Below are 112085 nucleotides of genomic sequence, written 5' to 3'. Positions count from 1 at the left end.
CGACCAGGCGGGCACCGTCGATCGCGCTCGGCAGCCGGGAGCGGTGCGCCGGACCGGAGGCGACGTACCCGCCGCCGAACGCGGTGACGATACCGCGGGTCGGGCGGCGTACCACGTCCAGCCCGAAGAACGCGGCCGGCCGGGGGGTGAACGTGGAGTAGGAGTCGAACAGCGTGGGGCAGTACAGCCCGGACCCGGCGGTGATCTCCGTGATCGTGGGGTCGGTGGCCGTCTGCTGCACCGAACCGCTGCCGCCGCCGTTGACCAGCAGCTGCCGGCCGAGGCGCTCCTCCAGTGCCGTCACCACTGCGGGCCGGCGGCCGGCCAGCTCCTGCAGCGACAGGGCCTTGACCAGCCGGACCACCGGGCCCTTGATCCCGGCCTCGGGCATCCCGGCCACCTGCGCCTCGTAGAACATCACCCCGCGCACTTGCAGGCGGCCGGTGCGTTCCACGCTGCGGGCCAGCGTCACCGCCTCGGCGGGGGTGCGCACCGGGGAGCGGCGCACACCCAGGTGCACGTGCGCGGCGCCGAGGCCCAGGCGCAGGGAGGCGTCCACGTCCAGGCACACCTGCACCGGCGGACCCTCCGGCCAGTCGGCACGGATGAAGGCTCGCTCGATCAGCGCCACCTGGGAGACGTCGTCGACCATGAGCGTGACCTGCTCCCGGGCGAGGGGGCTACGGGCCAGGCGCACCAGGGCAGCGGTGTCCACGCTCGGGTAGGCGACCAGCACGTCCTCGACACCGTCCTCGGCGAGCCAGATCGCCTCGGCCAGGGAGTAGGCCATCACCCCGGTGAACCCGAGGTCCAGGGCACGGTGGACCAGGTGGCGCACCCGCACCGACTTGCTGGCCAGGCGCAGCGGCAGCCCGCCGGCGCGAGCGAGCAGGTCGCGGGCGTTGGCATCGAAACGGTCCAGGTCCACCACGGCCAGCGGTGCGGAGAGGGTGCGGGTGGCCTCCCGCCACGGCGCCGACCGCCACGACTGGATACGACTCATGCCCCTCATTCTCGCCTATCCGTCGCCCACCTCGCCTCCGCCGCAGGCATGATGGACCTCATGCGCACGCAGACCCAGCCCGCACCACTGTGGCAGAACTGGGCGCGGACCGCTCGGGCCACCCCACGCCGGTTCGCCTCCCCGAGCACCGAGGCGGAGGTGGCGGCCCTGGTGGCGACCGAGGCCGCAGAGGGCGGTCAGGTGCGGGTGGTCGGCGCTGGGCACTCCTTCACCCCGGCAGCGGTCAGCGACGGTCTGCTGCTGCAGCTGGACGCGTTGGACGACCTGGAGTGGGTGGGACCGCCGGCTGCGGATGGTTCCCGCCTGGTGCGGGTGGGCGCGGGTATCCGGCTGCGCGCGCTGTGCCGGTTGCTCGCGGAGCACGGGCTGGCGCTGGAGAACCTGGGCGACATCGACGCCCAGTCGGTCGCCGGGGCGATCTCCACCGGCACACATGGCACCGGTGCCACGCTGCGGGGGCTGGCCGACCAGGTGCGCGGGGTGCGGTTGGTGGGTGCCACCGGTGAGGTGGTCGAGGCGGACCAGGACCAGCATCGCGAGCTGTTCGAGGTGGCCCGTCTCGGGCTGGGCAGCGTGGGGGTGCTCACTGCGGTGACGCTGCGCTGCGTGCCCGCGTTCACCCTGACCGCCGACGAGCGGCCCCGGCCGCTGGGCGCGGTGCTGGAGGCGCTCGATGACGAGGCCGGACCGGTGCACGCCAACGACCACTTCGAGTTCTACTGGTTCCCGTACACCGATGTGGTGCTGACCAAGGCGAACAACCGTGGTGGTGATGCTGGCCCGCTCAGCCCGGTGCTGCGGATGGTGGACGACGAGATCCTCTCCAACGGGGTGTTCGAGGTGACGAACCGGCTGTGCACCGTGGTGAAGAGCCTGACGCCGAAAGTGAACTGGGTCGCGGCCAGGGCGTTGTCCGCCCGCCGGTACACCGCCCCCTCCTACGAGGTGTTCGCCACCCCGCGGCGGGTGCGGTTCCGGGAGATGGAGTATGCGCTGCCGGCCCATGCGGTGGTGCCGGCGCTGCGGGCGATGAACACCTGGCTGCGGCACACCGGCGAGACGGTGCCGTTCCCGGTGGAGGTGCGGTTCGCCGCCGCCGACGACGTGTGGTTGTCCACCGCCTACGGCCGGGACACCGCCTATGTGGCGGTGCACCAGTACCATCGGCTGCCGTTCGCCCGGTACTTCCGGGCGGTGGAGGACATCATGCGTAGTCACGACGGTCGCCCGCACTGGGGGAAGTTGCACCGCCGCCGGGCCGAGGACCTGGCGCCGGCCTATCCCCGGTTCGACGATGCGGCCCGGGTGCGGCGGGCTGCCGACCCGGAGGGGCTGTTCGCGAACGAGTACACCGACCGGGTGCTCGGCGGTCGCTGAACGCCTCCCACCCTCCCGCGAACGCTCGCCTCCGCGGCGTTTGAAGCGATTCAAGCCGCGGAGGCGAGCGTTCGCGACTGTCTCGGGTGCCCGGTGGCTGCGGTAGGCTCACCGCGCAGTCTCCACCGGAGGCATGCGGGCCTCTAGCTCAATGGGTAGAGCAACGGACTTTTAATCCGTGGGTTGTGGGTTCGAGCCCCACGGGGCCCACGGCGCCGACTATGCGCGCGATGATCAGCTGGGGCAGCAGCGGTCCTGGCTCGGAGAAGAGTGTGCCAGATGAGCGAGCGAGGTCTGGGACGGCGGTCCTGGCTCTGGGCCAGCGGTGTGCCGCTGCTCAGTGGCGGGCTCACACTGGCCGGGCTGGCGGTGGCCACCGCGCACACCGCCGACCAGCCGCGAACGGTCAGCAGGCCCATCCTGCTCGGTGTGCTGGTCCTGGGCGCCTGCCTGTATCTGGCCGCGCGGGCGTTGGCGGGACGCGCTGTGGTGCTACGCCGGGTCGGCGCTGCCCGGCAGCAGTGGGCGCTCGCCCACGGCTGGTCCTATCGCAACGACGGCGGCACGGCGCCACCGAGCACCACCGCACTGGCGTTGCCCCGCAGCTGGCAGACCCCGCGTGTACGGGCGGCGCTGCGCGGGCGGGCCGCAGGACGGGAGGCCAACGTGCAGACCTGGATGCTGCAGCTGCGGCCAGGTGCCGGGCGGCGGCGGACCTCGTGCCGTGAGGTGGTGGCGGTCAACGCTGCCACCGGTGCCCACCGGTGCGCCGTGCTCAGCGGCGGCCAGCTGGATCCACTGCTCATCACGCCCGCCTGGGCGACCCCTGGCAGGAACGACCTGGATGCTGCCACCGGCACGCTCGGCGTCGGCGATGCGACCGTCATGACATCCTGGGTCCCGGCCATCCGGGCAGCTGTGGCCGCACGCGACGACCTCCCGCTGACCGTGACCGTGGGGCAGGGCCAGGTAGTGGTCTTCGCGATAGATGATCCGCGCACCAGCACGATGCAGGAACGCCTGGACCTGGCGGTACGGGTGGCGAACATCGTGGATCCTCAGGGCGCGCCGGCGCCAGACGTGCAGTAGCCCGTCCTCAGAGCAGGTCCACTGCCGGGGCGACGACCACCACGTACATCACTGCGAGCAGCACTGTGTGCACCACGCAGAACCCGAGCGCCTCGCGACGCTTGCCGGGGGTGCGGAAGTGCTCGGTGAGCTTGCGCAGGAACGATCCCGGATGGGTGATGTCCCAGCTGTTGAACCGCAGGTAGCGGCCCAGGTACATGCCGAACGTGACCAGTGCGAGCACCACGATCACCATCAGCCAGGAGTCCACCCGCTGCAGGGGTCGCGCCTCGTTGGGGTAGCGCAGCGCCACGTACAACGTCTGCACCAGGAGCACGTTCAGCAGCGTGTTCATCACCCCGGACAGCGCCAGGGTGAGCACCAGCACGATGTCGTACCACAGCGGCACGCCCTCCTCCTGCTTGCGGTGGGAGAAGTTCAGCTCGGTGATCAGGTAGGCGGAGTTCGGCAGGAACAGCACCCAGGCGATCCCGAACACGACGAACACGCTCCACAGCATCAGTGTGCTCTGGGCCGCGATCGCGAGCAGCAGCCCGAGGCCGGCGAGCAGGAGCACCACTGCGGGCGCAACAGACAGCGCGATGTTCAGCACCATCGGTGTGTACAGGCGCGTTCGGTACACCGGCGCGCGCAACAGCACCAGCAGGAGGGCGTAGACGTTCAACAGCGCCACACCTGCAGCGACCAGCAGGACCGAGCTCACGGGCTCATGATGCCGCAGCCCGGGCGGGTGGGGACGGCACTCTCACCCGCTGTGCTCGCGGCGCTGCGGTCCGAGCAGACCTCTCACGAAGGTCCGCAGCCCCTCGGCATAGGTGTCCCGCGCAGTGATCTGCGGCCAACGGTCACCGATCGCGGCCAGTGTGGGCACCGTGCTCGCCTCCCGGGCGCCGAACAGGGTCTGCCCCTCGGGCAGCAACCGGTCCCGGTCCAGGGGCCCGACGGCGGATCGTGCGCGCACCAGGATCTCTCCCGCGGTGTAGTACCACAGGTGGCGGAACACCTCGACGGCCCGTTCTGGGCTGCTGCCGGCCTGGACCGCTGCGGCGAGGACCTCTTCCACGATCCACACCGACGTGTCGCCGAGCCGGCCCATGAAGCCATCGACGGTGAGCACCTCGGCGGCCCAGGGGATCGCGGCGAGGGTGTCGTGCACCGTCGTCATGGCGACCACGATCCGTTCCTGAGGGTCGGCGGGCAGCTCTGGGCGGTCCATCTGCGCGACCACCTCGCCGATCAGCTGGACGAGCAGGTCCTCCCGGTCCCGCACGTGGTGGTACAGCGTGGTGGTGCCGATCCCGAGCTCGGCAGCCAGCGCGCGGATGGTCAGCCGCTGCCAGCCACGCCTCTCGATCAGCTGCAGTGCGGCAGCGAGGATCTGTTCCCGGGACGTGACCGGAGGGCGCCCGGTGCGCCCGCGCGCCGTGGATGAGGAGGCCATCTGCCCATTCTGCCTGGTCCGGTCCACCCACCGTGTGCTAATTTCGGAACGTGTTCGCTAAGTCTTCCGGCAGTGTGCTGCTCACCGTGGCGCTCGCCCAGTTCCTCGTCTCCCTCGACCTGTCGGTGATGAACGTGGGCCTGCCGAGCATCCAGGCGGCCCTCGGCTTCGGGGCCGGGACGCTGTCCTGGGTGATCCACGCCTATGCACTGACGTTCGGCGGCCTGCTGCTGCTCGGCGGTCGGCTGGCCGACCGCTACGGCCGGCGCCGGATGCTGCTGGTCGGGCTCGCCCTGTTCGCAGCAGCGTCCCTGGCCGGCGGGTTCACGGTGAGCCCGGGCCAGCTGGTGGCCGCCCGTGCCGTGCAGGGCGTCGGTGCCGCAGCGCTCGCCCCGGCCGCGCTGGCCCTGCTCACCGCCACCTTTCCCTCGGGTCGAGCCCGGGTGCGGGCGTTCGGGGTGTGGAGCGCGATGAACGCGACCGGCGGCGCCGTGGGCGTGCTCGCCGGCGGGCTGCTCACCCAGTACGCCGGCTGGCAGTGGGTGATGTGGGTGAGCGTGCCGATCGCCGCGGCGCCCCTCGTTCTCGCCTGGCGCACCGTCCCCGCTGACAGTGCTGGCACCGGCGGCCGCGCCGATGTTCTGGGCGCGGTGCTGGTCACCACCGGGATGGGGGTGGGGGTGTACGCAGTGGTCCGCACCGAGGAACATTCCTGGACCTCCCCGATCACCGTGGCCTGCCTGGGTACCGCCGTGCTGCTGCTGGCCGTGTTCCTGCGGGTGGAGCAGACCACCAACCGCGAGCCGATCATCCGACCCGGGCTGCTGGCGCACCGGTCGGTGGCCGGGGCGAACCTGGCGAACCTGGCCATCGGCGGCGCGATGGCCTCGGCGTTCTACTTCATGTCCCTGTACCTGCAGCACGTGCTCGGGCACAGCCCGGCCCGGGCCGGGGTGGAGTTCGTGCCGTTCGCGCTCGGGGTGGTGGCCGGCGCCGCGGTAGCCACCCGGCTCGGCTACCACCTGCCCGCCCGCACCTTGCTGATCGCCGGCACCCTGCTCACCGCCGCCGGCTTCGGCTGGTTCGCGCTGATCAGCCCGGACGGCTCGTTCGCGGCAGACGTGCTCGGTCCCTCGCTGGTGGCGAGCGTGGGCTTCGGCCTGTGCCTGGGTCCCGTGGTCTCCACCGCCACCGCCGGGGCCGGCCCCGAGGAGAGCGGCGCCGCCTCTGCGCTGCTGAACGCTTCTCGGCAGATCGGTGCATCGGTGGGCCTGGCGGCGCTGGGCACTGCGGCACTGGCCCGCACCGGCGGAGGGCTCTCACCGGAGGCGCTGACCCGCGGCTACTCCTTCGGTCTGGCGCTCGCCGCCGCGTTGCTGCTCATCGCCGCGGCCCTGGCCGCCACTGTCGTCCCAGGCACGCCGTCCCGGGCCGGACCTCGGTCCAGCAGCACCGCCCCGGAGAGGAGCTCGCTTCGATGACTACCGCTGTTCTGCGCCTCGCCCGGCTGCTGGCGGTCACTGTCGCCACCTGGCAGCACCACACCGCCGCCCGTGCAGGCCTGCCCTGACGATGCCCGCGCACGTACCGTCCCTGCTGGCTCGCGTGAAGCGGCGCCTGTATCCGGACGGCCGCCCCTCGGCTCTGGCTCGCGCGCTGAACGCGGTGATCGCCCGCCAGCACGCACTGGGCATCCTGACCACCAGCGGCAGCGCGACGCTGGTGGTCCGCGGCCGCCGCTCCGGACGGCCGGTGGCTCTGCCGCTGGTGATAGCGAGCGTCGGCGGAGCGCAGTTCGTCGTCTCGATGCTCGGTGAGCAGGCCGGCTGGGTGCGCAACGTCCGGGCGGCCGGGGGTCGGGCCGTGCTGCTGCAGGACCGGCGCCGGGTGCCGGTGCACCTGGTGGAGGTGCCGGTCGAGGAGCGGGCGCCGGTGCTGCGCGAGTACCTGGCCGTGGCACCGGGGGCTCGTCCGCACATCGCTGTGGACCGGCACGCTCCCCTGGCCGAGCTCGCCCACGTGGCCGCCGACCACCCGGTGTTCCAGGTCCGCCGAGCGGACTGACCGAGCGGATCCACCGTTCGATGGATTCGCACGACGCCAGGATGGTGACAGACTGTCAGCATGATGGCGAGCGTGACCGAGTCTGCCGCTCCTAGCCGGCGGGACTGGCTCGGGCTGGCCACCCTGGCGGCCGGGCTGGGCATGATCGTGCTGGACGGCACGATCGTGGCGGTGGCGCTGCCGGCGATCATCGCCGACCTGGACCTGAACCTGACGGACGCACAGTGGGTGAACAGCAGCTACGCCGTCGTGCTCGCCGGATCGCTGCTGGCCACGGGAAAGCTGGCAGACCGGTGGGGCCGGCGGGCGATGTTCCTGGCCGGTCTGGTGGTGTTCATCGCCGGCAGCCTGCTCGCGGCGACCGCCGGCAGCGCCGGCGCCCTGATCGGTGCCCGTGTGGTGCAGGCCCTGGGTGCGGCGGGGATCATGCCCTCGACGCTGTCCACGGTGAACGCCACGTTCCGCGGTCGTTACCGGGCGGCAGCGTTCGGGGTGTGGGGTGCGGTGATCTCCGGGGCGGCTGCCGTGGGGCCGTTGGCCGGCGGTGCACTGACCAGCTACGCCTCGTGGCGATGGATCTTCCTGGTGAACGTGCCGGTGTGCGCAGTGGTGCTGCTCGCGGCGCTGGTGACCGTGCGACCCACACGTGGTGGGATCACCGGCCGGGGCGCGGACATCGACGGCACCCTGCTGTCCGGGGTCGGGCTGGGTGCCCTGGTGTTCGCGGTGATCGAAGGCCCGCGCCTGGGGTGGTGGACCCCGCAGGCTGGGCTCACCCTGCTCGGCCGGACCTGGGGCGTGGACGCACCGGTGTCCGTGGTCCCGGTCCTGCTGCTGGTGGCGGCTGTGCTGCTCACGCTGTTCGTGCTCCGCGAACGGCACCGGCGGCAGGCGGGCCGGTCGGCGTTGCTGGACCTGACCCTGTTCCGCCTGCCCACCTTCACCTGGGGGAACCTCACCGCCGCGGCCGTGGCCGTCGGGGAGTTCGCGATCGTCTTCACCCTTCCGCTGCACCTGGTCAATGCCCGCGCGCTGAGCGAGATGGCCGCGGGGTGGGTGCTGGCGGCCATGGCGCTCGGTGCGTTCGCCGCTGGTGCCGCCGCCCGACTGCTGGCCGACCGGATCGGTGCACCGGCAGTGGTGCTGGTGGGGCTGTCCGTGGAGCTGGTCGGTGTGCTGCTCGTGGTGCTCACCGCCGGGCCGGGGACGCCCGCCGGACTGGTCGCGGCGCCACTGGCGCTCTATGGCCTCGGCCTGGGGCTGGCCTCGGCGCAGCTGACCGGCACCGTGCTGCGGGACGTGCCCACGGAGGTGTCCGGGCAGGGGTCGGCCACACAGAGCACGGTGCGGCAGGTCGGCTCGGCGTTGGGCACCGCACTGGCGGGCAGCGCACTGTCCGTGGCGCTCGCCCTGACCCTGCCGGCCGCCCTGTCCGGCGCCGGGCTCGGCGGACCGCAGGTGGACCAGGTGGCCGGCGCCACCCGGACCAGCGCCGGCTCGATGATCGCCCAGCTGCGCACCGCCGGGAGCCAGAGCCCGTTCGGGCCGGACACCGGCCAGGTCGTGGCGGCCCTGACCCAGGGGTTCGCGGAGGCGACCCGGATCACTCTGGCGACCGCCGCTGTCTTCCTGCTGCTCGGGCTGGTCGGTGCGGTCCGGGTGTGGCTGGTGGCCCGGCGGCCGCGCACCGGGTAGGTCGGTGGTCGGGGTTACCGTGGGCGCATGCGGATGCGGGTCAAGCTGCTCGTCTGGGGTGGGCTGGTGCTGGTGTGGGCCGGGGCGCTGGTCCTGGGCTGGGGGAACGTGGAGTCCGGCACTGCCGACCCGCTGCTCACCCTGGGCTCGGCGCGGGACCTGGTCCCGCAGGCGCACCCGGACATCCCGGACTCCACCTACTACGTGACCTCCGGGCACCTGCTGGTGCTGGTGGCGGTGACCGCAGCCGCGGTGCTGCTGCCGCTGGCCGGCGGCCGGCTGCGGATCGTGGCTGGTCTGGTCACCCTGGCAGCGGCGGGCTGGCTCGCGTACACCACCTACACCGGCGAGGCCGTCGACGGCGGTTGGTCACCGCTGGCGGTGTACGTCGCCGCCGGGGTGCTCGCCCTGGTGGGGGTGCTGTCCCTGGTCGGCCGGCCCGGGCCGGTGGGGGTGGGCGCGGGGCTGCTCGCGCTGGCCGGTGCGGCGTGGAACACGAACGCGGCGGTGGAGCTGCTGCTGCCGCACGGTCGCCCCGGGCTGGGGTCGATCGCCCTGACCCTCGGGTTCCTGCTGGTGGCCGCCGGGGCGTTCACGACGCTCGGGGAGCGGCCGCGCCGGCGGCGCAGCTGATGCCCGGTCGCTGACATGAGGACTATGCGGGCGCGAACGGCCAGATCAGCGGCACCAGGAACGTGGCCACCAGCACGAACAGTGTCAGCAACGGCAGGCCGAGCTTCCAGTAGTCGCCGAACCGGTAGGCGCCGGGTTCGGCGACCATCAGGTTCGCGGCGGTGGCCACCGGGGTGATGAATGCCGCCGCCCCGGCCACGGTGATCCCCATCAGCAGCGGCAGCGGGGAGATCTCGGCGGTGGCGGCCACGGTGAGCGCGATCGGGAACACGATCAGCACCGTGGCCAGGTTGGAGATGAACTGTCCGAGGATCACCACCACGAGCACGATGCTCAGCTGCAGCAGCAGTGGTGAGGCGGACCCGAGGTGCACGGTGAGCCAGTCCGCGAGCACGTCGGCCAGCCCGCTGGTGCGGATCGCCGTGGACAGCGGCACCATCCCCGCCACGATCAGCAGCGTGGGCAGGTGGATGGCGCGCTGCGCCTGCGGCACGGACAGCACCCGCAGCAGTACCAGCAGACCCGCTGCCGCCAGGGAGACGATCGCCGCCGGGGCCAGGTCGAGCGCCAGGCATACGCACATGGCGAGCATCACGCCGATCGCCAGGTAGGACCGGGGGCCCAGCTCCACCACGAACCGGCGCAGCCGGGAGGGCTCGTCCACCGCGACGATCCCGGGATGGGCCACCCGGGCCTCGAGCGCCTCCCAGGTACCCCGCAGCACCAGCACGTCGCCGGCCTGCAGGTCGGCGCTGGTCATGCTGCGGCCCGATCGCTGCACCGCTTTGACCACCAGGTCGCCGGAGTCGGTCATCATCCCGGGGAACACGTGGTCCCCGACGAACGGCGAGCGAGGTGGGATGACGATCTCGGTGACCCCGTCGTTGCGGGTGATCGAGGTGTCCCGGTCGGCCAGGCCGTGGTGCTCGGCCAGGGTGAGCGCATGCCTGCTCAGGTCCGGCGGGGCGTCCTCGGGCGCCCTCGTGGGCAGCAGCCGCGGCCCCCAGAGCAGCACGATCGCGATGGTGCCCGCCAGCAGCGGCAGCCCGACCAGCGCGAACTCGAAGAAGCCGATCGGGCGGGCGCCGGCCTCCTCTGCCAGCTCGGAGACCATCAGGTTGATCGGGGTGCCGAGCAGGGTGAGCATCGAGCCGGCATGGGCGGCGAACGCCAGCGGCATGAGGATCTGCGCCGGGGGTTGGCCGATCCGGGAGGCGAGCATCACCGCGACCGGGATGAGCGCTGCCACGGCTCCGTTCACGCTGATCAGTGCGGTCAGTGCCGCACAGAGCAGCATCATCGCGGCCACCACGGCGATGCGCTTCTCGCCCACCCGGCGGGTGAGCTGCTGCCCGGCCCAGGCGGTCACGCCGGAGACGTCCAGCGCCTCGCTGACCACGAACAACGCTGCCAGGTAGACGACCACCGGGTCGCCGAAACCGGCGATCGCCTGCTCGAAGGAGACCACGTTGGTCAGGAACAGCGCGAGCGCCACGCCCAGGGCGACCAGTGCCGGCGGCACCTTGTTGCTGACGAAGACCACGATCGAGGTGAGCAGCACCACGAGGGTGGCGATCATCGCAGGCGTCACGGGTACTCCCTCGAATCGGCGCCTGCCGCCACACAGGCAGCGGCCGTCCTCCGGTTCTCCAGGTGTAGCGTGAGGCTACACCGGACGCACCCACCTTAGGGGAGAGTGCATGAGCACACCGTTGGCCCTGACCGATGTCACCGTGATCACCGCAGACCGCGACGGCACCGTCCTACCCGGCACCACTGTGCTGGTCGACTCCACCGGCACGATCGAGCACGTGGGTCCTGCCGAGCAGGTCCAGGTCCCCACCGGCTACCGGCGGATCGACTCAGCGGGCCGGTTCCTCCTGCCCGGTCTGATCAACGCGCACGCGCACCTGTTCTCCGACGGCAAACCGTTGCCGCCGGTGCTGCTCAGCGAGCGCGCGGAGAAGGCGGTCACGGTCTTCTTCCGCAGCCCACCAGGCAAGCGCTACCTGAAGGCCCGCACCAAGAAGGCGGTCCTGACCCAGCTGAAGACCGGGGTCACCACCATCCGCAGCCTGGGCGATGCGGGCTACGAGGGCGTCGCCGTCGCCGGGGAGATCGACGCCGGCGACTACCTGGGGCCACGGCTGCTGGTCTCCGGGCCGCTGCTGGCGGTCAGCGGAGGGCACGGTGTGCCGCAGATCGCGCTGGTCAGTGACAACCCGTGGGACGCCCGGCGCAACGTACGGATCAACCTGCGCCACGGCGTGAGCGCGATCAAGATCTCCGCCACCGGAGGTGTCACCGACGCCAGGACGGTCGGTGAGGCCGGCCGCCCGCAGATGACCGAGGAGGAGATGCGCGCGATCTGCGCCGAGGCGCACAACGCCGGGGTGCTGGTCGCAGCGCACGCGCAGTCCAAGGAGGGCATCCTGGCCGCGCTGCGCGCCGGGGTGGACACCATCGAGCACGGCGCCACGCTCACCGGTGAGATCATCGACCTGTTCCACACCAACCCGCTGGCCCTGCACGGGCGCTCCGCCCTCGTCCCGACCCTGCAGGCATGCCTGCCCCTGGTGCACCTCGACCCGGAGGTGACCGGCATCAACGCGGTGAACCGGGCCAACGCCGAGATCGTCCTGGAGGAGATGCTCGCCGGGCTGCGCACCGCCGTCGAGAACGACGTGACGATCGGCATGGGCACGGACTCGGCCCTGACCTTCGTGACCCACTACAACACCTGGCGCGAGCTGGACCACCTGGTCCGGCACGGCGGTCTGTCCCCCGCCCACGCCGTGCACCTGGCCACCCAGGCGAACGCCGAGCTGCTCGGGCTGCGCCAGGTGACCGGCGCCGTCGAGGAGGGACTGAGCGCGGACCTGCTGCTCACCGACTCCAACCCGCTCGAGGACCTGCGCACGCTCTCCTCGCCGCGGGCAGTGGTCGCCCGGGGACAGCTCGTCGATGACCTGGTGGTGGAGACCTTCGACGAGATCGACGCTGCGCTCGAGCAGATCTGACCGCCAAGGCACGCTCGACGGCGTCGCTCACCGGTTCGGGTCGCGGAACCTGGCCATCGGGTCCTTCTGGCCGAGGCCGTCCAGTCCCGGGGGCACCGTGCCTGGCGAGTCCGAGTCACCCTCTGGCGTCTGGTGCACGCCGCCGGGGCGCTGCTGGCCGGTGTTGCGCCGCAGGCTCATGATGCGCCACACCATCACCAGACCGCCGATCACCGCCACGGCGATGATCAACGGGATCATCTGCTCGATGGTGATCACGTCGAAGACCATCGCCAGGACGATCGCGGCCAGCACCAGGCCCTGGATGATGGCGTATCCGCGCAGGAACCGGGTGAACTGCTGGCCGGTGGCCGACCCGGGGCTGAACTGACTCATGTGTCCATCATGCCGGGTACCGGCTCTCGGCACCATCGGCACCTCTCCCCGGTTGCGCAGGCAGGCCAGCGGGCCGGAATGCCGGGCGGCAGACCGGCGTTCCGCCGACATGGACAACGCAGGGGGCGCCCCGAGGCCACCAGCGCGAACGGCAGCCCGCCGCGGCCTGCTGCTCGCTGCACTGCGGCACTGGCTGAACTGGTGCAACGGCGCGACTGCCACCGGGCTGCTGCTGGCCTCGGCTGGTGGTGCCCGCACCCGCCCCGGGCCAGAGTTGCTGGTGCTCGCCGAGGGCTACCGGTGGCCGTTCCCCACCGGTGGGGCGTCCACCCTGGGGGACGTGGTGATCAGCACGCACGACCTGGACCGGCTGCGCGAGCACCATCCCCGGCTGCTGGTGCACGAGGAACGGCACAGCCGGCAGTGGATGCTCCTCGGGCCAGCGTTCCTACCGCTGTACCTGCTGACGATGGGCTGGTCCTGGCTGCGCACCGGCGACCGGGCCGCCCGGTGCTGGTTCGAACGCTCTGCCGGGCTGGCCGACGGCGGCTACCGGGACGTGCCCACCCGAAGGTTCGCGGTCGCGGGACGGGAGCTCGCCGGCCGGCTGGCTGCCCTGCCGCCGCGGCGCCGCCGGTGAGCCCACCGGCGGCGCCGCCACATCGGCCCTGCGCTCAGACCTGGTCCAGGCCGACCACACCGTAGAGCTGGCCGTCCTGCCCACCGACCAGCAGCACCCGGTCGGCACCGGAGCCGACGATCACCGCGGTGGACTGGGTGTAGCAGGTGAGTACCTGCAGCACCTGCTCCACTGACTCCTGCTCCAGGTCGATGCGGGCGAGCACACCGCTCTGCCCGACCAGCCAGTACACGTCGTCCTCGTCCGGGTCCGGCACCGGCTGGGCGGCGAAGTTGCGTGGGACTGCCTCCGCCTGCCAGCTCTCCCGACCGGTGTCGGGGTCGAACAGGTGCACTGAACCGGCGAACCCGTCCACGAGCAGGATCCCGTGGTCGGTGAGCGTCGGCGGGGTGTAGACCACCTGCTGCAGGTCCAGGTCGTCGCCCTCACCGAGCCAGACCTGCTCGCCGGTGGCACCGTCGAGGGCGACGGCGTTGGAGAACCTGGTGAACAGCACTGCGCCGTCGTCCAGCAGCCGCACGTAGCAGGCCCACGGGCCGTACAGCACCGTGTCGTAGCGCGTCTCCTTGTCGGTGAGCTGAGTGCGCCACAGCCGTTCGCCGGTGCGGGCGTCGAAGGCGTAGGCGTTCCCGTCGCCGCTGCCGGCGTACACCCGGTCACCGTCGCACTCCGGCCGGCCGCCGCAGATCCCGTTCAGGTCCGCCGACCACTGCTCTCTTCCGCTCAGGTCCAGGCTGCGCACCGTGGAGCCGACGGCGAGGAACAGCCGGGGCTCGTCGTCCACCTCAGCGAACGCAAGGTCTCCGGCCAGTGGGGCGCCCAGGTCGGTGGTCCACTGGGTGGCGCCCGTCTCGGGGTCGAGGGCATAGAGGTGGTGGTCGGTGGAGGGCACCAGCAACGTGCCACCGTCCGGGGTGAACACCGGCGCCCGGTAGACCGGCCCCAGGCGGGTGCGCCAGCGGGGGCGCTCCGACCGGCCGGTGGGCTCGAAGGCCCGCACCTCACCCTTGGTGGTCGCGGCGACCACCAGGCCGTCCCGTTCGGCGAGACCACCCTGGATCCGCCCGTCGAGGCGGGTGCGCCAGCCGATCTGCGCAGTGGTGCTGGGCAGCTCCAGCTCAGCGACGTCGTCGTAGAGGTCACCGTTCTCCCCTACCGCACGCACCTCGAGCTTGTGCCGGCCCGGCGGCAGGTCGGACACGTCCACCTGCCCGGACCACCGATGACTGCCCTGGCCGGACTGCTGCAACGGCGACCAGCCGCCGTCGATCTTCCCGTAGGCCTGCGGGTAGGGCCGGGCCTTGACCTCGGCGACCGCGGCGCGCGGCGGGGTGTGCACCTGCAGGTCGAGAGCCGAGTGGTCCACCCGGACGATGCTGCGCAACGGCCCGAGGGCCTCCCGGCCCTGCCCGGTGAGCGGGATGGTGGTCAGCTTCTCCTCGGTGACCTCCCCCTCGAGCGGCACGCTCACCTCGGTGACCTCCAGCACCGGACCGTCCTCGCCGTCCGTCTGCTCGGCCCAGTAGTAGTACGGGCCGTTCTTCAGCGAGTTGCCCATCACCTGGGTGAGCCCGTTGAAGGTGGAGACGTTGGTGACGTGCCGGTGGCCGGCGAAGACGGCGCGGACCGGGTAGGGGTCGATCAGGGTGAGCAGCTCGTGGTCGTTCTGCACGTAGTTCCAGTCTGCGCTCATCGGGAAGTGCACGAACAGGATCACCGGTGTCTCGCGGGACAGCTGGCGCAGCTCGCCCTCCAGCCAGTCGAGCAGGTCCCGGTCGTAGAACCAGCCCCACTCCATCATCACCACCGGGTCCAGGCCGATCACGTGCAGGCCGCCGGAGGTGAAGCTGTACCGGCGGGCGTCGATGTGCGCGTCGAAGGCCTCCAGAGCATCCACCAGGTACTGGTTCTCGTGGTTTCCCGGGACCGACCGGACCTTGCCTCGCAGCGCCGGTGGGATGGTGGCGTTGTACAGCTCGAACTCGTCGGCGGTACCGAGGTCGGTGATGTCCCCGCAGTTCAGCACGAACTGCGCATCACGCTCCTCGATGTGGGCGAAGATGCGCTCCAGCGCGGCGGTCCGGTCGGGCTCCTGCAGGTTGGCGTGGGTGTCGGTGACCATGGCGAAGGCGCCGGGCCTGGCGGCATCACCGCCGAGGGCGTGCACGCGGGTGCCGGTCGCGGCGACGCCGAGTGCGCCGGCACCGGCCCCGACGAGCACGGAGCGCCGGGTGATCGCAGCCTGCTGCGTGCCGGGGTGGGTGTCGATGGTTCGTTCTGTCATGGGAGTGCTTCTCCTTCTCAGCCGGAGCTCGCCAGGGCGTGCGACACCCAGGCGGTGTCGCCACCGCCCGTCAGCAGCCGCGGCCCCAGCGGCTCGTTCTCTCGGACAGTCAGGTCTGTGGCTATCCCACCTCTCCTGGTCCCCTGCTTGCCGTCCGCACCGCCCCCTGTGGTACGGCGCGCGGTCCTGACGTCCGGGTGCGCAGCTCCCGCACGGCTCGTGGGAAGAAGTCGCGGTAGCGCTCCAGCAGGCGGCGGGAGACGGTGAGGGTGGCACCTGGGCGGTCTGCGGTGCTGGCTGGTGCGGGCGGGCCGTGGGTGAGGAAGTCCTCTTCGACGGCCTGCAGGCGTTCCTCCAGCAGCGGTTCGTCCGCCGGAGCGACCGGGTGCAGGGCGGCCCAGCAGGACCACCGGTGGCGGTAGTAGCCGACCAGGCCGCTCCACAGCCGGGCGGAGTAGTCATCCAGGTAACCGTCACCGACCTGGCCCCAGACGGTGACCAGCCGGCGGGCGTTGTCGGCGAGCAGCTGGTGCCCGCGCTGGTCCTGGGCCCAGGTAAGTGCGGCCTGCTCCCAGGTGTCGTACCGGTACTCCGGGCGGGTGGCGAGCAGCTCGTCCAGGTCCTCCAGGAGGGTGAAGAACTGGGCGGCGGCGTCCGGATCGGCCACCCCGCCGGGGTGGTAACCGGCGAGGAACGCCAGCTCAGCACAGCGGGGCAGGACGGCCAGGGCTACCTCGACCAGGTCGTGCCCGAGCGGGCCGGGCACCTGCTCCGGGCGGGTTTCGGCGACCTCGACCAGGCGCCGCCAGGCCCGTATGAGCACGTCCGGGTCGTACCAGAGCAGGTCCGCCACATCCTGGGTGAGCCGGCCGTCCGCGAACGGATCGCGGCTCGGGCGCTGGGTGACCAGTCCAGTAAAGGCTTCCGGGAAGATGAGGTAGTCGCCGCTGCCGAGCACGGTGTCGGCCAGGTCGTGCCAAGCGCCGGCAGCTGCGTGCTGCTCCTTGGTGCCGGTCAGCTGGTATCTGTTGCCGGCGCGGGTGGTGAGCCAGTCCGCCAGTGACGGCGCATCGTGCCAGGCGAGGTCGAGCACCCGTTCGTAGTAGGCACCGGTCACCCGAGTGGCCTCCATCGCCAGGCCGAGACCGGTGGGTGGGTCCGGGCTGGTCAGGGCGGTCTCGATCGCGCCGTCCAGGCCGGGCAGGTCGGCGATCGGGTCGGTGCGGCCGCCGAAGTTCAGCAGCGCGCACCACAGCCAGTCGCCTCCGGGGAAGCCGTCGAAGCGGGGCCACTGCGGCTGGGTCTCGGCCCACAGGTCAAGCAGGGTGACGCGGCCGGGGATGTCGGCGAGGAAGGTGCGTACCCGCTCCTGGGTCCAGAACGTGTGGTCGTAGGAGAACGGCCAGGTTTGCAGGAACCACTCGGCCTGCGGGTCGGCAGCGGTCAGCCCGGCGTGCAGTGCCGCGGCAACCCTGCCGGGATGACCCGGGTCGTCCTCGGTCGGGGGCATCTCGATGAACGGGTCGGCGGCGTACCGGTGGTCGGTGCCCCAGAGCTCCTGCTGGGCGCGCACCACTGCAGCGGTCAGGTGGGCGAACCTCGGGTCCTGCGGATCGAGCACCCGGGTGTGGTGCCCCTGCCAGGTCCGTGGCTGGGCGTCCGGGGCGAGCTGGTGGGGCACGTGCCCGGTGAACGCCGGCAGCACCGGTCGCATACCCAGCTCGCGCTGCCGGGCCAGCACCCGTCCGGCGAGGTCGCGGTGGGTCTCGATCCAGCCCGACGGCGGAGGGCCGGCGTGCCCGTCCAGGTTCCCCATGGCCAGCCACGGGAAGTAGGCGGGGCCGGAGAGGAACTCACCCACCTCCTGCTCGCTCAGTCCCTCGTGAGTGAGCACCCGGTGCAGGACGGCCTCGTGCCCGAGGAGCATCAGCGGGGTGGTGATCCCGCGCAGCGCCATCCAGTCGATCTCCTTCTCCCACCGGCTCCAGTCCCACCAGGGCGTGGTGTAGCCGAAGGTGCAGAAGTTCAGATAGTAGGTCTCGGCTACCCGGGACCTGCCGTGCACCGGGGCCGCGTCCGGCAGGTGCGGCGGGGCCGGTGGGCGTGGTTCTTCCCAGCTGACCTCCAGGCCGCAGTGCCGGCGCAGGTAGGTGTGCAGGCCCACGGCGGCGCTGCCTGCGTCGGTGGCACGCACGGTCAGGCCACCTGCGCTGGCCTCGGCCACGTACTGGCGCCCCGGGCCGTCCAGCCCGGCAAAGGTCACGCGGTGGCCGAGGTCGCCCAGCACCCGCACGGCCAGCGCCCGGGCGGCCGCAGCCCAGGCCGGCGACTGGTCGGTGCTCATTCCTTGATCGCGCCCTGGCTGATCCCGGAGATGAAGTTGCGCTGGAAGATCAGGTACATGATCACGATCGGCGCCACAGTGATGATCGTGGCGGCCGCCAGCAACGGGATGTTGGTGGTGTACTGCCCCACGAACAGGCCCAGCCCGGCCGGTGCGGTGCGCATCGCTGGGTCCTGCATCAGCACGATCACCAGCAGGAATTGGTTCCAGGTCCACATGAACACCAGCACGGCCAGGGTGGTCAGGGCCGGTCCGGACAGCGGCAGCAGCACCCGGCGCAGCAGGGTGAGGTCGCCTGCGCCGTCGATCCGGCCGGCCTCCACCAGGGAGGGCGGCATCGAGGCGAAGTGCGACTGCATCCAGTACACCCCGAACGGCAGCAGCAGTGCCACGACACCACCGATCACGCCCAGGTAGTTGTTCGTCAGCCCGACGTTGCGCAGGTTGAAGTACAGCGCGATCACGATCAGCTCCACCGGGAGGGTCAGGCCCAGGACGAAGAACACCGACAGGTGCTTACCGGCCCAGGGGTGCAGGACCGCGAGGGAGAAGCCGGCCAAGATCGCACAGACAGCGTTGATCGGCACTGCGCTCAACGCGACGATGAAGCTCGAGCGCATCAGGTTGTTGTAGCCGCCCTGCTGCCAGGCCAGGGCAAAGTTCTCCCAGTGCAGCCGCTCCGGCAGGGCCAGACCGGCCACTGTTGCCCCGGACTCGTGCAACGCGGCCAGCACCAGGGACACGAACGGCAGCAGGATGAGCAGCGCGAGCAGGGTCAGCAGCCCGTACCGCAGCACGAGCCCGGTCGGTGCGGTTCTCATCAGCTCGCCTCCCGGGTGATGCGACGGATCAGCGTGACGAAGACGACCACCAGCACGGTCAGGGCGATCGCCAGCGCGCTGGCAGTACCGACCTCGCCGCGGGTGAAGGCCAACCGGTAGACCAGCAGGGCGGGCACGTTGGTCTGGTTGGCCGGTCCTCCGTCGGTGGTGACGAACACCAGGTCGAAGCTGGCCAGGGCGGCGATCGTGGTGATGACGCTGGCGATCGTGATCTCCGGACGCACCCCTGGCAACGTGACGCTCAGGTGCTGCCGCAGCGGGCCGGCACCGTCGAGCTTGGCCGCCTCGTACAGTGCAGGGTCGATCTTCTGCGCACCGGCCAGGAACAGCATCATGCACAGCCCGCTCATCACCCAGGTGCCGATGAACCCCAGCGCATACAGTGCCAGGTCGTAGTCGCCGAGCCAGGCGCGGGTGATCGAGCCCAGGCCGATGGCGGACAGGAACTGGTTCAGGATGCCGGTCTCGGCGTACAGCCACCGCCAGGTGATACCGACCGCCACCAGCGGCAGCACCTGCGGCAGGAAGAAGACTGTGCGGAAGAACGTCATTCCCCGGCGTACCTTGCCCATCAGCAGCGCGGTCATCACCAGCCCCACCGCCACCGGGATCACGGTGAAGAACACGATCAGCACCAGAGCGTTCAGCACCGACCGGTACAGCTCAGGGTTCTGGAAGATCTGCGCGTAGTTGTCCAGCCCGACCACAGTGGGCGCCTGGACCCCGTCCCAGTCCAGGAAGGAGAGCTGGATGGTGTTCAGCGCCGGGTAGATGACGAACCCGGTGTAGATCAGCAGCGCCGGGGCCAGGTAGACCAGCGCCTTGGTCCGCCGTCGCCTGGTCGCACTGCTCGAGCGCCGCGAGGTGGTGCGGACCCGGGGACTCCCGGGGCGCACCACCTCGGTCGTAGCCGGGTTAGCCATGGTAGGAGGTCCAGGTCTCCTGCATTGAGGCGAGGAACTGGTCCGGTTCCATCTGGTCGGAGATGATGCCTTGGATCCCGGCCTTGAGCTGGTCGATCATCCCCGGGGCGGCGAAGTCCGGGAAGGGCACGATGTTGTCGTTCTCGGCCACGGGGGCGAACGCCTCGGCGACCTCACCCAGGGTGCCCTCGGCGGCGGCCCCGGCATCGGTGTCCACCGGCATGAACCCGGTATCGATCGCGATCTGGCCGGCTTCGGCGCTGCTCATGTAGTTCAGGAACGCCGCGGCCACGTCCGGGTGCTCGGTGCGGGAGGAGATCGAGTAGGCCACCGACGACCCGGAGGCCACCGGCGGCTCGTCAGCGTCGTCCCGAGGGAGGATGAAGAAGCCTCCGGCATCGCCCAGCTCGTCGTCGATGGCGGCAGCGCTCCAGTTGCCGGTGACGAGGAACGCAGCCTCACCGGCGGTGAACTCGGCCAGGGCGTCGGAGTCGGCCGTGGCGTTGGCGCTGGGGGAGATGTATCCCTCGTCCACCCAGTCCGAGATGGTCTGCGCGGCCTGCTGGGCGGCGTCGGTCTCGATCGTGGAGTCCGGTGCCCCGTACACCCAGTCCAGGTACTCCTGGGGGTCACCGGTGCTGTTCAGCAGGAGGTTCCAGAGCTGGAAACCGCCCACCTCGAGTCCACCGACGCTCATCGGCTGGTCCCCGTTGTCCTGCACCGCCGCCAGCGCCTCTTCGAACTCGGCCAGGCTCTGCGGCGGAGCATCGATGCCGGCATCAGCGAGGATGTCCTTGTTGTAGAACACCCCCAGCACAGACAGGGCGCCCGGTGCGGCGTACAGCGAGCCGGTGGCGAACTGCATCGCCTCGTCATCGGACATCAGCTGGTCCAGGCTGGCCTGCGGGAATGCTTCGTCCCAGCCGTAGCCGTCGTAGTAGGCGCTCAGGTCGAGCACCTCACCGGCTGGGATCAGGGAGCGCATCGCCCCGGGGTTGTACTGGGCCAGGTCCGGGGCGTCGTCGGAGGACATCGACCGGGTGATCGAGGTGATGTAGTTGCCGAAGTCCGTCTGCTGCGCGTCGATGGTGACGTTCGGATACTCCTCCTCGAAGCCCTCCACCAACGCAGGGGTAGGCGGGTCGTCGACATAGGCGAGCACGAGGTTCACGTCCTCGTCGGTGATCTCGGTGGAGACCTCCTGAGGTTCGGGCTCACTGTCGTTCTCTCCGCTGCCGGAGGTCGCGCAGCCGGCCAGCAGCAGTGCAGTGGCGGCTACCGGCGCGAGGGCAGCGATCCGGTTCCGTGGATTCATGTGGGTGATCTCTCCTTCGTATCGGAGGCGGTGGGACGCCGGCGGTCAGCCGATCCCGGTGGGGCTCCTCCTCTCCGTGGCGAGGTAGCCGCTGGACTCGACCCGGTCCAGACCGTGCCGGAGGGCGCCATGGACGACCGCGTCCCGACCGAGCACCGACAGCTCGAGACGCGGAGGGGCGAGAGCCTGGTCGTCGAGCGCCTCGTGCAGAAGCTCCAGCAGCGGGGGGCCGACGCGCGCGAGTGGACCGCTGAGCACCACGACCTCAGGATCGAGCAGGGCACGGATGGCCACCAGGCCGTGGGCGAAGCGTCGGGTCAGCCGGTGCAGTGCTGCCACGTGCGCCTGGCTACCGCCTGAGATGCCGTCCAGGACGGTCTCGAAGGCGGTCTCGCCCATGCCCCGCAGCACGTCCGCCCCGGGGCGGTCGCCGCAGGCGTCGACCTCCTCGGCGACCAGCCGGACGAGGGCGCGCACACCGCACCAGGTCTCGAAACGGCCCAGACCAGGCTCAGGTGTCACGTCGCCGCCGAGCACATCGAGGAAGCCGAGCTCGCCGGCATCGTTCGAGGCGCCACGGTAGAGCGCGCCGTCGATCACCACACCGGCGCCCACCCGCACGCCCCAGTGCACCACCACCAGGTGCCGCACCCCGGTCTCCGGCCCTTTCCACTGCTCCCCGCGGGCAGCGAGCTTCAGGTCGTTGTCCAGGTGCACCGGGCAGATGAGCAGCCTGCCGAGCGCCTGCACCAGCACGTCCCCGGTGAGCACTGGCATCGACGGGACGGCGCTGACCACCCCGGCGCCCGGGTCCACGATGCCGGGCGTCCCGACGGTCGCGGAGAACACCTGGTCGGCGGTCAGTCCGGCCCGGTCCAGCAGGGCGGCGGCCTCCGCGACCAGCAGGTCCAGCACGTGCTGGTCCTGGGCGAGGGCGCCGAGCGGGATGCGGGTGTCGGTGACGATGCTGCCGCGCAGGTCGGCCACTGCCAGGTGCAGCTCCTGGGGGTCGATCAGGGCGCCGACGACGTACCCGGCCTCAGCGCGGAACCGGACGGACTGGGCTGGTCGTCCGCTCCGTCCACCGGCCCGTTCCGGCGGCAGCGTCTCGACCAGCCCGATGTTGTGCAGCTCGTCCAGCACTCTGGTGACTGCTTGACGGGAGAGTCCGGTGGCCGCTGCCAGACCGCTCACGCTCGCCCGCTCGACCGCGCGCAGGTGGGCGAGCACCGCCGTCGTGTTCACCTCGCGCATGAAGCGTGAGGTGACGGCGACCGGGATGTCCGGCATGACGGCGCCTCCCATAGCCAGGCATCAACGACCAGTGCCTGGGCACATTAGTTATGCCCTGTACGGAAGTCAACGGTCCCGCTGACGGGGCGGCTGCGCCGCACCGGCTCACCAGCGCGGGTGCACCTCGGCGCGGAACCGGGCGTCGTACAGCGTCCCGACTGCGGTCATGAAGTCCTCACCGAGCGGCGGGACGGCGCCCGCTGAGGCGTTGGACCGGGCTTGAGCAGGGTTTCGTGCGCCCGGGATCACGGTGCTCACACCGGGCTGCTGCGCGACCCAGGCGAGTGCGGCCGTGGCCGGTTCGAGACCGTGCGCGCGGGCCAGGTCGGCGAACTCGTGTGCAGCTGCCACCCCGGTGTCGTACTCCACGCCGGAGAAGGTCTCCCCCACATCGAAGGCCTCGCCACGGCGGTTGAAGGAGCGGTGGTCGGTCGCGGGGAACTCGGTCTCGCGGGTGTACCGACCGCTGAGCAGCCCGCTCGCCAGCGGCACCCGTGCGATCACGCCCACACCGGCCAGCTGCGCGGCAGGCAGGACCTCCTCGAGCGGCTTGTGCCGGAACGCGTTCAGGATGATCTGCACTGTCGCCACCCCCTCCCGCGCGATCGCCCGGAGCGCCTCGGACACCGTCTCCACGCTCACCCCGTAGCCGGCGATCGCCTCCTCCGCGACCAGCGTGTCCAGTGCGTCGAAGACCTCGTCGGAGGCATGCACGGCGCTCGGTGGACAGTGCAGCTGCACCAGGTCGAGCGTGTCCGCACCGAGGTTGCGGCGGGAGCGGTCGGTCCAGGCGCGGAAGTTCGCGAGCGTGTAGTGCTCCGGCCGCTGCTCGACCCGGCGGCCCATCTTGGTGGCGATGGTGAGGACGGTGTCCGGGTGCTCGGCCCGCCAGGTGCCGATGAGCCGCTCGCTGCGCCCGTCGCCGTAGACGTCGGCGGTGTCGAAGAAGGTCACACCCGCCTCGGCTGAGGTGTCCAGGACGGCGAGCGCGTCCCGCTCGCTGACCTCGCCCCAGTCAGCGCCGAGCTGCCAGGTGCCAAGGCCGATGACCGACACGTCGCGGCCGGTGCGGCCCAGGGTGCGCTGTTCCATCTGCCCACCGTAGCCGTCGACCGTGCCGGTCAGCTGCGCACGTCCTCGGCAGCTCTCTGGGCGGCGTCGATCTTGGCAGTGGTCAGTCGTGGCAGGGCTACCAGGAGGAGCACCACGTAGGCCGCGCCGGCGAGCAGGAACGGCATGCGCAGCGCCCACTCCCGGCCGAGAAGCGGTTCGCCGACCGAGACCAGCACCCCGCCGAGCAGGGTGCCCAGGGAGATGGTGCCCCAGCCGAAGAACCGGTACACCGAGTTCACCCGGCCGAGCAGCTGATCCGGGATGATGCGCTGCCGCAGGGACACGGTGATCACGTTCCACAGCACGATCGCCACACCGGAGAGCACCCCGGCCAGCCACACCACCACCGCCGAGGAGGTCAGTCCGATCACGGTGAAGGTCACCACCTCCACACTGATCGCGGCGAACAGGCTGGTCCCCGAGGTGAGCCGCTTGGCGATCCGGTCGGCCGTCAGCGAGCCGATGAACGCTCCGACCGCGGTGCCGGTGATCACGGCACCGAACTGCCACCCCTCGAAGAGCCCGAGGACCTCCTGGACGAACAGGACCATCAGCACGAAAGCGATCGAGGAGAGCATGTTCATCCCGCCGAGCAGGAACGCCAACGTGCGCAGCAGCCGGTGCCGCCACAGCCAGGTAAAACCTTCGGCCATCTCTGCTCGCCATCGGATCTTGCCGGTCGTGGTCTGCCCCTTGGGGCGGAACTGTCCGGTCAGGAGCACGACCAGCACCACCCCAGCGGCGAGCAGCCCGGCGCTGGAGAAGAACGGCAGCGCCAGCGCGACCGCCACCAGCACACCCCCCAGCGGTGGGCCGATGAAGTTGTTCATCGCCGTCTCGGCTCCCCAGAGCCGTCCGTTGGCCCGCTCCAGGTTGCCCTTGCTGACGACCGAGGCCATCAGCGTCTGGGCGGAGTTGTCCCGGACCACCTCGCAGCAGCCCAGCAGCAGGGCGAGCAGGCACAGCAGGGTGAGCAGCAGCGTGGCCTTGGCCGGCGGGTCGGCGGTCCCGGCCGCGAGCGCCTCCGGGTGCGGCAGCCCGCCCTGGTGGGTGAGCACCACCACCGCGAAGGCGGCGATCAGCACCACTCGCACCACGTCCATGGCGGCGACCAGCACACGGCGGTCATACCGGTCGGTGATCACCCCGGCGGGCAGGGAGAACACCAGCCACGGCAGCCTGGAGGCCAGCCCGACCAGGGCGATCGCGGTCGGGTCACGGGTGATCGCGGAGGCGAGCCAGAGCACTGCGACGCTCATCAGCCCGTCGCCCAGGTTGGTCATCGTGGCGGAGGTGAACAGCTTCCAGTAGTTCGCGCCCAGGGGCTCGGCACGGCGCCGCCCGGACTCTCCCGCCGACGGCGCAGCTACCGCGTCGGAGGTCGCCTCACCCTCGTCGGTGGTCACGATCCGTCCTCGTCGGCCGGCGGCAAACCGGCCCTCTCGCTCGGGAACACGCCGTAGACCATCGCGTAGGTCTCCTGTCCGGACCGTGGCTGGTCTGCGAACTCCACCAGCAGGTCCGCGAGCCGGGCCCGGAACTCCGCGACGCGCTCGACCGGCAGGCGCACGTCGCGGCGGTTCACGTCCAGGATGCCCTCGACCTCCCTGTCGGATGCCGATGCTGCCGCCTCCAGGTGGCCCACCTCGGCGGCCGCACGGTCCAGGATGCGCTGTGCGTCTCCGACGGCGGCGTCGACCCGGTGGTAGTAGAAGATCCGCGCTGTCCGACCCCAGTACTTGGCCACCAGGGCCCGGACCTTCTTGGTGCGCACCACGTGCACCAGCCTGGCGTCGGCGAGCACCTGCATGTGGTGCCCGATCGTGCCCTTCGGCTTCTGCAGGGTCGCAGCGAGCTCGGAGACGGTGGCGGCCCGCTCGCTGAGCAGTGCGACGATCTGCTGGCGGGTCTCCTCGAACAACGCCCGGTACTGGGACGGGTCCTCCAGGGTGAGGCCGTCGGCCAGCGGGTAGTCCGGCACGTGCGGCGTCGATGGGCGGTCTGGATCTGCCGTACGGTCTGCCATTCCCATATGATCGGGGAATCCGGACTATTAAGTCAATACCTCGCCCCGCCCCCTCCACAACGTCAAGAGGAAACGGGCACCGGTGCCCGACCTCTAGTGACACTGCTGGTGCTGGAGTCCACCGCACAGCCCGCCAGGTCAGCCCGTCGTGGCCTGCGCCACGAACTCCTCTGCGCCGTCCCAGCCAGCGATCTCGATCGCGCCGCCGGGGATCGGCTGGTCGAGCGTCGGTGCACTGACCACCTCACCGTCGACCACCATCGCGATCCGGGGCTCGGGCAGCTCCGCGGCGCGGGAGGTGAGCTCGTAGAAGTCCGCACCGTCCTGGCTGGTCATGGTCAGCTGTAGCACGTCCTCGTCGGCGCCCGTGGTCGTCCCGGTCGTGGGTGTGGCCATCGCGAGCTCTTCGACCTCGGTGATCGTCATCCCGTCGCCGAGCAGCAGGCACTCTTGTTGCTCCGGACCGGGCAGGTAGTCACCGGAGCACGGGGCCTGGTCGGCCTCCTCGACGATGGCGAGCTCGATCGGGTCGGTCAGCTCGGCGGGGCCGGTGGGGGCCTGGGTATCGCTGGGGTTCGCTGAGCCGTCCGTGCTCTGCTCCGGGCTCGGGTCCTCATCGGGCGGTGCCAGCAGGCTGCACGCGGTCAGTCCTGCTGCCGCCACCAGACCGGTGAGTCCGGCCCGCAGCACCCCGGCCACGGGCCGCGCTGGGTGGCGGGGCCGACAGCTGCCTGGTGTTCCCCTGTGCATCGCAACCAGCATAGGCCCACGCGCCACCTGTGCCAGATGACCGCAGAGGCCTCCGGCGGCAGCACTCGCGCCCCGCCCGTTCGTCAGGCGCGGCTGCCGTCCGTCCGCCACAGCCCGGAGCAGCCGCGGCGGTGGCTGCCCACCAGGTGGGTGTCCACCAGTCCGATCGCCTCCATCAGCGCGAACATGGTGGTCGGTCCCACGAACCGGTATCCGCGGCGGCGTAGCTCCTCGGCCAGCGCCACCGACTCCGCCGACGTGGTCGGCACCTCCTCCGGCACGGTCGGCACCGGGGTGCGCTCCGGCTGGTAGGACCAGACCAGGTCGGCGAGCCCGCCGTCGTCACGGAGCCGCACCGTGGCGCCGGCGTTGGCGATCGTGGCCTCGATCTTCGCCCGGTTGCGGATGATGCCGGCGTCGGCGAGCAGCCGGGCCACGTCTGCCTCGTCGAAGGCGGCTACCGTGTCCGGGTCGAAGCCGGCGAACGCAGCCCGGAAGGCGGGACGTTTGCGCAGGATGGTGGCCCAGGACAGCCCGGACTGGAAGGCCTCCAGGCTGAGCCGTTCGAACACGCCGCGCTCGTCGGTGACCGGCAGCCCCCACTCAGTGTCGTAGTAGCTGCGCAGCAGCTCGTCGGTAGCGGCCCAGGCGGGGCGGTCCAGGCCGTCCGGTCCGCGCACCAGGCCATCTGGCCCGCCCGGTGGGGCGTCGGTCACAGCCCCTGCCAGGCCGGTTTGGTCTCGTAGGTCTCCCGGTAGTAGTCGGCCAGCTCCAGCCGGGAGGCGGCCGCGCCGTCGACGAGCACGGTGGCGTGCGGGTGGTGCTGCATGATCGTGGCCGGCCACATCGCCGACACAGACCCTTCGACCAGGTGCTGGATGGCTTCTGCCTTGTGCCCCCCGGTGGCCACGAGCACCAGGTGCTTGGCGCTCATGATCGTGCCCAGGCCCTGGGTGAGGCAGTGCGTGGGCACCTGGTCGAGGTCGCCGTCGAAGAACCGGGCGTTGTCCACCCGCGTCTGTCGGGTGAGGGTCTTGATCCTGGTGCGGGAGGCCAGCGACGAGCCGGGTTCGTTGAAAGCGATGTGCCCATCGGTGCCGATGCCGAGGATCTGCAGGTCCACCCCACCGGCCGCAGCGATCGCCTGCTCGTAGGCGGCGCACGCCGCCGGCACGTCCTCGCCGAGCCCGTCCGGTCCCTGTACCGCCTCAGCGGGGATGTCCACCCGTCCGGTGAGCTCGGTCTTGATCACGTTCCGGTAGCGCTGCGGGTGGTCGGCGGCGAGCCCGACGTATTCGTCCAGCATGAACGCGCGGGCCCGGGCGAAGCTCACCTGTCCGGCCTCGTAGCGCCGCACCAGCTCGTCGTAGACCGCCAGCGGTGAGGAACCGGTGGCCAACCCGAGCACTGCGTCGGGCTTGCGGTCCAGGAGGGCCGTGATGGCGTCGGCGACAAGGGTGGCGATCTGGCGCTCGCCAGGCTGGATGATCAGTTCCATGCGTCCATCTTGGCAGCATCGTCGGCGTGTTCCGTACGCCTCCGCCCGGCGGCCTGTGCGCGACGGCGGGGCACACCGGGCCAAGTCACCCCACCGAGCCCGCCGGCCAGGTCCGACGGCGCCCGCTGCGCTGCCGCAGTCATCTCACCGGGGCACCCAGGTCAGGGTGCGAGCCGGAACACCGGGATGGTCCGGTCGCCGGCCCGTTCCTGGTAGTCGGCGAAACCGGGCATCCGATCGGTCACCCAGGTCCACGCCTCGTCCCGCTCGGCGTCGGCGAGCTCGCTCACCCGCACCTCGAGGGTGCGGATCGGGTCATCGGGCACCTCGATCGTCACGGTCTGGGCACGGCGCAGCGAGAACACCCAGGCCGGGTGCTTCGGCGCCCCGCCTGCGCTGCCGGAGACGTACCAGGCGCCCTCCCGAGGCAGCGCGGCCAGCGGCACCACGCGGGTGCTGCCGTCCTTCTTCGGTACGTGCACCAGCACCAGCCGGTCGCCGAAGTTCATCGGCTCCCGCACCACACCGTGGTGGCTGCGGAACTCCTCGATGGTCTGCTCCATGAAATCCATGTGCGGCACAACACAGACCAGCCCGCTGCGCATTCCGCGGCTGGGGCCGGGCGCTGCTGTCGGCCGGCCGGGCCGGTGCGGCACATCCGGCCGACGGTGGCTACGGTTCGCCGTCCGCGGCGGGCCGCTCGCTACCCGGAGCCGGGGTGCCGCGGCGGGAGGAGATCGCCACTGCGGCAGAGACTGCGACGATGCCCACGATCTCCCCCCAGGTGGGCAGCTGGCTGAGCATGATCACGCCGATCACCGTGGCGGAGACCGGCAGCAGCGCGTTCAGCAGGGCGAAGGTGGCGGTGCTCAGCCGCTTCATCGTCACCTGGTCCAGGGTGTAGGGCAGCACTGTGGACAGCAGCCCCACGGCCAGCAGCACCCCGAGCAGGCTCGGGTCGGTCAGGTGCCCCATCGTCCCGGTGACGCCCGCGGCGACCAGGCCGACGGGGGCGTAGACGAGCGAGCCTGCGGAGAGTCCGACGGTCAATGACCGGGTGCCGCTGCGGGAGCGCACGATCCGGCTGCCGAGCACCATGTACGTGCCCCACAGCGACCCGGCGGCCAGGGCGGCGAGCACACCCCAGGCGAGCTCCGCCGTCGAACGCTGACCACCCCAGTCCAGACCGACCAGGGAGATGCACAGCACTCCGAAGGTGGCCAGCGCGATCGCGATCCGGTGCCGGGCAGAACGCCCGCCCCAGGCGGCCACCAGCACTGGACCGATGAACTCGATCGCCACGGCGGCACCCAGCGGCAGCAGTCCGATCGCCACGTAGAACATCAGGTTCATGCCCAGCAGCACCACCCCGAACAGCGAGGACTGGGCCAGCTCGCGCCAGGCCCACCGCACCCGCCAGGGCCGCACCAGCAGCAGCAGGACGACTGCACCGGTCAGCCCACGTCCCCAGGCGACGGTCGGGGCGGGCAGCACGTGGTACAGCCCCACCGCGAGCGCGGCACCAAGGTACTGGGACACCCCGGCGAGCAGGAACAACGCAGGTGCCGGCACCCGGCCGAGAGCGCCGGCCGGTGCCCTCTGCGCGGTCACAGCCGCAGCTCAGCAGCCAGACCGCGGTGGTCGGAGACACCGAGCGGCAGGCTGCTCACAGCGGTGAGCGTCCCGGGTGCACTGCCCGGGTCGAGCAGCAGGTGGTCGATCTGCCGGTCCGGGCGGACCACCGGGAAGGTGAGCGCTTCGGCCCGGCGCCACCGGCGGCTCAGCGCCTGCACCGGCAGGGCACGCAGGTTCAGGTCACCGCAGACCAGCGCCGGCACGCCCAGGGAGCCCACGGCGGCGAGCACCTGCCGCAGCTGCAGGAATGCGATCGGGGGCACGGTGGACAGGTGCGTGCAGGCGACCGCCAGTCGGCCCGCAGGGGTGGCCAGCACTGTGCCGAGCAGCACCCGGGGCTCATCGGCGGCAGTCAGCCTGAACCGGTGCAGTAGCGGCCGTGGCAGGAGCGTGTGCAGACCGGGCAGAGGCCGCACGAACGCGGCCACCACCGGGTACCGGGAGGCGATCGCCACTCCGTAGGCCGGGCCGGGGTGGTTGCCACTGCGCTGAGCGGCGCGACGGGCGCTGCGGGTGCGGCCGAGCTGCCCACCGAGGGCGGCCGCGAAGCGCACATGCGGCAGGTCGAGCGCATCGGCCACGACTGCAGCCTGGTCCAGACCGTGGCTGCGTCGCTGGCCGCGGTCCACCTCCTGCAGGGCGAGCACGTCGGGGGCGTCGGTCCGCAGCGGGGCGAGGGCGTCGGTGAGCTCCTCGGCGGTGGCTACGGTACCGGTGCCGCCGAGGACACCGTGCTGCAGGTTGAGGGTGAGGACCCGGGTCACTCGGCCTCGGCCGCCGCACCGCCTGTGGAGCCGCTCGCGGTCGGCTCGAAGCTGAGGGAGACGGAGTTCATGCAGTACCGGTCGCCGGTGGGCGTCTGCGGGGCGTCATCGAAGACGTGGCCCAGATGCGACCCGCAGCGGCGGCAGCGCACCTCAGTGCGCGCCATGCCCAGGCTGCGGTCCTCGAGCAGCTCCACCGCATCGGACTCGGTGGGCTGATAGAAGCTCGGCCAGCCGCAGTGTGCCTCGAACTTGGTGGTCGAGCGGAACAGCTCCGCCCCGCAGGCGCGGCAGTGGTAGACGCCCACCCGGTCCTCGTGCAGCAGCTCACCGGTGCCCGGGCGTTCGGTAGCAGCGTGTCGCAGCACCTGGTACTCCAGCGGGTCGAGCTCGGCCTGCCACTGCTCGTCGGACTTGGTGACCTCATACATGCTCCTATTGTCCCCCGGCCGCCCGGTGGCGTCCATCTGCTGCACCGGGTCACCATCTGTACGGGGGTGCCCTGGTGGTCGTGATCTGCCCGGATCGCAACCACCAGGGCACCCCCGTGCTGCACAGCCAGGGCAGAATGGACCCAGGCCGGGCAGGTGCGCACCGGTCGTCCACCCACCAGAAGGAGCCCCGACCCCATGCGGGTACTCATCACCAATGACGATGGCATCGACTCAGCCGGCCTGACCGTGCTGGCCCACGTGGCAGCGGACGCAGGGCACGATGTGGTGGTCGCCGCGCCGAACGCGGAGTACTCCGGTTTCTCCGCCGGGCTGCGCGGAGAGCACGAGGACGGGGTGCTGACGGTCTCCGCGGGTCGGCCACCCGGTCTGCGAGCGAGCATCGAGTCGATGGCGGTGCACGCCAGCCCGGCGCTGATCGCCTACGCCGCCGGGGCCGGGGACCTGGGCCCGCACCCAGACATACTGCTCTCCGGGATCAACCTGGGGCCGAACGTGGGTCCGGCCATCATGCACTCGGCCACTGTCGGCGCTGCGATCTCCGCTGCCGCACAGGACATCCCGGCGATGGCCACCTCGATCACCGCCCGCTCCCCGCAGCACTGGGAGACTGCCGCGGCGGTGCTGGAGCGGGCGTTCGCGTGGCTGAGCAGCCACCAGCAGGACCACCGGGTGCTGAACGTGAACGTACCGGACATCCCGCTGGCCGAGCTGAAGGGGCTGCGCACCGCCCATCCGGCCCGGTTCACCGCGGTGAGCGACGAACGCCAGCTGCAGGTGCGCCGTCTGCTGTTCGAACCGTTCGCCAGTGACAAGGTGACCTTCGAACCGGACTCCGACGCCGGGCTGCTCGCTGCCGGCTGGGCGACGGTGAGCCTGGTCGCCGCGCACGTGCACGACGGCGAGTCCGCCACCATGCCGACCCTGAACTTCGACGAAGGAGCACAGTCATGACCTGGATGGTGACCGGCGGGGCCGGCTACATCGGTGCGCACGTGGTGCAGGCATTCCGTGCTGCTGGGATCGACGTGGTGGTGGTCGATGACCTGTCCAGCGGGCACCCCGGTTTCGTACCCGACGGTGTGCCGTTCGCGCAGGCCTCGATCCTGGACACCGATGCAGTCACCCGCGCGCTCACCGAGCATTCCTGCGTCGGTGTGGTGCACGTGGCAGCGTTCAAGTACGCCGGTGAGAGCGTCAAGCGGCCGCTGCACACCTACGCCCAGAACGTCACCGGGACGCTGAGCGTGCTGCAGGCGATGGCCGCTGCGCAGGTGGAGGCGATCGTGTTCTCCTCCTCGGCGGCCACCTACGGCACCCCGGACGTGGACCTGGTCACCGAGTCCACCGCCACCACCCCGGAGTCGCCGTACGGGGAGTCGAAGCTGATCGGGGAGTGGTTGTTGGCCGACCAGGCGCGCGCCGCCGGGCTGCGGCACACCTCGTTGCGGTACTTCAACGTGGTCGGCTCCGGCTCGACCGACCTGCCGGACACCTCCCCGTACAACCTGTTCCCGCTGGTGCTGGACGCGCTCGCCGAGGGCCGCACGCCGAAGATCTACGGTGCCGACTACCCCACACCTGACGGCACCTGCGTGCGCGACTACATCCACGTGGCCGACCTGGCCGATGCGCACGTGGCCGCCGCCCAGGCGCTGGCCCGCGGCCGGGATCTGGACCCGGTGTACAACCTCGGCAGCGGCGACGGCGTGAGTGTGCGCCAGATCATGGACACCATCGGCGCGGTCACCGGCATCGACTTCACCCCCGAGATCGCCGACCGGCGCCCGGGCGACCCGGCGCGGATCGTCGCCTCCGGCGCGGCAGCCGCCCGCGACCTGGGCTGGCAGATGACGCACTCGCTGGAGGACATGGTTGCCAGCGCCTGGGCCGCCCGCCAGACCCTCGCCCACTGACGTCACCGCCCACCTGCTTGCCCACCACCCACCCGCCCGCCCACGTTGAATCGACTCAGGCGATACTTCCTCCGCGCGGTCGTGCCCGCGGGTATCGCCGCCGCGTAGCAGGTATCGCTGCGGCAGCTTCGCCTGTGCCCGCCGAGGGCCCCACCGAACAGCGCCGCGCCCGCACCTGCTGGACTCAGCCCGGGCGCGACTCAGCCCCAGCCGAGCTCGTGCAGGCGGGCGTCGTCGATGCCGAAGTGGTGGGCGACCTCATGGATCACGGTGACCGCGACCTCCTCGGCCACCTCTTCTCGGCTGGTGCACATCCGCAGCGTGGGGCCCTTGAAGATGGTGATCCGGTCCGGCAGCGACCCGGCCGCCCACCACTCACCGCGCTCGGTGAGCGGAGTGCCCTCGTACAACCCGAGCAGGTCCGCCTCCTCAGCCTCCGGCGGCGGCTCGTCCTCGACCAGGACCACCACGTTGTCGATGTGCCGAGCAAGCTCCTCCGGGATGAGGTCCAGCCCGTCACCCACGGCGTTCTCGAACTCTTCATGCGACATGTCGATCACGCCCCTCAGTGTCGCAGGCCGAGCACTCCGGCGACCACGACGCACACCAGCGTCACAGCCGGACACGAAGCGCACGCTGCCGCGGAATTCTCCTGGTGCGCCATGTCACAACCAGGCGTTTTGCCCAGCAGGTGCCCGGTGTCGTATGCTTTCCGAGGTCTTGGGCGTCCCGGACGTCCCGGGCAGCCGGGCCCCCATCGTCTAGCGGCCTAGGACCCCGCCCTTTCACGGCGGTAGCACGGGTTCGAATCCCGTTGGGGGTACGAACCACACCGACAACTCCATATGGCTGGCATGATGTCAGCACCACATTGGCCCCGTAGCTCAGTTGGTTAGAGCGCCGCCCTGTCACGGCGGAGGCCGCCGGTTCAAGTCCGGTCGGGGTCGCGAACATTCGCCCGGTCACCACCATGACCGGGCGAATGTGTCCAGGCTCTGTAGCTCAGTTGGTAGAGCGTTCGACTGAAAATCGAAAGGTCACCGGATCGACGCCGGTCGGAGCCACCAAAGGGAACCCCGCACCACGGTGCGGGTTTTCTTGTATCGGCTTCGGTGCCGCTTGGCTGTTCCCCCCGATGCTGTGGACGCTGCACCGCGCGAGAAGCAGGACAGCTGCCAGCCTTCGACCCGTCGATGTGGACATCGATCGTCGAGCTGCCCTTGTACTTGCCTGACTCGACTATGCCCGCAGTCAGCGTCGCCCACATCAGCCCCATCGGCAGCTTGGTGAGCGCGTCCTGCCCCGCTGCGCGCGCTCACCAGCGCCGGAATCCTCACGTCCGAGGCCGAACACCGCCTCGGACCGTTCTGGCGCAGCACCGAAGTACTGGCGGCGATCGACGCCTTCGCTGAGCGTGCCGGCCAGCGCGAAGAACTGCGCTGAGTTCAGGTCAGTCCGCCCGCTCCCACACCGGCGCGGCACCCGGTGAGAGCACCCGGTAGTCCGGCGCCTCCCGCAGCGCCTCCTCCGCCCCACCGGGGCTGTAGATCGCCAGCAGCCGCAGCTGGCGCCACCCGGTGTTGAACGTGGAGTGCTCGGTGCCGCGCGGGATGTAGATGCTGTCCCCCGCCGACACTTGGAACTCCGCGGAGTCCCCGACGGTCTGCACCCCCTCCCCCTCGATCACGTGCAGCACCTCGTCCGACTCCGGGTGGGTGTGCACGTCGTGCCCCTTGGTCGGGTTGATCACCACCTCACCGACCGTGATCGGGGCACCGGGGAAGCGCCCGGCGGTCACGCCCCACTTGATCGATCCCCAGGTGAAGGTCTCGGTGGGTAGGGTCTGCTGCGTGCTGTGCGTGCTCATCGTCTGCTCCTGCTCGTGCCTCATCGTCATCGGCCACCGAACGTGACGGCTTTGAACCTTTCGGTCTGCTCGCGGATCGCGACCTCGGTGGGCAGCCGCTCGATGGAGCTGGCGCCGAAGAACCCGACCACCCCGTCGGTGCGCTCCAGCACGTACTGGGCGTCGGCCGGTTCGGCGATCGGCCCGCCGTGGCAGAGCACGAGGATGTCGGGATTCACCTCCACGGCGGCATCGGCCATCGCTTGGATGCGGTCCACGCACTCGTCCAGGGTGAGCGCTGTGCTGGCGCCGATGGACCCCTTGGTGGTCAGCCCCATGTGCGGCACCAGTACATCGGCACCGGCCTCGGCCATCGCGCGCGCCTGGTCCACGTCGAACACATACGGGGTGGTGAGCAGGTCACGCTCGCTGGCGGCCCGGACCATGTCCACCTCCAGGTCGAACCCCATCCCGGTCTCCTCCAGGTTCGTCCGGAACACACCGTCGATCAGCCCGACCGTGGGGAAGTTCTGCACCCCAGCGAACCCGGCCTCCTTGACCTGGTCGAGGAATCGGCCCATCACCCGGAACGGGTCGGTGCCGTTCACCCCGGCCAGCACGGGAGTGTCCTTGACCACCGGGAGCACCTCGTCGGCCATCTCCATCACGATGGCGTTCGCGTCCCCGTAGGCCAGCAGCCCGGCCAGGGACCCGCGGCCGGCCATCCGGTAGCGGCCGGAGTTGTAGATGATGATCAGGTCGATGCCGCCGGCCTCGGCGGACTTCGCGGAGATGCCGGTGCCGGCGCCCCCGCCGATGATTGGCCGCCCGTCGGTCACGTTCTGGCGGAGCCTGGCCAGTGCGGTGCTGCGGTCCATGTCTGTTCCTTCCTGCGCAGGTGCGCGGTCAGTGCTGTATGGCTGCGCGGGTCAGCCTTGTGCGGTGATGAGGGCGTGCAACCGTCGGGCCGCCTCCCGCCCGAATCCGGGGTCGTTGATGTTCTGCTCGGACTCGACCACCTCCACCGCGGAACCGGCCAGCGCGCCGCGCAGCGCGTCGAAGAGTGCCGCGTCGGCCTGCGGGTCGTGGAACGGCTGTCCGTCGGTGTCGATACCGCTCAGGCCGCCCAGGGGAAGCACGACGGCGGTCGGTCCGGTGGCTGCAGCGAGCTTCGCGCCGATGCGCTCACCCAGGGTCGTGTTCTCCTCCGGTGTGGTGCGCATCAACGTCACCGTGGGGTTGTGCACAACGAAGGTGCGGTCGTCGAAGCGGTCCGGGACCAGCTCGCGGGGGCCGAAGTTCACCATGTCCAGCGCGCCGAGGGAGACCACCTGCGGGATGCCCGCCGCACCGGCCGCCTCCAGCCGGTGCGGTCCGGCACTGAGCACGCCGCCGACCAGGTCGTCGGCCAGCTCGGTGGTGGTCAGGTCCAGGACTCCGGCCAGGCGGCCGTCGGTGGCGAGCTTCTCCATCGCCCGCCCGCCGGCACCGGTGGCGTGGAACACGAGCGCTTCGTAGCCGAGGTCGGTCAGCTCGGCGCGCGCCTCGTCCACCGCGGGAGTGGTCAGCCCGAACATGGACAGCCCGACCAGCGGCTTGTGCTCGGTCTCCGGGCGGTGCCGGCGGGCCTCCTCCTCTGTGGCCATCGCGGCGATCGCGGCGGCGGCGTTGCCGAACACGTGGGCGGAGACGGAGTTGATCCCGGCCACGTCGACCACGGAGTACATCATGGTCACGTCCGACTCGCCCACGTAGGGGGCCACGTCCCCGGCGGCCATCGTGGAGACCAGCAGCTTCGGTACCCCGACCGGTAGTGCCCGCATCGCCCGGGACGCCACGGAGGAGCCGCCGGACCCGCCCAGGGCGAGCGCGCCGTCGACCTTCCCTTCCTGGAAGAGCCTGAGCAGCACGACCGCCGCCCCTTCGGCCATCACGTCCATGGCGGCGCCGCGGTCGCCGGCGTCGCGCAGCTGGGTCAGGTCGTGGCCGGCGGCCTCGGCCACCTGTGCGGGAGTGACGTCCGCCTCGGCCGCGGAGCTGGTGCCGACGTCGATCAGCAGCACCTGCGCGCCGTGGCCACGGACCTGGTCGGCCAGCCACGCGTACTCAGTGCCTTTGGTGTCCAACGTGCCGATGAGAGCGACAGTTGCCATCTTCTCCTCCTCGAGGTTGCGGTGCTGTTCTCAGTCTGCGCCCCGCCGTGCCGGCGGGTGTGGTCCACTTGAGCCGAAGTGGTCCACGAAAGGTGGCGGTAGTGGTCCGGATCCCGGCAGAGCGGCTGGTGCGGCTGCTCGGTGACTGGCAGGACGGCAGCCGTGCGTCGGCGCAGGCGCTGCAGGCGGCATTGGCCGAGGTCATCGAAGGGGCGCACCTGCCGGCCGGGCAGCAGATGCCCGGGCAGCGGGACCTGGCCGAGGCGCTCGGTATCGCCCGCGGTACGGTGGCCCGCACCTATGCGGCGCTGGTCGAGACCGGGCACCTGTCCGCCCGGCACGGCTCGGGCACGGTGGTGCGCCATCCGCGGCAGGTCACCGGTCAGGGGGAGGGTCGGCTCACGTCGTTCGATGACGGCGGTGCTCGCCCGGTCCTGGACCTCTCCTCGGGTGCGTTGCCGGGTTCGCAGCTGCTGGCGGACGTGCTGCCGGAGGTCGGCCGGCTGCTCGGCGAGCACCACCTGGACGAGGCGGGCTACCACCCGGCGGGCCTACGCGAGCTGCGCACCGCCGTCGCCATGATGACCACCGAGCAGGGGCTGCCCACCGGACCGGAGGAGGTGATGATCACCGCTGGGTCGCAGCAGGCGGTGTGGCTGCTGGCCACGGCGCTGACCGGGCCGGGCAGCCTGGTGGTGACCGAGGACCCCACCTACCGCGGAGCGCTGGAGGCGTTCGCCGGGACCGGGGCGCGCCTGCAGGGTGTTCCGCTCTCGCCCGCAGGGGTCGATACCGACCTGCTCGGCTGGGCGGCCCGCCGGGCGGACCTGGTGTACCTGCAGCCCTCGCTGCACAACCCGACCGGTGTGCACAGCTCGTCGGCCCACCGGCAGCAGGTCGCCGAGGCCCTGGCGGGACCTGCTCTGGTGGTGGACGACCAGTCCAGTGCCGACCTGTCCTGGACCCGCTCGGACCGGCTGCCCGGGCTGGAACGGGTGATGGACCCCAACCGGCTGCTGGTGGTCGGCACGCTGTCGAAGGTGTTCTGGGGCGGCATCCGGGTGGGGTGGATCCGCGGGCCGCGGGCGCTGATCAGCCGTCTCACCGACCTGCGCCGCAGCCTGGACCTGGCTGGGTCGGTGCTGGACCAGCTCGCCGCCGTGCTGCTGCTGCCGCAGATCGCAGCGCAGCGGGCCGCCCGCGGCAGCTTCCTCGCCGACCGGTTCAGCGAGGTCTCCCGGGTGCTCACCGAGACGCTGCCGAGCTGGCGGTGGTGGTTGCCGGCCGGTGGTTCGGGTCTGTGGGTGAATACCGGCACCGATGCGGTGGCGCTGGCGCAGGCTGCCCTCGGGGCTGGGGTGCGGCTCACTGCTGGACCGGCGTTCTCCCCGCACGACGGGCACCGGCAGTTCCTCCGGCTCCCGGTCTGGCACCCGGTGGAGGAGCTCACTGAGGCGCTGGAGACGGTGGCCGGCCTCGGCTGACGCTGCCCGCCGTCGCCCCACTGTCCCCCAGTACCCCCGCAGGACTAGAGTGGAAGTGAGCGAGATGCGGACGGGGGTCCTTCTCTCCGCCGTCCACCCGCTCCGCTGAAGGGAGCGGTATGTCTGCACGAATGGTCGTGGCCGAGGTCGACAAGGGGGCCTACGCTCCGCTGCTGGCGCTGGAGAAGTATGTGCACTCCGGCCAGCTGGGCGAAGCGCTGCTCGCGCTGGTGAAGGTGCGCGCCTCCCAGCTGAACGGCTGCGCGTTCTGCCTGGACATGCATGCCACCGAAGGACGCAAGGCCGGACTCGACCAGCGCAAGCTGGACGTGGTCGCCGGCTGGCACGAGGCACCGCAGCTCTACACCGCCCGGGAACGTGCCGCGCTGGCGCTGACCGAGGAGGTGACCCAGATCGGGGCGCACGGGGTGAGCGACGAGGTGTGGCAGCAGGCCTCCGAGGAGTTCACCGAGGCCGACCTGGTCACCCTGCTGATGGCGATCTGCGCGATCAACACCTGGAACCGGCTGGCGGTAGCCACCCACCAGGAGCTGCCCGACAGCGCATAGCGGCCTTCACCTCATCGGAGGTAGCTGGGGCGATCCGAGGGAGGCGCGGAGCACCTCAGATCGCCGGAGCTACCTCCGACGGGGTTGCCGCCTCAGCTCACGACCAGGGGAACCAGGGGAAGAGGATCTTCAGCAGGAAGTCCCAGATCTTCCCGATCAGCTCCAGCACGAGCTCCCACAGGTCGCCGCCCGGTTCGGTGGGTTCGTCTCCTCCGTCGGCGATCGTCACCGGCACACTCACGCTCGTGCCGTTGCTGTCGCTGACCACCAGCTCGCTCTCGCCGGTAGAGAGGCCGTCGGGCACCTCGATGCGCACCTGCACCTGACCGACCAGGTCGGTGGTGTCCACGATCGTGGCGTCAACTGCAGCGGTGCCCACGTCCTGGCCGCCGAGGCTGAGCTGCACCTCCTCCGGTACCGGCTCACCGGCGGAGAACGCCAGCGAGGACAGGTCGATGGCGAGCTCATCACCGGGTGCGTACTCGGCGTCAGGGTCGGAGACCCAGGTGACGCCGACGGCCCGCTGGGCGTAGTCCGGAGACGCGGTACCGACCTCGGCCATGTAGTCGACGATCGCGGTCAGGTCGCTCTGCCCGGTGTCGGCGGTGTCCGTGCCCTCGGCCAGGGTGGTGAAGTTGTCCCCGCCGGCGGCCAGGAACGAGTTCATCACCACGGTGTACTGCCCATCAGCCGTGACCGGCTCACCATCCAGCCTCATCTGCAGGATCCGTTCACCTGCCGGGGCCTGCGGGTCGTAGGTGTACTGGAAGCCGTCGGAGACCCCGAGCCGCAGGAACGGTCGGGACGCGCCCTCGGGCTGCCACTGCTCCTCGAGCACCTGCGCCAGCTGGTCGCCGGTGAGCACTGTGGTCACCAAGGAGTCGGCGAACGGTTGCACCACTGCCGCCTCCTTGTAGGTGAGCACACCGTCCCCCTCGTCACCGGAGGCCGCGTAGGTGATGTCCGCGCGCACACCGCCGGGGTTCATCACCGCCAGCTGGGCGTCGGGGTTGGTGCGCTGGGCGGCCCAGAGCTGCACGTCGGCCACGAAGTTGCCGATGGTGGACTCACCGCCACGGTTCTCCGAGCCGTCAGACTGCCGGGCCCGGTTGAAGTCCGCGGTGACCTCGCCGAGCGGTACCGAGCCGAGCTCGTCGGCCACGGCCACCGCCTCGTCGACGATCTCCTGCACCACCGGGTCACCGTCACAGTAGGTCTGGCGCGGGCTGCCCTCCTCGTCGTCTCCGGGCTCGGGCACCAGGTCCACGTTCTGGGCCGTGGACTCGAGGACATCACCGGTGGCGGTGTCCACGGTCAGCGCCAGGTGGCCCAGGTTCGCGCCGTACTCCCCGGTCTGGGTCACCCACAGGCCGTCCACGTCCTGCACATAGGCCTGGTGGGTGTGCCCGGAGATGACCGCGTCGATGTTCTCGTCGGCACCGGAGACCAGGTCACCGAACGGGGTGCCGTCAGCGCTGGCCAGGTCGGGGGTGGGCGCGCCGTCGTGCACCAGCACCACGACAACGTCCGCCTCCCCGTTCGCCTCGTCCCCGTCGGAGAGCTGGGCGGCGTAGCTGTTCACCGCCTCGCCGATGTCGGTGAAGGTCAGCCCCTCGATCCCGGCCGGGGAGACCAGGGACGGCATCTCCTCGGTGATCGCCCCGATGAAGCCCACGCTCACGCCACCGGTCTCCACCACGGTGTACGGGTCGTACACCGGCGCACCGGAGGCGTCCACGATGTTCGCTGCCAGGTACGGGAAGTCCGCGGCGGCCAGCACCCGGTCGTTCACGTCGTCCTGGCCCTTGTCGAACTCGTGGTTGCCGAAGGCACTGGCGTCCAGCCCGATCTGGTTCAGCACGTCGAGAGTGGGCTGGTCGTCGGCGATGAACGAGGTGAACGTGGAGGCACCGATGTTGTCCCCGGCGGAGACGAACAGCGTGTTCGGGTTCTCCTCCCGGAAGGAGTCCACCGCACAGGAGAGCACCGCACCGCCGGCCGACTCACCACTGGCCTCAATGCGGCCGTGGAAGTCGTTGATGGACAGCAGGTCCAGGTCCACGGTCGCCGGCTGCGCCTCCGGCACGTCGATGCCGACCAGGATCGGGTCGTGGTCGGAGGCTCGGTACACCGTACCCGGGGCGAACAGGTCGGAGTCGAAGTAGTTGTACCGGGAGTACTCGTGCAGCACCGACTCGACCGAGTTGATGTTCCACACGTCCACCCCGGTGACCCGCTGCTGCGCGGCAGTGTTGGCGAACACGTGGTCCAGGGACCCCACCGCCCCGTCGTAGACGTAGGTGCTCTCACCGTCGCTGAGGTTGGAGTACCCGGCGGAGGTGATCACGTGCACCGGGTCTTCCTCGGTGTAGGCGTTGAAGTCCCCGAGCAGGAACACGTCCTCGACACCGGCCTGGTCGGCCACGTCCTGAGCGAAGCCGGTCAGCGCTGCGGCCTGAGCCTCACGCTCGTCGTCGTAACAGCCCTCCGGCACGTCGCCGCAGTCACCACCCTTGGACTTGAAGTGGTTCACCACCGCCAGGAACTCATAGTCGCTGCCGGCGGCGGTAAACACCTGGGCCAGCGGCTCCCGAGCGTTGTCGAACGGGGCAGAGCCGGTGAGGACCACCGAGTCGCCCGCAAGCTCGACCGTGGCCGGGTCATAGATGAACGCCGTGCGGATCACGTCCTGATCGGGCAGGTCCGGCAGCTCGGCCGGGGACGGCGCGTAGGCCCAGCGTTCGGTGCCGGCGGCCTCGTTGAGAGCCTCCACCAGGTCGGCCAGCGCCGCGTCCCGGTCCTTGCCGAACTTCGCTGAGTTCTCGATCTCCTCCAGGGAGACGACGTCCGCGTCCAGGGCATTGATCGCCGCCACGATCTTGTCCTGCTGACGCTGCAGGTTAGTCTCGTCCCAGGCGCCGCGGGCATCACACCCACCGCTGACCGAGATCGGGACACCGTCCCGGTCGGTGTAGGCAGTGCAGCCGGGCAGGTCCTCACCGAAGGTGGTGAAGTAGTTCAGCACGTTGAACGTGGCCAGCTCCAGGTCGCCGCCCACGTCTTGCGGGGCCGCGTTCGCCTCGCGCGTGCTGCCGCCCTCGAAGGTGACCAGCTCGTCTGCGTTCCCGGTGACTGGGGCGGTGGGCTGGAAGTTCCAGCCGAACCGGTAGTCCACGACCACCGGCTCGTGGAACGTCACCCCCACCCCGGTGCGCAGGTTCGGTGCACCGGTCAGGTACGGCACCTGCGCGTCGGAGCTGGTGCGGGCCGACTGCCCGTCGTCCAGGGTGACCGCGCGGGCAGCGTTGTCCGCCACCACCTCGTCGAACGCCGCGCTGCCGGGAGCGGCCACATCGGTCGGGGTGACCAACGGGCCGTCCAGGCCGAGACCGATCGAGCCGAACGCACTGTCGCCCCAGCCGCCCAGGGCGTAGGTGTCGGAGACCACGTAGTCGCCGCTGGGGGCGACCAGCATGCCCTCGTACACCTCCCGCTCGGCGTCGGTGGCGGGCAGCTCGAAGTCCACCACCGGCAGCACCGGGGCGGCCGTCTCGTCCAGCACGGTCAGGTCACCGGCGGCCACGCTGATCTCGGTGAGGTCGTTGTACTCCTCGACATAGCCGGTGACCTCGACGTGATCACCGACCGCGACGTCGTCGACGGTCGCCGGGGAGAAGACGAACACGGCCTGGGAGGCGGTGTAGGTCTCCTCGCCACCGGTACCAGCGGTCTGGATGTAGTAGCCGTTGAACCCGCCGGTGGCGTAGACCGCAGTCACCACGCCGCGGGTGGTCACCAGCTCGGCCGGATCGACCGGGGCCTGGGCGCCCTCGCCCTGGATGTCGGCGATGGTCAGCTCGACGCCCTCGGCGTCGTCGCCGTCATCTCCATCATCGCCGTCATCTCCATCATCGCCGTCATCTCCATCACTACTGTTCAGCTCGCCGAACGAGTTCTCGGCGGGCCCGGTCCAGGTGCCGTCGATGCGTTGCAGCGACTGGCCGACCGGTTCGGAACCGCTCTCCGCGACGCCAATGTCGGTGCTGATGAGCCCCGCCGCTGGCCCGTTGGTCGCGGTGAGCTCACCTTCGTAGGAGAGGAACTCGACCACGGCGCCGTCGGCGTCCACCAGTGCAACGCCATCCGGCGAGCCGTTCTGGATGCCGTTCGCCGGGTAGTCGACCACCACCACGCTGGCATCGGGCACCGGGGTGGGCAGCGGGTCGGAGTCGTAGGTGGTCCCACCGCTGCCGTTGTAGAGCACCAGGGTCCAGCCGGCCAGGTCGGTGCCCACGGGGGCCTGCACCTCGATCGCTTCACCGCTGTCGGTGCCGGCGTTGTCGTAATGGATCTCGCTGATGAAGATGTCACCGTCGGCGAGCGGCTGGGCATCAGCGTCCCCTGCCTCGCCGGTCGGTTCCTCAGCCCCCGCCTGCTGGGTCGGTTCCTCCGGCGCGGCCGTCTCCTGCGCACCCTCCGGTTCCTGCTGCAGGTTCTGAGCTGCGTCGTCATCGGCGAACGCGGGCGTGGTGAGCCCGGCGCTGATGAGTGCCGCCGCTGCGATCGCGGCCAGGGATCGTGCACCGTGGTGCGCCCGCCCGCGCGGTTCGTGCGTCATGACTGAGACCTTTCTCACATGATGGACATCGGCCTACGGTAGTCGTGCCTGACCTGTCTGTGGGGTGGATTTGGCGAACTCGCGATGAATTCATCTCGTCGGTCAAGTAGTGGGGTGAGCGGGTGTCTCCGTAGACTGCGTGTTGCCGAACTTCCGGTAGCACGGTTGGGTAAGGGCATCGCAGGTGTCGGTGGACCAGGAACCGGCATGCAGAGGGACGTCAGCGAGAGGTGAGACACGGTGAGCGAGACGAAGGGCAACACCCCACGGGAGGCCGAACCTTCGATCGGCGCGTTGGTGGGCAGGCTCACCGACTCCCTGTCCAGGCTGCTGCGGGACGAGCTGCAGCTGCTGCAGGCGCAGATCGCGGAGAAGGGCAAGTCGGTCGGCGTCGGTGCTGGCCTGTTCGCCGGCGCCGCTGTGTTCGGCCTGTTCGGCCTGGGCTGGCTGCTCACCGCCGCGATGTTCGGCCTGGCCACGGTGCTGCCGTACTGGGCCGCTGCGCTGATCGTGGCTGGCGCTGTGCTGGTGATCACCGCGATCCTGGCGCTGGTCGGCAAGACGATGCTGCAGCGCGGCCAGACACCTCAGCCCAAGGAGAGCGTGATGAAGGACGTCCAGGCGATCAAGCAGGGGGTCTCCAAGTGAGCGAACGACCGAAGAAGCGCACTGTGGCGGAGATCGAGGCCGACCTGCAGCGCACCCGCGAGGAGCTCACCCGCACTGTGGACCAGCTCTCCGACCGTGTGGATCCGCGCCGGCAGGTCGAAGAGATCCGCAACCAGGCGCGACAGAAGTTCGCAGACGTCACCGCGCAGGGCAAGTCGTTCGCCGACGACGTCAAGGCGAAGGACCCGAAGGCGCTCGGCATCCTGGGTGCCGTCGCCGCGGTGGCCGCCGCCATCACCACAGCCGCCATCGTCCGCAGGAAGAAGTGAGACGTCTCGTTTGTTGAGACAGATAACTGCGGGCAACGTGCCGTCCGCGCCCTGCGGGTTCGCCCTTTGCGGGTGCTTCGCGGTACGGTTGTCTCACGACAAATGACCAATTCCCGGTGTCGCTACGTCTTCGGACGATGTGGCGCCGGCACCGAAGGTGGAGGGGGTCACGCCATGGGGCGCGGCCGTCAGAAGGCAAAGCAGACCAAGGTCGCTCGGAAGCTGAAGTACTACAGCCCCGAGACGGACTACCAGGCACTCGAACGCGAGCTGTCCTCTGCAACCCAGACCGACCTCGCGGACCGGTACGAGATTCCGCCCGCGGAGGACGAAGACGACTGGCACTCGTCACCGTCCCGTCGTCGCTGAGCTCGGCGCTCCGCGTTCACCTGGCCATCGTCACGTCGTCGGCAGCCCGCCGGCGGCGGAGCGCATGCTGACCTGATCCGGCACCGCGGTCTGCGCTGTCCAGCAGCACGACGGCGGAGCGCACCGGGGCGGTTCGACCCACCTCGGTCTGCGCTGCTCAGGCGGCACGCACCGCAGCGGCGCGTGCCCAGGTGAGCTGCGACGTCGGACGTTCGTGCGGGGTGCCCGTGCCCACCCGTGGTGGCTGGAGCGCACGGGGCGAGCTGCGCCGTCACCGGCTCAGCCGGTGCGGTACTGCCCGAGCAGGCGTACCGCACCACCCTGCACGCCCTTGGTGCCGGTGACCACCGGCGCCTCGTGCTCTGGGACCGCTGCGGCGGGACGCACTGTGCCGAGCTCCCAGGCCGGCAGACCGCGCTCTGCGCAAGCCGCCAGGGTCGCCGCCACGCCGTCCGGGGCCACGACTGCCACCATGCCCACACCCAGGTTGAGGGTGTTCTGCAGGTCGGCCCACGGCACCGAGCCGAGCCGGCGGACCAGGTCGAACACCGGTGGGACCACCCAGGAGTCGCGGCGGACGTCCGCCACCAGCCCGGCGGGCAGCACGCGGGCGAGGTTGGCGGCCAGCCCGCCACCGGTCACGTGCGTGAACGCGTGCACCTGCGGCGCCTCGTCGCGGGCGAGGGCCAGGCAGTCGGCGGCGTACACGCGGGTGGGTTCGAGCAGCTCTTCGCCCAGGGTGCGGCCCAGCTCGTCCACCTGCCGGTCGAGCTGCCACCCGGCGACCTCGATCACCCGGCGCACCAGCGAGTAGCCGTTGGAGTGCAGTCCGCTGGAGCCGAGCGCCACCAGCACGTCCCCGGCGCGTACCCGTTCCGGTCCGAGCAGGTCGTCGGCCTCGACCACGCCGGTGGCCGCCCCGGCCACGTCGTACTCGGCCGGCCCGAGCAGACCCGGGTGCTCGGCAGTCTCCCCACCGACCAGGGCGGTCCCGGCCACCTGGCAGGCGGCGGCGATCCCGCGGACGATGTCAGCGATCCGCTCGGGCACGACCGACCCGCAGGCGATGTAGTCGGTCATCATCAGCGGCTCGGCGCCGACGACCACGATGTCGTCGACGACCATGCCGACCAGGTCGAAGCCGATGGTGTCGTGGAGGTCCAGCGCCTGGGCGATGGCGACCTTGGTACCCACCCCGTCCGTCGAGCTGGCCAGCAGCGGCCGGCGGTAGCCGGTGAGCGCCGAGGCGTCGTACAGACCGGCGAAGCCGCCGACACCGCCGAGCACCTGGGGGCCGTGGGTGGCACGTACGGCGTCCTTCATCAGCTCCACGGCCCGGTCGCCGGCCTCGGTGTCCACGCCCGCGGAGGCGTAGGTGATCGCAGGGGTCGGTTCAGTCATGGGTGCAGCAGCGCTCCAGCTCCGCCTTGGGACACGGACAACGAGTGCAGGCCGTCCTCGGGGGCACCGAGCGGCAGGTCAGGATGGCCGGCGAGGTCACCGGCCTGGTCGCGCTCCACCGGCACGGGGTAGGTACCGGTGAAGCAGGCAGTGCACAGCCGGTCGGGTGGCTGGCCGGTGGCGGCGACCATCCCGTCGGTGGAGATGTAGCCGAGAGAGTCGGCGCCGAGGCCGCGGCCGATCGCGGCCACGTCCAGCCCGTTCGCGATCAGCTCCGAGCGAGAGGCGAAGTCGATGCCGTAGAAGCAGGGCCACTGCACCGGCGGGGAGGAGATGCGCACGTGCACCTCGGCGGCGCCCGCCTCGCGCAGCATCCGGATCAGCGCGCGCTGGGTGTTGCCGCGCACGATCGAGTCGTCCACCACCACGAGCCGCTTGCCGTTGATCACCTCGCGCAGCGGGTTGAGCTTGAGCCGGATACCGAGCTGGCGGATCGTCTGGCTGGGTTGGATGAAGGTGCGGCCCACGTAGGCGTTCTTGGTCAGACCCTGGGCGAACGGGATGCCGGACTCGGTGGCGTAGCCGATCGCCGCCGGAGTGCCGGACTCCGGCACCGGGATCACCAGGTCCGCCTCAGCCGGGTGCTCCCGGGCCAGCGCGCGCCCCATCTCCACCCGGGCGGCGTTCACCGAGCGGCCGGCGATCGTGGTGTCCGGGCGAGCCAGGTAGACGTACTCGAAGACGCACCCCTTCGGCCGGGCCTCGGCGAAACGCTGGGAGTGCAACCCGTCGGCGTCGATCACCAGCAGCTCACCAGGGTCGATCTCCCGGACGAAGGCGGCACCGATGATGTCCAGCGCGGCGGTCTCGGAGGCCACCACCCAGCCGCGTTCCAACCGGCCGAGCACCAGCGGGCGGATACCTTGCGGGTCGCGGGCGGCGTAGAGGGTGTTCTCGGTCATGAACACCAGGGAGAACGCGCCGCGCAGCCGGGGCAGCACGTCCAGGGCGGTCTCGGTGAGGGTGTGCTCGCTGTCGCCGTGCAGCAGGGCCGTGAGCACAGTGGTGTCCGAGGCGCAGTCGGCGCCGTCGTCGGGCAGCTGGGCGTCGTAGCGCTCGGCGGCCAGGCGGATGAGTGCGCGGGTGTTGGTGAGGTTGCCGTTGTGGCCCAGGGCCAGCGTGCCCGAGGCGGTGGGGCCGAGGGTGGGCTGGGCGTTCTCCCAGGTGCGGGCGCCGGTGGTGGCGTAGCGGGTGTGCCCCAGGGCGATGTGCCCGGTCAAGGTGCTCAGCGCGACGTCGTCGAACACCTGGGAGACCAGCCCCATGTCCTTGTAGACAAGGATCTGCTGCCCGTTGCTGGTGGCGATCCCGGCGGACTCCTGACCGCGGTGCTGCAGGGCGTACAACCCGAAGTAGGTGAGCTTGGCGACCTCTTCGCCGGGGGCCCAGACGCCGAAGACACCGCAGGCGTCCTGCGGGCTCTTCTCTCCGGGGAGGATGTCGTGCGTGAGCTGACCGTCACCGCGTACCACGGGCCTATCGTCCCACACCGGCACCGCCCCATCGCATCTGAGCCCACTACTCAGACCGCCGCACGTACCTCCGATGGAGCGGTGCGGGGTGATCGACCCGTCGGCGCAGGCGCTGCGCGGGTCGCGCTCATCGCGGTTCCTTCGTCTTCCGCTTCTTCTTCGCCCGTTCCGGTGTCCGAGCCGCTCGGTCGCTGAACATCGCGACGGCGCAGCTCACCAGGATCCCGAACGGCACCAGAGTGCCGGCGAGCACCAGGAAGAGGGTTCCCGAGCCGACCCCCTGCATCATCGCCTGCTCGCTGTCGTAGTTCGCGAGCGGGGTGGCGATCGCAGCGATCAGCACGCCGAGGAGACCGCCGAGCACGGCGAACCGCTTGTACCGGGGGGCACGCCGTACCCGGGACGGGTCCACGACGGCGGCGATCGGCGCCTCGCCCACGACCTTCCCGCCGGCGGCGGTGATCTCCGCCTCCGAAGGGGCATCGTCCTGCCCGTCGGTGCGCTCCTGCGCAGCAGCGACGCGATCAGCGTCCAGGTGCGGATCCACAGCGTCCTCGGCCGGGGAGGGCCCGGAGGCGGGGACGCGGCCCTGCTCACTGCTCATGGCTCGACGCTAGCGGACGAACAGGGGTAGCACGGCATCCAGGTCGGCCCGCTGGCCGGAGGCGGCCACGGTCCCGGCGGCGAGCGCCTGCGTCCAGGTCAGGTCACCGGTGACCAGCCGCAACCACGTGTCCTGGTCGGTCTCCACGACGTTCGGTGGGGTGCCGCGGGTGTGCCGGGGCCCCTCGATCACCTGCACCACCCCCGCTGGCGGTACGCGTACCTCGACCGAGGTGCCCGGCACCCGCTCGGCCAGCTCCTCGAGGGTGTACCGCACCGCCGTGCGCACCTGCGCAGGCTGCGCCTGCCCACCCTGCCATGCCGCCAGGGCGCGCCGACCTTCGCCAGGGGAGATCCGCCGTCGTGCCACAGCAAGAATCTACCGGGCTGTCCCGGCGAGACGGCACACTCCGTGCCCAGCTCGTGCCGCACATCACGTCAGCGCACTATCACTTCCCCCGGATCCCATGTACACTCACAGACAAGGTTGCAGTGAACGAACGTCGAACGCCCCAGCCGCCGAGGCTCCGGGGCGTTTTTCTTCACCAGATGAAGTCGACGGACACCGTGGCTTCCCAGGCCGACGGTCGGCTTGGAACATTTGGTAGGAGAAACCCCATGACCACAGGAACTGTGAAGTGGTTCAACGCCGAGAAGGGCTTTGGCTTCATCGCCCCTGAGGACGGCAGCGCGGACGTGTTCGCGCACTACTCGGCCATCGAGGCCGACGGCTACCGCTCGCTGGAGGAGAACCAGCGCGTGGAGTTCGAGGTGACCCAGGGCCCGAAGGGTCCGCAGGCCGCCAGCGTCCGCGCTCTCTGATCCAGCGCACTGCCGGCGGCCCCTCAGCGGGGCTGCCGGCACCCAGGTGGACGAGGTCCTGGACCACCCCACAACCACCCCACCGACGACGTCGTCGGCACGCCTCCGACCTCTTGACGGACCCGCAGTTCGGGTCCACCCCACCCTCCTGGAGGCGACCATGACCGCCACCGCACCCGAACGCCCCCGAGACCGGCACGTCAGCCAGTTCACCGCACTGACTGCTGCTGTCCGCACCACCGGCCTGCTGGAGCGCCGGTACGGCTACTACTGGCTCCGCCTAGCCGGCGCCGGAGCCGCGTTCCTGGCGACCTTCGGCGTCATCCTTCTCGTCGGTGACTCCTGGTGGCAGCTGGCCGTGGCCGCGGGTATGGGCATCCTGATGACCCAGATCGCCTTCCTCGGCCATGACGCCGCGCACCGGCAGATCTTCGCCTCCGGAAAGTGGAACGACTGGACGGCGCTCATCCTGGCGAACCTGTTCGTGGGCCTGAGCCACGGCTGGTGGCAGAGCAAGCACTCCCGCCACCACGCGAACCCGAACAAGCGCGGTGCCGACCCGGACATCGATCTGCCGGTGGTGTCCTTCACCCCGGAGCAGGCCGATGCACGCCGGCACCCGGTGACCGACTGGTTCGTGCGCCGGCAGGGGTGGGCGTTCTTCCCGCTGCTGCTCCTGGAGGGGCTGGACCTGCACGTGACCAGCACCCGTCGCGTGCTCAGCCGGGACCGGCTGAAACGGCGCGGGCTGGAGGTCACGCTACTGGCCGTACGGCTGCTCGGCTTCCCCGCGTTCCTGTTCCTGGTCCTGTCCCCGGGGGTTGCTGCTGCGTTCCTCGGTGTGCAGCTGGCAGTGTTTGGCCTGTACATGGGCGCCTCGTTCGCGCCGAACCACAAGGGCATGCCGATCGTGCCGAAGGACCTGCGACTGGACTTCCTCCGCCGGCAGACGCTGATGAGCCGGAACATCACCGGTGGGCGTTGGGTGGACGTGGTCATGGGCGGGCTGAACTTCCAGGTGGAGCACCACCTGTTCCCGAACATGCCGCGGCCGAACCTGCGGGCGGTCGCCCCGATGGTGCGCAAGTTCTGCGCCGAGCACTCGGTCACCTACACCGAGACCAGCCTGTGGACCTCGTACGTGATCGTCGTCCGGCACCTGAACGAGGTCGGCCTGGGCGTGCGGGACACGTTCACCTGTCCGCTGGTCGCCCAGTACCGCTGACCTGCGCGCAGGTCGGCCCAGGCCCTCAGACCTGGGTGACCGGCGGGCGGGACTCGGCATCCTGCTCGGCGGCGGCACGCACTGCGGCGGCGATCTGGGTGTGCAGGTTCTGGTTGAACACGCTCGGCACGATGTAGGTCGCGTTCAGCTCGTCCGGGGTGACCACATCGGCCAGCGCGTACGCCGCCGCCAGCAGCATCTCGTTGGTGATCCGGGTGGAGCGACCGTCCAGCAGGCCACGGAACACGCCGGGGAACGCGAGCACGTTGTTGATCTGGTTGGCGAAGTCGCTGCGGCCGGTGGCCACCACAGCCGCGTGCCGGGTGGCGATCACCGGGTCGATCTCCGGCAACGGGTTTGCCAGTGCGAACACGACCGCATCCTTGGCCATCGAGGCAACGTCGTGCTCGGTGAGCAGGTTCGGGGCGGAGACGCCGATGAACACGTCCGCACCGCGGATCACGTCGTGCAGGGTGCGGCCTTCGTACTCGTCGCCGTGGGTGCGCTCAGCGATCCAGGTCAGCGACGGGTCGAGGTCTTCCCGGTCCGGGCGGATCACCCCGTGCACGTCGGCGACCACCACGTCGGTGGCTCCGGCAGCGAGCAGCAGACGCAGGATCGCCGACCCGGCGGCACCGGCCCCGGACTGCACGATCCGCACGCTGGTCAGGTCCTTGCCGACCACCTTCAACGCGTTGGTCAGCGCAGCCACGGCAACGATCGCGGTGCCGTGCTGGTCGTCGTGGAACACCGGCACGTCCAGCTCCTCGCGCAGCCGGTCCTCGATCTCGAAGCAGCGCGGGGCGGAGATGTCCTCCAGGTTGATGCCGGCGAACACCGGAGCGATGATCTTCACCGTCCGCACGATCTCGTCCACATCCTGGGTGTCCAGGCAGATCGGGAACGCATCGATCCCGGCGAACCGCTTGAACAGCGCGGCCTTGCCCTCCATCACCGGCAGTGCCGCCGTGGCGCCGATGTTGCCCAGACCGAGCACGGCCGAGCCGTCGGTCACCACGGCGATCGTGTTGCGCTTGATGGTCAGCCGGACGGCGTCCTCGGGGTGGGCGGCCAGCTGCTGGCTCACCCGGCCGACACCTGGGGTGTAGATGAGGGACAGATCGTCGCGGTGCCGAATCTGCATCTTCGGCTGGATCTCGATCTTGCCGCCGAGGTGAGCGAGAAAGGTGCGGTCCGAGACGCGGCCGATCACCACTCCGGCGATGGTGCCCAGCGCGTCCACGATCTGCTTGGCCTCGTCCTCACCACCGGTGGCGCAGGTGACGTCCACCTGCAACCGGTCCACCCCGGAGGCGGAGACGTCCACAGCGGTGACCACGCCGCCAGCGTGCTCCACAGTGGTAGTGATGGTGCTCACCGCGGACGGCTGCGCGGGCATCTCCAGTCGGACAGTGATCGAGTAGCTAACGCTGGGAGAGCTCATCGCCTACCTTCTCTGGTCTTCCGGCGGCCCCATCGCGGCCGGCACGAATCCGGACCCTCCCTGGTGTCCGCTCGGCAGCGAACAGGTCCGGCACTAGCCATCGTAGACCGAGAGGACGCTTCCGCGGGGCGAGACACCCAGTGCGTGTCCGACTCCACAGGCGCGAACGCTCTGGTCTGCGGCGGGAAGGCGGTTGCTGGCCGCAGACCAGAGCGTTCGCGCAGGTACGGGCGCCTCAGTGCGGCTGACGGACGGCGATGCCCCAGCGGCCGGTGAACTCCTCCCCCGGTGCCAGCGTGATCAGCCCGTCGCCGGAGTTGAACGCATCCACGGCACAGGTCATCGGCTCCACCGCGACCGAGGTGCGGCGGCCCTCGGTGTCGCTGACCTGGTCGGAGGTGTACAGCAGCACGAACGGCCAGGACTCGTCCTGCCAGAGGGTGACCTGCCAGCCGTCCTCCCGGTCGAAGACCACCCGGGCGAGGCCGTCGTCGTCCCGGTCCAGGTCGGTGTACAGGCCCAGCTCATGGGTGCCGATCCGGCGGGCGGTGCGGAAGTCGTCGGATTCGTCCACGCTCTTGCGGTCGGTGAGGAACGAGTTCTCCCCGGTCAGCCGGGTGGCGCCGGGCACGGTGATCTGCGCGGCGTCGACCAGCTCCCGGAACGTGCCGCCGGCCGCCAGGTAGGGGTGTGCGCCGGCACCGAACGGCACTGGTTCGGTGGCGAGGTTGCGTACCCGCAGCGCGGCGGCCAGACCGTCGGCGGACAGCTCCCAGAGCACCCGCATCTCCAGCGGCCACGGATAGCCGGGTCGGGCGGGCAGCACGGCACCGAGCTCCACCCGGGAGGCATCCTGGTCGAGCACACCGAACGGCACCCAGCGGGCTAGCCCGTGGATCGCAGAGTCCGGCTCCGGGTCCTGGACCGGGAGCACCTGCTCCTCGTCGCCATAGGTGTACTTCCCACCGCGGATACGGTTCGGCCACGGCACAAGCCACTGGCCACGAGCGCTCGGGCACAGCGCCCCAGGCGGGTAACCGCCGAGCAGGTGCACACCGTCCAGGGTGTAGCTGCGGATTCCGGCGCCGGTCTCGACGATGATCGCCTCGTGGTCACCATGGACCAGGGTGCGTTCACCGGCACCGGGCAGTGCAGTTGACCTCATCGGCCCAGGCTACGCCGCTCCGGGTCGACGGGTTCGGCAGCTACGCCGCCGGAGCGATACCGCAGAGCACGACTCCGCGCAGGAAGTATCGCCTGATTCGTTTCACGCAGGGTTGGCGCCGAAGATCTGCGGCAGGGTGTCCTCGTGCGCCCTGCGCAGCTCGGCCAGCTCCACCTGGAACGCGCCGGCCACCGACATAGCGTCGCCGCCGGTCACCCCCAGCCGCAACAGCGGCACCTGGTGCCGGGCGGCCAGCTCGGCGAGGTCACCGGCACGGCCGGCATCCACCGCCACCAGCGCGCGGGCGCCGGTCTCGGCGAACAACGCCGTGGCCAGGTCCACCCCGTCCCGCTCCAGCAGCTCGGCCAGCTCCACCTCCACCCCGATGCCATGCCGCAGCACTGCGTCGGTCAGGGACTGGGCAAGCCCCCCGTCAGACAGGTCGTGCGCGGCACGGGCAAGCCCGGAGCGACCGGCGCCGATGAGCACCTCGGCCAGGTTCCGCTCCGCGGCCAGGTCGGCGGCCGGCGGCCGGCCGCCCAGGTGGTCGTGGGTCACCTGCGCCCACACCGAGCCGGACAGGTCCACTGCCGTGGTACCGAGCAGGTACACCTCCAGTCCGTCCTCAGCCCAGGCTGAAGGCGTCACCCGAGCGACGTCGTCGAGCACCCCGAGCACCCCGACCACCGGGGTGGGGTTGATCGAGGCGTCGATGTGCCCCACGCCGACCTCTCCGGCCAAGGTCGAGTTGTACAGGGACACGTTCCCGCCGGTGACCGGCACCCCGAGCTCAGCGCAGGCGTCGGCCAGCCCGGTGATGGCCTGCACCAGCTGCCACATCGCGTCCGGGTCCTCCGGGGAACCGAAGTTCAGGCAGTCCGTCACGGCCAGCGGGCGGGCGCCCACAGCAGCCACGTTCCGGTAGGCCTCGGCGAGCGCGAGCTGGGCGCCGACGTACGGGTCGAGCTTGGCGAACCGGCCGTTGGCGTCGGTGGCCAGCGCCACGCCCAGCCCGCTGCTCTCGTCCACCCGGACCACTCCGGCATCGTCCGGCTGGGCCATGGCGGTGTTGCCCTGCACGTACCGGTCGTACTGGTCGGTGACCCAGGACTTGGACGCGAGGTTCGGGGAGGCGACCAGCGCCAGCAGCTGCTCCCGCACCTGCTCCGGTGCGGTGGGCCGGGGCAGGTGAGCGGCGTCGTCGGCGTTGAGGGCGTCCTGCCAAGCGGGCTTGGCGTAGGGCCGGTCGTAGACCGGGCTGTCGTGGGCGACGGTGCGCGGGTCCACGTCCACGATCCGGTGCCCGTGGTGGTCGATGGTCAGCCGGCCGGTGTCGGTGACCTCGCCGATCACCGCGGTCTCCACGTCCCACTTCTCGGTGATGGCCAGGAACTCGGAGAGCTCGTCCGGGGCGACCACCGCCATCATCCGCTCCTGCGACTCGCTCATCAGGATCTCGCCGGCGGTCAGCGTGGGGTCGCGCAGCAGCACGTTCTCCAGGTCCACGTGCATCCCGCCGTCTCCGTTGGAGGCGAGCTCGCTGGTGGCGCACGAGATGCCGGCGGCGCCGAGGTCCTGGATGGCCTCCACCACGCGGGCGGAGAACAGCTCCAGGCAGCACTCGATGAGCACCTTCTCCATGAACGGGTCGCCGACCTGCACGCTGGGGCGCTTGGACGGCTTGTCAGCGTCGAAGGTCTCGCTCGCCAGGATGGATGCGCCACCGATGCCGTCCCCGCCGGTGCGGGCGCCGAACAGCACCACCTTGTTGCCCACGCCCTCAGCGTTCGCCAGGTGGATGTCCTCGTGCCGCAGCACCCCCACGCACAGGGCGTTCACCAGCGGGTTGCGCTGGTAGGAGGAGTCGAACTCCAGCTCGCCACCGATGTTCGGCAGGCCGAGGCTGTTGCCGTATCCGCCCACACCGGCGACCACCCCGTGCACCACCCGTTGGGTGTCCGGGTGGTCCACCGCACCGAACCGCAGCTGGTCCATCACCGCCACCGGCCGGGCGCCCATGGAGATGATGTCCCGCACGATCCCGCCGACGCCGGTAGCCGCACCCTGGTAAGGCTCGACGAACGAGGGGTGGTTGTGCGACTCCACCTTGAAGGTGACCGCCCAGCCGTCGCCGATGTCCACCACCCCGGCGTTCTGGCCGATGCCCACGAGCAGGTGGGCGCGCATCTCCTCGGTGGTCTTCTCCCCGAACTGGCGCAGGTGCGCCCGGGAGGAGGAGTAGGAGCAGTGCTCGGACCACATCACCGAGTACATCGCGAGCTCGGCGGCGGTGGGCCGGCGCCCGAGCAGGTCGCGGATCTGGGCGTACTCGCCCTCGGTGAGGCCGAGCTCGGCGTACGGCTGCTCCAGCTCGGGGGTCTCGGCCGCGTGGGCCACGGTGTCGGGCTGGTGGACGTCAGGCATGGAACCCCCGGGGCTCGCGGCGAGTGGGCACGGCCCACAGGGTACCCGGCCGGGCCCGCCCCCTCCGCAAGGTCACGAAAGACCGGGCACCGCTGCCCGGTTCGCTCGACCTTGCAGGCAGGGGCTCAGGCGAGCACCTGGTCCAGGGCGTCGAGGAGGAAGTAGTCGCCCCACATCACCGACTCGTCCACACCGAGCCCCTTGGCCTCGTGGTAGCTGGCGTGCTTGAGCAGCCCGTCCCGGTCGTCCTCGCGTGGGCTGAGGAAGTCCGGGCCGGTGAGCTCCAGGAGGGTGGACACCGCGTGGTCGGCGTACGCGCGGGCGCGCGAGTGGTCCTGCACCAGGCCGGCCAGCTGCCACAGCCCGGCGGCTGCGGCGGCCGCAGCCGAGGACTCGTGCGGACGGGCCGGTTGCGGTTCGGACCAGTCGTTCGGTGGCACCAGAGCATCCCGGGTGCGCTCCAGCCAGAAGTCGGCGCAGCCGCACGCGGTCTGCAGGAACCGCCGGTCGCCGGTGAACCGGTACACGGTGCCGAACCCGTGCAGCGCCCAGGCCTGCCCGCGCGCCCAGGAACCGTCCGCCCGGTACCCCTGCTGGGTGCTCTGCCGCAGGAACTCGCCGGTGCCGGGATCGAAGATGCCCTCGTGCGCCGCTGACCCGTCACCGCGGACCAGGTACCGGCGAGTGGTCAGGCAGTGCCTGCTGGCCACGTCCGCCAGCTCGGCGTCACCGGTCTGCGCGGCCGCGTAGTAGACCAGGTGCACGTTCATCATGATGTCGATGAACAGGGACTCCGGACCGCGGAAGCTGGGCAGGTAGCCGCCGGCGCTGCGGAACCTGCTGGCCATCGTCCGCCTGGCGGTGATGAGCACCTCCCGCAGGGCTTCCTCACCGGTGACGGCATACCAGCGGTAGTAGCTGGACCAGAACAGGAAGCCCAGGTCGTGCACGGTGTCGTCGGTGCGGCGGGGCAGCAGCTGTGCGCAATAGCGTTCAGCGGCGGACCGGTACCAGTCGGCGTAGCCGCCGCTGCTGTGCGCGGCCGCGAGCCAGAGCTGGCCGCCGAGGAACCCTTCGCACCAGTTCGTCCACGCCTCACCCTCGAAGTCCCACCGCCCGCCGGTGGTGTACATCGGAAACTGGTCGGGGTGGTCGGTGACCAGCGCGTACAGCTTGCGCCGGGCACTGGACCAGGCCCGCTGCGCGGCTGGTGCCAGCCGTGGATCGACCTGGTAGCCCTCCGGCAGGACGAGCGGCAGCAGGTCTGCCAGCACACTCGGGCGCTGTTCCCCGTCCGAGGCGTCCGTCGTGACCATCTGTCCAGTCTGCAGCCCCAGGCGGGATGCGGCCAGATGAGCCTGCGTGCACAGTGCGCTCGGAGCCTGCGCCGCTTGCCAGAGGGGCGTACCGTGCTGCTATGCACCAGTCCGGCTCCAACTATCGAGAACGGCAGCGCACCCGGCGGCGGCAGCCATGACGATCACCCGTGACCACCCGTGGGTCGGGGAGCCGAAGGAGCGCCCGGTCGTCGTGGGCATCGAACCCGGCCAGGACCCGCACGTGCTGGACCGGGCCCGGGAGTTCGCCGAGCAGCTCGGGACTGGTGTGCTGTGCGTGTGGGTCGACCCAGGCCATCTGGTCGTCTCCGCAGAGATGGCCGGCTCCGTGGCGACCGTGCCGGTGGACCCCGATGATGCTGACGACGATCCCACCGAGGTCGAGGATGCGCTGATCGAGTTCGTGCAGCAGCACCTGCAGGGCCGAGAGCTCTCCTGGCGGTTCGTCTACACCGCGGGTGAGGTCGCCCGCGGTCTGGGCCGGGTGGCGCGGGAGTACCAGGCCCCGATGATCGTCGTGGGCAGCCGTCGACCTGGCTTCGCCGGCTGGATGAACGAGCTGATCGGCGGCTCTGTGGGCGGCCACCTGGCGCACACGCAGCACATCCCGGTGCTCGTGGTGCCGCTCTCCGGCCGGCGGACGTGACCGACCCGGGTGCGCTGCGCCGTCGAGCAGGCCTGACCTCCGGACAAAACGATTCACAAGCACACCAGCTGAGCGCTTAGAGTGGCCTCCTGTAGGGGAGACCAAAGGAGGATGGCGTGCCGCCGGTGACGATTCAGGAGGTCGCACGGCATGCGGGCGTGTCCGCGGCCACAGTGTCCAACTTCTTCAACTGGCCTGACCGCCTGTCCACCGGGATGGCCGAACGTGTCCGCTCGGCTGTCGACGAGCTCGGCTTCGTCCCGAACATGCCGGCCCGGCAGCTGCGCACCTCGCGCAGCGGGATGATCGGCCTCTCGGTGATCAACGCCTCCAACCCGTTCTTCGCCGAGATGGTGGTGGCCGTGGAGCATGCGGCCACGGAGAAGAACCTGAGCGTGATGGTCGGCAGCACGCACGAGTCGCCGCAGCAGCAGCGACAGTACCTGCGCATGTTCGAGCAGTTCCGGTTCGACGGCATCATCCTCACCCCGTTCGACGACAACCTGCAGCAGGCGCACGAGATCGCCGCCCGGGGCACGCCAGTGGTGCTGGTGGACCGCACCGACGACGAAGGACTGCTGCCATCGGTCGGCACCGACCACGAGGCGGGTGGGTATCTGGCGGCCCGGCACCTGATCGAGCAGGGCTGCCGCAGGCTGTGGTTCGTCTCCGGGCCGCGCCAGGTACAACAGATGGTGCGGCGGCTGCGTGGCTACCAGAAGGCTGTGGACGAGGCGGGGAACGTGAGCCTGGAGGTGCTGGAGTTCCCGGACCTGGACGTGGGGTTCGGCCGCGAAGCGGGCCGGCAGATCGCCGACCGGGACCCGCAGGACCGCCCGGACGGGGTGTTCGGCGGCAACGACCTGCAGGCGATCGGCATCGTGGCCGAGCTGGTCGACGCCGGGGTGGACGTCCCCGGTGAGGTCGCGGTGATCGGGTACGACGACATCGTCTTCGCCGCCACGACCGCGCGGCCGCTGACCTCGATCCGCCAGCCGAGCCGGGAGATCGGCGCAGCCGCCGCAGAGATGCTTTTCGAACGGCTGCTCTCCCCCAGCACGCCAGCGCAGCAGCAGCTGTTCCAGCCGGAGCTGCAGGTGCGGGCCAGCACCCGACGCTGATCGTGGCGCTCCCGGTCTTGAGCATCCGGTGCTGCCCAGGCGAGAGTGGAACCCCGACCCAGAGGAGCTCGAGATGACCGACGCAGACAGCCAGGCCAGCAAGCCCATCGACGCCGCCCGAGAGGCGCTGACCGTGCGCCGGGTGTTCGGCGAACCGTACGAGGCGGACGGCGTCACAGTGATCCCGGTGGCCCGCGTGCTCGGCGGCGCAGGGATGGGCTACGGGTCCGGGGCGGGTCGCGACCCGCGCTCCAGCGAGAGCGGACCGATCGGCGAAGGCTCGGGTGGTGGCGGCGGTTTCGGGGTGCGTGCGGTGCCGGCCGGGGTGTTCGTGGTCCGCGGCGGCGACGTCACCTGGAAGCCGGCGCTGAACCTGAACCGGGCGATCCTCGGCGGACAGCTGCTCGCCGGGGTGATCGCCGTGGCGGCCGCGTGCACCGCCCGCACCCGGGCGAAGCTGCGGGCACGCGAGCTGGTGCTCAGCCGGGTGCGCCGGGGCTGAGCGACGGGACCGGCGAGCTCAGACCAGCACGCCGAGCTGCTCGGTGAGCCGGGTGCCCATCAGCCGGTAGCCCTCGGCGTCCGGGTGCAGCCCGTCGGGAAGCAGGTGCGCCTCGTGCACGCCGAGCACTGCCAGACCGTCGATGAGATGCAGGTCCGGGTCGTCCTCGGCGAGCACGCGCACCACATCGGCGAGCGCTGCCCGCATGCGCACCAGGTCGAACCCGGCGGCGCTGGGCGTAGTCTCCCGCTCCGGTGAGCCGATCGGGCTGATCACCGCGACCGGGATGGTGGGATGCGCCAGGCGCACCCGCTCGAGGAAACCGGAGACCTGCGGGGCGAAGGACCGTTCGCTGAACGACCCCCCGTTGTGGATGTTGATGCCCAGGCACATCGTGACCAGGTCAGCCGGTTGCGCGGCGATCGCGTGGCCGACGATCGGGTCCAGGTGGCACTGGCCGGACAGGCCGAGGCACACCAGGTCCCAGCCGAGGCTGGTGGCCACGATCGCAGGCCAGGTCTCGCTCGGACCCGCGGCGGCGCTGCACTGGCTGATCGAGGAGCCGTAGGTGATCCACCGCGGCCGTCTCGGCAGCGGGTCGGCGACGGTGGCTCCGACCAGCTCGAGGGGGCCCACGCCGGTGCGGCCCACCTGCGGCAGCCAGATCCGCACCTCGTGCATACCGGCCGGGAGCTCGCCGGTGAGGGTGTGAGCACCCTCGAGCTCGACCCGGTCGACGAGCTGCCCGTCCACGGTCAGGTCCAGGGTTCCGGGCGTCTCGTAGGCGAAGGTCAGCGGCAGACGCAGGGCGGTGGCGTCGGTGACCAGCTCCACCCGCACCCCAGCAGCCATCTGTGCGACCTCGATCAGCCCGGGGGCGTGCGCACGGCGCGCCCGCTCCGGTGGCAGCCGCCAGGGATGGTGCAGGTCACCGTCGGTCACCCAGGTGAGGGCCCCGCGCCAGTAGGGGGAGTCGGCGGCAGGGTCGATCCTGATGGTTTCGGTCGCTTCGAGGGCTGCGTCGCTCACGCCCAGCAGCGTACTGGTGACCCGCAACCAGCCGAGCGGACCTACGCGCGGCGAGCTGCGCCGTCGCCGGCCTGGAACGCCTGGATGCGTTGGATGGCGGAGGTGACCGCCTGGGTGCCGGCGCCGAAGGAGAGCCGCACGAAGCCTGCGCCGCCGGTGGGGTCGAAGTCGATACCGGGCACCAGCGCCACACCTTGCTCCTCGAGCAGTGCGCGACACCAGGCGACGGCGTCGGGGTAGCGGCCCAGGGCCTCGCCCAGGCCGGCGTAGAGGTAGAACGCGCCGTCGGCGGGGGCGACCGGCCCCCAGCCGAGCGACGGCACCAGGTCGAGCAGCTGGGCGCGGGTGCTGGCCAGGTCGGCCACGCGGGCGTCGGCGGCGGCGTAAGAGTCCTCGCTGAACGCGGCCAGGGCGGCGCGGGCGGCGGGTACCGGCGGGCAGAGGGCGAGGTTGCCGGCAAGGGCGTCGATCGCCTCGCGCAGGTCGGCGGGCAGCAGCATCCAGCCGAGCCGCCAGCCGGTCATCCCCCAGTACTTGGAGAAGGAGGAGACGACCACCCCGGTGCGGCTGGACTCCCAGGCGCTCACCCCGCGGGCGTCCGGGGCGGTGGGATCGGCCGGGTAGGTGATGCCGTGGTAGATCTCGTCGCTGACCAGCCGGACGCCGTGCGCATCGCACCAGGTGGTGAGGGCGGCGAGCTCGTCCCGGTGGACCATGGTGCCGGTCGGGTTGGCCGGGGAGGCGAGCACCAGGCCGGCCAGCGGTGCGCGGGCGTGCGCGGCGGCGAGCAGCTCCGGGGTGGGTTGGAACCGCTCCGCCACACCGCAGGGGATGTCGACCACCTGGCAGCCCAGAGCGGTGAGGATGTTGCGGTAGGCGGGGTAGCCGGGGCTGGCCAGGGCGACCCGGTCGCCGGGTTCGAAGGCGGCGAGGAACGCGAGCTGGAAGGCACCGGAGGAGCCGGTGGTGATCGCGACGTCTGCTTCGGTGAGGTCCAGGCCGTACCAGCGGTGGTAGTGCCCGGCGACGGCTTCGCGCAGCTCGCGGGGGCCGAGTGCGCTGGTGTAGCCGAGATCGCCTGCCCGGTGCGCGTCGATGGCGGCGGCCGCGACGTCCGGTGGGGCGCCACCCTCGGGCTCGCCGGCGCACAGCGAGATCACGTCCCGCCCGGCAGCGCGCAGCTGGGCGACCCGGTCCAGGATGCTCATCACCTGGAACGGTGGGACGGCGGCACGGCCGGCAACCTTCACGCTGGGCCCCTTCCTGTCGGTCGGCACGGCCAGCACGACGGCGGAGGTCGCCTGGGCCGGTGATCTCACCAGAGTAGGGGCTGCTTGGGGGCAGCGGGTGGTGCCGCGGGCGCTGGGCAGCGGTGGCCCGGCGGGCGGGGCGGCCCCGTGAGTCACTCCCGGTCGGAATCGCGTGGCGCGGTGCTGTTCCTGGCTCGCTCCCGTCGGGTGGCGCGAGCGCCCGCGACCACCAGGCAGCCGACCCCGCCCACGATCGCCAGCCCTGTGCCGATCAGGCTGAGCGTGTTCTTCCCCCAGGTCGTCCCATGCGCATCGACCGTGACGGGGTGCGAATCGGCCTGCAGGTGTTATCCACACATCAGGAGGCGGCGATCGCGAGCAGTGCGTTGCGCAGGCGTAGGTCGCCATCACTGAGGCCGTTCAGGACTTCCTGGAGCCCTACATCCGTCTGGCGAAGACGATCGATGCCCTCGCTGCCGGCGGCCTGTCGCGACACGAAGATCTTCGAGTAGTCGGGATGAGTGACCGGCTCAACCACCACTTCGTTCTGGGCGACCGCCGTGGGACCGAACTCCAGATGCAAGTTCCGGTCCGGGTCCGGGCGGACGAGCGCCACACACCACTCCCATTGCCCCAAGAACGGCGCCTTGACCGCCGACACCTGTCCGGTGGAGATGCTCTCGTTGATCTGGGCAGCCAGGGTGTCTTCGGCATAGTGCCGCAGTGCCCGCTTCACCTCCGCCAAGGTCTTGCGCCCCTCCTCGAACTGCCGCTTGGCGTGCAAGGCCACCAGGTCGGCGAACTGTTGCGCGGCGCTCGCATGTGGCAGGTGGCCGTAGCGGGCACTCTCGCCGGTCGCACACATGGCCTCGATGAACCGGATCTGGTCCTCACCGCTCACAACCCCTGGTCCTTCCGTGAAGTGCTCGACAAGCTCGCTGATGAAGAAGTCCTGCCGTGGGTGGGTCCGCCGCCACCGCACATCGCCGGCGACGTGGGTGTGCAGGCTCTCCAGCAGCTCCGCATACGTCACGACAACAGCCTTCTCCCAGCCATCTGTCTGCAGATGACTCACGTGCCGGACGCACAGCAGCACGACGGCGCTCTGCCTGCCGCCCGCTGCGCCGTGCGCGAGATAGCGCTCGTAGCCGTGGCCTTGGCCGTCTGACCACTCGTAGTTCTCCACCACGATGCTGGCGCGTTCGCTGGTGAGCACGATGTCAGCGATATCCCGCTCACCGTCCTCGCTGCCGGAGGTGTCGACCTCTTGGACGACCTCGTAGCCGCGAGTCGGCAGCCGTTCTCCACCGGCAAGGCCCTGATTCACCTGCTCGACGAAGATCTGCTGAAACGTGTCGCCGAGCCCATGCGTCCCCTGCGAGTTGAGCAGCCACGCGAACACATTCGACAGCTGCTTCTCATGCGTGCCGTGGTGCATGACCCGGAAGACATTGAATTGCTCGGCCAGGCTCCTCGACAGCGAGGGCACCAGCGCAGTGACCATCCGGTCCAGCGAGCGCGCAACTTCGAGCATGGCTTGAGGCTATCGCCACCATCAGTCAGCAGATCGCCGACGTCATGACACACCGTGAGCGCTCGGCTCGGCCACATCCCTCGGCCTCCCGTCCATGCGTGGGCCGCGCGGGAGACTCACATACGGGGACGGACAATCGCACAGATCTCGTGCTCCAAACGCCTGAATAATCGCCCCCAATGGTGTGTGATCGGTTCATGCACATGCGTACAGGAGGCAACGACGCTGCGGCAGGACCGGCGCCAGTGTCGGTGCTCGGGCGGATAGTGCACGCATGACCCGCGAAACCACCCAGCAGCAGGCCGCATCCGTATGGGCCAAGTCGGATCCATTCGTCGGTGACGTCGAGCACTGGCTGCCGCTCTGGCAGCACCTCGACGACGCCGCCGACGTCGCCGGGATGCTCTGGGACGAGTGGCTGGCTCCGTCGATACGATCGGCAGTAGCCGCAAGCATGCCGAGCGAAGGCGACGCCCGCCGCCTGGCTGTGTGGTTGGCGGCCTCCCACGACCTCGGAAAGGCTAGCCCGGCGTTCGCTGTGCAAGGGCGTGAACTCTGCGCCGACATGGAACATCTCGGCCTGCCGGTGGGCCCGATGGTTCGTCAGGACCGTGCCAAGCTGAGGCATGAGATCGCTTCGGGCGCCATCCTGGATCGGTGGTTGGGACGTTACACCTCGTTGCCGCCACACCGCCGCGATCAGCTCACCTGCATCGTGGGCGGACACCACGGCAGCTACCCCAGCGCCGTCGCGGTCAGCTCGGCGCCCATCGAACAGTCGTCGTTGTTCGGCACGGGCGCGTGGATCGCCGTGCAGGACCTCCTCGCCAACCGCGTTGCCGCCCGCACCGGAATCACCGGCGACTGGCTGGACTGGTCGACGCTTCAGTTGCCGCAACAGGTACAGATGATTCTCACCGGTCTGGTCGTGATGGCGGACTGGATCGCCTCCGACAGCGACCTGTTCCCGCTCTACCCCTACGGGTGCGTCCCCGACCTACCGGACCCGGTGGGTGACACACCGTCCGCACGAAGTCTCGCTGCATGGTCAAGGCTCGCGATCCGCGCACCGTGGCAACCGCTCGCACCACCGACGGCGGTGGGCGAGTTCTTCGCAGACCGTTTCCCGGCCGCAGCAGGCCCGGTCCGACCCGTGCAGGAGGAGAGCGCCCGGCTCGCAGCCGAGCTCACCGAGCCTGGACTGATCGTGATCGAAGCACCGATGGGTGAAGGAAAGACCGAGGCCGCGATGCTGGCCGCAGAGACAATGGCTGCGACGTTCGGGCTGACGGGCTGCTACTGGGCGCTGCCCACCCAAGCCACCTCGAACGCAATGTTCGAACGCATGCTCGGCTGGCTCGAGCAACTGCCGGACCCACAGGGCACCGGCAGCCAGTCGGTGGCTCTCGTGCACGGCAAGGCGGCACTGAACGAGACCTACACCGGACTGCCGTTCGCGCGCGCCACCGGCACCGTACGCCCGGAGGACCCCCCAGACCGGAAGACCGCCGCCGTGCACGAATGGTTCCGGGGCCGCAAGCGTTCCATCCTCGCCGACTTCGTCACCGGCACCATCGACACCGTCTTGTTCGCGGCCCTCGTATCCCGGCACATGATGCTGCGCCACCTCGGTCTGGCCGGTTGCAGTAAGTCCGCTCCCCGCGTGCGGGGATGAGCCGTACGCCAGCCCGCCGATGAGTGGACCGATGATGTCCGCTCCCCGCGTGCGGGGATGAGCCGAAGTACGACGCGGACGCGGAGGACGGGAACGAGTCCGCTCCCCGCGTGCGGGGATGAGCCCTGTTGACACCTAGGCGTCAGTCGGCCACGGGTGTCCGCTCCCCGCGTGCGGGGATGAGCCCCACGCACGCCTCATGGTCGCCATGTGGAACGAGTCCGTTCCCCGCGTGCGGGGATGAGCCCGCTACCTGGCGCTGGGGTCTGGTGCGGCGCTGGTCCGCTCCCCGCGTGCGGGGATGAGCCCCCGCTCAAGACCCTGATCTCTAACACGGTGGGGTCTGCGCATGATCGTCTGACCTGTCGTACCGACCTCGTATCGGAACGGTGTCTCTTGCGCTGCCCGAGCTGCTACGGGCGGGCGAACTCGTTGGCAGGACGTTCACGCAGCAGAGAGCCCTCAGAACAACGCAGGCTGCATGCTCAGCTCGGAGAGCGTCGGCCCGACCGGTTCTGCTGCGCCCGGTCGCGCGGTCACCTCGGCAGGGTCGTTCCGCAGCGACCATCGCCCGCTCTTCCCGGAACTGCGACCCTCACCTGCCGCACGATCCCGCGGCGCCCGCTCGGTGAACCCGTGCCGGCGCCGCAGCCGCCGCACCCTGCCCGCGAGCCACTCCCGGTACTCGGCAGAGGCGTACGAACCCCGCCCGTACAGCACCTCGTACTTGGGCACCAGGTCCGGGTAGTCCCGACCCAGCCAACCGAGGAACCATTCTCGAGCTCCGGGCCGCAGGTGCAGTGCACCCACTGTCACCCACGCACCACCTGCCTCAGCGACCGCACCCATCAGTACGTCCAGGTGCTCATCGGAGTCGGTGAGCCACGGCAGCACCGGCATCGCCATCACCGTGGGTTCCAGCCCGGCGTCCGCGAGGGCCCGGATCAGCTGCAGCCGCGCGGCCGGCTTCGGCGTGCCCGGCTCCACCCGTTGCTGCAGCTCAGGGTCCATGAACGCCAGCGAGACGCCCACGTCCACACTCACCCGCTGAGCAGCCCGCACGAGCAGCGGCAGGTCTCGGCGCAGCAGCGGCCCCTTGGTGAGCACCGAGAACGGCGTGCGGGCCTCGGTGAGCGCCTCAAGGATCCCGGGCATCAGCTCGTAGCGGCCCTCAGCGCGCATGTACGGGTCGGAGTTCGTGCCCAGCGCCACGTGCTCGCGCGCCCAGGAGGGCCGGGCCAGCTCGGCGCGCAGCACCTCCACGATGTTCGTCTTCACCACGATCTGGGAGTCGAAGTCCGCACCGGAGTCCAGGTCCAGGTACTCGTGCGTCTTGCGCGCAAAACAATAGACACACTGGTGGAGGCAGCCGCGCGTGGGGTTGATCGTCCAGGTGAACGGCATCGTGGAGTTCTTCGGCACCCGGTTCAGCGCGCTCTTGCACAGCACCTCGTGGAACGTCACACCCTCGAACTCCGGCGTGCGCACGCTCCGCACCAGGCCGTTGAGCGGCAGCAGCGCCGGACCTGCGCCATCACTCAGCTTCTGCCCGTCCCAACGCATACTTCATTCGAACATATATTCGAATCAGTGTCGAGCCCTGCGCCGTTCGTGGAACTGACGGCTATACGGCACACCCTCAGCCATAGGGCGAGCTCATGACGTATGCCCGTCATCTCCCCGGGCGCGCTATCGTCGCTCCGATGCCCTGCAGCACCACACCCCTCACCTCAGCCTTCTGCGCCGAGCAGCTCACCCAAACGATCGCCGCTGGCGCCGCGCAGGTCCCGTTCCCCCGCGCCACCGACCGAGCCACCTGGGCCCGAATCGACGCCGCCAGCCGGGCAGAGATCCTCAGCCATGCCGAGGAGCTGGTGGCCCAGCCGTGGCCGGTGCTCACCCTCACCCAGCGGCTCGCGTTCGAGCGGACCGGGTCCCGGCGGGCGTTCGAGGCCCCCTACTTCGACCGCCGTCGGCGGCTGGTGATCCTGGCTCTTGCCGCAACTGCGGACCCAGCCCCACGCTGGGCGGACGACCTCATCGACGGCATCGGCCTGCTGCTGGAAGAGCTGAGCTGGTGCCTGCCCGCGCACGACACCCCGCCCGGCGGTCAGCGCCGCCGACTGCCCGATCCGGACGACCCGGTGCTCGACCTGTTCGCCGCAGAGACCGGCGCCCTGCTCGCCTGGATCGGCTACCTGCACGCCGACCTGCTCGCCGGCCTCGGCCTGCACACCCGCCTCCGCGCGGAGGTCGCCGCCCGGGTACTGCGCCCGTTCGCTCACCGCGGCGCCGAGCACTGGTGGTTCGGCGACCAGAGCAACTGGAACCCGTGGATCGTGGCGAACGTGCTCGCCTGCGCCACGCTGCTGGCCGCCGAGGAGCACCTGGCCGCGGTCATCGTGCCGCAGGCGCTGGCGTCCCTGGACGGCTACCTGGCCAACGTGCCACCCGACGGCGGCTGCGCCGAGGGGATCCTGTACTGGTGGCGCTCCCCGGCGTGCCTGTTCGAGGCCCTCGACGTGCTCAGCTGGTCCGACCCGGCCGGGGCCGAGCAGGTGCTCGCCCAGCCGCTGCTGGCTGCGATGGCCCGCTACCCGCTGCTCACCCACCTGGGCGGCGACTGGTGGGCGAGCCTGGCCGACGGAGTGGCCCGCGTGCCCGACCCCGGTCCGGGGATCGACAAGGAGCGGCACCCGCCGGCACTGTGGCACCGGTTCGCCACCGCCGTGGGGGCCGCGGACCCGGCGGCGCTGGCGGCCTCGTTCCCACGCAACCTGCAGGTGCACCAGCCGGTCTACCGGTGCCTGGTCACCCTGTTCGACGCCGGCTGGCGGGCCACACCGGTGACCGAACCGCCGCCCGCGCCGGACGCGTGGCTGCCGCACACGCAGCTACTCACCGTCTCCTCCCCCGACCACCGGCTGCGGCTGGTGGCCAAGGGCGGGCACAACGACGAACCGCACAACCACCTGGACGTCGGTTCGGTGGTGCTGGCCGCCGGCGGGGAGCCGGTGCTCATCGACGTGGGCACCGGGCAGTACTCGGCGGCAAGCTTTACCTCCGGCCGGTACGCCACCTGGTTCACCCAGTCCCAGTTCCACTGCGTCCCAGAGGTCGACGGCGTAGCCCAGGGGGTGGGGGCACGTTTCCGTGCCGAGGTACTCACCCAAGTGGGCCGGACCCTCGATCTGGAGCTGGCCGGCGCCTACCCGGTCGAGGCAGGTATCCGGTCCTGGCGGCGGTCGCTGCAGGTGACCGACGCGCTGCAGGTGACCGAGACCTGGGTGCTGGACCGGCCCGGGCACCAGGTGCGCCTGCACCTCATGCTTCCGCAGGTACCGGAGCAGGACGGTGAGGGCGGCTGGCTGCTGCGCGGCCCGTCCGGAGCAGCGCGGGCGGTGCTCACCCTGAGCCCGGGCGACGCCGCGGCCAGGCACGCCCCTGCTGCGCCGGTGACCTCCGCCGTCGAACAGATCGACCTGGCCGACCCGATCCTGCGCGGGGTGTGGGGCGACCAGATCGCCCGGCTGACGCTCACCGTGGCCGCCGCGCCCCCGCGTGGGCAGGTGACCTGGAGCGTGCGCATGCTATAGCCCCGGGCTGGCCGCACGTCTGCTGCCCGGATGGCTATCGGCAGCACGACCAGCAGTGCCGCAGGTGCCGACTCGTGCTGCAGACGGATGGGCAGTCAGCGGCGGCGGAGCAGCACCACTGTGTCGGTGAGCTCGGCCTGCTCCCCGTCCGGGCCGGTGGCCGGCCGGGTGCGCTCCTCGGCGACGACCACGGCGAAGTCCTGCTCGTCCAGGTCCAGGCCGGCGACCTCCTGCTCCGGGGTGACGAAATGGTGCGTGCTCGGGTCCAGGCCCTTCGCCCACGGCGGCGGTGCGGCGTGCGAGACGAGCAGCAGGTGACCACCGGGAGCCACTGCTCCTGCAGCGCGGCGGAGCACCTCGGTGCGGGGAAAGTCCAGCGGGGACTGCAGGAACGAGGCGGTGACCAGGTCGTAGCGCCCATCCGGGGTCCAGGTGGCGAGGTCGGCCCGCACCCAGCGGACCAGCTCGGGATCCAGCCCGCGCTCGGCCGCGGCACGTGCAGCCCGGTGCAGCGCAGTGTCGGCGATGTCTACCCCGGTGGTCTGCCAGCCACGCTCGGCCAGCCACAGGGCATCCGCACCCTCGCCGCAGCCCAGGTCGAGGGCGCGGCCGGGCGGCAGGTCAGCGGTCAGGGCAGCCAGCTGGGTGTTCACCCGGCCGGACCACACCGGCTCAGCACCGGAGTAGCGCTCCTCCCAGTACTCGGCTGGGTCGGTGGTCGCGTCGGTGGGTTCGTGATGGTGCTCGTGGTCGCTGGTGGTCACCGCTCCAGCCTGCTCAGGGCGCCAGCCCAGCGCAAGCCCTCGTGCCGGACGACGAACGTTCGCTGCGCACCAGCTCGCGCACTGCCGGAGCGACCTCCTCGCCGAAGGTCGTGATCGACCTCGGATCGTCGCCGCCGAGGATGAATGCGCTGATGCCGTGTTCCAGCACCAGGCTGGTGAGCTGGTCCACCCACTGCGCCACCGGGCCGACGAAGAGATGCTCGCTGCCGGACTCGCTGAACCGACCGCCGATGTTGAGCATGCGGCGGATCTGGGTCGGGTCGCGCCCTGCCTCCTGTGCGGCCGCGTCGATGGTGGCGTTGGCGTCGGCGATCTGCTGCAGGCCGCCGAGGTAGGCCAGAGTGGGGAGCCAGCCGTCGGCCTGGCGGCCGATCAGCCGCAGCATCCGCGGTTTGAGTCCCCCGACCCAGATGCTGATGTCGTGCGCGGGTGCGGGGCCCCGCTTGGCGCCGGCGACCCGGTGCACCGTCCCGTCCACCACCAGCCGCTGGGTGGCGCCGGTGTCCCAGATCCCGCGGAGGATCTCGATCGCCTCGGACAGACCGGTGACCGCCTCCCCAGGGGTCAGTCGGGTGCCCCCCCATCGCCACGATCGGGTCCCAGAACCCGCCCGCACCCAGACCCACCTCGACCCTGCCACCGGAGAGCAGGTCCAGGCTCGCCGCCGACCTGGCCAGGACCGCGGGCTGGCGCAGCGGCAGGTTCAGCACGTTCGCGGCGAGGCGGATGTGTTCGGTACGGGCCGCGAGGTAGGACAGCAGCGTCCAGGTGTCCAGGAACGCGGGCTGGTACGGGTGGTCCTGGAACGTGGCCAGGTCGAGCCCGGCACGCTCGGCGCGCTGGGTCAGGGCGACGACACTCTCCGGCGCTCGGCTGCTCGGTGTGATGAACGCTCCGAAGAGCAGGTCGTGTCCGTAGTCCGTCACAGATCCTCACCGTGGTGGTCGGTCCGAGTCTCACCCAGGACGGCGGTCCCCGGGGTGTGCATCTACCCGAACCAGGGCGCGATAGGTGCTATTCCAGGCAGCAGGCCGCGCACTGGCGCTGCGGACCGGACAGGATCTCATCGGCTGGCGGCGTTCGCCTCGTGCTCGGCGAGCAGCCAGTCGGGGGCATCTCGCAGGCGCGGATCCTGCTCACCCGTGCCGGCCGCGAGCGCGTCCAGGTAGGTGCGGTCGGCAGCCAGCCGTGCCATCGGGCTGTCCTGGTTGTCGGCGTACGCGGGGCTGCCGTGCCCGGGGACGAGCACCTGCGCCCGTGCCACGTACGGCGCGAGCCGCTCCAGCCCGCGGACGTAGGCGTCGATCCCGGTCTCCGCACACAGCGGGATCTCTGTCTCCGAGAGCATGTCCCCGGCGAGCAGCACCCGCACCTCCGGCAGCCACAGCGCCCCGTGCCCCGGGGAGTGCCCGTGGTGCACGACGACCTCGGCGACCGGACCGGACCAGGGCAGCTGGGCGCCGTCGAGCTCCTGGACCTGACCGGCGAGCGCACGTAGCTCCGCCGGCAGGGTCGGTGCCAGCGCGGTACGGATCTCGGTCAGCTGCGCTCGGGCCGTGGCTGCCGCCGACGGCGTGGCCAGCCGGGGCGCCGGACCGAACCGGGGGTGCCAGAGCAGGTGGTCGTGGTGCGCGTGCGTGGCCCAGCCCAGCTCGACCCGTAGGTCGCGCGCCGTGAGCAGGTCGGCGATGCCCTCGAGCTCGTCGGCGTGCCAGGCAGGATCGACCAGCAGGGCACGCTTGCCGTCGTGGACCACGGTGGAGGTGGTGCACATCGTGCGCGAGGTGAGCACCAGCACTCCGGGGGCCACGTCGATCGGCGCTGTCATCCGGCCAGCCTCGCATGTGCGCGCTGTGCGGCACTGCCCTGCACGGCACCGGGATGGTCGGGCACGCACCTCAAGGTGCCTTTTGTACGCGTCTCAAAACTCACTCATCATGGTGTTACGCACTACTAGTGAGGTGATGAACATGACGACGCAGGCACCCGACGCCAACGGCTCGGATGTGGTCATCGAGATGTGGGCGGACCTCGCCTGCCCCTGGTGCTACGTCAGCAAGCACAGGCTCCAGGAGGCCATCGATCGCCGGCCGGACGCCGAGCGCTTCATGATCCTGATGCGCTCGTTCCAGCTGGACCCGGACGCGCCGTCCGAGCCGGAGACGAACGAGGCCAGCTACCTTCGCAGTCACGGCGGCACCGCCGACCAGCTCCTCGCGGCAGAACGTCAGATGCAGGCGTTCGCCCGTCGGGAGGGGCTCGACTATGCGATCGACCGGATGGTGGCCAACACGTTCGATCTGCACCGGGTCGTCCAGTACGCCGCCGACCAGGGCCTGGGGTACGAGCTGTTCTCGACCCTCCAGGACGGCTTCTTCACCGGCACGCTCGACCCGTACCAGGAGGAGGCGCTGGTCGGTGTGGCCGAGTCGGTGGGGCTGGACGGGCAACGGGTCCGGGAGATCCTCGGCAACGACGAGTACGCCGACCGCGTCCGCGACGACCGGACCGAGGCGCTGGAGCTCGGCGCCAACGGGGTCCCGTTCGTGGTGGTCGGCCGGCGGGTGGCCGCCCCGGGCGCGCTGAAGCCCTCTGGTTACGACCAGCTCCTGGAGCAGGCGGCCGGCCCGGTACCGAGCGAGCGTGCCTCATGAGCGCGCCCGAGGGACTCCCCCGGCTCGTCACCGCCCCGGTCAGCGGGTGGTGCGACCCGGAGACCGGCGAGTGCCACATCGATACCGCCGAGGAGCCGGCGACCCCGGCCGCGGGCGATCAGAACGCGCTGGGCGGCCAGAGCCCGTCCGGCGGCCAGAGCCCGCCCGAGGACCGGCCAGAGGCAGCGGCGGGATGACCACGATCGGCAGGTCGCCGGGCGAGCCCGCTCGGTGACCTGCCGGCCGGTCACCGCCCGCCGATCACCGGGTGGGCGCTCCCGTACGCGCCCGCTCCCGGCCTACACCGGTCTCCTGGCTGGCCGCTCGGTTGCTGGCGATCTCATTGTGATGGGCAGCCGCCCAGTCCGCCATCGCCATCACCGCGTCCAGCAGCGACCGCCCCAGGTCCGTGAGCTCGTACTCCACCCTCGGCGGCACCTCGGCGTAGGCGGTCCGAGTGAGCAGCCCGTCGCGTTCCAGATGCTTGAGCGTCTGGGTGAGCATCCGCTGCGAGATGCCGGGGATGCTCGCCTGCAGGTCGGAGTAGCGCAGCGGCTCGGCACCCAGGGTGCTGACAACCAGCATGGTCCACTTGTCGCCGATCCGGTCGAGCACCTCGCGGATGAAGCTGCTGTCCTCCGGCCAGGCCTGGCACGGGCCTCGGAGCTGTCGCACGGACGCCATCTGGCCACCTCTCTCCCGGTCTGCAACCGCACTCCCAGTATGTAACACCCCGGTGGCACACACCACCGGACGACCACTTCCTGCTCCAGCCCGTCGCTGGCGCATATCTCCACCGCACACCTGACCGAGCACACCGAGGAGCAGGCTGCCGCCGCGGCGCTGCGGGGCGAGCTCATCGACGAGTTCGTCAACGCCTCCGCCTACCTGTACACCGTACCGATGTACAACCTGACGATGCCGTCGGTGTTCAAGGCGTGGCTGGACCAGATCGTCGTCGTCGGCCGCACGGTGCGACCGGCACCGGCCGCAGGGCGACCTGCGGTGCTGATCTCGGCGCGCGGCGGAAGCTATGGCCCCGAGGCCCCGTACCACGGCTTCGACTACGTGGTGCCGACGCTCGAAGCGATCCTGGGACGGGCCGAGCTGCTCAGCCTGGACGTCGCCACCGTGGTCCCCGAGCTCACCTTGGCGCCGCACACTGCGTCGATGGCGCCTCTGCTGCCCAAGCATGCCGCCTCCATGGCCGAGGCCCATGATCGTGCCCGCTACCTCGCCACAGCCCTCACCAAGGTCGCCGCCTGAGCGGTCCGGATACCGGGCTCACCACATCCTTGCGGCTCCCGGCACCTCTCCCGCACCAGGGGTCCGGACCCTCCCGCTCGGGATTTTGTTAGGCTGGCCTTACCTAATCAAGGAGGTCTTTGTGGCTCGTCGTGCACCGCAGCGTGCCGAGGTGGTCAGTACCGAGCGGATCACCCCGCAGATGATTCGAGTCGTGCTCTCCGGCCCGGGCGGCGCCCCGTTGGCCGTCGACCCGGCAGGCAACACCGATGCCTACGTCAAGGTGATCCTGCCCCGCCCCGGAAGTGGCGTCGTCGAACCGTTCGACGTGGAGGAGGTGAAGGCTCGGATCCCGGCTGAGGACTGGCCGGTGATGCGCACCTACACGATCCGCTGGTTCGATGCCGAGACCGGACAGGCTGCGCTGGACTTCGTGGTGCACGGCGGGGAGGGCATCGCCGGACCGTGGGCGGAGCGGGTGCAGCCCGGCGACCAGGTCCAGCTGGCCGGTCCGGGCGGCGCCTACGCCCCGGACCCGGAGGCGGACTGGCACCTGCTCGTCGGGGACGAGTCCGCGCTGCCGGCGATCGCCACTGCGTTGGAGGCGATGCCCGAAGGGGCCAAGGTGCACGCGTTCATCGAGGTCGCCGACCCGGCTGAGGAGCAGACCCTGCTCACCTCCGCGCACGCCCAGGTGCGCTGGATCCACCGTTCGGAGGCGACTGGCGGGCCGGGTGAGGACCTGGTGCGCGCGGTCACCGACCTGGAGTTCCCACCCGGTCGGGTGCACGCGTTCGTGCACGGCGATGCGATGACGGTCAAGGAGCTGCGCTCCTGGTTGCGGTTCACCAAGGGGGTGCCGAAGGAGGACCTGTCCATCTCCGGGTACTGGCGCCGCGGCAACAACGACGAGCAGTGGCGCGCGGCGAAGAAGAAGTGGAACGCGGAGGTGGAGGCCGAAGAGCTGGCCCGCGCCGCGAGCTGACCCGCGACCCGCCCCACCCAACCGCCGCGACCCCGCCCCACCCAACCTGCCGCCCTTGGCTCGCGAGGGTGCACCTATGGTTGCGATCTGCGCGATTCGCAGCCACAAGTGCACCCTCGCGGCCATCGGGCCACCCTCGCGGGACCGGGAGCAGGTCAGCTGGCCTTGGCCCTGCGCAGGTCCTTCTCGCTGATCGGGCTGTCACCCGAGGCCCGCTGGCGCCGGTAGTACTCGCGCGCCTCGGCCTGCCGCTCGGCCTCCACCCCGGTGCCGATGGTGGCGCCGATGTGCTCCTTCGTGTAACCGAAGGCATCCACCAGGTCGACGGCGTGGGCGCGCAGCCGAGGCAGCAGCCGGTTGATGTAGCTGGTCACCGTGCGAGCCCGCTGGGCCGAGAGCCGACCGTTCAGCAGGTACCAGGCGAGGTTCTTCTCGATCATGGTCAGCCCGTACAGGTCCCGCAACCAGGTCATCACCGTCCGGGTACCGGAGTCCGTGATGCTCTCGAGCGCCTCGGTGAACGCCTCCCACTGCAGCAGCTCGGCGTGCGCTCGGGCCGCCTCGATCAGGTCGTGCTGGTGGGAGTTGAACAGGTCCGCGGCCACCTGCGGGGGTGCCCCCTTGCCGGCGCGCAGGGCCAGGGCGACCTCCTCGACCATCGACTCCACCCGGTCCTCGAGCAGCTCGCGCTGCGCCTCGGGATCGCGCACCTCCGTGGCCGACCGGGCCCGGGAGCCCCAGTCCTGGATCGACTGCGCGGTCCGGCGCAGCGGCGTGCGGTGCAGGGTCATGTCCACGGCCCGGTCGGCGACCCAGCGCACTGCGCCGGCCACGTCCATACGGGCCATCTCCCGGCTGTAGTCGGTGAGCAGCCGCTTGCCGACCAGCTGCAGCAGCACGTTGTTGTCACCCTCGAAGGTGACATACACATCCATGTCCGCATGCCAGCCGACGAGCTTGTTCTCCGCCATGTAGCCAGCACCGCCGCAGGCTTCGCGGGCCATCTGGATGGTTTCCAGCGCCAGCCAGGTGCTCACCGGCTTGGACGCCGCCGCCAGGGTCTCCAGGTCCTGCCGGTCACCGTCGGTATCGTGCTCGCCGGAGAACACCTCGTGGAACCGCTGGCCCAGCTGGTTGTGCATGAACTGCGCCGCGTAGGTGCGGGCCAGCAGCGGCAGCAGCCGGCGCTGGTGCTGCTGGTAGTCCAGCAGCACGGTCTCCACGTTCTCGTCCCCGCCGGTGAACTGACGGCGCTCGTTGCCGTAGCGGATCGCGGTGGCCAGCGCCATCTTCGCCACCACCACGGCCGAGCCGCCCAGGGACACCCGCCCCTGCACGAGGGTGCCGAGCATGGTGAAGAACCGGCGCCCGGGGCTCTCGATCGGGGAGGAGTAGGTGCCATCAGCAGCCACGTCCCCGTACCGGTTCAGCAGGTTGGTGCGCGGGATGCGCACCTGGTCGAAGGCCAGCCGGCCGTTGTCCACACCGTTCAGGCCGCCCTTGTAGCCGTCGTCCTCACCGCTGACCCCGGGCAGGAAGTCGCCGGCGACGCCGTCGTCGTTCTCCCGGATCGGCACGTAGAAGGCGTGCACGCCGTGGTTCACCCCGCCCGTGATCAGCTGGGCGAAGACCACGGCGGCCACCCCGTGCACGGCGGCGTTGCCGAGGAACTCCTTCCACGCCCCGCGGAACGGGGTGTGGATCACGAACTCCTCGGTGTCCGGGTCGTAGGTCGCGGTGGTGCCGATCGCGGCGACGTCGCTGCCGTGGCCGATCTCGGTCATGGCGAACGCGCCGGGCACGCTCAGGTCCATCGCGCCGGGCAGGAAACGGTCGTGGTGCTGCTCTGTGCCCAGGTGCAGGATCGCGGCACCGAACAGGCCCCACTGCACACCGCCCTTGATCTGCAGCGACGGGTCGCCGACCGCCATCTCCTCGAAGCCGGCGAGGTTGCCGCCCGGGTCGTCCTGGCCGCCCAGTCGCTCGGGGAAGGCGCGCTGGACGATGCCCAGGTCCACAAGCTTCTTCGCCTGCGCCAGCACTCGTTCGCGGTGCTCGGCCATGCTCAGCCCGTCCTGCTTGCGCAGCTCGGGGTCCAGGAAGATGTCTCGCGCCTGGCGGCGGTAGTCGGCCCAGCGGCCGTCCACCATCCTGCCGACGGCGGCGGTGTCGATGCGGAGGTCCGCCTGCTGGATGCTCGTCATGGAAGGTCTACCTCTCGTCGGTGGTCAGGGTGGGGGCGCCGGCATCGGCACCGGTCCACAGCCAGTGGGAGATCAGGTCCGCCATCACCTCGGCGGTGGTGTGCTCGTCGGCCTCGGCAGCCAGCCAGGACTCGCCGACACCACGGACGAAACCGACCATGCCGGCCGCCCAGGTGGGCGCCAGGTCGGCGTCGTCCCCGGCCGCAGCCAACGCGTCGGCGAGCGGGATCTGCACATACCTGGAGATCGCGGTGAGGAACGCGGACAGGTCCGCTCCGCCGTCGGCGCGGGTGACGAACCGGTACACGTTCGGGGAGGAGTCGAGCATGTCCACGTACACCCCGACCATCTGCCGCAGCCGCTGGCGAGGGTCGGCCTGGGAGTGTGCGGCGGTCTCGAACGCCTCGGCCATCTCCTCCAGGACGAGCTCGCTGACCGCAGCCTGCAGCCCGGCCTTGTCGGTGAAGTACCGGTAGACGATCGACTTCGAGGTGCCCATCGCGGCGGCGAACTCGTCCATGGACAGGTCCGGGCCGCTGTGGTGCACCGCGCGACGCGCCTGTCGGCTCAGCTCCCGGCGGCGTTCGGCACGGTGCGTCTGCCAGCGACGGGAGCGGCCGTCCACCTCTGCTGCGGTGGCGCCGTTCGACGCGGCGACACCACTGCGTCGACCCGACGTTGTCGTGACCCTACTCACGTACTCAGAGTATCAGGTACTCTTGGTCCTAGACACATCGTGGCCCCGACCCCACAGTGAGGATCTCTCATGGCACGCAAGCCCGCGCCCGCCGAGCGCAGCACAGCACCTGTCCGCAAGGCCGCAGTGATCGGTGGGAACCGGATCCCGTTCGGGAAGGCCGGTGGTGCCTACGCGAGCGCCGCCAACCTGGACATGCTCACCGCGGCGTTGACCGGGCTGGTGGCCCGGTTCGCCCTGCAGGGTGAGCGCATCGGTGACGTGGCGGGCGGGGCTGTGCTCAAGCACTCCCGGGACTTCAACCTCACCCGGGAGGCGGTGCTCGGTTCCGGACTGGATCCACACACCTCCGCCTTCGACACCCAGCGCGCCTGCGGCACCAGCGTGGAGGCGGTCACCGCGATCGCGAACAAGATCGCCCTAGGGCAGATCGAGACCGGGATCGCCGCCGGCACCGACTCCACCTCGGACGCTCCGATCGTGGTCTCCGACCGGCTGCGGCGCACGCTGATGAAGCTGTCCCGGTCCAAGAGCGTGGCGGAGAAGGTGAAGCTGGTCGGCAGCCTGCGGCCCGGTGACCTGGCCCCGGTGGCGCCGAGCGTGAACGAGCCGCGCACCGGGATGTCGATGGGTGAGCACCAGGCGATCACCACCCGCCGGTGGTCCATCACCCGCGAGGCGCAGGACGAGGTCGCGCTCGCCTCGCACCAGAACCTTGCCCGGGCCTACGACGACGGCCTGTTCGACGACCTGATCACCCCGTTCCGCGGGCTCACCCGGGACCAGTCGCTGCGGCCGGACACCTCGGCAGAGAAGCTGGCGAAGCTGACCCCGGTGTTCGGCACGTCCTCCCCGGGTGCGACGATGACCGCCGGGAACTCGACCCCGCTGTCTGACGGCGCAGCCGCGGTGCTGCTCGGCACCGACGAGTGGGCTGCTGAGCGGGGGCTGCCGGTGCTGGCGCACGTGGTCGATGCCGAGGCTGCGGCTGTCGACTTCGTCCACGGTGCGGAGGGGCTGCTGATGGGCGGGGCGTACGCCGTGCCGCGGCTGCTGGCGCGGCAGGGCCTGGGGCTGGAGGACTTCACCTTCATCGAGATCCACGAGGCGTTCGCCTCCACCGTGCTGACCACGGTGGCCGCCTGGGCCGACGAGGAGTTCATGCAGACCAAGGTCCACCTGCCCGCACTCGGCGAGCTGGACCGGTCGAAGCTGAACGTGGCCGGCTCCTCGCTGGCCGCCGGGCACCCGTTCGCCGCCACCGGGGCGCGGATCGTGGCCACGCTGGCCACGCTGCTGCGCCGAGCCAAGGATGCCGAGCCGGACGAGCCGGCGCGCGGCCTGATCTCCGTGTGCGCGGCCGGCGGTCAGGCGGTGGCGATGATCCTCGAGGCGCCGGCTGCGGCGAAGGACGGTGACCGATGAGCGACACCTACCTGAACCTGGTGAACTCCGGGGTCACCAAGGAGCTCGCCAAGAAGCTCGGTCTGCCCCGGCCGGCGCGGCTGCGGCGCACTGAGCCCGCCCGGGTGGACCAGCCGCTGGTTCCCGGCCCGGTGCTGCTGGTCGGGCGCGGCCCGGAGAGTGACGCGCTGGCCGAGTGGCTGCTGTCCTGGGACCTGGACGTGCGGCGCAACGCCCCCTCCAGCGGCAAGCTCGGGGCGGTGGTGCTGGACCTGACCGACGTCACCGGTCCGCAGGACCTCTCCGAGCGGGTGCTCACCCTCGGAGGTGTGCTGCGCTCCCTGGCGCCGTGTGCCCGGGTGGTGACCGTGTCCCGCCCGGCAGCCGAGGCGGAGGAGCCGGCGGTAGCCGCCGCCCGGCAGGGTGTGGATGCCATGCTGCGTTCGCTGGCCAAGGAGCTGCGTGCCGGCGGGACCGGGAACGGGCTCGTGCTAGCCGAGGGCGTGAGCGCTGGAGCGGTGAGCGTCGGCGGGGCGCTGCGGTTCCTGCTGTCCGCGCGCTCGGCATTCGTCTCCGGGCAGCTGGTGCAGGTGGACTCCACCGACGGCGCCGTCCCCCAGGACTGGACCCGTCCCCTGGCCGGTCGGGTCATCGTGGTCACCGGCGCGGCCCGTGGGATCGGTGCCGCGATCGCACGCACCGTCCGCCGGGACGGGGCGCAGGTGATCGGTGTGGACGTGCCGGTCGCCGGGGAGCAGCTGGCCGCAGTGATGAACGAGGTGCGCGGCACGGCGCTGCAGCTGGACATCACCGGGGACGGTGCCGCGGACCGGATCGTCGATCTGGCTGTCGCCCGGTATGGCCGGCTGGACGGGGTGGTGCACAACGCGGGTATCACCCGGGACAAGCTGCTGGCGAACATGACCGCGGAGAGGTGGGACTCGGTGGTGGCGGTCAACCTGGCCGCCCAGCTGCGAATGAACGAGGCCTTGCTGGCCCGTGCGGACGTGGCCCCGGACGGGCTGCGCGTGGTGTCCCTGTCCTCCACCTCCGGCATCGCCGGCAACCGCGGGCAGACGAACTACTCCTTCACCAAGGGCGGGGTGATCGGCCTGACCCGCGCGCTGGCCCCGCGGATCGCGGCGGTCGGCGGCACGGCGAACGCGGTGGCGCCCGGGTTCATCGAGACCGAGATGACCGCACGGATGCCGGCGCTGACCCGGCAGGTGGCGCGCCGGTTGAACTCGCTGCAGCAGGGCGGTCTACCGGTAGACGTGGCCGAGGCGATCGCGTTCCTGCTCTCCCCGCAGGCCGGGGGTATTCACGGCGAGACGCTGCGGGTGTGCGGGCAGAACCTGGTGGGTGCCTGATGGCTGAGCAGACGCTGGCGGCGGTGCCGTCGCTGAGCAGCCTGTATGCGAACGCCCTGGGTCGCTCCGCCCGGCTGATGGTGCGCCCGCTGACGCAGTCCACCACGCTGCCGGACGTGGTCTACCGGGTGGCGGACGTGCCGGTGGATGCCGAGCAGCTGGTCAGCTATCAGCGGGTGCTCGGCGACGTGGCGGCCAGCGACCGTCTGCCGGCCGGGTTCGTGCACGTGCTCGGTTTCCCGGTGGCGATGGCGGTGATGGCCCGGGAGGACTTCCCGCTGCCGCTGCTGGGCATGGTGCACGTGGCTAACCGGGTGGACCAGCTCCGGGCGCTGCACATCGGTGAAGCGCTCGAGGTGCGGGCGTGGGCGGAGCACCTGGCCGCGCACCGCAAGGGCACGCAGGTGGAGCTGGTGGTGGAGGTCACCGGGTCCGCCACCGACGGCGTGGCCTGGCGGGGCAGGTCCACCTACCTGGCCAGGGGGCGCACCCTTCCGGGTCTGCCGGCAGCGCCGGAGACACCGAGTGCGGGCACGGCCTGGGGGCAGAAGCTGCCGCAGCCGACAGCGCAGTGGCACCTGGGGGCGGACACCGGGCGCCGCTATGCGGAGGTCTCCGGCGACCGGAATCCGATCCACATGGGATCGGTGCCGGCGCGGCTGTTCGGTTTCAAGCGGGCGATCGCGCACGGGATGTACACCGCCGCGCGGGCGCTGACCGCTGCGGTTACCGGCGGCGCCGAGGTGTTCAGCTGGGACGTGACCTTCGGCAAGCCGGTGCTGCTGCCGGGCCGGGTGGCGTTCGCAGTGCGGCCGGCGGGCGGCAGCGGCGTGAGCGAGGGCACTGCCGCCGGTGTCGAGTACCTGGGCTGGAACGCGCGCTCCGGTGCCCGCCACTTCAGTGGCTCGGTGACCCCACTGCGCTGATGCCCTGGCGCATCGACCGTGATGCACCAGTTGCACCCGCGACTACACGTCGAACCGGAGCTCGACCTCGCTGCGCTTCGTCCCCTGCCGTCTCGCTGTCGTCGCCGTTGCCGTGTGGTCCAGGGTCAGGCGGCCTTCGCCTGCTGCCGTAGGTACTGGCGCGCATCCGGCTCGGCGACCAGGAAGGCGTTGATCCAGCGCGCCTCCGGGTGGGCGTCCACCAACATCGCCTTGGCTGCGAGCGTCAGCGGCACCGCCAGGATCGCCCCCAGCGGCCCGACCACCAGGGTCCACAGGGTCAAGGACAGGAACGAGACCACCGGGCTGAGGCCGACCGCGTCCCCGGTGACCTTCGGCTGGATCATCGTCTGGATGGTGAAGTTCAGCACGCAGTACGCCACGATCACCCACACCATGTCGCTCAGCCCACCGTTGAGCAGGGCGAGCAGCGCGGCCGGCACCAGCCCGATGATGAACCCGACGTTCGGGATGTAGTTGGTCACGAACGCGAGCAGGCCGAGCACCAGCGCCAGCGGCACGCCGATGATGATCAGCGCGATCACGTCCAGCACCGCCACGATCAGCCCGAACGCCGTGCACACCAGCCAGTACTTGCGCACCCCGGTGAAGAACCGCTGCAGCGCCTTGCCCAGCTCGGGCCGGGCCGAGGAGATCAGCGACCACCGGGAGGACAGCACCGTGGAGTCGATCGCCAGGAAGAACATCACCACCACGAGGATGAGGAACTGACCGCCCGCCGAGGACATGCTCTCCAGCACCGAGGCGGCCACCGCGGCGACCCGGTTCAGGTCCACCCCCTCGATCAGCCCGGTCAGCGCCGTCTCGTCCACACCGAAGGTGGCCAACCAGTCGATCAGGTCGGTGTACATCTGCTGGAACGCGGCGGAGTACTTCGGCAGCTCCAGCGCGGCCTGTGCCAGCGCCCCCGCGGTGGCCACCAGCAGCACCAGCAGCACGACGTACAGGACGAGCAGCACGAGGATCGCGGCGAGCATCTTCGGCATCCCCCACCGCACCAGGCGCCGCTGCAGCGGCCGTGCGGTGATCACCAGGGTGAGCGCGAAGAACGCCGGCGCCACGATGGAGGACAGCAGGTGCAGGCCCACGGCCGCCACGGTCAACGCAGCCAGCACGACGGCGGCGCTCACCAGACTAGGTCGGCTCACCGGGGCAGGTGGGGCAGCTGGGGGCGTGGCCTTGTCGGTCCGCTTCTTCCGCATGGTGGCTCAGTCTGCCACCAGGATCCGCTCAGGTCCGAAGTGATTCCACGCCACGGTTCGCCAGCGCATCGGCGCGCTCGTTGCCCGCATCGCCGGAGTGGCCCTTCACCCACACCCACTGCACCTGGTGCCGGGCGACCTGCTCGTCCAGGGCCCGCCACAGGTCCTCGTTCTTCACCGGCTTCTTCGCCGCAGTGCGCCAGCCGTTGCGTTTCCAGCCGGGCAGCCAGGACTGCATACCGTTCATCACGTAGGCGGAGTCCACGTGCAGGGTGACCGCACACCGGGTGTTCAGCGCGCGCAGCGCTTCGATCACCGCAGTGAGCTCCATCCGGTTGTTGGTGGTGGACTCCTCGCCGCCGAAGAGCTCACGCTCGTGCGCACCGGACTGCAGCACCGCCCCCCAGCCGCCGGGGCCGGGGTTGCCCTTGCAGGCGCCGTCGGTCCAGGCGTGCACGACGGGCAGCGGGGTGGTGGTCATCGGTGCGGCGGGCCTGGGTCAGGCGCCGGCGAGGGTGGCGGTCAGTGCGGAGCTGAAGAACCGCAGCCCGTCGGTGCTCGGGCCGAAGCCGGGCTCGACGGCGTGCTCGGGATGGGGCATCAGGCCGACGACGTTGCCGCGGGCGTTGGTGATACCGGCGATGTCACGGCGGGAGCCGTTCGGGTTGCCGACGTAGCGGAACACCACCCGGCCCTCGCCCTCGAGCTCGTCCAGGGTGGATTCGTCGGCGATGAACTGCCCGTCCTGGTTCTTCAGCGGGACAGTGATCTGCTCCCCCTCGCTGTACTGGTGGGTCCAGGCGGTGCAGGTGTTCTCCACCCGGAGCACCTGGTCGGTGCAGACGAACGTGAGCTGGGTGTTCTTGATCATCGCACCGGCGAGCAGGTGGGTCTCGCAGAGGATCTGGAAGCCGTTGCAGATGCCGAGCACCGGCAGGCCCGCGTTCGCGGCGTCCACCAGGCTGGTCATGATCGGGGCGAAGGAGGACAGCGCGCCGGCGCGCAGGTAGTCGCCGTAGGAGAAGCCACCGGGCAGCACCACAGCGTCCACTCCGGCCAGGGAGTCGCTGGCGTGCCACAGCCGCACCGGTTCGGCGCCGGCCAGCCGCACGGCGCGGGCGGCGTCCCGGTCGTCCAGGCTGCCGGGGAAGGTGATCACACCGATGCGGCTCATCAGCGGGCCTCCGCCGGGTCTGCCGTGCCGGCCTGCTCGGCCCAGTGCACGGAGACCACGTCCTCGATCACCGGGTTGGAGAGCACCTCTTCGGCGACCTTGCGGGCGCTGGCCAGGGCCTCGTCGGTGGCCGGCCCGTCGATCTCCAGCTCGAACCGCTTGCCCTGGCGGACCCCGGTGAAGCCAGTGAAGCCGAGACGCGGCAGCGCACCGGCCACCGCCTTGCCCTGCGGGTCGAGGATCTCGGGTTTGGGCATGACCTCCACGACGACATGTGCCATCGGTGCGGACTCCTGTTCGGCGGTGGGCGAAGCGACGGCTCGATCCTACCGGGGAGTGCGCCCACCCCTAGCGCTCGGTCTGCAGGGCGGACCGTATCCAGGCTGCCACGTCCTCTGCGTGCTGCCGTGGGCCCATGACTCCGAACGTCACCCGGGTACGGTTCGGCATCTCGCGTCCGTCCACCCGCACAGTCCGCCCCTGGGCTCGCACCCAGCTCCACCTCCAGAACGTGTGCGCGGTGACCTGCTCGCTGACCACGCCGCTGACCTGCTCGACGTGACGCCCTTCGACGAGACGAACCTCACCGCGGTCTGGAACCTCGACCTGTGCCTCCGTGCCGCGCAGCAGCCACACCATCCCCTTTGTCCACGCCAGTGTCAGGATCGCCAACCCGACCAGGAACACGCCGCCGAGCACAGTGCTCATCGAGACACCCGCAGCAACCAGCTCCGGCACCCCCGTGACGATCCGGACCGCTGCGGAGACCACCGCCACCACCAGCAGCAGGACAGCGATCCACCGGTGCACGGGCGCCACCTGTGTGACCGTCATCGCCTCTACCCCCTTTCCTGCCCGCACCGTAGCCTGTGCCGGCAGCTGTGGCGACGGGCAGCAGGACCCACCGTTTGCCGTTCGCTGCGCTGGCGGGGCCGCCACGGCACGCTGGTGGCAGCCCGCCCGGCCGTGCTCAAGGAGGAACCACGATGACCGTTCTCGTCGGATACCTGCCCACCTCGGTCGGTGAGGCGGCCGTGGCCTTCGGCATCGAGGAGGCCCGGCGGCGCCGGGAGACCGCAGGCTCAGAACTGTTCGCCAGTGATGCGTTCGTAGGCCTGGACGTACCGCTCCCGGGTGCGCTCGACCACCTCCTCGGGCAGCGGCGGCGGGGGCACGTCGCTGCTGCGGTCCCACCCGGAGGCGGGTGAGGTGAGCCAGTCGCGCACGTACTGCTTGTCGAAGCTCGGCTGGGCACGGCCCGGCTGCCAGGACTCGGCCGGCCAGTACCGGGAGGAGTCCGGGGTGAGCACCTCGTCGCCGAGCACCAGGGTGCCGCCGGAGTCCAGGCCGAGCTCCAGCTTGGTGTCGGCGAGGATCATGCCGCGGTCAGCGGCGATACCTGCCGCACGCGCGTACACGGCGAGGGTGATCTCGCGCAGGCGAGCGGCGTCGTCGTGCCCGATCTGCGCGGCGACCTGCTCGAAGGTGACGTTCTCGTCGTGCTCCCCCACTGCGGCCTTGGTGGCCGGGGTGAAGATCGGCTCCGGCAGCCGGGACCCGTCCTCCAGACCACTGGGCAGCGGCACCCCGCAGACTGCGCCGGTGCTGCGGTACTCGGCCAGCCCGGAACCGGTGAGGTAGCCGCGGGCCACGCACTCCACCGGGTACATGTCCAGGCGGTGGCAGACCATCGCCCGGCCGGCCACATCCTCGGGCACGTCGGTGGAGAGCACGTGCCCGGGCACCAGGTCGGCGAGCTGGTCGAACCACCACAGGCTCAGCGCGGTGAGCACCACTCCTTTGTCCGGGATCTCGGTGGGCAGCACGTGGTCGTAGGCGCTGATCCGGTCCGAGGCGACCACGAGCACGCGGCCGTCGGACCCGTCGTCGGGGACGTACAGGTCGCGGACCTTGCCAGAGTAGGCGTGCCGCCAGCCGGCCAGGGCGGGTGCGTGGTGAGCAGTCACCTCGGTAGTGTCCCACTCTCCGGGCGGAGCAGACCATCGGGATGGGAGGATCGAAGGCATGGACCTCGCCGCGCAGTCCGAGCTGCTCACCCGCATCTCGCGGGCGTTGACGGCGTCCGTGCGCGGCGACTGGGTGCGCCTGGAGCTGCAGTGGTCGCAGGCGAGCACCCAGCACAGCGGACGGCTGCTGCTCGTCCGCCCGGAGAGCGCCAGCTGGGAGCAGGTGCCGGACGAGGCGACCAGCGCGTTGATCCAGCTGCGCGCCCAGATGGCCACCGAGGGCGCCGGTACCTGGCTGCTGGTCACCCACACTGTCACCGCCGCGGGCGAGACGACTACCGACTACAGCTACGACGAGCGGCCGTACTGGAACTCGCCGGAGCCCTCGATGCTGGTCGCGCCCCCTGGCGCGCCGGTGCCCAGTGACCGGCAGTGGCTCGCCGACCTGCGCCGCTTCCCTCGGGACCGGGAGCACACGGTGGCCTGGTTGGCGCCGGAGGAGTTCGAGGGGGAGGCGGCTGGCCAGCTGCGCGCCGGGCTGGACCGGCTGGGCCACCCCCGGGGTGGGGTGGTGCTGCCCGGGGACCCGCCCGAGGAGGCGTTCGAGGGCACTGTGGAGGTGGTCCGCTACGGCGTGCGGCACTACGGGCTGCAGGTGGCCGACTACGGCCAGCACGTGCTGCTCGGCGAGTTCTACACCGAGCGGGCCGCCTGCGACGCCGCCTGGGCCTACCTCACCGCGCCGATGCCGGCACCGGTGCCGGTGACCGCTGCCGACCTGCAGGCACGGCTGGCTGCCGCGGCGCAGAACCTCACCGAGCTGGCCTCCCGGGTGGGCGCTGCCGGGCCGGGCGGGATGATCACGAACCTCGCCACCGGCCTGCCCTACGACCGGCTCGGCACTGTGGACGGGCTGTACTTCTACCTGTGGGACACCCCGTGGCAGCAGCGCTCGTTGCCGCCCTCGGCGTGGGGGCCGGGCGCGGCGCAGGTGGTGTTCATCGCCACGCAGGCGGTGGAGGTGCAGGCAGAGACCACCCCGGCCTGGTTCGACCAGCCCGGCGGTGCGGTGCGGTTCCATGTGGAGCCACCGGCCCACGGGGTGCGGGACCTGGTGCGTGCGGGGGTGCTGCGGCCCGTTATCGTGACCGGGTGACACTGCGCTGGGAGACCCTGACCACCGCGTCTCTGCCCGCCTGGGCCGAGCTGGTGAACCTGCTCGCCGACGTCGACGGCACCGGTGAGCACTACGACCAGGTGGACCTGGCGGAGGAGCTCGCCGCCCCGTTCCTCGACCCCGCCCAGGACACTGTGGCGGTCTGGGACGGTGACCGTCTGGTGGCCTTCGCCGTGGTGCGGGTGGGCGCAGGCCTCACCCACGGCGAGGGGCACGTGCGAGCTGGGCTCGGTGGTGGTGTGCACCCGGACCACCGCGGCCGCGGCATCGCCACCGCGATGTTCGAGCAGACCGAGGCGCGGGCGCTGGCACTGGCTGCCGAGCGCCACCCGGGCGCACCGGTGGACCTGCGGGTGGAGGCAGGGCTGGAGAGCGACCCGGTGCGGGCGGTGCTGGCCGACCGCGGCTACCACCCGGCCCGGTACTTCACCGTGATGGCCCGGCCGCTGCCCGGTGAGGTACCGCCGCCGGACCCGCGTACCGAGCCGCTCACCGAGAACCTGTACGAGGCCACCCGGCTGGCGCACAACGACGCGTTCGCCAGCCACTGGGGCAGCGCACCGATCGGTCCGGACCGGTGGCGGAACGTGGTCGCCGGCCATGCCGCCCGGCCGGCGTTCGCCCGGGTGGTCACCGACGGAGCGGGAACGGTGCTCGCCTACTGCACCACCTCGCAGTGGACCGAGAAGGAGCTGTACGTCACCCTGGTCGGCACCCGGCAGGAGGCCCGGGGGCAGGGGCTGGCGCGGGCGGTGCTGGGTGCCACCATCTCCGCAGCCGCCGCCGCGGGCGCGTTCGACGTGATCGAGCTGGACGTGGACAGCGCCAACCCGAAGGGCGCCGGAGAGCTGTACGCCTCGCTCGGCTTCACCCCGGTGCGTACCACCGCCACCTACATCCGGCATGTTCCGGGCGTCGGCGGGGGTGCTGCGGGCACCCGCGAGCACGCTGCGCGCGCCAGCGCGCAGGATGCGCCCACCCGCCCGCGCGACCGGGATCAGCCGAGCGTGTAGTGCCCGGCGGACTGCAACGCCGCCGCCAGCACGGCCCGGTCCGGTGCGGCGTCCTCCTGGTGCTTGAGGATGATCACGGACTCGCCGTCCGGGCGGATCTCCGTGGCCACAGCTCCGACACCGGGCACGCCGGCGAGGTGGTCCTTGATCACCCGGGCATCGTCCGGAGCGAGCATCCCGCTCACCCGGTAGGTGCTGCTGATCATCCGGACCTCCTGGTCAGATCCTGCCGTTGAACGCCTGCAGTGCGGCATCCTCACGGGTTCCGCCGCGGCCATCACCATAGTCGGCATAGTCGACGATCCACTCGATCGACCGGATCCACTTGACCATCTTGTAGCCGTGCTGGGACTCCACCCGCAGCCGCAGCGGGGCACCCAGGTGCACCTCGAGCGGCCGGTCGTTGCGCTCGTAGGCCAGGATCGTCTCCGGCTCCGCCACAGTGTCCAGGTCCAGCACGGAGTAGAACGGTTCCCGGGGGCGGTGGTCGATCATCTCCTGCGCCAGCCCGTAGGAGGTGATCAGCACGTACTGCGCCGCCGGTGGGCGCGGGCCGAGGAGATCGAGCACGTCCTGCAGGGAGACACCGGCCCACTTCGAGGTGGCGGACCAGCCCTGCATGCAGGTGTGCACGGCGATGTACTCCGTCCGTGGCAGGCGCTGCAGGTCCTCCAGGCTGAGCTGCAAGGTCTTCCCGCTGAGCTCTCCGCCCAGCTGCAGGCGCCAGTCCGTGAAGCCGGCGTCCCGGTGCGCGAGCCACTCGGTCGACTCGTCGGCGGTCGGCGGCAGCCCGTTGGTCCAGTGGAACTCGGACAGGTCGTCCTCGGTGAAGCTGCGCTGCCGGCCCATCCGGGGCTTGAACCGGGCCAGGGCGAGGCGGCGCACGGGCTCGGTGAGCGTGACCAGCACGCGGTGGGCGCGGGGCCGGTTCGCCAGCGTGAGGTAGCTCAGCGCGATCCACAGGCCGACCACCACGACGATGGTCGCCACCGCGATCGTGAACGCCTGCGCGTACCGTGCGGTGTCGGTGACCCCGAACACCATGTGCGGCAGGTTGTACTCGGGGTGGACCAGGAACACCAGCCCGACGTGCATGATGATGAACAGGGTCATCACGACCATGCCGAGGAAGTGCACCGACCGGGCGCCCTGGTGCCCGCCCCAGAGCTTCACGTACCAGGGGAACCGGGACCGCACCGCCGGGGACATCGCGATGCCGGTGAGGATCATCAGCGGCGCCACGCCGAAGACGATCACCGTGTAGCCGAGCATCTGCAACGCGTCGTAGGGCTGGAAGTGCTCGATCGCGGGCACCCCGAACCCGAGGTAGACCACCAGGGAGTCCCACGCCTGGCCGAACACGTCCCAGGAGGTCGGGACGATCCGCCGCCACAGTCCGGTGGTCAGCAGCAGCACCACGTACACCAGGCCGTTCAGCAGCCACAGGCTGACGCCCAGACCGTGCCAGTGCCGGCCCAGACCCACGTTCTTCCGGCCGGGCAGGGTGAGCAGCGGGTGCGCGCTGCGTTCGTCCATCAGGGAGGTGTAGACGCCCTCCTCCTTGGGCAGCCGGCGCCGGGTGAACCGGAGCCACTCGGTGCCCGGTTTGCAGTCGTTGCGCCACCACAGCCGGGGCAGGGACGCGAGGATCTCCCATCCGCTGCGCAGGACGATGCCCATCAGCAGGAAGTTGATCAGGTGAGTGCTACGCAGCCAGAGCGGAAAGTCCGGGTCCACCACGCCGTCGGCCTCCTTGTCCTCGATCCACGACCTGTCCTGCTCGCACTCTATGCGGGCGGTCGCGGCTCCGCCTCCGCAGTCCCGACGACCGTCTCACCACCGCGGCCGTCACCGTCCCGGGTCCGCGATGGCCGAGCCTCGTGCTCGGTGCCACACTGAAGAAGAGAAGGACCCTGCTGGAGGAGGTCAGCATGTTCGACACCGATGCCGAGTTGGCTGCGGTCACCCGGCACGTGCGCCGGGACCCGCTGACTGTCACCGTGCTGCTGCGCCGAGACCTACGCGCCGCCCACGACGAGGTCTGGGATGCGCTCACCGACCGGGAACAGCTCTCCCGCTGGTTTGCGCTCGTGGCCGGTGAGTTCCGCGAGGGCGGCAGGTACCAGATCGGGGACACCACCAGCGGAGAGATCTGGGAGTGCCGGCCGCGGGAGCACTTCATGCTCACGTTCGACGGTCCGGAGAGCCTGCTCACCGTCGAGCTCGCCTACGCCGGTGACTTCACCACCCTCCAGCTCACCCACGGAGTACCGATCTCCGATGCGGGCAGCGGTGCAGAAGCGCTCGTGGTGGGCCCCCGCTGGGACACTGCGCTGGTCGCCCTGTCCTGCTACCTGGGCGGAGAGCCCCTCGAGGAACCGGTGACCAGCACGCACAGCCAGGAGGTCCTCGACCTCACCAAGGCCTCGATCGACCAGTGGGCACAGGTGGTGGCGGAGTCCGCCACGGCCACACCGGAGGAGATCAGCGCCGGCCAGGACAGTGCCCTCGAACAGCTCACGGCGCACCGATGAGCAGGGTGGCCACCGCTGAACGGCTGATCCCGGCAGCACCGGAGGAGGTGTTCGCCGCGCTGCTCGACCCGGTGGCGTCGGCCGGCTGGTTGCCAGCGGAGGGGATGACCGAGTCGCTGGCGAACCTGGCCCGCTACCTGGAGAGCTGACCGCTAGCGTCCGGCAGCGATGTCGGTGCGGAACTGGCCGCCGTCGATGGCGATCTGCTGCACGCCCGCGTACGCGGCGGCCCGGGCGCCGGCGATCCCGGCGCCCCGCCCGACGACCGAGAGCACCCGGCCGCCGGCCGTGACCAGCCCACCGGCAGCGGTGCCGGTGCCGGCATGCAGCACGTGCACCCCGTCCAGGGCCTCGGCGGCCGGCACACCGGTGATCACGTCCCCGCTGCGGGAGCTGGCCGGGTACCCGGCGGAGGCGAGCACCACGGTGACGGCGGCATCATCGCTCCAGCGCAGGTCCGGCAGCGTGTCCAGCTGGCCGGTCGCGGCCGCGTACAGCGCGGAGGCCAGCGAGGACTCCAACCGGGCGAGCACCACCTGGGTCTCCGGGTCGCCGAACCGGGCGTTGAACTCCACCACCCGCAGCCCGCGGGAGGTGAGGGCGAGCCCGCAGTAGAGCAGCCCGACGAACGGGGTGCCCCGGCGGGCCAGCTCGCGCACCGTGGGCAGCGCCACCCGCTGCACCACCTGCTCGGTGAGGTCCGCCGGCGCCCACGGCAGCGGGGAGTAGGCGCCCATCCCACCGGTGTTCGGTCCGGTGTCCCCGTCGCCGAGGCGCTTGAAGTCCTGCGCCGGAGCCAGCGGGACCACGTGCGTGCCGTCGGACAGGCAGAACAGGGAGATCTCCGGGCCGTCCAGGTACTCCTCGACCACCACGCTGGAGCGCCGGTCCCGGCTCACGCACCCGTGGGCATGGTCGTGGGCGACCTGCCGGTCACCGGTGACCACCACCCCCTTGCCGGCAGCCAGCCCGTCGTCCTTGACCACGTGCGGGGCGCCGAAGGAGTCCAGCGCGTCGTCGGCCTCGTCGATGGTGCGGCACACCCTGGCCATCGCCGTGGGCACGTTCGCCGCCGCCATGATCTCCTTGGCGAACGCCTTGGACCCTTCCAGCCGGGCAGCAGCCGCATCCGGCCCGAACACCGGGATGCCAGCCGCACGGACAGCGTCGGCGACCCCGGCGACCAGCGGTGCCTCCGGGCCGACCACCACCAGGTCGGCATCGAGCTGCTGGGCCAGCGCAGCCACAGCAGCGGGGTCGGTCGCCTGCACGTCCGCCGTGTCCGCGAGCGCTGCGATCCCGGGGTTGCCGGGGGCCACGGTCAGCGCACTGGTGGCGGGGTCGGCGGCGAGGCTGCGGGCGAGCGCATGCTCCCGGGCTCCAGATCCGATCAGCAGGATTCTCACGGACCCCGAGCCTACCGGCACCCGCCGCCCCGGTCGTCCTCAGATGATCGCCCCTCGGGGAGGACCGAGTCGCGGCGTGGGTCAGCCGGCCGCGAACCGCTCCGCCGCCTCCACCAGCAGGCGCGCCCCGTACCCGGTGGCCCCCTTGTTCCGCCACGCCTCGTCCGCATCGGCGAGCATCGGCCCGGCGATGTCCAGGTGCGCCCACGGGGTGTCACCCACCCACTCGGCGAGGAACAGGGCCGCGATGATCGACCCGGCGGACTCCCCGCCGAGGTTCTTGATGTCGGCGACCTCGGAGTTCAACCACTTGCGGTAGCGCCGGTCCAGCGGCATCCGCCAGACGCGTTCGTCTGTGCTCCGGGCCGCTTCCTCCACCTGGGTGAGCAGCGTGTCGTCGTTGCCGAACACGGCGGCGGTCAGCGGGCCCAGGGCCATCAGCGCCGCACCGGTGAGCGTGGCGATGTCGATGATGGCGTCCACCTCGTCCTCGTTCGCCAGCGCGATCGCATCGGACATCACCAGGCGGCCTTCGGCGTCGGTGTTCACCACCTCGATGGTGCGTCCGGCGCGGGTGGTGAGCACGTCGCCCAGCTTGGTCGCCGACCCGGAGGGCATGTTGTCGGTGCACGCCAGGTAGGCGGTGACCCGCACCGGCACCTCGAGCTCGCGCAGCACCGTCATCGCGGCCAGGATCGCCCCGGCACCGGTCATGTCCATCTTCATCGCAGCGTGCATCGCGTTGGACGGCTTCAGGCTGATGCCACCGGAGTCGTAGGTGATGCCCTTGCCGACCAGCCCCAGGTGCCGGTCGCTGCCGCCGGCTGGCTGGTAGTCGATCCGGATCATCCGCGGTTCGCGCACCGATCCGGCGTTCACCCCGAGCAGACCGCCGAAGCCCATCTCCTCGCAGGCCGCCTTGTCGTAGACCTGCACCTGCAGACCGGCAGCGTCAGCGAGCCGCTGCGCCACGTCGGCCAGACCGGGTGCGTCCAGGTGTCCGCCCGGGGTGGTGGCCAGGTCCCGGGAGATCGCGGCGGCGCGGGCGAGCACGTGACCGCGGGCCGCGCCTCGTGCCGCCGTCTCCACCTGGTCCGGGTCCACGTGCAGCACCACCTCGCCGAGCTCGGCGAAGGTGTCCGGATCCGGGGTGCGTAGCTCGTCGTAGCGGTACCGGGCGAGCAGGACGCCCTCGACGGCGGCCTGGGCCGCCGCGTCGTCCGCGTCCGGCAGCAGCAGGGCCAGCCTGGCCTCCCGGGCAGCGGCCCGGGCGAATGCTGCGGCGGCGTCGCGCACGTCCGCAGGCGACGGCTCCGCACCGACACCCACGGCGACCACAGCACCCTCCTCCCGGGGCAGCACCAGGGTCTGCCCCGCCGTCCCACTGAAGCCCCAGGTGGCCAACGCCTCCCGGGACAGGCCCACTGCGGTGGGCACCTCACCCTCGGTGCGTACCGGCACACCCAGCACAGGTGCTGGTTCGCTGCCGGTCGCCACTGCGCGGACGACGACGGCGGGTACCCGGGTTGCTGAAGGTACCGGGTCGAAGGGGGTGGTAGGCATGATGTGCTCCTTCTCGAGATGTGGTGGGACGGCACCTGGCGCCGTCAGGTCACAGGTAGATGCTGCCGCCCGGGCCCAGCGGGATGCCGAGCAGGTACCAGAGCACCAGCAGCGCAGTCCACGCCACCAGCAGCACAGCGGTGTAGGGCAGCATCAGCGAGATGATCGACCCGACCCCGGCGTCCTTCCGGTACCGCTCGGCGAAGATGACGATCAGCGCGAAGTAGGGCATCAACGGGGTGGCGATGTTGATCGGCGAGTCCCCCACCCGGTAGGCAGCCACGGCCAGGTCCGGGGAGATGCCCAGCTGGAGGAACAACGGCACGAAGATCGGCGCGAAGATCGCCCACTTCGGCACCACCCCACCGATGAAGATGTCGATCACCGCGGTCATCAGCACCAACCCGATGATCAGCAGCACCGTGGGCAGCCCGGCATGCTCCAGCGCGTCGGCCATCCCGACCGCAGCGAGGGTGCCGAGCTCGGAGTAGTTGAAGTAGGCGATGAACTGGCTGATCACCAGCAGCAGGAAGAACAGGCCGGCCAGCCCGGCGATCGTCTTGGTCATCGGGTTGATGACGTCCATCGCCGAACCGATCGTGCCCGCGCCCTTCCCGTAGCACAGCCCCATCACGAAGAAGTAGATGAGGATGAGGAAGATGATCGACCCCATGAACGGGGAGTCCTCGATCAGGCTGCCGGTCTCCGGGTTCCGCAGCGGGCCCCAGGAGGGCACGGTCATCAGCAGGACCACAGCGGTCACCCCGAGCAGCCCCCAGAAGGCGAACCGTAGTCCGCGGCGTTCTTCGGCGGTGAGCGCACCGGCCTCCTCAGCGCCGCCGGACCCAGCAGCGGGAGGTGAGTCCGGACCAGGCCCGTGCCCGGTCGAGGCCTGACCGGCCGGAACGCCTGCTGCCTCGGCCGGTACGCCGTCGGGAAGCTCCTCAGCCTCCACGTACCGCCCCAGCCGGGGCTCGACGAACTTCTCCGTGAGCACAGTCGCCAGCAGGGCGATCAGCAGCGTGGAGACGATGCCGAAGAACAGGTTGCCGGTGATGGAGACGTGCTGGGCCGGGTCGCTGATCGACTCGTTCGTGATCTCCACGAGCATGCCGTCCACCGGGGTGATCAGGACATTCACACCGAACCCGCCGCCGACCCCGGCGAACGCAGCGGCCAGGCCCGCCAACGGGTGCCGGCCCAGGGAGTGGAACACGGCTGCCGCCAGCGGGATGAGCACCAGGTAGCCGGCGTCGGTGGCGATCGAGGAGAGCACCCCGAGGAGCACGATGGAGAAGGTGATCAGCCGTCACGGAGTGACCTTGACCAGCCGCTTGATGAACGCGCCGATCAGGCCGACCTCCTCGGCCAGGCCCACACCGATCATCGCCACGATGATCACCCCGACCACGCCGAAACCGTTGAAGTTGGCCACCGGTGAGGTGAAGATGAACCGCAGCCCCTCGGCGGTGAGCAGACTCTTCGCCTCCACCGTGACGGTCTCCACCTCCGGCTCCGGGCTCTCGTAGGCGTTCTCCCCGATCAGCTCCTCACCACTGGGGTCGACCTGCTCGGAGACCGCCGCCTGCTCGAAGCTGACCGAGGCGCCGGTGAGGTAGAAGACGTGCGAGAGCACGATCACCAGCGCGATCAGCGCCAGGAAGATGATCACCGGGTGCGGGACCTTGTTGCCCGCGCGCTCCACCGCGTCCAGCACCCGTTGTAGCCCGGAACGTTTGACGACCTCGGTCATACCAGCTCCTCGGAGTCCCACCAACCGCCCCTGCACGGTGGAGGTGAGACTATCGCCTAGAGCACGCCGGTGTCTGCCCACTCGCCGGATGCGTGATCCGGCACGGCACCTACTAGCCTGGGCCGATGCCAACCGCTGCGCCGCCACCCCACCAACGGCACACTCGCTCTGAGCGTCGGGTCCGCCGACTCGCTCGGACGCTCATGGTCCTGGCGTTCATCACCGGGTTCCTGGGCTACCTGGGCATCGGCGTGCTGACCAAGTTCGACCTCGTCGAGCGGTTCCGGCCGCTCTTCGTGACGTGCCTGGTGGTGTTCGGCGTGACCCTCGGTGCCCGGTTCCTGTGGGGACTGGTGGTCCTCGTGCGCAAAGCCGTGCTGCGCCACCCGCGGCGGCACGCGTTGGCCGCGGCGGCCACCCGGATCGGGTGGCGCTGGTTCGCCGACGCCAGGTCGGTCCCGACCGAGACCCGCACCGCTCTGCGGCACATCGACCCCAAGGAGACGTGGAACGACGACGATCCCAAGCCGCGCTACTCCGAGCTGGCCTACGGGGTGTTCGCCGGCCGGCCGGCATTCTCGGTGCACATCGAGCGCGGGCCGCGGCTGCTGCCCACCGTGTTCCAGCTGGTGGCCCTCCAGCTGCCGGGCACGTTGCCAGAGCTTCGTATCTCCGACCGGGCCGACGACCCGTACGGCTACAGGTCGGACCAGCGGTTCGAGTCCGCGCGGTTCAACTACGCGTGGGGCGTGCACACGGAGGACAACCGGTATGGTTCCGCATTCGCCCACCCGAGGATGATGCAGCTGCTGAACGGGCTCGACCCGAGCATCGCGACCGTGCAGGTGCGCGGCTCCTGGCTGGTCTCCCGCGCTCCGGTCGCGTTCAGTCCCGCGCTGCTGCACGTGCACCTGGACGCACTGGCGCGGATCACCGACGCCATACCGGACTGGGTCTGGGACGAGTTCGGGCACCGTGCCCCGGCGGCGTCATTCCTGGCGTGACCAGAACAGCTGCTGCTCAGCTGCGGTGCGTGCCGCCGCTCAGCAGCCGAAGGACCTGCCCCGGCACCGGCCGCCCGGAGAAACCGTAGAATCCTGCTGTGACCCAGGGGGATGCCGCCAACCGACCCCGCCAGAACCGGCCGGCGCGCCGCTGGGTGCGCCGCACCGGGCAGACGCTCGGCGCGATCGTCGCGACCTCTGGATTCATCTCCTGCGGGGTGATCAGCGGCATCGCCGAGCTGCCGTCCTTCGACCACCCGGCGATCGCACTCATCTTCGCCGGCGCTCTCGTGGTCTTCGTCGTCTCGGCGGTCCTCGGCGCGATCTGGGCGAGCGTGGTGCTGGTCCGCCAGCTGGTGCTGCGCTGGCCGCGGCGCCGCGCGCTGAAGCGGATGGCCCAGCAGATCGGCTGGCAGTGGCAGCCGCGCGCCGCACACCTGCACACCAGCACGCGGTCAGCGCTGGAGCACCTGCGGCCCGGCTCTGGAGAGGACAAGCCTCGGCCGAAGTTCTCCGAGGTGCTGACCGGCACGTTCGGCGGCGCACCAGCGATCGCCTTCCACGTGGAACGCGGAGTGAGCTACGAGCTGGAGGTGGACCAGCTGGTAGCGCTCGGCCTACCGGGCATGCTGCCGGACCTGCTGGTCATCGACCGGGCGGAGGACGCCTACGGTGTGGCCGCCCGCCAGCAGTTCGAGTCCGCCCGGTTCAACCACCACTGGCGGGTGGACACCAGGGACCCCCGGTACGGCTCAGCCTTCACCCACCCCCACATGATGGAGCTGCTGAACAGCCTGGACCTGAGTATCACCGAGATCCGGGTGCGTGGCGCCTGGCTGGTCTCGCACGCCCCGACGGCGTTCACCCCACAGCTGTTGCAGCTGCACCTGGACGCTCTGGCCCGGATCGCTGCCCAGATCCCCGCCTGGGTGTGGCAGGACTTCAGCACGGCTGCCCCCTCCGCGAACGCTGGGTTCCGCGGCCAGAACTAGCCTCCAGCTCGCCAAGGCGAGCGTTCGGCACCTTCTGTCGTCCGCGATCCGAGATATTTTGGCTCGCTCAGCGAGCATCGGGAGCGAGCAACGAGCATCGAGGCATGACGAACACCACTGCCCCGACCATCGACCTGCCGGCACTGGTAGCCCAGACCTCGACCGGCCTGAACGATGCCTCCGCGGACGCTGCCACTGTGCGGTTCGACGTGCGCGCCTCGCTCGCCACCGGCACCAACACCCAGGTGGACATCACCGCCGGCCAGCACTCCTTCACCATCGACGAGCCACCGGCCCTGGGCGGCCAGGACGTCGGTGCGAACCCGGTGGAGCACCTGCTCGCTGCGTTGGCGGCCTGCCAGGTGATCACGGTCAAGGTGTGGGCAGCCAAGCTCGGCGTGACCGTGGACGACGTGGATGTAGAGCTGTCCGGTCCGATCGACCTACGCGGTTTCCTCGGCGTGGACCCGGACGTGCGCCCCGGATTCGGTGAGATCGAGGTCACCGCGCGGATCAGCGGTCCGGAACCGGCCGGCGCCTATGACGAGCTGATCCGCAAGGTCGAGGAACACTGCCCGGTCCTGGACAACCTCACCGCCGGGGTCCCGGTACGCGCCACCATCACCGCAGGCTGACCGACCCACCCCACCTGTTCGCGAACGCCCGCCTTCGCGGCTCCGCTCCGGCGTGTCGCCGCGAAGGCGGGCGTTCGCGAACGGTACGGGTGGGCGGGTTACTGGGCACGTACTGCGGCGGCCAGCTGCTGCACGATCTGGGTGAGGATCGGCCGCGGGGTGCCGAAGTTCAGCCGGACGAACCCGGCGCCGGCCCGTCCGCAGAGCGTGCCGTCGGTGAGCGCCACTCCGGCGTGGCTGCGGAAGAACTCCGCCGGCCGGTCTCCCAGGCCCAGCTGGCGACAGTCCAACCAGGCCAGGTAGGTGCCCTCCGGTGGGGTGTAGCCGACCTCGGGCAGGTGCTCGGCGAGCAGGTCGGCCAGCAGCCGGCTGCTGCCGTCGAGGTAGTCCAGCACCGTGCGCAGCCACTCCCGTCCGGCGGTGTAGGCGGCGATGTTCGCCACCACCCCGAGGTTGGCGGCGCCGTGCTCATGGGTGGAACCGACCCGTGCCCACTGTGCTGCGTCCGCGTCGTTGGACAGCACCAGCTGGGCACACTTCATCCCGGGCAGGTTCCACGCCTTGGAGGCCGACGTGGCGGTCACAGTGTGCCCGGCGGCCGCCTCGCTGATCGATGCGTACGGGACGTGCCGGTGGTCGCCGAGCACCAGCGGCGCATGGATCTCGTCGGAGAACACCCGCCCGCCGTGCCGCTCGACCACCTCGGCGATCTGCTCCATCTCCGCCCGCTCCAGCACGCGGCCGACCGGGTTGTGCGGGTTGCACAGGATGAGCAGGTTCCCGCCGGCGGCGAACGCGGCGTCCAGCGCGTCCAGGTCGTAGACATACCAGCCGCCCTGGCGAGCCATCGGCACCTGGATCACCTCCCGACCAGCCGCCGGCGGCACGGTGAGGAACGGCATGTACGCCGGCGTCGGCAGGATCACCGGCGACCCGGGTGCGGAGAAGTGCTCGATGGTCGCCTGCAGCGCGGCGATCACGTCCGGCATCGGGCGCACCCGCTCAGGGGGCACGTCCCAGTCGTAGACGGTGCGCGCCCAGTCCGTCCAGGCGGTCGCGAGCTCCTGCTCCAGCGCCGCCGGCAGGTAGCCGAACAGGCCGGTGTCCACCGCCTCGTGCAGGGCCTGGGTGACCTGCGGAGCGGTGCCGAAGTCCATCTCAGCGACGAACGCCCCGAGCGCATCGGGGTAGGCCGACCACTTCACACTGCCCACCTGGCGCAGGTGGTCGATGGTGATCGTCTCGAAGTCGGTCGTCTGCGTCATTCCAGCCCTCTCCTTCCGCAGCTGCACCGACCTGCTCGCATCGGAGGCTGCCGCCGTGCCTGATCACTACAGTAGCCAGGTGGCCGCCACTGGATCGCACGCTCGCGCACTCACCCTGCTGGCCGTCAGCAACGTGCTCGGCGGTGTCGGGGTCGCCTCCGGGGTGGCTGTGGGCGCGCTGCTGGCCGAGCAGGTCGGCAGCACCGAGGTCGCCGGCCTGGCGCAGGCCGCGAGCGTGCTCGGGGCCGCAGTGGCGGCGATCCCGCTCGCCGCGATGGCCACCCGGTGGGGGCGTCGCTGGTCGCTGACTGTCGGCTACCTGATCGCCACGCTCGGGGCCGTGCTGATCCTGGCCGCCGCAGTAGCGGACTCGTTGCTGGTGCTGCTGCTCGGGTTGGGCACGTTCGGGGTCGCGCAGGCCACCAACCTGCAGTCCCGGTACGCCGCCGCCGATGGCGCCACACTGACCAACCGGGCGCGGTCGATGTCGGTGGTGATGTGGGCGACCACCATCGGCTCGGTCGCCGGCCCGAACCTGAGCGCACTCGGCGCGGACCTCGGACCGGGCGCCGGGGTACCCGGGCTGGCGGGCCCTTACCTGTTCTCCGTGGTCGCCTTCGCGGCCGCGGCCACACTGCTCGGTCTGCTGCTGCGTCCCGTGCCCCGGCCGGGGAGGGCCGAGCCGCCGCAGCAGCTGACCGAGCAAGCGCCGGAGTCCGCCGGGCCGGTTCCGGAAGCTGCGGCAGGAAGCCGGTCCGGGCGGGCAGCCACCGACAGCACCGACCCCGGCGCAGGTGCACAAGGCAGCGTCGACCCCGCGGTCACCTCTCGCGCAGTCGGGGCACTGGCTGCGTTGCGCTGGGCCATCCGGCATCCGGTCGCCCGGTTCGCCGTGGTGCTGATCGCGGTGGCGCACGCCACGATGGCGATGGTCATGGTGATGACCCCGCTGCACATGCAGCACCACGGCATGGGCCTGGAGCTGGTCGGCATCGTGATCAGCCTGCACGTGCTCGGCATGTATGCCTTCAGCCCGGTGTTCGGCTGGCTGGCGGACCGGCTCGGGACCGTGCGGGTAGCGGTCGCTGGGATCGGCCTCCTCGCGCTGGCGACCGTGCTCGGCGTGCTCGCGGCCGGCACCGGCGGTGGCTCGCAGCTGACTGCGGTCGCCCTGGTGGTGCTCGGTCTGGGCTGGTCCGCTTCGCTGATCGCCGCGTCGGCACTGATCGCGGGGGTGAGCTCGGACGAGGTGCGGGTGCCGCTGCAGGGTGCCACCGACGCCGGGATGAACTACGCTGGGGCGGCTGTGGCGGCCCTGGCCGGGCCCATCCTCGCCGCGGGCGGGTTCGCCGCGGTCAACCTGGCGGCCGCGGCACTGCTGATACCGGCGGCGCTGCTCGCCCCCAGCGCCTTGCGAGCCGGTACCCCCGGTGAGCCGGACGAGCTGGTGAGCTCCGCCGTCGACCGCTGAGACACGCCCGTTGGAACACCTTTAGCGCGTTGGAACACGCTTCTGCGGTGGTTCGAATGCGCTAAAGGTGTTCCAACGGGTGGTGCGGCGGGGCGAGCGGGTCGGAGGTGGGCGCGGGTGGGTGGTGCGGCGGGGCCGGGTGGGGGGTGGGCGACGTCAGTCGAGCAGGTCGTGGCGCACGATGGTGGCCGCCCGGTCCGGGCCCACTCCGATCGAGGAGATCCGGGTGCCGGACATCTCCTCCAGCGCCAGCACGTAGCGCTGGGCGTTGACCGGCAGCTCATCAAAGGTGCGGGCCCCGGAGATGTCCTCGGTCCAGCCGTCCAGGTACTCATACACCGGGGTGGCGTGGTGGAAAGCCGACTGGTCCACCGGCATCTCGTCGTGGCGCACACCATCGACGTCGTAGGCCACGCAGACCGGCACCTTCTCCCAGCCGGTGAGCACGTCCAGCTTGGTGAGCACGAAGTCGGTGAGGCCGTTGATGCGGGTGGCGTAGCGGGCGATCACCGCGTCGTACCAGCCGCAGCGGCGGGGCCGGCCGGTGGTCACACCGAACTCCCCGCCCGCCAGGCGCAGCGCGTCGCCGTCGTCGTCGAAGAGCTCGGTAGGGAACGGTCCCTCCCCCACGCGAGTGGTGTAGGCCTTGATCACCCCGACGATGCGGTCCAGCCGGGTCGGGCCGATACCGGAGCCCGTGGCGGCACCGCCGGCGGTGGCCGAGGAGGAGGTGACGAACGGGTAGGTGCCGTGGTCCACGTCCAGCATGGTGGCCTGCCCGGCCTCGAACACCAGGTTCTTACCGGCGTCCAGGGCCTGGTTGAGCACCAGCGAGGTGTCCGCGACCATCGGGCGGATCCGGTCGGCATAGGAGAGCAGCTCGTCGGTGACGGCGTCGATGTCGGCAGCCCGGCGGTTGTAGATCTTGACCAGGATCTGATTCTTCTGGTCCAGCGCGCCCTCCACCTTCTCCCGGAGGATCTGCTCGTCGAACAGGTCGGCGATCCGGATGCCCACGCGGCTCATCTTGTCCGCGTAGGTGGGGCCGATACCCCGGCCGGTGGTGCCGATCTGGCGCTTGCCGAGGAAGCGCTCAGTGACCTTGTCCAGCGTGCGGTTGTAGCTGGGGATCACGTGTGCGCTGGAGGAGACCAGCAGCTTGGAAACGTCCACCCCGCGGGTGGCCAGCGCGTCCAGCTCCTCGAAGAGCACCTCCAGGTCGACGACTACGCCGTTGCCGATCACCGGGACGCAGCCTGGGGAGAGGATCCCGGACGGCAGCAGGTGCAGTGCGTACTTCTCCTCGCCGACGACCACTGTGTGCCCGGCGTTGTTGCCGCCGTTGAACTTCACCACGTAGTCCACTCGCGACCCGAGCTGGTCCGTCGCCTTGCCCTTGCCTTCGTCGCCCCACTGGGCGCCGAGGACCACCACCGCTGGCATCGAGGTTCCTTCCGTCGTTTCTGGCCCGCGGGAGGGGCCCACCGCAGCCTACCCGTCTGCGCGCACCAGTGGTCGCGCTCGGACCTGGGTCCCGTGCCAGGCGCGCCGGGCATGCCACCAGTCCGGCAGCCGCTCCCACGGCACGAACGCCGACCAGCAGACCACAGTGGGCAGGAAGTGGATGCCCAGCAGCGCGAACGTGGCCAGGTGGAAGCTGAGGAACGAAGCGATCGCCAGGGCCAGCCAGCGGCCGCGGAGCACGAAGACCAGTGGGGAGGCAGCCTCCAGCAGCACTGCGCCCCACTGCAGGCACCGCAGCAACACCGCATGCGTCACGAAGTGGGCGTTCACCGCGTTCGGGCGGCGGATGAACGCCCAGGCGAGGGTGCCGGAGGAGACCCACCGCAGCAGCGAGCCGCCGCTGAAGACGTACTTGGCCAGCACCGACCCGAAGTAGGTGAGCACGGTGAACACCTGGACCATACGCAGCGGCCAGCCGGCGGCAGTGTCCGCAGCCGCTCCGCCGCTGTACCGGGATGTGCCGGCAGTGGTCAGCACCAGCACGCCGATCGTGATGGCCATGTGGTCGTGCGAGACGTACCCGTAGCTCATCGCCCACAGCACCCAGAGCACGTAGCTGAGTGCGTGCACAGCGCCGCCGACGTGCTGCACCGCAGCGGGCACCCTTGCGAACCCGCCGAGAACCAGCGCCAGCGCGCCCAGGTGGATGCCGAGGAACAGGACCTGGGCCGCAGTGTCGGTGACCGGTGGCAGGTGCAGCCACTGCGCCAGCACCACCGGCTCGAACAGCTCCGGGGTCTCACCCCGGTCCCCGGTCGCATTCAGGAAGAACCGCACGTCCAGCACGGTCATCACCGCCAGTGCCGCGCGCACCCAGGCCACCCGGGCCCGTGGCAGCTCCGGCACCAGCCAGGCCACCGTGCGGCGCGCCCCCACAACGACCGCCCTCACTCCGTCGACCAGGTGAGCAGGGGTACGTCGTAGGGGTCAGCGGCCAGCGCGCCGCCGGACATCGGCGAGTGGTTCTCGTACACGGTGACCGAGACCAGCTCGTGCGGTCGGTGGTTGGTCTCCCACACCTCGACGATGTCGCCGAGCAGGTCCGGGTCCGCCAGGATCTTCGGCAGCTGCACCTCGAACTCCACCCGGGAGATGCCGGCCGATGCCGGGGTCAGGCCCACTCGCACCTCGGCTCCGGTGGTGGTGGTTCCCATCACGTAGGTGTTGATCACGTCGCCGTCGGGATCCCGTGGGTAGGCGTACTGGCCGAGGCTGCCTAGCGGGAACCAGCTGTCCGCCCGGAGGAACTGCGCCGCGACCAGGACTCCCACGAGCAGCACCATCACCGTCGCCCGCAGGAATGTGCCCATCGGACCACAGTGACAAAGGCGGGTCACAGAGCGGTCACAGTTTGGTCACAGGTAGGTCATACCGGGACCTGAGAATGCCGGCAGTGCGGCTGCCGCCGGCCGCCAGGTGATGCGACCGAGCCGTTCCCTGGTGCCGCTGGGTCAACCTCCCGAGCAGCCCTCAGCGCAGCGAGTGCCGAGTGGACCGGTTCAGCGGGAGAGGGTGGTGCGGGCGGTGGGGTCGGCGTCGTCGGCGAAGCTGCGGCAGCGCTCGGCCTCCTCGGTCTCCCCGATCTGCTCAGCAGCGTCTGCGAGCGCGAGCAGCGCCATCAGGAAACCCTGGTTGGGTAGGTGGTCGGCGGGTACCGGACCGGCACCGCGCCAGCCGGCCCGGCGTAGGGCGTCCAGGCCGCGGTGGTACCCGGTGCGGGCGAAGGCGTACGCGCTGACCGCATCACCAGCTGCCAGGCTGGCCTGGGCGAGCAGCGCCCAGGCGTAGCTCGCCGCGGGGAACCGGGCAGCGACCTCCGGCAGCTCCACCCCTTCCTGCAGGGCGGCGCGGGCAGCCATGTCCGGGTGGTCGGCGGGCAGGCGGGTGGGATCAGGCTGGAGCAGGTTCTGCGACATGCTCCTAGCCTCTCATCAGCACCGGGCCCGGGTCGCCGTCCCCAGCCCCGGCACCGCTCCGGGTGCGCCCCGCGGCCGCTGGTACTAACCTCCTGGGAGCACCGATGGAAGGTCCGCGTGATGATCGATGTCGTGACGTCGACGGGTGGCCTGCTGGTGACGATCACCGGTGACCTCGACCTTGCCCGCCGGGACGAAGCCGATGCGGCACTGCGCCGGATCGCCCTGCGCGAGCGCCCCAACCTCACCGTGGACCTGTGCGGGATGACGTTCATGGACTCCACCGGAGCCGCCTGGCTCACCGCCCTCGTGGAGCACGACCGCGGTCTGGGTGGGCGGCCCGTGCTCCGTGGCGCCGGGCCACGGGACCTGTTCGTGCTCGAGGTGTGTGGTCTGCTCGACCGGGTCGAGGTGGACACCACCCACCGTTGCTCGCGGGGGCACCGGGTGCACGCCACCGCCTGACCAGGAGCTGCCCCGCGCCGGCCGCATGCTCAGTCGGACCAGTGCCGTGGGCCGGCAGGCCTCAGTCCTGGCGGGCGGGCAGCTCCAGCGTAGCGTCCGCGTGCACCTTCGCCCACACCACCTTGCCCGGCCCCGAGGGCCGCCAACCCCAGTCGGCCAACCGCTCCACGATCTGCATCCCGTACCCGCCGACCCGCGCCGCATGCGGCTCCAGGTGGGTCGGCGGCACCGGGTTACCGTCCTCGACCTCGATGCGCACACCACCGCCGGTGTCCTGCACCCGCAGCAGCAGCCGCCCTTCGCCGTGCACCACCGCGTTGGCCACCAGCTCAGAGGTGATCAGCTCCACCACCGCAGAGCTGCGGTCCCAGGACATGCACGCCTCGGTGACGAGCTTGCGGGCGCGGCGCACCGAGTCGGCAGCCGGCGCCAGCCGCCACCGGCGAAACCGGCCACCGCGGCGCTGGTCGGCATCCATCGTCGGTACCCGCACGATGACCACGGCGACGTCGTCCTCGGGGGGTGCGGCGAACCGCCGCAGCACCTGCTCGCCCACCCCAGCAGCATCGTGCTCCCCCGAGGCGGCGAGCATCACCTCGCCCAGGCGAGCGACGCCGTCGTGCACCGGATGGTCCCGACGCTCGACCAGGCCGTCGGTGTAGAGCACCAGCACGTCTCCGGGCACCAGGGTCACCTCGGCAGTCTCGCGGTGACCGTCGCCGAAGCCCATCAGTCGCCCGCGGGCCCCAGACAGCTCGGTCAGCTCACCGGCAGAGGCGAGCAGACCCGGCAGGTGACCGGCGCTGCTGTAGCGCAGCAGCCACTCCCCCGGAGTCACCTCGCTGGGCTGCAGGGTGGCGTACACCAGCGACGCGGGGCGCCGGATCCGCATGCTCTGCACCATGCCGTCCAGCCGGGAGAGCACGGTACCCGGGTCGCGCAGCTCGCTGGCGAAGGTGCGCAGCACCGAACGCAGCTGACCCATCGCGGCCGCCGCCTCCACATCGTGGCCGACGACGTCCCCCACCACTGCGCCGACCACGTCCTCGCCGAGGTGGACCACGTCGTACCAGTCGCCACCCACCTGGGCATGCTCGGCGTTCGGGGAGTAGTAGGTCCACACGTCCAGGGAGTCGATGTGGTCCAGGTCCGGCAGCATCGCCCGCTGCAGCGTCTCGGCGAGCACGTGCTCCCCCTGGTAGAGGCGCACGTGGTCCATCGCCAGCCCCACCCGGCGTGCCGTGGACTCCAGCAGCAACGTGGCCTCTGGGCTGCCGACCTGGTCCCCGGGCTTGATCACCGCCATCAGACCGAGCACGCTGCCGCGCCCCTGCAACGGTGCGACGATCGCCTCCCGGCGCAGCCTCGGACCTGCCTCGATGCCCGCGTTGATCAGGTCGGCGAGCTGCTGGCTCACGCTGCCGGGGGTGTAGGCGCCGTCCAGGTCGAGACGCACTCTGCGCATCGGCCCCACGCTGAGCAGCTGGGCCACCGGATCCTCCTCGTCGGAGTAGGTGAACCCACGGCGAGAGCCCACGTGGTGTCCGGAGACCGTGCTGTCCAGACCGGTGATCTTCCGCAGCACCGAGTCCTCGGCGAAGAAGCCGCACCAGGCGAACATGTGCCGGCTGAGCACCCGGGAGATCACAGTGAGCGCACCGGCGTCCTCCCCCTCGTGGATCACCTCGGAGACCTTCGCCAGCGCCTCCAGCGTGTGCCGGGAGTGGTGCACCAGCTCCTGCACGTCGGTGCGCACCGATTCTGGCGGCCCGTTCTGCACGAGCACGAACCGGCGGATCGCCCCGTCCAGCTCGCGCGGAGTGACCACGGTATCCAGGATGATCTCGTGGCCGTCGGCGCGCAGCAGCGGGACGGACAGCGGGAACGTGGCGCCGTCGATGGCGCGCTCGGCGATCTCGGCCAGCACCACCGACCGGTACCCGGGGCTGAACACGTCGACGCAGCCGCGCACCTCCGGCGTGGTCACTCCCGTGATCCGCTCGAAGGCGGAGTTCACCCAGCGCAGCACCGGGCCGTCGCGGCCGAGGTCGACGACGGCGACCGCTCGCTCGCTCTCCAGGACCACCTGGGCAGCAGCGTCCTTGGGGTCCTCGTGCGCGGCCGGGTGCCGGGTGTCGGCGTGCGTGGCTGCCGGGGAAGCGTCGAGCGCGGTCTGAGCAGCGTTCCGTGCGACCGAGTTGTGCATCCGCGCGCCTTCCATCGTCTACGGTGTGACCTATCGGAGGACCAGACGACGTGCACGGTCCTCGTATCCCGGAGGAGGCCCGATGCCTGACGCTAACAGTTCCGGCACGGACACGCCCCGTGGGGCCGGCGGTGCCGGTTCGGTGCACACGTTGTTGGACCCGGACCGCACCCGGTTGGTGCTCTCTGGGGAGATCGACGTGGCGTTGACCGACGAGCTCACCGAGGCGGTCACCGATGCGGAGACCGCAGGCCTGCCGGTGGAGGTGGACGCCCGGCACGTGACGTTCATGGACTCCTCGGGGATCGCGCTGCTGGCGCGTCTGGCGAACCGGACCCCGGGTCGGCTCAGCCTGATCAAGCCGCCCGACGTGGTGCGGTTCCTGCTCGAGGTCACCCGGATCGGGGACCTGGTAGACGTGGTCGACTCCGAACCGGACGCCAGCCGGAAGTAGGCCCCGTCACCCGCACCCCTGGGAGGCAGGTTCGCGCCACGGAGCGCCCTTCCGACGCGACCGACGACGCCTCCTGGGCGCGAACCCACCTCCGACGCGGGGTCAGCCAGCTAGGTGCCCCCACTGCGGCTCCAGCTCGGTCCAGCGGCCGACACCGGCCACCCGGCCGTCGGTGAGCACCACCACCCGGTCGGCCAGGGCGAGCGCAGCCCGCTTCGACGTGGCACCGATGACCGTGGTGCGCCGCTGGCGGAGCGCATCCCACAGCTCCAGCTCGGTAGCAGCGTCCAGTGCGCTGGAGACGTCGTCGGCGAGCAGCAGGTCCGCATCGGTGGCCAGCGCCCGGGCGAGCGCCAGACGCTGCACCTGCCCGCCGGACAGGCGCACACCGCGGTGCCCCACCAGCGCGTCCGGACCGCCCGCGGCAGCCACGTCCGGTGCCAGGCGCGCATCGGCGACCGGTCCCTCCAGCGGCCGGTCGTGACCGAGCCGGATGTTCTCCGCGAACGTTCCGGACAGCACCCGCGGCACCTGCGCGACGTGCGCCACCCGGCCGGGCCGCAGGAACACCTCCGCGTCGGTGATCGGCGCACCGTTCCAGGTGATCTGCCCGCGGTGCGGGACCAGTCCGGCCAGCGCACCGAGCAGGCTGGACTTGCCGGCACCAACCTGCCCGACGAGCAGCACCAGCTCCCCGGCACGAACGGTCAGGTCCACGTGCTCCGCACCGATCGTGCCGTCGTCGTGCACCGCACTGACATCGGCGAGGGCGAGCTCGCCGAGCGGGTCGCGCAGCGCAGGGCCGGGCCCGGGGGCGGCACCGGTGAGCAGGTCCACCTGGGGTGGCAGGTCCATCAGGTCCACCCCACCGGCGAAGGCGCTGGTGTGCTGCTGCCAGTCCCGGGTACCGGGTGCCTCGGTCACCACGGCACCGGCCACCCGGCCGAACCAGTCGAACCCGTTCACGGCGTTGGCGACCAGCAACGCGGTGGCCAACCCCCACCAGCCCCACAGCAGCGCGGCCCAGGCGGCGACCACACCGGCCTGCACCATCACCACCGGCACGCCGGCGAGCACGGCCTGCACCCGGTGCTCGCGCACGGCTGCGTCCACCCGTCCGGAGTCCACCCCACGTAGGTGGGCGTGCACCGCCGGGGTGGCCCCGGCGAGCTTGACGGTACGGGCGGACTCCAGTGCGGAGACCAGGGCGCGGCCGAAGCCGGCGCGGGCCCGGGAGGCTGCCGCTGCCGACCGGCCGGCGATCGGGCGGCCGATGCTGGAGGCCGCTGCGGAGGTGACCATCACAGCCAGCAGCACCGCCCCGGCGAGCCAGGTGCCGCCGAGCACTGCGGTGACCGCCGCGATCACCAGCCCGTTGATGAAGTCCACCCACCGGTCGGCGTAGCGCGCGTACCGGTCGGCGTCCATGCTGCGGGCGACGACCTCCCCTGGAGGGGTGCGGGGCAGGCCGTGCTGCTGGGTCTGCCCGAACAGCACCGCCATCCGGGTGCGCAGCAGCACCTCCACCCACCAGCGCGGGTAGCGCCAGACGGCGTCGGCGAGCAGCAGCGGGGCAGCCAGCAGGCTGCCGGCCAGCAGCGCGAGCAACCAGACGACCTGCTCCCCCGTGGTCAGCCGGACCACCAGCTCACCCCAGACGAACCCGGTGAACGCACCTTGGGCGCCGATCAGCGCGGAGAGCAGGAACCCGACGGCACCGCCGATGCCCCACGCCGGTCGGACAGTCAGCGCGCGGGCGATGCCGCGGGCCAGGCTCGGACCGGTACCCACCTCGCGGCGCTGTGGTGGGGTGCCGGTGCGGCGGCGGTGCCCGATCTGCTCGGCCGGGACAGCACCACCCGGCGCGGTCGCCGTACAGCCGCGCTCACCCTGCCCGAGCGCTGCCTCGGCGGCAGCGACCACCTGGTGCGCCCGGGCGGGTGCGCCCAGCTGCTGGTCGGCGTCGTCGTGGTCCCCACCGGCCGCGGTGAGCAGCTCGCGGAACGGGCCCTCAGCCACAGCCAGCTCGGCGCGCCTGCCCTGCTGGACGATCCGCCCGCCGGCGAGCACCGCCACCTGGTGCGCCCGCTGCGTGGTGCTCAGCCGGTGCGCGATGAGCACGCCGGTCCGCCCGCGTAGCAGCCGGTCTGCGGCGGCGACCACCCGCCGTTCGGTCAGCGGGTCCATCCGGGCGGTGGCCTCGTCGAGCACCACCACCCGCACGTCCCGCACCAGCAGCCGGGCGAAGGCGACCAGCTGTTCCTCCCCGGCGGAGAGCGTGGTGCCCCCGGCGCCCAGCGCAGTGTCCAGACCATCTGGCAGACCGGCGACCCAGCCGGTCAGGCCGAGCTCGGCGACGGCAGCCTCGACCCGCTGGCGCGGGTAGTCCTCGAACAACGTGATGTTCTCCGCGAGGGTGCCGGCGAGGATGTCGGTGCGCTGGCTGACCACGCCGACGGCCCCGCGAAGCTGCTGCAGGTCCAGGGCGCACACGTCCGCCCCGCCGAGCAGCACAGTCCCCTGCGGTGGTTCCACCGCCCGGGAGAGCAGTGCGGCCAGGGTGGACTTGCCCGAACCGGTGCGCCCGACCAGCGCGACAGTCTGCCCGGCCGGCAGGTGCAGGCACACCTCACGCAGCGCGAAGGTGCCTTCGTCATAGGCGAAGTGCAGGTCCCGCAGCTCCAGATCCAGGGGCCCCTCGGGCAGGTCCTCCCCTCCGGTGGGCTCCGGCGGGGAGGAGAGCAGCTGCCGCAGCCGGATCAGGGCGCCCAGGCCCGCCTGCAGCTCGGGCAGCTGCTCGGCGAGATGACTGACCAGCCCGACGAACGTCGTCGTGACCAGGAACAGGGTGACCAGCCGGCCGACGGACAGGCCGTCGGCGAGCACCAGGGCGGCCCCGGTGACCCCGATACCGGCGAGCAGGCTGTGCAGCAGCAGCCCAGCGCGGCCGAGCAGCCGGGCCTCCAGGCGTTGCACCACGGCGAACTTCTCGTGCACCCGGGCAGACAGCTCCGCGAGCCGGCGGACCACGAACGCCTGCCCGAGGCTGGTGCGCAGGTCGTCCCGGCCGGCGACACCCTCCTCGACCGCAGCGGCGTGGTCGGTCCAGGCGATCTCCTCGACCACCTTGCTCTCGGCGATCGGGCGCAGCAGCGGTCGCACCAGCAGGTAGGTGGCTGCGGCCAGGGCGGGGAAGAGCAGGAACGCGGGCCACCAGGTGAACCCGGCCACCAGCCACATCGGCACCACGGAGAACACTGCGCGCAGCAGACCCCACACCTGCAACCGCACCAGGGTGCCGACCTCGTGGGTGTCGTCGTCCACCCGGTCCAGGATCTCCCCGACCGCCTGCTCGGAGAGGGTCGCCAGGGGCTGGTGCAGCGCGGCGGTGAGCAGGTCGCGCCGCAGCGCACCCTCAGCCCGGTCCACCACGGCGCTCCAGACCACCCGGCCGACAGTGTCCGCGAGCGCAGCGCCGACCACGCACAGCGCGAGCAGCCCGACCAGGGCGGCGCTCGGGCCTTCGGCGAGGTCGCCGGCCACCACGGTGCCGTAGGTCTGCCCGATCGCAGCGCTGGCACTGCCGATCAACGCCAGGGCGGTCGCCGGCCGGCGCAGGCGGCGCAGGTCGACCCGGCGCGCGGGGTCCTGCTGGTAGTCAGGTGCGGCCGGGCCGGTGCTGCGGGTAGGTGCTGCGGTCGAGGTCATGGCGGACCAACTCTAAGTTTGGCCACCGGCAGCCGTCGCCTCTATTTCTGCTCCCGAGGTGCGATGGTCCCGCTCGCAGGTGTGCCCGGGTGGGCACAGACGACGGCGACCGGCCCTGGCCAGGACCGGTCGCCGTCGTCGTCCAGGTGCTCGGCTCAGCCGAGCTGTGCCCCGCGGCGTGGCCCGGGGCGGTGGGTGGGGCTGGTCAGCCGATCTTCTGCCCGGCGGACCGCAGCCACTGGCAAGCCTCCACGATCCGCTCGGCCATCCCGGCCTCGGCAAGCTTGCCCCAGGCACGCGGGTCGTAGGCCTTCTTGTTGCCCACCTCGCCGTCGACCTTGAGCACACCGTCGTAGTTGGTGAACATGTGCGCCACAGCCGGGCGGGTGAACGCGTACTGGGTGTCGGTGTCGATGTTCATCTTGATCACCCCGTTGTCCACTGCGGTGGCGACCTCCTCGGCGGTGGAGCCGGAACCACCGTGGAACACCAGGTCGAACGGCTTGTCCTTGCCGACCTCGGCGCCGACCGCGGACTGGATCTCACCGAGCAGCTCCGGACGCAGCTTCACATGGCCGGGCTTGTACACCCCGTGCACGTTGCCGAAGGTCAGCGCGGTCAGGTAGCGGCCCTTCTCCCCGGTGCCCAGGGCGCGCACAGTGGCCAGCCCGTCCTCGACCGTGGTGTAGAGCTTCTCGTTGATCTCGTGGGCGACGCCGTCCTCCTCGCCACCGACCACGCCGACCTCGATCTCCAGCAGCGTGCGGGCCTCGCGGGAGAGCTCGAGGAGCTCCTCGGCGATCTGCAGGTTCTCCTCCAGCGGCACTGCGGAACCGTCCCACATGTGCGACTGGAAGGAGGGCAGCCCGCCGCCGCGGACCTGCTCGGCCTCCAGGGCCAGCAGCGGCCGGACCCAGCTGTCCAAGTTCTCCTTGGCGCAGTGGTCGGTGTGCAGCGCGACGGTGATCGGGTAGTTCTTGGCGACCTCGGCGGCGTAGGCGGCCAGCGCGAGCGATCCGGCGACCCGGTCCTTGATCGTGGAGCCGGAGGCGTACTCGGCCCCGCCGACGGATACCTGGATGATGCCGTCGCTCTCGGCCTCGGCGAACCCGCGCAGCGCTGCCGTGAGGGTCTGGGAGGAGGTGACGTTGACGGCCGGGTAGGCGAACGAGCGCTCCTTCGCCCGGTCGATCATCTCGGCGTACACCTCGGGGGAAGCAATGCCCATGGAAGTTCTCCTGCGTCAGGATGTGTGCTGTCGCCCCAGTCTCCCACGAAGTGCCCGGCCCCTTCCCCAGGTGCCGTTCCATGCCCGTCACCGCACTGCACCCTGCACTGGACGCCCGTCTGCAGCACGGTTCGGTATCTGCGGGCTCGCACGACGTGCTGCAGATGGCGGAATGTGCTGCAGACGATCGTCTGTCGCGACGGGCGGGGTCAGTGCTGCGGACGGGCGTGCTGCCGAATCCAGACGTGCATCGCGATCGCAGCTGCTGCACCGGCGTTGATGGACCGGGTGGAACCGTACTGGCTGATGTGCACGAGCTGCTCGGCACCGGCGCGCGCCTCGGCGGTCAGGCCCTCCGACTCGGTGCCGAACAGCAGCACGCAGGACTCCGGCAGCAGCTGTGCCTCGATCGGTACCGATCCGGGCACGTTGTCCACGCCGATCACCGGTAGGCCACGCCCGCGGGCCCAGTCCAGCAGGGCGGCCACGTCCTCGTGGTGCCGCAGGTGCTGGTACCGGTCGGTGACCATCGCCCCACGGCGGTTCCACCTGCGCCGGCCGACGATGTGCACCTCCTCGGCGGCGAACGCGTTCGCCGAGCGCACCACGGAGCCGATGTTGAAGTCCCGACCCCAGTTCTCGATCGCCACGTGGAACGGGTGCCGCCGGGTGTCCAGGTCGGCGACGATCGCCTCCAGGCGCCAGTACCGGTACCGGTCGATGACGTTGCGCCGGTCGCCGGCGGCGAGCAGCTCGGGGTCGAGCCGGTCGTCTGCGGGCCACGCCTCCGGGCCGCCCGGCCAGGGCCCGACCCCCACGGTCTGCTCGTCCACCCGCCCAGTATCGGCCCTGCCGCGACGTCCACCCCGATTGCGTCAATAAAGACCGGTCACCGGTGCCCGCCTTCACGTGACCTTCTTGAGGCAGGTCGCCGACGGCGGAGCGTGCGTCGGCCCGCGCGGCTCGGCCTAGTTGTACCCGGCCAGGAGGTTGGTTACAGGCGGCTGGTGGGAGGTAGTCCACCGAGTGCGCTGTGGCCACGGACAGTGTTGTAAGTTTCCAGTCAGGGTGCAAGGGCGGCTTGGCGGTCGTGGTTGCTGGTGAAGGTTTGGCGGTAGGCCCACTCGGTGGCCAGGGTCTGGTTGAACCTCTCGACCTTGCCGTTCTGCCACGGGCAGTGGGGTTTGATGAATTTCTGCTGGATGCCGAGGTCGGCACAGATCCCGCGCAGTGACCACTTGTAGGCCCAGGCGTTGTCGGTCATCAGGCGCTCGATTCTGGTGATGCCGTGCTCGGCGAAGTGGGCAGCTGCGCGGGCGAGGA

General features: G+C 70.9%; 103 protein-coding genes, 4 tRNA genes and 3 pseudogenes (1 of these 110 running past the window's edge). 43 read left to right on the top strand and 67 right to left on the bottom strand.

Annotated elements, in window-relative coordinates; all coding sequences use genetic code 11:
- Nucleotides 1–1003, bottom strand: partial view of an alanine racemase gene (locus K338_RS0104835; RefSeq protein ID WP_022917049.1) — the 5' portion only. The gene continues 203 nt to the left of window position 1, outside the view; 1003 of the gene's 1206 nt are visible here — the first part of the coding sequence; its start codon is at nt 1001–1003; the stop codon falls past the left edge of the window.
- A gap of 60 nt (nt 1004–1063) precedes the next feature.
- Here K338_RS0104835 and K338_RS0104830 point away from each other — a divergent pair, with 60 nt between their 5' ends.
- The 3 genes from K338_RS0104830 to K338_RS0104820 all read left to right on the top strand — a co-directional run bounded on the left by K338_RS0104830 (nt 1064) and on the right by K338_RS0104820 (nt 3490).
- Nucleotides 1064–2401 (top strand): D-arabinono-1,4-lactone oxidase, encoded by a 1338-nt coding sequence (locus tag K338_RS0104830; protein ID WP_027286442.1) that lies wholly within the window; start codon nt 1064–1066, stop codon nt 2399–2401.
- A gap of 137 nt (nt 2402–2538) precedes the next feature.
- Nucleotides 2539–2611 (top strand) — tRNA-Lys (locus K338_RS0104825).
- Between the two features lie 69 nt (nt 2612–2680).
- A complete protein-coding gene (locus K338_RS0104820) occupies nt 2681–3490 on the top strand; it encodes a hypothetical protein (protein WP_022917047.1) in 810 nt (269 codons plus the stop codon).
- Between the two features lie 7 nt (nt 3491–3497).
- Here the strand turns inward: K338_RS0104820 and K338_RS0104815 are convergent, their stop codons facing one another.
- Both K338_RS0104815 and K338_RS0104810 read right to left on the bottom strand, forming a co-directional pair.
- Nucleotides 3498–4193, bottom strand: coding sequence for a DUF1361 domain-containing protein (locus K338_RS0104815; protein ID WP_022917046.1), 696 nt, complete (start codon nt 4191–4193; stop codon nt 3498–3500).
- Nucleotides 4194–4235: 42 nt separating this feature from the next.
- Nucleotides 4236–4931 (bottom strand): TetR/AcrR family transcriptional regulator, encoded by a 696-nt coding sequence (locus tag K338_RS0104810; protein ID WP_022917045.1) that lies wholly within the window; start codon nt 4929–4931, stop codon nt 4236–4238.
- 50 nt (nt 4932–4981) lie between these two features.
- Here K338_RS0104810 and K338_RS20565 point away from each other — a divergent pair, with 50 nt between their 5' ends.
- From K338_RS20565 to K338_RS0104785, 4 genes are all read left to right on the top strand, one after another.
- Entirely contained in the window at nt 4982–6412 is a 1431-nt protein-coding gene (locus tag K338_RS20565) for an MFS transporter (RefSeq protein WP_051154676.1), read from the top strand.
- Nucleotides 6413–6536: 124 nt separating this feature from the next.
- Nucleotides 6537–6995 (top strand): nitroreductase/quinone reductase family protein, encoded by a 459-nt coding sequence (locus tag K338_RS0104795; protein WP_027286441.1) that lies wholly within the window; start codon nt 6537–6539, stop codon nt 6993–6995.
- A gap of 63 nt (nt 6996–7058) precedes the next feature.
- On the top strand, nt 7059–8690 hold the full coding sequence (locus tag K338_RS0104790) for an MFS transporter (RefSeq protein WP_027286440.1): 1632 nt from the start codon (nt 7059–7061) through the stop codon (nt 8688–8690).
- A 27-nt stretch (nt 8691–8717) separates the two neighbouring features.
- The gene (locus tag K338_RS0104785) at nt 8718–9323 is read left to right on the top strand and encodes a hypothetical protein (protein WP_022917040.1); all 606 of its coding nucleotides are present in this window, start codon (nt 8718–8720) and stop codon (nt 9321–9323) included.
- A 22-nt stretch (nt 9324–9345) separates the two neighbouring features.
- Here the strand turns inward: K338_RS0104785 and K338_RS0104780 are convergent, their stop codons facing one another.
- On the bottom strand, nt 9346–10914 hold the full coding sequence (locus tag K338_RS0104780) for an SLC13 family permease (RefSeq protein ID WP_027286439.1): 1569 nt from the start codon (nt 10912–10914) through the stop codon (nt 9346–9348).
- Between the two features lie 109 nt (nt 10915–11023).
- Between K338_RS0104780 and K338_RS0104775 the strand changes: the two genes are divergently transcribed.
- A complete protein-coding gene (locus K338_RS0104775) occupies nt 11024–12343 on the top strand; it encodes a metal-dependent hydrolase family protein (protein WP_022917038.1) in 1320 nt (439 codons plus the stop codon).
- A 27-nt stretch (nt 12344–12370) separates the two neighbouring features.
- Here the strand turns inward: K338_RS0104775 and K338_RS0104770 are convergent, their stop codons facing one another.
- On the bottom strand, nt 12371–12718 hold the full coding sequence (locus tag K338_RS0104770) for a LapA family protein (RefSeq protein ID WP_022917037.1): 348 nt from the start codon (nt 12716–12718) through the stop codon (nt 12371–12373).
- A 109-nt stretch (nt 12719–12827) separates the two neighbouring features.
- On the opposite strand from K338_RS0104770, the gene K338_RS20560 reads away from it, so the two are divergent.
- Nucleotides 12828–13358 (top strand): hypothetical protein, encoded by a 531-nt coding sequence (locus tag K338_RS20560; RefSeq protein ID WP_022917036.1) that lies wholly within the window; start codon nt 12828–12830, stop codon nt 13356–13358.
- 34 nt (nt 13359–13392) lie between these two features.
- On the opposite strand, the gene K338_RS0104760 is transcribed toward K338_RS20560, so the two are convergent.
- From K338_RS0104760 to msrB, 16 genes are all read right to left on the bottom strand, one after another.
- Nucleotides 13393–15642: an outer membrane protein assembly factor BamB family protein gene (locus K338_RS0104760; RefSeq protein ID WP_022917035.1), complete on the bottom strand. Its 2250-nt coding sequence runs from the start codon at nt 15640–15642 to the stop codon at nt 13393–13395.
- Nucleotides 15643–15763: 121 nt separating this feature from the next.
- Nucleotides 15764–17986, bottom strand: a complete 2223-nt coding sequence (locus tag K338_RS20555; RefSeq protein ID WP_022917034.1) for an alpha-N-acetylglucosaminidase — start codon at nt 17984–17986, stop codon at nt 15764–15766.
- Nucleotides 17983–18807: a carbohydrate ABC transporter permease gene (locus tag K338_RS0104750; protein WP_022917033.1), complete on the bottom strand. Its 825-nt coding sequence runs from the start codon at nt 18805–18807 to the stop codon at nt 17983–17985. The genes K338_RS20555 and K338_RS0104750 overlap by 4 nt, the downstream gene beginning before the upstream one ends.
- Nucleotides 18807–19751, bottom strand: coding sequence for a carbohydrate ABC transporter permease (locus tag K338_RS0104745; protein ID WP_022917032.1), 945 nt, complete (start codon nt 19749–19751; stop codon nt 18807–18809). Before K338_RS0104745 ends, K338_RS0104750 begins: the two co-directional genes overlap by 1 nt.
- The gene (locus K338_RS0104740; RefSeq protein WP_022917031.1) at nt 19744–21066 is read right to left on the bottom strand and encodes an ABC transporter substrate-binding protein; all 1323 of its coding nucleotides are present in this window, start codon (nt 21064–21066) and stop codon (nt 19744–19746) included. Before K338_RS0104740 ends, K338_RS0104745 begins: the two co-directional genes overlap by 8 nt.
- Nucleotides 21067–21111: 45 nt before the next feature.
- Entirely contained in the window at nt 21112–22371 is a 1260-nt protein-coding gene (locus tag K338_RS0104735) for an ROK family transcriptional regulator (protein WP_022917030.1), read from the bottom strand.
- A 93-nt stretch (nt 22372–22464) separates the two neighbouring features.
- Entirely contained in the window at nt 22465–23451 is a 987-nt protein-coding gene (locus K338_RS0104730) for an aldo/keto reductase (protein ID WP_022917029.1), read from the bottom strand.
- A gap of 29 nt (nt 23452–23480) precedes the next feature.
- The gene (locus K338_RS20550) at nt 23481–24878 is read right to left on the bottom strand and encodes an MFS transporter (protein ID WP_022917028.1); all 1398 of its coding nucleotides are present in this window, start codon (nt 24876–24878) and stop codon (nt 23481–23483) included.
- Nucleotides 24875–25498: an ArsR/SmtB family transcription factor gene (locus K338_RS0104720; RefSeq protein WP_051154675.1), complete on the bottom strand. Its 624-nt coding sequence runs from the start codon at nt 25496–25498 to the stop codon at nt 24875–24877. The genes K338_RS20550 and K338_RS0104720 overlap by 4 nt, the downstream gene beginning before the upstream one ends.
- A gap of 138 nt (nt 25499–25636) precedes the next feature.
- Nucleotides 25637–26248, bottom strand: a complete 612-nt coding sequence (locus tag K338_RS0104715; protein WP_157612224.1) for a SecDF P1 head subdomain-containing protein — start codon at nt 26246–26248, stop codon at nt 25637–25639.
- Nucleotides 26249–26331: 83 nt separating this feature from the next.
- Nucleotides 26332–26964, bottom strand: coding sequence for a DNA-3-methyladenine glycosylase I (locus K338_RS0104710; protein ID WP_022917025.1), 633 nt, complete (start codon nt 26962–26964; stop codon nt 26332–26334).
- Nucleotides 26961–27746 carry a glucosamine-6-phosphate deaminase gene (gene nagB, locus K338_RS0104705; RefSeq protein ID WP_022917024.1) on the bottom strand — a complete coding sequence of 262 codons (786 nt, stop codon included), beginning with the start codon at nt 27744–27746 and terminating at the stop codon, nt 26961–26963. Before nagB ends, K338_RS0104710 begins: the two co-directional genes overlap by 4 nt.
- 161 nt (nt 27747–27907) lie before the next feature.
- A complete protein-coding gene (locus K338_RS0104700) occupies nt 27908–28309 on the bottom strand; it encodes a nitroreductase/quinone reductase family protein (protein WP_022917023.1) in 402 nt (133 codons plus the stop codon).
- 109 nt (nt 28310–28418) lie between these two features.
- Nucleotides 28419–29357 (bottom strand): EamA family transporter, encoded by a 939-nt coding sequence (locus K338_RS20545; protein ID WP_022917022.1) that lies wholly within the window; start codon nt 29355–29357, stop codon nt 28419–28421.
- Complete coding sequence (locus K338_RS0104690) at nt 29354–30145, bottom strand: endonuclease/exonuclease/phosphatase family protein (protein WP_022917021.1); 792 nt, start codon at nt 30143–30145, stop codon at nt 29354–29356. Before K338_RS0104690 ends, K338_RS20545 begins: the two co-directional genes overlap by 4 nt.
- Nucleotides 30142–30576 carry a peptide-methionine (R)-S-oxide reductase MsrB gene (msrB, locus tag K338_RS20540; protein WP_022917020.1) on the bottom strand — a complete coding sequence of 145 codons (435 nt, stop codon included), beginning with the start codon at nt 30574–30576 and terminating at the stop codon, nt 30142–30144. The genes K338_RS0104690 and msrB overlap by 4 nt, the downstream gene beginning before the upstream one ends.
- Nucleotides 30577–30774: 198 nt before the next feature.
- Between msrB and surE the strand changes: the two genes are divergently transcribed.
- Together surE and galE are read left to right on the top strand one after the other, a co-directional pair.
- On the top strand, nt 30775–31551 hold the full coding sequence (surE, locus tag K338_RS0104680) for a 5'/3'-nucleotidase SurE (protein ID WP_022917019.1): 777 nt from the start codon (nt 30775–30777) through the stop codon (nt 31549–31551).
- Nucleotides 31548–32513: a UDP-glucose 4-epimerase GalE gene (gene galE / locus K338_RS0104675; RefSeq protein ID WP_022917018.1), complete on the top strand. Its 966-nt coding sequence runs from the start codon at nt 31548–31550 to the stop codon at nt 32511–32513. Before surE ends, galE begins: the two co-directional genes overlap by 4 nt.
- 200 nt (nt 32514–32713) lie before the next feature.
- Here galE and K338_RS0104670 read toward each other — a convergent pair whose 3' ends face one another.
- Nucleotides 32714–33064: a metallopeptidase family protein gene (locus K338_RS0104670; RefSeq protein WP_084480651.1), complete on the bottom strand. Its 351-nt coding sequence runs from the start codon at nt 33062–33064 to the stop codon at nt 32714–32716.
- A gap of 199 nt (nt 33065–33263) precedes the next feature.
- Between K338_RS0104670 and K338_RS0104665 the strand changes: the two genes are divergently transcribed.
- The 3 genes from K338_RS0104665 (at nt 33264) to K338_RS0104655 (ending at nt 33580) form a co-directional block, all read left to right on the top strand.
- Nucleotides 33264–33336 (top strand) — tRNA-Glu (locus tag K338_RS0104665).
- Nucleotides 33337–33386: 50 nt separating this feature from the next.
- Nucleotides 33387–33460 (top strand) — tRNA-Asp (locus K338_RS0104660).
- A gap of 44 nt (nt 33461–33504) precedes the next feature.
- A tRNA-Phe gene (locus tag K338_RS0104655) sits at nt 33505–33580 on the top strand.
- 383 nt (nt 33581–33963) lie between these two features.
- On the opposite strand, the gene K338_RS20535 is transcribed toward K338_RS0104655, so the two are convergent.
- From K338_RS20535 to K338_RS0104640, 3 genes are read right to left on the bottom strand one after another with little or no spacing between them, the layout of a single operon-like run.
- Nucleotides 33964–34380 carry a cupin domain-containing protein gene (locus K338_RS20535; protein ID WP_040652980.1) on the bottom strand — a complete coding sequence of 139 codons (417 nt, stop codon included), beginning with the start codon at nt 34378–34380 and terminating at the stop codon, nt 33964–33966.
- A 26-nt stretch (nt 34381–34406) separates the two neighbouring features.
- Entirely contained in the window at nt 34407–35237 is an 831-nt protein-coding gene (locus tag K338_RS0104645) for a phosphoenolpyruvate hydrolase family protein (protein WP_022917015.1), read from the bottom strand.
- Nucleotides 35238–35288: 51 nt separating this feature from the next.
- On the bottom strand, nt 35289–36512 hold the full coding sequence (locus K338_RS0104640) for a Tm-1-like ATP-binding domain-containing protein (protein ID WP_022917014.1): 1224 nt from the start codon (nt 36510–36512) through the stop codon (nt 35289–35291).
- Between the two features lie 101 nt (nt 36513–36613).
- Between K338_RS0104640 and K338_RS25455 the strand changes: the two genes are divergently transcribed.
- Nucleotides 36614–37996 (top strand): aminotransferase-like domain-containing protein, encoded by a 1383-nt coding sequence (locus K338_RS25455; protein ID WP_022917013.1) that lies wholly within the window; start codon nt 36614–36616, stop codon nt 37994–37996.
- A 119-nt stretch (nt 37997–38115) separates the two neighbouring features.
- Nucleotides 38116–38565: a carboxymuconolactone decarboxylase family protein gene (locus tag K338_RS0104630; RefSeq protein WP_022917012.1), complete on the top strand. Its 450-nt coding sequence runs from the start codon at nt 38116–38118 to the stop codon at nt 38563–38565.
- Nucleotides 38566–38662: 97 nt separating this feature from the next.
- Here K338_RS0104630 and K338_RS20530 read toward each other — a convergent pair whose 3' ends face one another.
- Complete coding sequence (locus K338_RS20530) at nt 38663–43183, bottom strand: ExeM/NucH family extracellular endonuclease (RefSeq protein ID WP_022917011.1); 4521 nt, start codon at nt 43181–43183, stop codon at nt 38663–38665.
- Nucleotides 43184–43423: 240 nt separating this feature from the next.
- On the opposite strand from K338_RS20530, the gene K338_RS0104620 reads away from it, so the two are divergent.
- The 3 genes from K338_RS0104620 (at nt 43424) to K338_RS0104610 (ending at nt 44490) form a co-directional block, all read left to right on the top strand.
- On the top strand, nt 43424–43831 hold the full coding sequence (locus K338_RS0104620) for a phage holin family protein (RefSeq protein ID WP_022917010.1): 408 nt from the start codon (nt 43424–43426) through the stop codon (nt 43829–43831).
- Complete coding sequence (locus K338_RS20525) at nt 43828–44121, top strand: DUF3618 domain-containing protein (protein ID WP_022917009.1); 294 nt, start codon at nt 43828–43830, stop codon at nt 44119–44121. Before K338_RS0104620 ends, K338_RS20525 begins: the two co-directional genes overlap by 4 nt.
- 174 nt (nt 44122–44295) lie before the next feature.
- On the top strand, nt 44296–44490 hold the full coding sequence (locus K338_RS0104610) for a DUF3073 domain-containing protein (protein ID WP_022917008.1): 195 nt from the start codon (nt 44296–44298) through the stop codon (nt 44488–44490).
- Between the two features lie 16 nt (nt 44491–44506).
- Here K338_RS0104610 and K338_RS26370 read toward each other — a convergent pair whose 3' ends face one another.
- From K338_RS26370 to K338_RS0104585, 5 genes are all read right to left on the bottom strand, one after another.
- Complete coding sequence (locus tag K338_RS26370; protein WP_022917007.1) at nt 44507–44632, bottom strand: hypothetical protein; 126 nt, start codon at nt 44630–44632, stop codon at nt 44507–44509.
- A gap of 137 nt (nt 44633–44769) precedes the next feature.
- Nucleotides 44770–45891 carry a phosphoribosylformylglycinamidine cyclo-ligase gene (purM, locus tag K338_RS0104600; protein ID WP_022917006.1) on the bottom strand — a complete coding sequence of 374 codons (1122 nt, stop codon included), beginning with the start codon at nt 45889–45891 and terminating at the stop codon, nt 44770–44772.
- Nucleotides 45888–47423 (bottom strand): amidophosphoribosyltransferase, encoded by a 1536-nt coding sequence (purF, locus tag K338_RS0104595; protein ID WP_022917005.1) that lies wholly within the window; start codon nt 47421–47423, stop codon nt 45888–45890. The genes purM and purF overlap by 4 nt, the downstream gene beginning before the upstream one ends.
- Nucleotides 47424–47550: 127 nt before the next feature.
- The gene (locus K338_RS20520) at nt 47551–48027 is read right to left on the bottom strand and encodes a hypothetical protein (protein WP_022917004.1); all 477 of its coding nucleotides are present in this window, start codon (nt 48025–48027) and stop codon (nt 47551–47553) included.
- A 9-nt stretch (nt 48028–48036) separates the two neighbouring features.
- On the bottom strand, nt 48037–48396 hold the full coding sequence (locus K338_RS0104585; RefSeq protein WP_022917003.1) for a sterol carrier family protein: 360 nt from the start codon (nt 48394–48396) through the stop codon (nt 48037–48039).
- Nucleotides 48397–48644: 248 nt separating this feature from the next.
- Between K338_RS0104585 and cspE the strand changes: the two genes are divergently transcribed.
- Both cspE and K338_RS0104575 read left to right on the top strand, forming a co-directional pair.
- Nucleotides 48645–48848, top strand: a complete 204-nt coding sequence (gene cspE, locus K338_RS0104580) for a transcription antiterminator/RNA stability regulator CspE (protein WP_022917002.1) — start codon at nt 48645–48647, stop codon at nt 48846–48848.
- Nucleotides 48849–49008: 160 nt separating this feature from the next.
- Nucleotides 49009–50073, top strand: a complete 1065-nt coding sequence (locus K338_RS0104575) for a fatty acid desaturase family protein (protein WP_022917001.1) — start codon at nt 49009–49011, stop codon at nt 50071–50073.
- A gap of 25 nt (nt 50074–50098) precedes the next feature.
- Here K338_RS0104575 and K338_RS20515 read toward each other — a convergent pair whose 3' ends face one another.
- The 4 genes from K338_RS20515 to K338_RS0104555 form a co-directional block, all read right to left on the bottom strand.
- Nucleotides 50099–51517 carry an NAD-dependent malic enzyme gene (locus K338_RS20515; protein ID WP_022917000.1) on the bottom strand — a complete coding sequence of 473 codons (1419 nt, stop codon included), beginning with the start codon at nt 51515–51517 and terminating at the stop codon, nt 50099–50101.
- 235 nt (nt 51518–51752) lie between these two features.
- Nucleotides 51753–52682 carry an aldose 1-epimerase family protein gene (locus K338_RS0104565; protein ID WP_022916999.1) on the bottom strand — a complete coding sequence of 310 codons (930 nt, stop codon included), beginning with the start codon at nt 52680–52682 and terminating at the stop codon, nt 51753–51755.
- Nucleotides 52683–52784: 102 nt separating this feature from the next.
- The gene (gene purL, locus K338_RS0104560) at nt 52785–55106 is read right to left on the bottom strand and encodes a phosphoribosylformylglycinamidine synthase subunit PurL (RefSeq protein WP_022916998.1); all 2322 of its coding nucleotides are present in this window, start codon (nt 55104–55106) and stop codon (nt 52785–52787) included.
- A 125-nt stretch (nt 55107–55231) separates the two neighbouring features.
- Nucleotides 55232–56422 (bottom strand): glycoside hydrolase family 88 protein, encoded by a 1191-nt coding sequence (locus K338_RS0104555; RefSeq protein WP_022916997.1) that lies wholly within the window; start codon nt 56420–56422, stop codon nt 55232–55234.
- A 157-nt stretch (nt 56423–56579) separates the two neighbouring features.
- On the opposite strand from K338_RS0104555, the gene K338_RS20510 reads away from it, so the two are divergent.
- The 3 genes from K338_RS20510 to K338_RS20505 all read left to right on the top strand — a co-directional run bounded on the left by K338_RS20510 (nt 56580) and on the right by K338_RS20505 (nt 58712).
- Nucleotides 56580–57089, top strand: a complete 510-nt coding sequence (locus K338_RS20510; RefSeq protein ID WP_051154674.1) for a universal stress protein — start codon at nt 56580–56582, stop codon at nt 57087–57089.
- A 125-nt stretch (nt 57090–57214) separates the two neighbouring features.
- Entirely contained in the window at nt 57215–58210 is a 996-nt protein-coding gene (locus K338_RS0104545; RefSeq protein ID WP_027286432.1) for a LacI family DNA-binding transcriptional regulator, read from the top strand.
- A gap of 73 nt (nt 58211–58283) precedes the next feature.
- A complete protein-coding gene (locus K338_RS20505) occupies nt 58284–58712 on the top strand; it encodes a spore germination protein GerW family protein (protein ID WP_022916995.1) in 429 nt (142 codons plus the stop codon).
- An 18-nt stretch (nt 58713–58730) separates the two neighbouring features.
- Here the strand turns inward: K338_RS20505 and K338_RS0104535 are convergent, their stop codons facing one another.
- The 3 genes from K338_RS0104535 to K338_RS0104525 all read right to left on the bottom strand — a co-directional run bounded on the left by K338_RS0104535 (nt 58731) and on the right by K338_RS0104525 (nt 62525).
- Entirely contained in the window at nt 58731–59741 is a 1011-nt protein-coding gene (locus K338_RS0104535; RefSeq protein WP_022916994.1) for a GDSL-type esterase/lipase family protein, read from the bottom strand.
- 41 nt (nt 59742–59782) lie between these two features.
- The gene (locus K338_RS0104530) at nt 59783–60949 is read right to left on the bottom strand and encodes a pyridoxal phosphate-dependent aminotransferase (RefSeq protein ID WP_051154684.1); all 1167 of its coding nucleotides are present in this window, start codon (nt 60947–60949) and stop codon (nt 59783–59785) included.
- A 400-nt stretch (nt 60950–61349) separates the two neighbouring features.
- Nucleotides 61350–62525 carry a PD-(D/E)XK nuclease family protein gene (locus tag K338_RS0104525; RefSeq protein WP_022916992.1) on the bottom strand — a complete coding sequence of 392 codons (1176 nt, stop codon included), beginning with the start codon at nt 62523–62525 and terminating at the stop codon, nt 61350–61352.
- A gap of 274 nt (nt 62526–62799) precedes the next feature.
- Here K338_RS0104525 and K338_RS26555 point away from each other — a divergent pair, with 274 nt between their 5' ends.
- Nucleotides 62800–64200 carry a CRISPR-associated endonuclease Cas3'' gene (locus K338_RS26555; protein WP_425413816.1) on the top strand — a complete coding sequence of 467 codons (1401 nt, stop codon included), beginning with the start codon at nt 62800–62802 and terminating at the stop codon, nt 64198–64200.
- A gap of 462 nt (nt 64201–64662) precedes the next feature.
- Here K338_RS26555 and K338_RS0104515 read toward each other — a convergent pair whose 3' ends face one another.
- A complete protein-coding gene (locus tag K338_RS0104515; RefSeq protein ID WP_022916991.1) occupies nt 64663–65763 on the bottom strand; it encodes an Rv2578c family radical SAM protein in 1101 nt (366 codons plus the stop codon).
- 140 nt (nt 65764–65903) lie between these two features.
- Between K338_RS0104515 and K338_RS0104510 the strand changes: the two genes are divergently transcribed.
- Nucleotides 65904–67796 carry a heparinase II/III domain-containing protein gene (locus K338_RS0104510; RefSeq protein ID WP_022916990.1) on the top strand — a complete coding sequence of 631 codons (1893 nt, stop codon included), beginning with the start codon at nt 65904–65906 and terminating at the stop codon, nt 67794–67796.
- A 95-nt stretch (nt 67797–67891) separates the two neighbouring features.
- Here K338_RS0104510 and K338_RS0104505 read toward each other — a convergent pair whose 3' ends face one another.
- The 4 genes and pseudogenes from K338_RS0104505 to K338_RS20495 all read right to left on the bottom strand — a co-directional run bounded on the left by K338_RS0104505 (nt 67892) and on the right by K338_RS20495 (nt 70409).
- Complete coding sequence (locus K338_RS0104505; protein WP_022916989.1) at nt 67892–68560, bottom strand: class I SAM-dependent methyltransferase; 669 nt, start codon at nt 68558–68560, stop codon at nt 67892–67894.
- A 13-nt stretch (nt 68561–68573) separates the two neighbouring features.
- Nucleotides 68574–69197, bottom strand: a complete 624-nt coding sequence (locus K338_RS20500) for an LLM class flavin-dependent oxidoreductase (RefSeq protein WP_281166598.1) — start codon at nt 69195–69197, stop codon at nt 68574–68576.
- A 34-nt stretch (nt 69198–69231) separates the two neighbouring features.
- A pseudogene (locus K338_RS26365) lies at nt 69232–69507 on the bottom strand (LLM class flavin-dependent oxidoreductase); the annotation flags it as partial.
- A gap of 137 nt (nt 69508–69644) precedes the next feature.
- On the bottom strand, nt 69645–70409 hold the full coding sequence (locus tag K338_RS20495; RefSeq protein ID WP_022916988.1) for an MBL fold metallo-hydrolase: 765 nt from the start codon (nt 70407–70409) through the stop codon (nt 69645–69647).
- Nucleotides 70410–70551: 142 nt separating this feature from the next.
- Here K338_RS20495 and K338_RS0104490 point away from each other — a divergent pair, with 142 nt between their 5' ends.
- Nucleotides 70552–71235 carry a DsbA family oxidoreductase gene (locus K338_RS0104490; protein ID WP_022916987.1) on the top strand — a complete coding sequence of 228 codons (684 nt, stop codon included), beginning with the start codon at nt 70552–70554 and terminating at the stop codon, nt 71233–71235.
- Nucleotides 71232–71432, top strand: coding sequence for a hypothetical protein (locus K338_RS0104485; protein ID WP_022916986.1), 201 nt, complete (start codon nt 71232–71234; stop codon nt 71430–71432). The genes K338_RS0104490 and K338_RS0104485 overlap by 4 nt, the downstream gene beginning before the upstream one ends.
- 64 nt (nt 71433–71496) lie before the next feature.
- Here K338_RS0104485 and K338_RS20490 read toward each other — a convergent pair whose 3' ends face one another.
- On the bottom strand, nt 71497–71919 hold the full coding sequence (locus K338_RS20490) for a winged helix-turn-helix transcriptional regulator (protein WP_022916985.1): 423 nt from the start codon (nt 71917–71919) through the stop codon (nt 71497–71499).
- 96 nt (nt 71920–72015) lie between these two features.
- Between K338_RS20490 and K338_RS20485 the strand changes: the two genes are divergently transcribed.
- Both K338_RS20485 and K338_RS0104470 read left to right on the top strand, forming a co-directional pair.
- Nucleotides 72016–72501, top strand: coding sequence for an NAD(P)H-dependent oxidoreductase (locus K338_RS20485; RefSeq protein WP_084480616.1), 486 nt, complete (start codon nt 72016–72018; stop codon nt 72499–72501).
- A 121-nt stretch (nt 72502–72622) separates the two neighbouring features.
- Complete coding sequence (locus K338_RS0104470) at nt 72623–73465, top strand: siderophore-interacting protein (protein ID WP_022916983.1); 843 nt, start codon at nt 72623–72625, stop codon at nt 73463–73465.
- A gap of 155 nt (nt 73466–73620) precedes the next feature.
- Here the strand turns inward: K338_RS0104470 and K338_RS0104465 are convergent, their stop codons facing one another.
- Nucleotides 73621–75669, bottom strand: a complete 2049-nt coding sequence (locus K338_RS0104465) for an acyl-CoA dehydrogenase family protein (RefSeq protein WP_022916982.1) — start codon at nt 75667–75669, stop codon at nt 73621–73623.
- 7 nt (nt 75670–75676) lie between these two features.
- Nucleotides 75677–76366, bottom strand: a complete 690-nt coding sequence (locus K338_RS20480; RefSeq protein WP_022916981.1) for a TetR/AcrR family transcriptional regulator — start codon at nt 76364–76366, stop codon at nt 75677–75679.
- A gap of 69 nt (nt 76367–76435) precedes the next feature.
- Between K338_RS20480 and K338_RS0104455 the strand changes: the two genes are divergently transcribed.
- Genes K338_RS0104455 through K338_RS0104445 form a run of 3 tightly spaced genes read left to right on the top strand, consistent with a single transcriptional unit; the run spans nt 76436 to nt 80066 of the window.
- On the top strand, nt 76436–77791 hold the full coding sequence (locus K338_RS0104455; RefSeq protein WP_022916980.1) for an acetyl-CoA C-acetyltransferase: 1356 nt from the start codon (nt 76436–76438) through the stop codon (nt 77789–77791).
- Nucleotides 77788–79140: a 3-oxoacyl-ACP reductase gene (locus K338_RS0104450; protein ID WP_022916979.1), complete on the top strand. Its 1353-nt coding sequence runs from the start codon at nt 77788–77790 to the stop codon at nt 79138–79140. Before K338_RS0104455 ends, K338_RS0104450 begins: the two co-directional genes overlap by 4 nt.
- Nucleotides 79140–80066 carry a MaoC family dehydratase gene (locus K338_RS0104445; RefSeq protein WP_022916978.1) on the top strand — a complete coding sequence of 309 codons (927 nt, stop codon included), beginning with the start codon at nt 79140–79142 and terminating at the stop codon, nt 80064–80066. The genes K338_RS0104450 and K338_RS0104445 overlap by 1 nt, the downstream gene beginning before the upstream one ends.
- Nucleotides 80067–80191: 125 nt before the next feature.
- Here the strand turns inward: K338_RS0104445 and K338_RS20475 are convergent, their stop codons facing one another.
- From K338_RS20475 to K338_RS0104415, 6 genes are all read right to left on the bottom strand, one after another.
- Nucleotides 80192–81307 (bottom strand): AI-2E family transporter, encoded by a 1116-nt coding sequence (locus K338_RS20475; protein ID WP_084480612.1) that lies wholly within the window; start codon nt 81305–81307, stop codon nt 80192–80194.
- 28 nt (nt 81308–81335) lie between these two features.
- A complete protein-coding gene (rnhA, locus tag K338_RS0104435; RefSeq protein ID WP_022916976.1) occupies nt 81336–81788 on the bottom strand; it encodes a ribonuclease HI in 453 nt (150 codons plus the stop codon).
- A gap of 18 nt (nt 81789–81806) precedes the next feature.
- On the bottom strand, nt 81807–82481 hold the full coding sequence (gene purQ / locus K338_RS0104430; protein WP_022916975.1) for a phosphoribosylformylglycinamidine synthase subunit PurQ: 675 nt from the start codon (nt 82479–82481) through the stop codon (nt 81807–81809).
- The gene (purS, locus tag K338_RS0104425) at nt 82481–82762 is read right to left on the bottom strand and encodes a phosphoribosylformylglycinamidine synthase subunit PurS (RefSeq protein ID WP_022916974.1); all 282 of its coding nucleotides are present in this window, start codon (nt 82760–82762) and stop codon (nt 82481–82483) included. Before purS ends, purQ begins: the two co-directional genes overlap by 1 nt.
- Nucleotides 82763–82829: 67 nt before the next feature.
- Nucleotides 82830–83315, bottom strand: a complete 486-nt coding sequence (locus K338_RS0104420) for a hypothetical protein (protein ID WP_022916973.1) — start codon at nt 83313–83315, stop codon at nt 82830–82832.
- Between the two features lie 248 nt (nt 83316–83563).
- Nucleotides 83564–84448 carry a phosphoribosylaminoimidazolesuccinocarboxamide synthase gene (locus K338_RS0104415; protein ID WP_022916972.1) on the bottom strand — a complete coding sequence of 295 codons (885 nt, stop codon included), beginning with the start codon at nt 84446–84448 and terminating at the stop codon, nt 83564–83566.
- A gap of 58 nt (nt 84449–84506) precedes the next feature.
- Here K338_RS0104415 and K338_RS0104410 point away from each other — a divergent pair, with 58 nt between their 5' ends.
- Both K338_RS0104410 and K338_RS20470 read left to right on the top strand, forming a co-directional pair.
- Complete coding sequence (locus K338_RS0104410) at nt 84507–85604, top strand: TNT domain-containing protein (protein ID WP_022916971.1); 1098 nt, start codon at nt 84507–84509, stop codon at nt 85602–85604.
- Entirely contained in the window at nt 85601–86638 is a 1038-nt protein-coding gene (locus K338_RS20470; protein ID WP_022916970.1) for a GNAT family N-acetyltransferase, read from the top strand. Before K338_RS0104410 ends, K338_RS20470 begins: the two co-directional genes overlap by 4 nt.
- On the opposite strand, the gene K338_RS0104400 is transcribed toward K338_RS20470, so the two are convergent.
- The gene (locus tag K338_RS0104400) at nt 86623–86844 is read right to left on the bottom strand and encodes a hypothetical protein (RefSeq protein WP_022916969.1); all 222 of its coding nucleotides are present in this window, start codon (nt 86842–86844) and stop codon (nt 86623–86625) included. The two genes, K338_RS20470 and K338_RS0104400, sit on opposite strands and share 16 nt — an antisense overlap.
- Nucleotides 86845–86857: 13 nt before the next feature.
- Nucleotides 86858–88378, bottom strand: a complete 1521-nt coding sequence (locus tag K338_RS0104395; RefSeq protein WP_022916968.1) for a molybdopterin-dependent oxidoreductase — start codon at nt 88376–88378, stop codon at nt 86858–86860.
- Between the two features lie 191 nt (nt 88379–88569).
- Here K338_RS0104395 and K338_RS0104390 point away from each other — a divergent pair, with 191 nt between their 5' ends.
- On the top strand, nt 88570–89172 hold the full coding sequence (locus K338_RS0104390; RefSeq protein ID WP_022916967.1) for an SRPBCC domain-containing protein: 603 nt from the start codon (nt 88570–88572) through the stop codon (nt 89170–89172).
- Nucleotides 89169–89321: an SRPBCC family protein gene (locus K338_RS25450; RefSeq protein ID WP_022916966.1), complete on the top strand. Its 153-nt coding sequence runs from the start codon at nt 89169–89171 to the stop codon at nt 89319–89321. Before K338_RS0104390 ends, K338_RS25450 begins: the two co-directional genes overlap by 4 nt.
- 3 nt (nt 89322–89324) lie before the next feature.
- Here K338_RS25450 and purD read toward each other — a convergent pair whose 3' ends face one another.
- From purD to K338_RS20465, 3 genes and pseudogenes are all read right to left on the bottom strand, one after another.
- A complete protein-coding gene (gene purD / locus K338_RS0104380; RefSeq protein WP_022916965.1) occupies nt 89325–90578 on the bottom strand; it encodes a phosphoribosylamine--glycine ligase in 1254 nt (417 codons plus the stop codon).
- Nucleotides 90579–90659: 81 nt separating this feature from the next.
- Nucleotides 90660–92141 (bottom strand): leucyl aminopeptidase, encoded by a 1482-nt coding sequence (locus K338_RS0104375; protein WP_022916964.1) that lies wholly within the window; start codon nt 92139–92141, stop codon nt 90660–90662.
- A 49-nt stretch (nt 92142–92190) separates the two neighbouring features.
- A pseudogene (locus tag K338_RS20465) lies at nt 92191–93894 on the bottom strand (AbgT family transporter).
- Nucleotides 93895–94097: 203 nt separating this feature from the next.
- Here K338_RS20465 and K338_RS24305 point away from each other — a divergent pair.
- The 3 genes from K338_RS24305 to K338_RS0104350 all read left to right on the top strand — a co-directional run bounded on the left by K338_RS24305 (nt 94098) and on the right by K338_RS0104350 (nt 96525).
- Nucleotides 94098–94898: a hypothetical protein gene (locus K338_RS24305; protein WP_022916963.1), complete on the top strand. Its 801-nt coding sequence runs from the start codon at nt 94098–94100 to the stop codon at nt 94896–94898.
- A gap of 98 nt (nt 94899–94996) precedes the next feature.
- Nucleotides 94997–95890, top strand: a complete 894-nt coding sequence (locus K338_RS0104355) for a hypothetical protein (protein ID WP_157612218.1) — start codon at nt 94997–94999, stop codon at nt 95888–95890.
- A 104-nt stretch (nt 95891–95994) separates the two neighbouring features.
- Entirely contained in the window at nt 95995–96525 is a 531-nt protein-coding gene (locus K338_RS0104350; protein WP_022916960.1) for an OsmC family protein, read from the top strand.
- Between the two features lie 98 nt (nt 96526–96623).
- Here K338_RS0104350 and K338_RS0104345 read toward each other — a convergent pair whose 3' ends face one another.
- Entirely contained in the window at nt 96624–97790 is a 1167-nt protein-coding gene (locus K338_RS0104345; RefSeq protein ID WP_022916959.1) for a MalY/PatB family protein, read from the bottom strand.
- 79 nt (nt 97791–97869) lie between these two features.
- Between K338_RS0104345 and K338_RS20455 the strand changes: the two genes are divergently transcribed.
- The gene (locus tag K338_RS20455) at nt 97870–99261 is read left to right on the top strand and encodes an MFS transporter (protein ID WP_022916958.1); all 1392 of its coding nucleotides are present in this window, start codon (nt 97870–97872) and stop codon (nt 99259–99261) included.
- Between the two features lie 156 nt (nt 99262–99417).
- Here the strand turns inward: K338_RS20455 and K338_RS0104335 are convergent, their stop codons facing one another.
- The 4 genes from K338_RS0104335 to K338_RS0104320 all read right to left on the bottom strand — a co-directional run bounded on the left by K338_RS0104335 (nt 99418) and on the right by K338_RS0104320 (nt 102701).
- Nucleotides 99418–100704 (bottom strand): adenylosuccinate synthase, encoded by a 1287-nt coding sequence (locus tag K338_RS0104335; protein ID WP_022916957.1) that lies wholly within the window; start codon nt 100702–100704, stop codon nt 99418–99420.
- 48 nt (nt 100705–100752) lie between these two features.
- Nucleotides 100753–101676 carry a hypothetical protein gene (locus K338_RS20450; protein WP_157612216.1) on the bottom strand — a complete coding sequence of 308 codons (924 nt, stop codon included), beginning with the start codon at nt 101674–101676 and terminating at the stop codon, nt 100753–100755.
- Nucleotides 101673–102095, bottom strand: a complete 423-nt coding sequence (locus tag K338_RS0104325) for a hypothetical protein (protein ID WP_022916955.1) — start codon at nt 102093–102095, stop codon at nt 101673–101675. Before K338_RS0104325 ends, K338_RS20450 begins: the two co-directional genes overlap by 4 nt.
- Before the next feature lie 189 nt (nt 102096–102284).
- Nucleotides 102285–102701 (bottom strand): DUF3151 domain-containing protein, encoded by a 417-nt coding sequence (locus K338_RS0104320; protein ID WP_022916954.1) that lies wholly within the window; start codon nt 102699–102701, stop codon nt 102285–102287.
- A 120-nt stretch (nt 102702–102821) separates the two neighbouring features.
- Between K338_RS0104320 and K338_RS0104315 the strand changes: the two genes are divergently transcribed.
- Nucleotides 102822–103166, top strand: coding sequence for an STAS domain-containing protein (locus K338_RS0104315; protein ID WP_022916953.1), 345 nt, complete (start codon nt 102822–102824; stop codon nt 103164–103166).
- 61 nt (nt 103167–103227) lie between these two features.
- Here K338_RS0104315 and K338_RS24300 read toward each other — a convergent pair whose 3' ends face one another.
- Nucleotides 103228–105372 (bottom strand): ATP-binding SpoIIE family protein phosphatase, encoded by a 2145-nt coding sequence (locus K338_RS24300; RefSeq protein ID WP_022916952.1) that lies wholly within the window; start codon nt 105370–105372, stop codon nt 103228–103230.
- 82 nt (nt 105373–105454) lie between these two features.
- On the opposite strand from K338_RS24300, the gene K338_RS0104305 reads away from it, so the two are divergent.
- Nucleotides 105455–105826 (top strand): STAS domain-containing protein, encoded by a 372-nt coding sequence (locus tag K338_RS0104305; RefSeq protein WP_022916951.1) that lies wholly within the window; start codon nt 105455–105457, stop codon nt 105824–105826.
- Between the two features lie 102 nt (nt 105827–105928).
- Here K338_RS0104305 and K338_RS0104300 read toward each other — a convergent pair whose 3' ends face one another.
- The 4 genes and pseudogenes from K338_RS0104300 to K338_RS20435 form a co-directional block, all read right to left on the bottom strand.
- A complete protein-coding gene (locus tag K338_RS0104300; RefSeq protein WP_022916950.1) occupies nt 105929–109534 on the bottom strand; it encodes an ATP-binding cassette domain-containing protein in 3606 nt (1201 codons plus the stop codon).
- Between the two features lie 205 nt (nt 109535–109739).
- Complete coding sequence (fbaA, locus tag K338_RS0104295) at nt 109740–110762, bottom strand: class II fructose-bisphosphate aldolase (RefSeq protein ID WP_022916949.1); 1023 nt, start codon at nt 110760–110762, stop codon at nt 109740–109742.
- Nucleotides 110763–110971: 209 nt separating this feature from the next.
- Complete coding sequence (locus tag K338_RS20440; protein WP_022916948.1) at nt 110972–111595, bottom strand: TrmH family RNA methyltransferase; 624 nt, start codon at nt 111593–111595, stop codon at nt 110972–110974.
- A gap of 161 nt (nt 111596–111756) precedes the next feature.
- Nucleotides 111757–112085: pseudogene (locus K338_RS20435) on the bottom strand (integrase core domain-containing protein); the annotation flags it as partial.

The sequence above is a fragment of the Ruania albidiflava DSM 18029 genome (genome assembly GCF_000421225.1).
GTDB lineage: Bacteria > Actinomycetota > Actinomycetes > Actinomycetales > Beutenbergiaceae > Ruania > Ruania albidiflava.
The sequence above is the reverse complement of the archived record's forward strand: the minus strand, read 5'-3'. Positions and strand labels throughout refer to the sequence as shown.

What these genes read in the sequence shown, in the direction of transcription:
- K338_RS0104830 (WP_027286442.1), top strand. Translation starts at nt 1,064, where the DNA reads ATGCGCACGCAGACCCAGCCCGCACCACTGTGGCAGAACTGGGCGCGG.
- K338_RS0104820 (WP_022917047.1), top strand. Translation starts at nt 2,681, where the DNA reads ATGAGCGAGCGAGGTCTGGGACGGCGGTCCTGGCTCTGGGCCAGCGGT.
- K338_RS0104810 (WP_022917045.1), bottom strand. Translation starts at nt 4,931, where the DNA reads ATGGCCTCCTCATCCACGGCGCGCGGGCGCACCGGGCGCCCTCCGGTC.
- K338_RS0104790 (WP_027286440.1), top strand. Translation starts at nt 7,059, where the DNA reads ATGGCGAGCGTGACCGAGTCTGCCGCTCCTAGCCGGCGGGACTGGCTC.
- K338_RS0104785 (WP_022917040.1), top strand. Translation starts at nt 8,718, where the DNA reads ATGCGGATGCGGGTCAAGCTGCTCGTCTGGGGTGGGCTGGTGCTGGTG.
- K338_RS0104775 (WP_022917038.1), top strand. Translation starts at nt 11,024, where the DNA reads ATGAGCACACCGTTGGCCCTGACCGATGTCACCGTGATCACCGCAGAC.
- K338_RS0104770 (WP_022917037.1), bottom strand. Translation starts at nt 12,718, where the DNA reads ATGAGTCAGTTCAGCCCCGGGTCGGCCACCGGCCAGCAGTTCACCCGG.
- K338_RS20560 (WP_022917036.1), top strand. Translation starts at nt 12,828, where the DNA reads ATGGACAACGCAGGGGGCGCCCCGAGGCCACCAGCGCGAACGGCAGCC.
- K338_RS0104760 (WP_022917035.1), bottom strand. Translation starts at nt 15,642, where the DNA reads ATGACAGAACGAACCATCGACACCCACCCCGGCACGCAGCAGGCTGCG.
- K338_RS20555 (WP_022917034.1), bottom strand. Translation starts at nt 17,986, where the DNA reads ATGAGCACCGACCAGTCGCCGGCCTGGGCTGCGGCCGCCCGGGCGCTG.
- K338_RS0104750 (WP_022917033.1), bottom strand. Translation starts at nt 18,807, where the DNA reads ATGAGAACCGCACCGACCGGGCTCGTGCTGCGGTACGGGCTGCTGACC.
- K338_RS0104745 (WP_022917032.1), bottom strand. Translation starts at nt 19,751, where the DNA reads ATGGCTAACCCGGCTACGACCGAGGTGGTGCGCCCCGGGAGTCCCCGG.
- K338_RS0104740 (WP_022917031.1), bottom strand. Translation starts at nt 21,066, where the DNA reads ATGAATCCACGGAACCGGATCGCTGCCCTCGCGCCGGTAGCCGCCACT.
- K338_RS0104735 (WP_022917030.1), bottom strand. Translation starts at nt 22,371, where the DNA reads ATGGGAGGCGCCGTCATGCCGGACATCCCGGTCGCCGTCACCTCACGC.
- K338_RS0104730 (WP_022917029.1), bottom strand. Translation starts at nt 23,451, where the DNA reads ATGGAACAGCGCACCCTGGGCCGCACCGGCCGCGACGTGTCGGTCATC.
- K338_RS0104720 (WP_051154675.1), bottom strand. Translation starts at nt 25,498, where the DNA reads ATGGCAGACCGTACGGCAGATCCAGACCGCCCATCGACGCCGCACGTG.
- K338_RS0104715 (WP_157612224.1), bottom strand. Translation starts at nt 26,248, where the DNA reads ATGCACAGGGGAACACCAGGCAGCTGTCGGCCCCGCCACCCAGCGCGG.
- nagB (WP_022917024.1), bottom strand. Translation starts at nt 27,746, where the DNA reads ATGGAACTGATCATCCAGCCTGGCGAGCGCCAGATCGCCACCCTTGTC.
- K338_RS0104700 (WP_022917023.1), bottom strand. Translation starts at nt 28,309, where the DNA reads ATGGAGCAGACCATCGAGGAGTTCCGCAGCCACCACGGTGTGGTGCGG.
- msrB (WP_022917020.1), bottom strand. Translation starts at nt 30,576, where the DNA reads ATGTATGAGGTCACCAAGTCCGACGAGCAGTGGCAGGCCGAGCTCGAC.
- surE (WP_022917019.1), top strand. Translation starts at nt 30,775, where the DNA reads ATGCGGGTACTCATCACCAATGACGATGGCATCGACTCAGCCGGCCTG.
- galE (WP_022917018.1), top strand. Translation starts at nt 31,548, where the DNA reads ATGACCTGGATGGTGACCGGCGGGGCCGGCTACATCGGTGCGCACGTG.
- K338_RS0104670 (WP_084480651.1), bottom strand. Translation starts at nt 33,064, where the DNA reads ATGTCGCATGAAGAGTTCGAGAACGCCGTGGGTGACGGGCTGGACCTC.
- K338_RS20535 (WP_040652980.1), bottom strand. Translation starts at nt 34,380, where the DNA reads ATGAGCACGCACAGCACGCAGCAGACCCTACCCACCGAGACCTTCACC.
- K338_RS0104645 (WP_022917015.1), bottom strand. Translation starts at nt 35,237, where the DNA reads ATGGACCGCAGCACCGCACTGGCCAGGCTCCGCCAGAACGTGACCGAC.
- K338_RS0104640 (WP_022917014.1), bottom strand. Translation starts at nt 36,512, where the DNA reads ATGGCAACTGTCGCTCTCATCGGCACGTTGGACACCAAAGGCACTGAG.
- K338_RS0104630 (WP_022917012.1), top strand. Translation starts at nt 38,116, where the DNA reads ATGTCTGCACGAATGGTCGTGGCCGAGGTCGACAAGGGGGCCTACGCT.
- K338_RS20530 (WP_022917011.1), bottom strand. Translation starts at nt 43,183, where the DNA reads ATGACGCACGAACCGCGCGGGCGGGCGCACCACGGTGCACGATCCCTG.
- K338_RS0104610 (WP_022917008.1), top strand. Translation starts at nt 44,296, where the DNA reads ATGGGGCGCGGCCGTCAGAAGGCAAAGCAGACCAAGGTCGCTCGGAAG.
- purM (WP_022917006.1), bottom strand. Translation starts at nt 45,891, where the DNA reads ATGACTGAACCGACCCCTGCGATCACCTACGCCTCCGCGGGCGTGGAC.
- K338_RS20520 (WP_022917004.1), bottom strand. Translation starts at nt 48,027, where the DNA reads ATGAGCAGTGAGCAGGGCCGCGTCCCCGCCTCCGGGCCCTCCCCGGCC.
- cspE (WP_022917002.1), top strand. Translation starts at nt 48,645, where the DNA reads ATGACCACAGGAACTGTGAAGTGGTTCAACGCCGAGAAGGGCTTTGGC.
- K338_RS0104575 (WP_022917001.1), top strand. Translation starts at nt 49,009, where the DNA reads ATGACCGCCACCGCACCCGAACGCCCCCGAGACCGGCACGTCAGCCAG.
- K338_RS20515 (WP_022917000.1), bottom strand. Translation starts at nt 51,517, where the DNA reads ATGAGCTCTCCCAGCGTTAGCTACTCGATCACTGTCCGACTGGAGATG.
- K338_RS0104565 (WP_022916999.1), bottom strand. Translation starts at nt 52,682, where the DNA reads ATGAGGTCAACTGCACTGCCCGGTGCCGGTGAACGCACCCTGGTCCAT.
- purL (WP_022916998.1), bottom strand. Translation starts at nt 55,106, where the DNA reads ATGCCTGACGTCCACCAGCCCGACACCGTGGCCCACGCGGCCGAGACC.
- K338_RS0104555 (WP_022916997.1), bottom strand. Translation starts at nt 56,422, where the DNA reads ATGGTCACGACGGACGCCTCGGACGGGGAACAGCGCCCGAGTGTGCTG.
- K338_RS20510 (WP_051154674.1), top strand. Translation starts at nt 56,580, where the DNA reads ATGACGATCACCCGTGACCACCCGTGGGTCGGGGAGCCGAAGGAGCGC.
- K338_RS20505 (WP_022916995.1), top strand. Translation starts at nt 58,284, where the DNA reads ATGACCGACGCAGACAGCCAGGCCAGCAAGCCCATCGACGCCGCCCGA.
- K338_RS0104530 (WP_051154684.1), bottom strand. Translation starts at nt 60,949, where the DNA reads ATGAGCATCCTGGACCGGGTCGCCCAGCTGCGCGCTGCCGGGCGGGAC.
- K338_RS0104525 (WP_022916992.1), bottom strand. Translation starts at nt 62,525, where the DNA reads ATGCTCGAAGTTGCGCGCTCGCTGGACCGGATGGTCACTGCGCTGGTG.
- K338_RS26555 (WP_425413816.1), top strand. Translation starts at nt 62,800, where the DNA reads ATGACCCGCGAAACCACCCAGCAGCAGGCCGCATCCGTATGGGCCAAG.
- K338_RS0104515 (WP_022916991.1), bottom strand. Translation starts at nt 65,763, where the DNA reads ATGCGTTGGGACGGGCAGAAGCTGAGTGATGGCGCAGGTCCGGCGCTG.
- K338_RS0104510 (WP_022916990.1), top strand. Translation starts at nt 65,904, where the DNA reads ATGCCCTGCAGCACCACACCCCTCACCTCAGCCTTCTGCGCCGAGCAG.
- K338_RS20495 (WP_022916988.1), bottom strand. Translation starts at nt 70,409, where the DNA reads ATGACAGCGCCGATCGACGTGGCCCCCGGAGTGCTGGTGCTCACCTCG.
- K338_RS0104490 (WP_022916987.1), top strand. Translation starts at nt 70,552, where the DNA reads ATGACGACGCAGGCACCCGACGCCAACGGCTCGGATGTGGTCATCGAG.
- K338_RS0104485 (WP_022916986.1), top strand. Translation starts at nt 71,232, where the DNA reads ATGAGCGCGCCCGAGGGACTCCCCCGGCTCGTCACCGCCCCGGTCAGC.
- K338_RS20490 (WP_022916985.1), bottom strand. Translation starts at nt 71,919, where the DNA reads ATGGCGTCCGTGCGACAGCTCCGAGGCCCGTGCCAGGCCTGGCCGGAG.
- K338_RS0104465 (WP_022916982.1), bottom strand. Translation starts at nt 75,669, where the DNA reads ATGACGAGCATCCAGCAGGCGGACCTCCGCATCGACACCGCCGCCGTC.
- K338_RS0104455 (WP_022916980.1), top strand. Translation starts at nt 76,436, where the DNA reads ATGGCACGCAAGCCCGCGCCCGCCGAGCGCAGCACAGCACCTGTCCGC.
- K338_RS0104450 (WP_022916979.1), top strand. Translation starts at nt 77,788, where the DNA reads ATGAGCGACACCTACCTGAACCTGGTGAACTCCGGGGTCACCAAGGAG.
- K338_RS0104445 (WP_022916978.1), top strand. Translation starts at nt 79,140, where the DNA reads ATGGCTGAGCAGACGCTGGCGGCGGTGCCGTCGCTGAGCAGCCTGTAT.
- K338_RS20475 (WP_084480612.1), bottom strand. Translation starts at nt 81,307, where the DNA reads ATGCGGAAGAAGCGGACCGACAAGGCCACGCCCCCAGCTGCCCCACCT.
- rnhA (WP_022916976.1), bottom strand. Translation starts at nt 81,788, where the DNA reads ATGACCACCACCCCGCTGCCCGTCGTGCACGCCTGGACCGACGGCGCC.
- purQ (WP_022916975.1), bottom strand. Translation starts at nt 82,481, where the DNA reads ATGAGCCGCATCGGTGTGATCACCTTCCCCGGCAGCCTGGACGACCGG.
- purS (WP_022916974.1), bottom strand. Translation starts at nt 82,762, where the DNA reads ATGGCACATGTCGTCGTGGAGGTCATGCCCAAACCCGAGATCCTCGAC.
- K338_RS0104420 (WP_022916973.1), bottom strand. Translation starts at nt 83,315, where the DNA reads ATGACGGTCACACAGGTGGCGCCCGTGCACCGGTGGATCGCTGTCCTG.
- K338_RS0104410 (WP_022916971.1), top strand. Translation starts at nt 84,507, where the DNA reads ATGGACCTCGCCGCGCAGTCCGAGCTGCTCACCCGCATCTCGCGGGCG.
- K338_RS0104400 (WP_022916969.1), bottom strand. Translation starts at nt 86,844, where the DNA reads ATGATCAGCAGCACCTACCGGGTGAGCGGGATGCTCGCTCCGGACGAT.
- K338_RS0104390 (WP_022916967.1), top strand. Translation starts at nt 88,570, where the DNA reads ATGTTCGACACCGATGCCGAGTTGGCTGCGGTCACCCGGCACGTGCGC.
- K338_RS25450 (WP_022916966.1), top strand. Translation starts at nt 89,169, where the DNA reads ATGAGCAGGGTGGCCACCGCTGAACGGCTGATCCCGGCAGCACCGGAG.
- K338_RS0104375 (WP_022916964.1), bottom strand. Translation starts at nt 92,141, where the DNA reads ATGCCTACCACCCCCTTCGACCCGGTACCTTCAGCAACCCGGGTACCC.
- K338_RS24305 (WP_022916963.1), top strand. Translation starts at nt 94,098, where the DNA reads ATGGTCCTGGCGTTCATCACCGGGTTCCTGGGCTACCTGGGCATCGGC.
- K338_RS0104350 (WP_022916960.1), top strand. Translation starts at nt 95,995, where the DNA reads ATGACGAACACCACTGCCCCGACCATCGACCTGCCGGCACTGGTAGCC.
- K338_RS0104345 (WP_022916959.1), bottom strand. Translation starts at nt 97,790, where the DNA reads ATGACGCAGACGACCGACTTCGAGACGATCACCATCGACCACCTGCGC.
- K338_RS0104335 (WP_022916957.1), bottom strand. Translation starts at nt 100,704, where the DNA reads ATGCCAGCGGTGGTGGTCCTCGGCGCCCAGTGGGGCGACGAAGGCAAG.
- K338_RS0104325 (WP_022916955.1), bottom strand. Translation starts at nt 102,095, where the DNA reads ATGGGCACATTCCTGCGGGCGACGGTGATGGTGCTGCTCGTGGGAGTC.
- K338_RS0104320 (WP_022916954.1), bottom strand. Translation starts at nt 102,701, where the DNA reads ATGTCGCAGAACCTGCTCCAGCCTGATCCCACCCGCCTGCCCGCCGAC.
- K338_RS0104315 (WP_022916953.1), top strand. Translation starts at nt 102,822, where the DNA reads ATGATCGATGTCGTGACGTCGACGGGTGGCCTGCTGGTGACGATCACC.
- K338_RS24300 (WP_022916952.1), bottom strand. Translation starts at nt 105,372, where the DNA reads ATGCACAACTCGGTCGCACGGAACGCTGCTCAGACCGCGCTCGACGCT.
- K338_RS0104305 (WP_022916951.1), top strand. Translation starts at nt 105,455, where the DNA reads ATGCCTGACGCTAACAGTTCCGGCACGGACACGCCCCGTGGGGCCGGC.
- K338_RS0104300 (WP_022916950.1), bottom strand. Translation starts at nt 109,534, where the DNA reads ATGACCTCGACCGCAGCACCTACCCGCAGCACCGGCCCGGCCGCACCT.
- fbaA (WP_022916949.1), bottom strand. Translation starts at nt 110,762, where the DNA reads ATGGGCATTGCTTCCCCCGAGGTGTACGCCGAGATGATCGACCGGGCG.